The sequence below is a fragment of the Streptomyces sp. NPDC086989 genome, from assembly GCF_044745505.1.
Classification (GTDB): domain Bacteria; phylum Actinomycetota; class Actinomycetes; order Streptomycetales; family Streptomycetaceae; genus Streptomyces.
On the sequence record NZ_JBIVAL010000010.1, the window covers coordinates 1 to 113,143 of the forward strand.

General features: G+C 73.4%; 99 protein-coding genes, 1 rRNA gene and 1 pseudogene (1 of these 101 cut by a window edge). 61 read left to right on the plus strand and 40 right to left on the minus strand.

The annotated features are described in order from the left end of the window. The 3 genes and pseudogenes from rrf to ACIPK4_RS24095 form a co-directional block, all read left to right on the plus strand. A 5S ribosomal RNA gene (gene rrf, locus ACIPK4_RS24085) occupies positions 1-91 on the plus strand; the annotation flags it as partial. A gap of 52 nt (positions 92-143) precedes the next feature. After that, positions 144-1,058 (plus strand): annotated as a pseudogene (locus ACIPK4_RS24090) (hypothetical protein); the annotation flags it as partial. Positions 1,059-1,754: 696 nt separating this feature from the next. After that, complete coding sequence (locus ACIPK4_RS24095; RefSeq protein ID WP_402316263.1) at positions 1,755-2,555, plus strand: hypothetical protein; 801 nt, start codon at positions 1,755-1,757, stop codon at positions 2,553-2,555. A 106-nt stretch (positions 2,556-2,661) separates the two neighbouring features. Here the strand turns inward: ACIPK4_RS24095 and ACIPK4_RS24100 are convergent, their stop codons facing one another. Beyond that, positions 2,662-3,933: a DUF1015 family protein gene (locus ACIPK4_RS24100; RefSeq protein ID WP_402315809.1), complete on the minus strand. Its 1,272-nt coding sequence runs from the start codon at positions 3,931-3,933 to the stop codon at positions 2,662-2,664. Positions 3,934-4,051: 118 nt separating this feature from the next. Between ACIPK4_RS24100 and ACIPK4_RS24105 the strand changes: the two genes are divergently transcribed. From ACIPK4_RS24105 to ACIPK4_RS24120, 4 genes are all read left to right on the plus strand, one after another. Beyond that, positions 4,052-5,080: an HAD-IIA family hydrolase gene (locus ACIPK4_RS24105; protein WP_402315811.1), complete on the plus strand. Its 1,029-nt coding sequence runs from the start codon at positions 4,052-4,054 to the stop codon at positions 5,078-5,080. A gap of 135 nt (positions 5,081-5,215) precedes the next feature. Then, positions 5,216-6,262, plus strand: a complete 1,047-nt coding sequence (locus ACIPK4_RS24110) for a FecCD family ABC transporter permease (protein WP_402315813.1) — start codon at positions 5,216-5,218, stop codon at positions 6,260-6,262. Beyond that, complete coding sequence (locus ACIPK4_RS24115; RefSeq protein WP_402315815.1) at positions 6,259-7,329, plus strand: FecCD family ABC transporter permease; 1,071 nt, start codon at positions 6,259-6,261, stop codon at positions 7,327-7,329. The genes ACIPK4_RS24110 and ACIPK4_RS24115 overlap by 4 nt, the downstream gene beginning before the upstream one ends. Positions 7,330-7,337: 8 nt before the next feature. Beyond that, positions 7,338-8,183 (plus strand): ABC transporter ATP-binding protein, encoded by an 846-nt coding sequence (locus ACIPK4_RS24120; RefSeq protein WP_402315817.1) that lies wholly within the window; start codon positions 7,338-7,340, stop codon positions 8,181-8,183. A 16-nt stretch (positions 8,184-8,199) separates the two neighbouring features. Here ACIPK4_RS24120 and ACIPK4_RS24125 read toward each other — a convergent pair whose 3' ends face one another. After that, entirely contained in the window at positions 8,200-8,547 is a 348-nt protein-coding gene (locus tag ACIPK4_RS24125) for an SCP2 sterol-binding domain-containing protein (protein ID WP_402315819.1), read from the minus strand. 65 nt (positions 8,548-8,612) lie between these two features. Here ACIPK4_RS24125 and ACIPK4_RS24130 point away from each other — a divergent pair, with 65 nt between their 5' ends. The 5 genes from ACIPK4_RS24130 to ACIPK4_RS24150 all read left to right on the plus strand — a co-directional run bounded on the left by ACIPK4_RS24130 (position 8,613) and on the right by ACIPK4_RS24150 (position 13,916). After that, entirely contained in the window at positions 8,613-9,014 is a 402-nt protein-coding gene (locus tag ACIPK4_RS24130) for a hypothetical protein (protein ID WP_402315821.1), read from the plus strand. Between the two features lie 7 nt (positions 9,015-9,021). Next, on the plus strand, positions 9,022-9,837 hold the full coding sequence (locus tag ACIPK4_RS24135; protein WP_402315823.1) for a TlyA family RNA methyltransferase: 816 nt from the start codon (positions 9,022-9,024) through the stop codon (positions 9,835-9,837). Continuing rightward, positions 9,834-10,778 (plus strand): NAD kinase, encoded by a 945-nt coding sequence (locus tag ACIPK4_RS24140; protein WP_054227650.1) that lies wholly within the window; start codon positions 9,834-9,836, stop codon positions 10,776-10,778. The genes ACIPK4_RS24135 and ACIPK4_RS24140 overlap by 4 nt, the downstream gene beginning before the upstream one ends. 85 nt (positions 10,779-10,863) lie before the next feature. Beyond that, complete coding sequence (gene recN, locus ACIPK4_RS24145) at positions 10,864-12,582, plus strand: DNA repair protein RecN (protein ID WP_376200054.1); 1,719 nt, start codon at positions 10,864-10,866, stop codon at positions 12,580-12,582. 203 nt (positions 12,583-12,785) lie between these two features. Then, on the plus strand, positions 12,786-13,916 hold the full coding sequence (locus tag ACIPK4_RS24150; RefSeq protein ID WP_402315825.1) for a glycosyltransferase family 4 protein: 1,131 nt from the start codon (positions 12,786-12,788) through the stop codon (positions 13,914-13,916). A gap of 85 nt (positions 13,917-14,001) precedes the next feature. Here ACIPK4_RS24150 and ACIPK4_RS24155 read toward each other — a convergent pair whose 3' ends face one another. The 3 genes from ACIPK4_RS24155 to ACIPK4_RS24165 form a co-directional block, all read right to left on the minus strand. Then, positions 14,002-15,621: a PucR family transcriptional regulator gene (locus ACIPK4_RS24155; RefSeq protein WP_402315827.1), complete on the minus strand. Its 1,620-nt coding sequence runs from the start codon at positions 15,619-15,621 to the stop codon at positions 14,002-14,004. Positions 15,622-15,715: 94 nt separating this feature from the next. Beyond that, the gene (locus tag ACIPK4_RS24160) at positions 15,716-17,098 is read right to left on the minus strand and encodes an FAD-binding oxidoreductase (RefSeq protein WP_402315829.1); all 1,383 of its coding nucleotides are present in this window, start codon (positions 17,096-17,098) and stop codon (positions 15,716-15,718) included. 97 nt (positions 17,099-17,195) lie between these two features. Then, entirely contained in the window at positions 17,196-19,049 is a 1,854-nt protein-coding gene (locus ACIPK4_RS24165) for a glycoside hydrolase family 15 protein (protein ID WP_107096167.1), read from the minus strand. A 445-nt stretch (positions 19,050-19,494) separates the two neighbouring features. Between ACIPK4_RS24165 and ACIPK4_RS24170 the strand changes: the two genes are divergently transcribed. The 13 genes from ACIPK4_RS24170 to ACIPK4_RS24230 all read left to right on the plus strand — a co-directional run bounded on the left by ACIPK4_RS24170 (position 19,495) and on the right by ACIPK4_RS24230 (position 34,861). Next, on the plus strand, positions 19,495-21,138 hold the full coding sequence (locus ACIPK4_RS24170; RefSeq protein ID WP_054227646.1) for a CTP synthase: 1,644 nt from the start codon (positions 19,495-19,497) through the stop codon (positions 21,136-21,138). A gap of 89 nt (positions 21,139-21,227) precedes the next feature. Further along, positions 21,228-21,857: an NUDIX domain-containing protein gene (locus ACIPK4_RS24175; RefSeq protein WP_402316267.1), complete on the plus strand. Its 630-nt coding sequence runs from the start codon at positions 21,228-21,230 to the stop codon at positions 21,855-21,857. Positions 21,858-22,039: 182 nt separating this feature from the next. Continuing rightward, on the plus strand, positions 22,040-24,037 hold the full coding sequence (locus ACIPK4_RS24180; protein WP_402315832.1) for a tetratricopeptide repeat protein: 1,998 nt from the start codon (positions 22,040-22,042) through the stop codon (positions 24,035-24,037). Positions 24,038-24,189: 152 nt separating this feature from the next. Then, complete coding sequence (gene ald, locus ACIPK4_RS24185; RefSeq protein WP_054227645.1) at positions 24,190-25,305, plus strand: alanine dehydrogenase; 1,116 nt, start codon at positions 24,190-24,192, stop codon at positions 25,303-25,305. Positions 25,306-25,630: 325 nt separating this feature from the next. Beyond that, complete coding sequence (locus ACIPK4_RS24190) at positions 25,631-26,791, plus strand: ParA family protein (RefSeq protein ID WP_082411119.1); 1,161 nt, start codon at positions 25,631-25,633, stop codon at positions 26,789-26,791. Beyond that, entirely contained in the window at positions 26,776-27,267 is a 492-nt protein-coding gene (locus ACIPK4_RS24195) for a hypothetical protein (RefSeq protein WP_402315835.1), read from the plus strand. The genes ACIPK4_RS24190 and ACIPK4_RS24195 overlap by 16 nt, the downstream gene beginning before the upstream one ends. 1,103 nt (positions 27,268-28,370) lie before the next feature. Next, positions 28,371-29,387: a segregation/condensation protein A gene (locus tag ACIPK4_RS24200; protein WP_402315837.1), complete on the plus strand. Its 1,017-nt coding sequence runs from the start codon at positions 28,371-28,373 to the stop codon at positions 29,385-29,387. Next, complete coding sequence (gene scpB, locus ACIPK4_RS24205) at positions 29,384-30,013, plus strand: SMC-Scp complex subunit ScpB (RefSeq protein WP_054227643.1); 630 nt, start codon at positions 29,384-29,386, stop codon at positions 30,011-30,013. Before ACIPK4_RS24200 ends, scpB begins: the two co-directional genes overlap by 4 nt. Beyond that, positions 30,013-31,302, plus strand: coding sequence for a pseudouridine synthase (locus ACIPK4_RS24210; protein WP_402315839.1), 1,290 nt, complete (start codon positions 30,013-30,015; stop codon positions 31,300-31,302). The genes scpB and ACIPK4_RS24210 overlap by 1 nt, the downstream gene beginning before the upstream one ends. Positions 31,303-31,429: 127 nt before the next feature. Then, positions 31,430-32,029 carry a nicotinamide riboside transporter PnuC gene (gene pnuC / locus ACIPK4_RS24215; RefSeq protein WP_402315841.1) on the plus strand — a complete coding sequence of 200 codons (600 nt, stop codon included), beginning with the start codon at positions 31,430-31,432 and terminating at the stop codon, positions 32,027-32,029. Beyond that, positions 32,026-33,114, plus strand: coding sequence for an AAA family ATPase (locus tag ACIPK4_RS24220; protein WP_402315843.1), 1,089 nt, complete (start codon positions 32,026-32,028; stop codon positions 33,112-33,114). Before pnuC ends, ACIPK4_RS24220 begins: the two co-directional genes overlap by 4 nt. Further along, positions 33,111-33,842 (plus strand): NUDIX hydrolase, encoded by a 732-nt coding sequence (locus ACIPK4_RS24225; RefSeq protein ID WP_402315845.1) that lies wholly within the window; start codon positions 33,111-33,113, stop codon positions 33,840-33,842. Before ACIPK4_RS24220 ends, ACIPK4_RS24225 begins: the two co-directional genes overlap by 4 nt. Beyond that, the gene (locus ACIPK4_RS24230) at positions 33,839-34,861 is read left to right on the plus strand and encodes an ADP-ribosylglycohydrolase family protein (RefSeq protein WP_402315847.1); all 1,023 of its coding nucleotides are present in this window, start codon (positions 33,839-33,841) and stop codon (positions 34,859-34,861) included. Before ACIPK4_RS24225 ends, ACIPK4_RS24230 begins: the two co-directional genes overlap by 4 nt. Before the next feature lie 80 nt (positions 34,862-34,941). On the opposite strand, the gene ACIPK4_RS24235 is transcribed toward ACIPK4_RS24230, so the two are convergent. The 3 genes from ACIPK4_RS24235 to ACIPK4_RS24245 all read right to left on the minus strand — a co-directional run bounded on the left by ACIPK4_RS24235 (position 34,942) and on the right by ACIPK4_RS24245 (position 36,587). Continuing rightward, complete coding sequence (locus ACIPK4_RS24235; protein ID WP_054222464.1) at positions 34,942-35,643, minus strand: DNA polymerase beta superfamily protein; 702 nt, start codon at positions 35,641-35,643, stop codon at positions 34,942-34,944. A 28-nt stretch (positions 35,644-35,671) separates the two neighbouring features. Then, positions 35,672-36,148, minus strand: coding sequence for a Rieske (2Fe-2S) protein (locus ACIPK4_RS24240; RefSeq protein WP_402315850.1), 477 nt, complete (start codon positions 36,146-36,148; stop codon positions 35,672-35,674). A gap of 97 nt (positions 36,149-36,245) precedes the next feature. After that, positions 36,246-36,587 carry a DUF952 domain-containing protein gene (locus tag ACIPK4_RS24245; protein WP_402315852.1) on the minus strand — a complete coding sequence of 114 codons (342 nt, stop codon included), beginning with the start codon at positions 36,585-36,587 and terminating at the stop codon, positions 36,246-36,248. A gap of 148 nt (positions 36,588-36,735) precedes the next feature. Here ACIPK4_RS24245 and ACIPK4_RS24250 point away from each other — a divergent pair, with 148 nt between their 5' ends. From ACIPK4_RS24250 to der, 4 genes are all read left to right on the plus strand, one after another. Continuing rightward, entirely contained in the window at positions 36,736-37,824 is a 1,089-nt protein-coding gene (locus tag ACIPK4_RS24250; protein WP_402315854.1) for a prephenate dehydrogenase, read from the plus strand. Between the two features lie 126 nt (positions 37,825-37,950). Beyond that, positions 37,951-38,649, plus strand: coding sequence for a (d)CMP kinase (gene cmk, locus ACIPK4_RS24255; protein ID WP_402315856.1), 699 nt, complete (start codon positions 37,951-37,953; stop codon positions 38,647-38,649). After that, complete coding sequence (locus ACIPK4_RS24260) at positions 38,604-39,293, plus strand: lysophospholipid acyltransferase family protein (RefSeq protein WP_402315858.1); 690 nt, start codon at positions 38,604-38,606, stop codon at positions 39,291-39,293. The genes cmk and ACIPK4_RS24260 overlap by 46 nt, the downstream gene beginning before the upstream one ends. A gap of 75 nt (positions 39,294-39,368) precedes the next feature. After that, complete coding sequence (gene der, locus ACIPK4_RS24265) at positions 39,369-40,829, plus strand: ribosome biogenesis GTPase Der (RefSeq protein WP_054222458.1); 1,461 nt, start codon at positions 39,369-39,371, stop codon at positions 40,827-40,829. Between the two features lie 19 nt (positions 40,830-40,848). Here the strand turns inward: der and ACIPK4_RS24270 are convergent, their stop codons facing one another. Next, positions 40,849-41,301 carry a hypothetical protein gene (locus ACIPK4_RS24270; protein ID WP_402315860.1) on the minus strand — a complete coding sequence of 151 codons (453 nt, stop codon included), beginning with the start codon at positions 41,299-41,301 and terminating at the stop codon, positions 40,849-40,851. 232 nt (positions 41,302-41,533) lie between these two features. Beyond that, a complete protein-coding gene (locus ACIPK4_RS24275) occupies positions 41,534-42,331 on the minus strand; it encodes a hypothetical protein (RefSeq protein ID WP_402315862.1) in 798 nt (265 codons plus the stop codon). 298 nt (positions 42,332-42,629) lie between these two features. Between ACIPK4_RS24275 and ACIPK4_RS24280 the strand changes: the two genes are divergently transcribed. Both ACIPK4_RS24280 and ACIPK4_RS24285 read left to right on the plus strand, forming a co-directional pair. Then, entirely contained in the window at positions 42,630-43,541 is a 912-nt protein-coding gene (locus ACIPK4_RS24280; protein ID WP_402315864.1) for a transglycosylase family protein, read from the plus strand. Positions 43,542-43,653: 112 nt separating this feature from the next. Next, positions 43,654-44,619: a YafY family protein gene (locus tag ACIPK4_RS24285; protein ID WP_054224619.1), complete on the plus strand. Its 966-nt coding sequence runs from the start codon at positions 43,654-43,656 to the stop codon at positions 44,617-44,619. A 353-nt stretch (positions 44,620-44,972) separates the two neighbouring features. Here ACIPK4_RS24285 and ACIPK4_RS24290 read toward each other — a convergent pair whose 3' ends face one another. Both ACIPK4_RS24290 and ACIPK4_RS24295 read right to left on the minus strand, forming a co-directional pair. Further along, positions 44,973-46,061, minus strand: a complete 1,089-nt coding sequence (locus tag ACIPK4_RS24290) for a phosphatase PAP2 family protein (RefSeq protein ID WP_402315866.1) — start codon at positions 46,059-46,061, stop codon at positions 44,973-44,975. Between the two features lie 237 nt (positions 46,062-46,298). Further along, positions 46,299-47,414, minus strand: coding sequence for a hypothetical protein (locus ACIPK4_RS24295; RefSeq protein ID WP_402315868.1), 1,116 nt, complete (start codon positions 47,412-47,414; stop codon positions 46,299-46,301). Between the two features lie 307 nt (positions 47,415-47,721). Here ACIPK4_RS24295 and ACIPK4_RS24300 point away from each other — a divergent pair, with 307 nt between their 5' ends. Then, positions 47,722-49,380 carry an MFS transporter gene (locus tag ACIPK4_RS24300; RefSeq protein ID WP_402315870.1) on the plus strand — a complete coding sequence of 553 codons (1,659 nt, stop codon included), beginning with the start codon at positions 47,722-47,724 and terminating at the stop codon, positions 49,378-49,380. Positions 49,381-49,489: 109 nt separating this feature from the next. Then, entirely contained in the window at positions 49,490-50,674 is a 1,185-nt protein-coding gene (locus ACIPK4_RS24305) for an acyl-CoA dehydrogenase family protein (RefSeq protein ID WP_054225696.1), read from the plus strand. Between the two features lie 61 nt (positions 50,675-50,735). Here ACIPK4_RS24305 and ACIPK4_RS24310 read toward each other — a convergent pair whose 3' ends face one another. Then, entirely contained in the window at positions 50,736-51,185 is a 450-nt protein-coding gene (locus ACIPK4_RS24310; protein ID WP_054225695.1) for a cell division protein SepF, read from the minus strand. A 282-nt stretch (positions 51,186-51,467) separates the two neighbouring features. Here ACIPK4_RS24310 and ACIPK4_RS24315 point away from each other — a divergent pair, with 282 nt between their 5' ends. From ACIPK4_RS24315 to ACIPK4_RS24330, 4 genes are all read left to right on the plus strand, one after another. Then, complete coding sequence (locus ACIPK4_RS24315) at positions 51,468-52,811, plus strand: DUF5685 family protein (protein ID WP_402316269.1); 1,344 nt, start codon at positions 51,468-51,470, stop codon at positions 52,809-52,811. A gap of 77 nt (positions 52,812-52,888) precedes the next feature. Further along, positions 52,889-53,710 carry a DUF1684 domain-containing protein gene (locus ACIPK4_RS24320; RefSeq protein WP_402315873.1) on the plus strand — a complete coding sequence of 274 codons (822 nt, stop codon included), beginning with the start codon at positions 52,889-52,891 and terminating at the stop codon, positions 53,708-53,710. Between the two features lie 148 nt (positions 53,711-53,858). Then, complete coding sequence (locus ACIPK4_RS24325; protein ID WP_402315875.1) at positions 53,859-54,734, plus strand: S1 family peptidase; 876 nt, start codon at positions 53,859-53,861, stop codon at positions 54,732-54,734. 102 nt (positions 54,735-54,836) lie between these two features. Then, the gene (locus ACIPK4_RS24330) at positions 54,837-55,613 is read left to right on the plus strand and encodes a hypothetical protein (RefSeq protein ID WP_402315877.1); all 777 of its coding nucleotides are present in this window, start codon (positions 54,837-54,839) and stop codon (positions 55,611-55,613) included. A gap of 26 nt (positions 55,614-55,639) precedes the next feature. Here ACIPK4_RS24330 and ACIPK4_RS24335 read toward each other — a convergent pair whose 3' ends face one another. The 3 genes from ACIPK4_RS24335 to ACIPK4_RS24345 form a co-directional block, all read right to left on the minus strand. Continuing rightward, positions 55,640-56,212, minus strand: coding sequence for a dihydrofolate reductase family protein (locus ACIPK4_RS24335; RefSeq protein ID WP_402315879.1), 573 nt, complete (start codon positions 56,210-56,212; stop codon positions 55,640-55,642). 291 nt (positions 56,213-56,503) lie between these two features. Beyond that, positions 56,504-56,887, minus strand: coding sequence for a VOC family protein (locus ACIPK4_RS24340; RefSeq protein ID WP_402315881.1), 384 nt, complete (start codon positions 56,885-56,887; stop codon positions 56,504-56,506). 246 nt (positions 56,888-57,133) lie between these two features. Beyond that, the gene (locus tag ACIPK4_RS24345; RefSeq protein WP_402315883.1) at positions 57,134-58,246 is read right to left on the minus strand and encodes a DUF3533 domain-containing protein; all 1,113 of its coding nucleotides are present in this window, start codon (positions 58,244-58,246) and stop codon (positions 57,134-57,136) included. A 220-nt stretch (positions 58,247-58,466) separates the two neighbouring features. Here ACIPK4_RS24345 and ACIPK4_RS24350 point away from each other — a divergent pair, with 220 nt between their 5' ends. After that, positions 58,467-62,072: a DNA polymerase III subunit alpha gene (locus ACIPK4_RS24350; RefSeq protein WP_402315885.1), complete on the plus strand. Its 3,606-nt coding sequence runs from the start codon at positions 58,467-58,469 to the stop codon at positions 62,070-62,072. Beyond that, positions 62,069-63,058 carry a hypothetical protein gene (locus tag ACIPK4_RS24355; protein ID WP_402315887.1) on the plus strand — a complete coding sequence of 330 codons (990 nt, stop codon included), beginning with the start codon at positions 62,069-62,071 and terminating at the stop codon, positions 63,056-63,058. Before ACIPK4_RS24350 ends, ACIPK4_RS24355 begins: the two co-directional genes overlap by 4 nt. A 67-nt stretch (positions 63,059-63,125) precedes the next feature. Here the strand turns inward: ACIPK4_RS24355 and ACIPK4_RS24360 are convergent, their stop codons facing one another. Next, complete coding sequence (locus ACIPK4_RS24360; protein WP_402315889.1) at positions 63,126-64,250, minus strand: acyl-CoA dehydrogenase; 1,125 nt, start codon at positions 64,248-64,250, stop codon at positions 63,126-63,128. Between the two features lie 229 nt (positions 64,251-64,479). Between ACIPK4_RS24360 and ACIPK4_RS24365 the strand changes: the two genes are divergently transcribed. Further along, entirely contained in the window at positions 64,480-65,346 is an 867-nt protein-coding gene (locus ACIPK4_RS24365) for an esterase/lipase family protein (RefSeq protein ID WP_402315891.1), read from the plus strand. A 34-nt stretch (positions 65,347-65,380) separates the two neighbouring features. Here the strand turns inward: ACIPK4_RS24365 and ACIPK4_RS24370 are convergent, their stop codons facing one another. Next, the gene (locus tag ACIPK4_RS24370; RefSeq protein WP_402315893.1) at positions 65,381-66,400 is read right to left on the minus strand and encodes a lytic polysaccharide monooxygenase; all 1,020 of its coding nucleotides are present in this window, start codon (positions 66,398-66,400) and stop codon (positions 65,381-65,383) included. A 289-nt stretch (positions 66,401-66,689) separates the two neighbouring features. Between ACIPK4_RS24370 and ACIPK4_RS24375 the strand changes: the two genes are divergently transcribed. Next, entirely contained in the window at positions 66,690-67,076 is a 387-nt protein-coding gene (locus tag ACIPK4_RS24375; protein ID WP_402315895.1) for a GntR family transcriptional regulator, read from the plus strand. A 192-nt stretch (positions 67,077-67,268) separates the two neighbouring features. Here ACIPK4_RS24375 and ACIPK4_RS24380 read toward each other — a convergent pair whose 3' ends face one another. Both ACIPK4_RS24380 and ACIPK4_RS24385 read right to left on the minus strand, forming a co-directional pair. Next, positions 67,269-67,805 (minus strand): FABP family protein, encoded by a 537-nt coding sequence (locus ACIPK4_RS24380; RefSeq protein WP_402315897.1) that lies wholly within the window; start codon positions 67,803-67,805, stop codon positions 67,269-67,271. Positions 67,806-67,914: 109 nt separating this feature from the next. Then, positions 67,915-69,015: a DUF5925 domain-containing protein gene (locus tag ACIPK4_RS24385; protein ID WP_402315898.1), complete on the minus strand. Its 1,101-nt coding sequence runs from the start codon at positions 69,013-69,015 to the stop codon at positions 67,915-67,917. Between the two features lie 246 nt (positions 69,016-69,261). Here ACIPK4_RS24385 and ACIPK4_RS24390 point away from each other — a divergent pair, with 246 nt between their 5' ends. Beyond that, on the plus strand, positions 69,262-70,071 hold the full coding sequence (locus tag ACIPK4_RS24390; protein WP_402315899.1) for an SGNH/GDSL hydrolase family protein: 810 nt from the start codon (positions 69,262-69,264) through the stop codon (positions 70,069-70,071). A 12-nt stretch (positions 70,072-70,083) separates the two neighbouring features. Here ACIPK4_RS24390 and ACIPK4_RS24395 read toward each other — a convergent pair whose 3' ends face one another. Continuing rightward, positions 70,084-71,799, minus strand: a complete 1,716-nt coding sequence (locus ACIPK4_RS24395; protein WP_402316272.1) for a serine/threonine-protein kinase — start codon at positions 71,797-71,799, stop codon at positions 70,084-70,086. Positions 71,800-72,165: 366 nt separating this feature from the next. On the opposite strand from ACIPK4_RS24395, the gene ACIPK4_RS24400 reads away from it, so the two are divergent. Beyond that, entirely contained in the window at positions 72,166-72,435 is a 270-nt protein-coding gene (locus ACIPK4_RS24400; RefSeq protein ID WP_076046471.1) for a hypothetical protein, read from the plus strand. A 37-nt stretch (positions 72,436-72,472) separates the two neighbouring features. On the opposite strand, the gene ACIPK4_RS24405 is transcribed toward ACIPK4_RS24400, so the two are convergent. The 3 genes from ACIPK4_RS24405 to ACIPK4_RS24415 form a co-directional block, all read right to left on the minus strand. Continuing rightward, the gene (locus ACIPK4_RS24405; protein WP_402315901.1) at positions 72,473-73,696 is read right to left on the minus strand and encodes a CaiB/BaiF CoA transferase family protein; all 1,224 of its coding nucleotides are present in this window, start codon (positions 73,694-73,696) and stop codon (positions 72,473-72,475) included. 94 nt (positions 73,697-73,790) lie between these two features. Continuing rightward, entirely contained in the window at positions 73,791-74,579 is a 789-nt protein-coding gene (locus ACIPK4_RS24410; RefSeq protein WP_402315903.1) for an ABC transporter permease, read from the minus strand. Beyond that, positions 74,576-75,583, minus strand: coding sequence for an ATP-binding cassette domain-containing protein (locus ACIPK4_RS24415; RefSeq protein ID WP_402315905.1), 1,008 nt, complete (start codon positions 75,581-75,583; stop codon positions 74,576-74,578). The genes ACIPK4_RS24410 and ACIPK4_RS24415 overlap by 4 nt, the downstream gene beginning before the upstream one ends. 64 nt (positions 75,584-75,647) lie before the next feature. Between ACIPK4_RS24415 and ACIPK4_RS24420 the strand changes: the two genes are divergently transcribed. Then, positions 75,648-76,382, plus strand: a complete 735-nt coding sequence (locus ACIPK4_RS24420) for a TetR/AcrR family transcriptional regulator (protein WP_402315907.1) — start codon at positions 75,648-75,650, stop codon at positions 76,380-76,382. A 338-nt stretch (positions 76,383-76,720) separates the two neighbouring features. On the opposite strand, the gene ACIPK4_RS24425 is transcribed toward ACIPK4_RS24420, so the two are convergent. Then, entirely contained in the window at positions 76,721-77,848 is a 1,128-nt protein-coding gene (locus ACIPK4_RS24425) for a type ISP restriction/modification enzyme (protein ID WP_402316274.1), read from the minus strand. A gap of 160 nt (positions 77,849-78,008) precedes the next feature. On the opposite strand from ACIPK4_RS24425, the gene ACIPK4_RS24430 reads away from it, so the two are divergent. Continuing rightward, positions 78,009-78,170 (plus strand): hypothetical protein, encoded by a 162-nt coding sequence (locus tag ACIPK4_RS24430; RefSeq protein ID WP_402315909.1) that lies wholly within the window; start codon positions 78,009-78,011, stop codon positions 78,168-78,170. Positions 78,171-78,245: 75 nt separating this feature from the next. Here the strand turns inward: ACIPK4_RS24430 and ACIPK4_RS24435 are convergent, their stop codons facing one another. Together ACIPK4_RS24435 and hmgA are read right to left on the minus strand one after the other, a co-directional pair. After that, positions 78,246-78,995, minus strand: coding sequence for a GntR family transcriptional regulator (locus ACIPK4_RS24435; protein ID WP_402315911.1), 750 nt, complete (start codon positions 78,993-78,995; stop codon positions 78,246-78,248). 50 nt (positions 78,996-79,045) lie between these two features. Next, the gene (gene hmgA, locus ACIPK4_RS24440; RefSeq protein ID WP_402315913.1) at positions 79,046-80,359 is read right to left on the minus strand and encodes a homogentisate 1,2-dioxygenase; all 1,314 of its coding nucleotides are present in this window, start codon (positions 80,357-80,359) and stop codon (positions 79,046-79,048) included. Positions 80,360-80,541: 182 nt separating this feature from the next. Between hmgA and ACIPK4_RS24445 the strand changes: the two genes are divergently transcribed. The 8 genes from ACIPK4_RS24445 to ACIPK4_RS24480 all read left to right on the plus strand — a co-directional run bounded on the left by ACIPK4_RS24445 (position 80,542) and on the right by ACIPK4_RS24480 (position 92,596). After that, the gene (locus ACIPK4_RS24445) at positions 80,542-82,644 is read left to right on the plus strand and encodes a right-handed parallel beta-helix repeat-containing protein (RefSeq protein ID WP_402315914.1); all 2,103 of its coding nucleotides are present in this window, start codon (positions 80,542-80,544) and stop codon (positions 82,642-82,644) included. 98 nt (positions 82,645-82,742) lie between these two features. Further along, complete coding sequence (locus ACIPK4_RS24450; RefSeq protein WP_402315916.1) at positions 82,743-83,615, plus strand: hypothetical protein; 873 nt, start codon at positions 82,743-82,745, stop codon at positions 83,613-83,615. Between the two features lie 313 nt (positions 83,616-83,928). Continuing rightward, on the plus strand, positions 83,929-85,233 hold the full coding sequence (locus ACIPK4_RS24455; protein ID WP_402315918.1) for a hypothetical protein: 1,305 nt from the start codon (positions 83,929-83,931) through the stop codon (positions 85,231-85,233). 35 nt (positions 85,234-85,268) lie between these two features. Beyond that, positions 85,269-85,889, plus strand: a complete 621-nt coding sequence (locus ACIPK4_RS24460; protein WP_402315920.1) for a TetR/AcrR family transcriptional regulator — start codon at positions 85,269-85,271, stop codon at positions 85,887-85,889. 111 nt (positions 85,890-86,000) lie between these two features. After that, positions 86,001-88,274 (plus strand): molybdopterin-dependent oxidoreductase, encoded by a 2,274-nt coding sequence (locus tag ACIPK4_RS24465; RefSeq protein ID WP_402315922.1) that lies wholly within the window; start codon positions 86,001-86,003, stop codon positions 88,272-88,274. Positions 88,275-88,347: 73 nt separating this feature from the next. Then, a complete protein-coding gene (locus ACIPK4_RS24470; RefSeq protein WP_402315924.1) occupies positions 88,348-89,925 on the plus strand; it encodes a CitMHS family transporter in 1,578 nt (525 codons plus the stop codon). A gap of 105 nt (positions 89,926-90,030) precedes the next feature. Beyond that, entirely contained in the window at positions 90,031-91,443 is a 1,413-nt protein-coding gene (locus ACIPK4_RS24475) for an aldehyde dehydrogenase family protein (protein ID WP_402315925.1), read from the plus strand. Positions 91,444-91,507: 64 nt separating this feature from the next. Then, positions 91,508-92,596: a Zn-dependent alcohol dehydrogenase gene (locus ACIPK4_RS24480; protein ID WP_402315926.1), complete on the plus strand. Its 1,089-nt coding sequence runs from the start codon at positions 91,508-91,510 to the stop codon at positions 92,594-92,596. A 19-nt stretch (positions 92,597-92,615) separates the two neighbouring features. Here the strand turns inward: ACIPK4_RS24480 and ACIPK4_RS24485 are convergent, their stop codons facing one another. Beyond that, complete coding sequence (locus tag ACIPK4_RS24485; RefSeq protein ID WP_402315928.1) at positions 92,616-93,326, minus strand: TetR/AcrR family transcriptional regulator; 711 nt, start codon at positions 93,324-93,326, stop codon at positions 92,616-92,618. 76 nt (positions 93,327-93,402) lie between these two features. On the opposite strand from ACIPK4_RS24485, the gene ACIPK4_RS24490 reads away from it, so the two are divergent. The 3 genes from ACIPK4_RS24490 to ACIPK4_RS24500 all read left to right on the plus strand — a co-directional run bounded on the left by ACIPK4_RS24490 (position 93,403) and on the right by ACIPK4_RS24500 (position 95,739). Continuing rightward, positions 93,403-94,554 (plus strand): acyl-CoA dehydrogenase family protein, encoded by a 1,152-nt coding sequence (locus ACIPK4_RS24490; RefSeq protein WP_402315930.1) that lies wholly within the window; start codon positions 93,403-93,405, stop codon positions 94,552-94,554. 132 nt (positions 94,555-94,686) lie between these two features. Beyond that, a complete protein-coding gene (locus ACIPK4_RS24495; RefSeq protein ID WP_054225663.1) occupies positions 94,687-94,977 on the plus strand; it encodes a YiaA/YiaB family inner membrane protein in 291 nt (96 codons plus the stop codon). A gap of 96 nt (positions 94,978-95,073) precedes the next feature. Then, positions 95,074-95,739 carry a TetR/AcrR family transcriptional regulator gene (locus tag ACIPK4_RS24500; protein WP_376195482.1) on the plus strand — a complete coding sequence of 222 codons (666 nt, stop codon included), beginning with the start codon at positions 95,074-95,076 and terminating at the stop codon, positions 95,737-95,739. Here the strand turns inward: ACIPK4_RS24500 and ACIPK4_RS24505 are convergent. Continuing rightward, positions 95,730-96,191, minus strand: a complete 462-nt coding sequence (locus ACIPK4_RS24505) for a MaoC family dehydratase (RefSeq protein WP_402315932.1) — start codon at positions 96,189-96,191, stop codon at positions 95,730-95,732. The genes ACIPK4_RS24500 and ACIPK4_RS24505 overlap by 10 nt on opposite strands. A 112-nt stretch (positions 96,192-96,303) precedes the next feature. Here ACIPK4_RS24505 and soxR point away from each other — a divergent pair, with 112 nt between their 5' ends. Then, positions 96,304-96,747 carry a redox-sensitive transcriptional activator SoxR gene (soxR, locus tag ACIPK4_RS24510; protein ID WP_376195478.1) on the plus strand — a complete coding sequence of 148 codons (444 nt, stop codon included), beginning with the start codon at positions 96,304-96,306 and terminating at the stop codon, positions 96,745-96,747. On the opposite strand, the gene ACIPK4_RS24515 is transcribed toward soxR, so the two are convergent. From ACIPK4_RS24515 to ACIPK4_RS24530, 4 genes are all read right to left on the minus strand, one after another. Next, entirely contained in the window at positions 96,728-97,534 is an 807-nt protein-coding gene (locus ACIPK4_RS24515) for a 3-keto-5-aminohexanoate cleavage protein (protein ID WP_402315934.1), read from the minus strand. The genes soxR and ACIPK4_RS24515 overlap by 20 nt on opposite strands. A 68-nt stretch (positions 97,535-97,602) precedes the next feature. Beyond that, positions 97,603-98,229 carry a hypothetical protein gene (locus ACIPK4_RS24520; RefSeq protein ID WP_402315936.1) on the minus strand — a complete coding sequence of 209 codons (627 nt, stop codon included), beginning with the start codon at positions 98,227-98,229 and terminating at the stop codon, positions 97,603-97,605. 152 nt (positions 98,230-98,381) lie between these two features. Then, on the minus strand, positions 98,382-99,821 hold the full coding sequence (locus ACIPK4_RS24525) for a serine-threonine protein kinase (protein WP_402315938.1): 1,440 nt from the start codon (positions 99,819-99,821) through the stop codon (positions 98,382-98,384). Between the two features lie 86 nt (positions 99,822-99,907). Next, the gene (locus ACIPK4_RS24530; RefSeq protein WP_402315940.1) at positions 99,908-101,191 is read right to left on the minus strand and encodes an exo-beta-N-acetylmuramidase NamZ domain-containing protein; all 1,284 of its coding nucleotides are present in this window, start codon (positions 101,189-101,191) and stop codon (positions 99,908-99,910) included. A 70-nt stretch (positions 101,192-101,261) separates the two neighbouring features. Between ACIPK4_RS24530 and ACIPK4_RS24535 the strand changes: the two genes are divergently transcribed. The 3 genes from ACIPK4_RS24535 (at position 101,262) to ACIPK4_RS24545 (ending at position 104,613) form a co-directional block, all read left to right on the plus strand. After that, a complete protein-coding gene (locus ACIPK4_RS24535) occupies positions 101,262-102,041 on the plus strand; it encodes an SDR family oxidoreductase (RefSeq protein WP_402315942.1) in 780 nt (259 codons plus the stop codon). Next, positions 102,038-103,930, plus strand: coding sequence for an AMP-binding protein (locus ACIPK4_RS24540; RefSeq protein WP_402315944.1), 1,893 nt, complete (start codon positions 102,038-102,040; stop codon positions 103,928-103,930). Before ACIPK4_RS24535 ends, ACIPK4_RS24540 begins: the two co-directional genes overlap by 4 nt. Before the next feature lie 77 nt (positions 103,931-104,007). Further along, the gene (locus ACIPK4_RS24545; protein ID WP_054223727.1) at positions 104,008-104,613 is read left to right on the plus strand and encodes a TetR/AcrR family transcriptional regulator; all 606 of its coding nucleotides are present in this window, start codon (positions 104,008-104,010) and stop codon (positions 104,611-104,613) included. A 131-nt stretch (positions 104,614-104,744) separates the two neighbouring features. On the opposite strand, the gene ACIPK4_RS24550 is transcribed toward ACIPK4_RS24545, so the two are convergent. The 7 genes from ACIPK4_RS24550 to ACIPK4_RS24580 form a co-directional block, all read right to left on the minus strand. Then, positions 104,745-105,944, minus strand: coding sequence for a S8 family serine peptidase (locus ACIPK4_RS24550; protein WP_402315946.1), 1,200 nt, complete (start codon positions 105,942-105,944; stop codon positions 104,745-104,747). A 189-nt stretch (positions 105,945-106,133) separates the two neighbouring features. Continuing rightward, entirely contained in the window at positions 106,134-107,366 is a 1,233-nt protein-coding gene (locus ACIPK4_RS24555) for an acyl-CoA dehydrogenase family protein (RefSeq protein ID WP_402315948.1), read from the minus strand. Between the two features lie 8 nt (positions 107,367-107,374). Next, a complete protein-coding gene (locus tag ACIPK4_RS24560) occupies positions 107,375-108,445 on the minus strand; it encodes a phosphotransferase family protein (protein WP_376204472.1) in 1,071 nt (356 codons plus the stop codon). A gap of 150 nt (positions 108,446-108,595) precedes the next feature. Then, the gene (locus ACIPK4_RS24565) at positions 108,596-109,507 is read right to left on the minus strand and encodes an MBL fold metallo-hydrolase (RefSeq protein WP_402315949.1); all 912 of its coding nucleotides are present in this window, start codon (positions 109,505-109,507) and stop codon (positions 108,596-108,598) included. Positions 109,508-110,242: 735 nt separating this feature from the next. Beyond that, positions 110,243-110,563: a DUF202 domain-containing protein gene (locus tag ACIPK4_RS24570; protein WP_054223219.1), complete on the minus strand. Its 321-nt coding sequence runs from the start codon at positions 110,561-110,563 to the stop codon at positions 110,243-110,245. Beyond that, positions 110,560-110,958: a YidH family protein gene (locus ACIPK4_RS24575; protein WP_054223220.1), complete on the minus strand. Its 399-nt coding sequence runs from the start codon at positions 110,956-110,958 to the stop codon at positions 110,560-110,562. The genes ACIPK4_RS24570 and ACIPK4_RS24575 overlap by 4 nt, the downstream gene beginning before the upstream one ends. A gap of 9 nt (positions 110,959-110,967) precedes the next feature. Next, positions 110,968-111,498, minus strand: coding sequence for an NUDIX domain-containing protein (locus tag ACIPK4_RS24580; protein WP_402315951.1), 531 nt, complete (start codon positions 111,496-111,498; stop codon positions 110,968-110,970). A gap of 76 nt (positions 111,499-111,574) precedes the next feature. On the opposite strand from ACIPK4_RS24580, the gene ACIPK4_RS24585 reads away from it, so the two are divergent. Next, positions 111,575-113,143: the 5' portion of an FAD-binding dehydrogenase gene (locus ACIPK4_RS24585; protein ID WP_402315953.1), read on the plus strand. Its footprint extends 87 nt past the window's final position; 1,569 of the gene's 1,656 nt are visible here — the first part of the coding sequence; the start codon lies at positions 111,575-111,577; its stop codon lies beyond the right edge, outside the window.

A 113,143-nucleotide genomic window follows, 5' to 3' on the forward strand; every position in this document is an offset into this window, starting at 1 on the left:
GCCCGGTTACATTCCGAACCCGGAAGCTAAGCCTTTCAGCGCCGATGGTACTGCAGGGGGGACCCTGTGGGAGAGTAGGACGCCGCCGAACAATCTTTCAAAGGACCCTTGGTCCAGCGTTCAACGCTGGACCAAGGGTCCTTTTGTTTTTTGTATCTCTTTACGCCGAAGCGCGGCCATGGGTTGGTTGCGCGAGAATGACTAGCGGTACCCCGAAGACAGGAGTCACACCCATGTCCAACTCTCCCGACGATCGTCCGGAGCGCGAGCCTCGTCGCAACGACGGCGGTGACAGGGGCGGCTACCGCGGGGGCCGTGACGACCGTGGCGGTGACCGTGGTGGCTTCCGCCGCGACGACCGCGGCGGCCGGCCCACCGGTGGTGGCGGCGGTTTCCGCCGTGACGACCGCGGTGGGCGTCCCGCCGGCAGCAGCGGCGGCGGCTTCCGTCGCGATGACCGCGGTGGCGACCGCCCGTCCTACCCGCGTCGTGACGATGACCGTGGTGGCTTCCGTGGCGGTCGTGACGACCGTGGTGGCGACCGTCCCTCGTACCCGCGTCGCGACGACCGCGGTGAGCGCCCCTCGGGCGGCGGCTTCCGTCGCGACGACCGTGGTGAGCGCCCCTCCGGCGGCGGCTTCCGCGGCCGCGAGGACCGTCCCTCCTACCCCCGTCGTGACGACCGTGGTGGCGACCGTCCGTCCTACCCGCGCCGTGACGACCGTGGCGAGCGCCCCTCGGGCGGCGGTTTCCGTCGTGACGACCGTGGTGAGCGTCCCTCGTACCCGCGTCGCGACGACGACCGTGGTGGGCGTCCCTCGTACCCGCGTCGTGATGACGACCGTGGTGGTTTCCGCGGTGGTCGTGATGACCGTGGTGGCGACCGCCCGTCCTACCCGCGCCGCGACGACCGCGGTGAGCGTCCCTCCGGCGGTGGCTTCCGCGGCCGCGAGGACCGTCCCTCCTACCCGCGCCGCGATGACGACCGTGGTGGGCGTCCCTCGTACCCGCGTCGTGATGACGACCGTGGTGGCCGTCCTTCCTACCCGCGTCGTGACGATGACCGTGGTGGTTTCCGCGGTGGTCGTGATGACCGTGGTGGCGACCGCCCGTCCTACCCGCGCCGTGACGACCGTGGCGAGCGCCCGTCCGGCGGCGGTTTCCGTCGTGACGACCGTGGTGAGCGTCCCTCGTACCCGCGTCGCGACGACGACCGTGGTGGCCGTCCCTCGTACCCGCGTCGTGATGACGACCGTGGTGGTTTCCGCGGTGGTCGTGATGACCGTGGTGGCGACCGCCCGTCCTACCCGCGCCGTGACGACCGTGGCGAGCGCCCCTCGGGCGGCGGTTTCCGTCGTGACGACCGTGGTGAGCGTCCCTCGTACCCGCGTCGCGACGACGACCGTGGTGGGCGTCCTTCCTACCCGCGTCGTGATGACGACCGTGGTGGTTTCCGTGGCGGTCGTGATGACCGTGGTGGCGACCGCCCGTCCTACCCGCGCCGCGACGACCGCGGTGGCGACCGCGGCGGGTACCGCGGCCGTGATGACCGTGGTGGCGACCGCGGTGGCTACCGTGGCGGCCGCGATGACCGCGGCGGTGACCGCGACTACCGTGCGGACCGCGACCGGGACCCGGTCAAGCGGCTTCCGATCGACGAGGACGTCACCGGTCTGGAGATCGACTCCGATGTCCGCCAGGAGCTCCTGAGCCTGCCCAAGGGGCTGGCCGAGGAGGTCTCCCGCAACCTGGTCATGGTGGCCCGGCTGATCGACGAGGACCCGGAGCAGGCGTACGCGTACTCGCGCATCGCCCTGCGCCTGGCCTCCCGCGTCGCCGCCGTCCGCGAGGCCGCCGGCTTCGCCGCGTACGCCACGCAGAAGTACAGCGAGGCGCTCGCGGAGTTCCGCGCCGCCAAGCGCATGACCGGATCCGTCGAGCTGTGGCCCGTCATGGCCGACTGCGAGCGCGGCCTCGGCCGCCCCGAGCGCGCGCTGGCCATGGCCGGCGAGCCCGAGGTGCAGAAGCTGGACAAGGCCGGCCAGGTCGAGATGCGCCTGGTCGCCGCCGGCGCCCGGCGGGACATGGGGCAGCTCGACGCCGCCATCGTGACCCTGCAGAGCCCGGAACTGGCCTCCAACTCCGTCCAGCCGTGGACCGCGCGCCTGCGGTACGCCTACGCCGACGCGCTGCTGGCGGCCGGCCGTGAGGACGAGGCGCGCGAGTGGTTCGCCAAGACGGTCGAGGCGGACAAGGACGGCTCGATGGACGCCTCCGACCGGCTCGCCGAGCTGGACGGGGTCGAGTTCGTCGACGCGCTCGCGGCCGACGAGTCCGACGACGTCGACGACGAGGACGACGAGCAGGACGCCGCCGAGGTGGCAGCCGCCGAGCGCGCCTCCGACCAGGCCGAGTACTACGACGAGGACGACGAGGAGTACGAGCCCCTCGAGCGTTCCGCGGCGGACGCCGACGTCGAGGTCACCGACGAGATCGCCGTCGTCGAGGACGAGGACGAGGACCAGGACGACGCGCAGGGCCGCGACAAGGGCTGAACGCCGGACCGGCTGAACTGAACAAGGGCGGCACCCCTCCGGGGGTGCCGCCCTTTCCCGTATCCGCGGCCGGTTGCGCCGGTCGCGCCGGTCGCGCCGATCGGGGTCAGTTCAGGCTGCGCAGGACCAGACCCGTGGCCGGCTTCGGGCCGAACGAGGTCGACTTGCGGGGCATCGTGACGCCCTGGCGGGCCAGGTCCCGGACGACCTGCTCCCGTACCGGGTGCAGCAGGACCGCGGTGCCGCCGTGCCGCTCGGCCATGGCGACGGTGGCCGCCGCGTCGTGGATGTAGGTGATCTGGTCGGGGGTGTCCGGGATCTGCCACACGGCGTCGAGCAGGGTCGCGTGCAGGACGGTCGCGTCCAGTCGACGCCAGGCCTCGGGCCGGTCGCGGCGCACGGTGCGTTCCAGGAGGTCCAGATCCGGGTCGGTGACCAGGTGGAAGGTCCCGTCGCCGGAGAGCAGGAAGGCGTTGCCGCGCTCCGCTGCGTCGGCGAGGGCCTCCAGGGCGAGCGGCAGCGGGCCGTCGACCGGGCGGACGCGGAAGCTGCCCTCGACGGCGGCCAGGGCGTCCGCGACCGGGATGCGGCGCAGCATCCGGTGGATGGCGCGGACCTGGAGCGGGTAGCGGGCCGTGTCGACGAGGAGGACCAGCCCGAAGTCCCAGGCGGTGGGCGACTGGTGCTCCTCCTGGAGGCGCAGGTACGTCGCCCAGCGGTGGTGTCCGTCGGCGATGAGCGCCTGGCGGTGGCCGAGGTCGGCCGTGACGGCCGCCAGGTCGGCGGGGTCCGTGATGGCCCACAGCCGGTGCCGGAAGCCGTCCTCGGTGGTGGTGGCCAGCAGCGGGGTGCCGGCGGCGGTCCGCTCGACGACCTCGGCGGCACCGGCCGCGGGGTCGTCCCCGAGGTAGGTGAGGAGGAGGGGCTCCAGATTGGCCGAAGCCGCACGCATCAGACCGGCCCGGTCGGTGACCACGTCCGGCATCACGTCCTCGTGCGGGAGGACGATGCCGGCGTCGGGCTTCGACAGGGCGAGGGCGCCGATCAGACCGCGCTGCAGCAGGCCGCCCTTGCGCTGCTCGTAGACGTAGAGCGCGGGCTCGGGGTCGGCGCTGAGGATGCCGTTGCGGAGCCAGTCGTGCAGGGTGCGCGCGGCCTGTTCGTTGCGTTCGGCGGGGGTGTCGGCCTGCGGCAGGATCAGGCGGACGATGTTGTGCGGATCGGCGGACTGCAGGTGGTCGACGCCATCGGGGCGAACGACCACGTCGTACGGCGGTGAGGTGACGGCGGCCAGGCTGCCGACACGCTCCGGGTCATAGCGCAGTCCATGGAAGGGGATCAGGCGCAGCCCGTCGTCCGCGGTACCAGATGTGGTCATTGGTGCATGGTAAGACGCGTCTCGCGATGCGGGATGATCGGGTGAGCAAGACCGCAGCACAGGCAGTCGGGATCGGTCACGGACCGGTCGGGGATCGAATGGACAGGGAGCCGACAGGATGACCCGGAGCAGGACGAGTCCGGCGGGCAGCGAGCGCAGCCTGCACCAGGCGTACGACACGGCCCTGCTGGACCTGGACGGGGTGGTGTACGCGGGTGGTGAGGCGATCGCGCACGCGGCGCAGTCGCTGGCGGCGGCCCGGGCCGACGGGATGCACCTCGCGTACGTCACGAACAACGCGCTGCGGACGCCGGAGGCGGTCGCCGAGCACCTGGGCGAGCTGGGGATCCCGACCGAGGCCGGTGAGGTGATCACGTCCGCGCAGGCCGTGGCCCGGCTGATCTCGGAGCAGGTGGAGCCGGGGTCGAAGGTGCTGGTGATCGGCGGGGAGGGGCTGCGGATCGCGTTGCGCGAGCGGGGGCTCGTGCCGGTGGACTCCGCAGACGAGGAGGGGCTCGCGGCGGTCGTCCAGGGGTACGGGGGCCCGGACCTGCCGTGGTCGCGGTTCGCGGAGGCCTCGTACGCGATCCACCGCGGGGTGCCGTGGTACGCGTCGAACACCGACCTGACGATTCCGGGGGCGCGCGGGATCGGGCCCGGGAACGGGGCCGCGGTCGAGGTCGTGCGGATCGCCACGGGTGCGGAGCCGCAGGTGGCGGGCAAGCCGCTGCCCCCGATGCACCGGGAGACGGTGCTGCGGACCGGGGCGCAGCGGCCGCTGGTGGTCGGGGACCGGCTGGACACGGACATCGAGGGCGCGTTCAACGGGGAGGTGGACTCGCTGCTGGTGCTGACCGGGGTGACGGACGGGGCGCAGCTGTTGCGGGCCGAGCCGCGGCACCGGCCGACGTACGTGGACCGGGACCTGCGGGGGCTGCTGACGGGGCAGCCGGAGGTCGTGGCGGAGGGTGAGGGCTTCCGGTGCGGGGGCTGGACCGCGGTCGCGGCTGCTGACGTACTGGAGTTGCGGGGCGAGGGCGATCCGCTCGACGGGCTGCGGGCGCTGTGCGCGGCGGCCTGGACGCAGGCGGGCGAGGGTTCCTGCACGCTGGATGCGGGGAAGGCGCTGGCCCGGATCGGGCTGTAGGCGCGGGCGGTCGGTGGCGGCGGCGGTACCCGGTCCGCGGTCCGCGGGGTCATGACGGGTCCCGACGCGGTTGCGCACGGGCTGATCAGGGCGAACGGCACGCGGCTGGGCGCAGGGTAGGCTAACCTAACCTGCGTGTTGGTCGAGAGTCCTCCTGAACAGAGCGCGGCGCCGGTCGCCGCCGCCCGTCCGCGGCGCGCGGCCCGCGCCGCCGGTCTGCTCGGCGCCCTCGCGGTGCTGGCCCTGATCGCGGTGGCGAGCATCGCCGTCGGCGCCAGGCAGATGCCCCTCGACCAGGTCTGGCACGGCCTGTTCCACTACGCGGGTACGCCCTCCGACGTCGTCGTGCGCGACCTGCGGGTGCCCCGCACCCTCCTCGGGCTGATGGTCGGGCTCGGCCTCGGTCTCTCCGGCGCGGTGATGCAGGCGCTGACGCGCAATCCGCTGGCCGAACCGGGCATCCTCGGCGTCAACGCGGGCGCCGCGGCCGCCGTGGTCTCGGCCATCACCTTCCTCGGGGTCTCCTCGCTCAGCGCGTTCGTGTGGTGGGCCTTCCTGGGCGCCGCCGTCGTCTCCGTCGTGGTCTACGTGCTCGGCGGCAGCCGCAGCGCGACGCCGGTCCGCCTCGCGCTCGCCGGTACCGCGGCCAGTGCGGCGCTGGTCGGCTACATCAACGCCGTGCAGCTGGTGGACAGCAAGGCGCTGGACAAGCTCCGCTTCTGGACCGTCGGCTCGCTGGCTTCCGCGAACATGGAGACCGTCCGGCAGGTCGCCCCGTTCCTGCTGCTCGGCGCGGTGATCGCACTGTCCCTGGGCCGGCCGCTGAACGCGATGGCCATGGGTGACGACACCGCGCGGGCCCTCGGCGCCCACCTGACGCGGACCCGGATCGCCGCGATGGTCTCCATCACCCTGCTGTGCGGGGCGGCGACCGCCGCCTGCGGGCCGATCGTCTTCATCGGGCTGATGATCCCGCATCTGGTGCGGTTGCTCACCGGTCCCGACATGCGGTGGGTGCTCGCCTACTCGGCGGTCCTCTCGCCGGTGCTGCTGCTCGGCGCGGACGTCATCGGCCGGGTCGTCACCCGGCCCGCCGAACTCCAGGTCGGCATCATCACCGCACTCATCGGCGGACCCGTCTTCATCCATCTCGTCCGGCGCAAGAGGATGGCCCAGCTGTGACCGTCGACCTCCGGGCGGACCGGCCCGGCTCCCGGGGGCCCCGTGCCCTGCGCGGCCCCGGCGGGCTGTCCCTGCGCCTGGAGCCCCGAGCGCTCGTGGCCGGGCTGCTGCTCGCCGTGGCCGCGCTGGCGATGGCCGTCGTCCTCATCGGCACCGGCGACTTCGAGATCGCGCCCTGGGACGTCGTGCAGACCCTGCTCGGCAACGGCACGCCCGCGCACGACTTCATCGTCAACGACCTGAGGCTGCCGCGGGTGCTGGTCGCCCTGCTGGTGGGCGCCGCACTCGGGATGGCCGGGGCGGTCTTCCAGTCGGTCTCCCGCAATCCGCTCGGCTCGCCGGACCTGCTCGGCTTCAGCTACGGCGCGTCGGTCGGCGCGCTCACCGTGATCGTCCTGTTCAAGGGCGACGCGAACGCGGTCGCGGGGGGCGCGCTGGCGGGCGGACTGCTGACCGGCGTCCTCGTCTACCTGCTCTCGTACAAGCGCGGCATCCACGGCTACCGGCTGGTGCTGGTCGGCATCGGCGCCTCGGCGATGCTCGTCGCCGTCATCAACTACCTGCTGACCAGGGCCCAGCTCGTCGAGGCCACCCGCGCGATGGTCTGGCTGACCGGCTCGCTCGCCGGCCGGGACTGGAGCCAGGTCTGGCCGCTGCTGGGGACCTGCGCGGTGCTGTTCCCGCTCGTCCTCGGCCAGGGCAGGGCCCTGCGGATGATGGAGATGGGCGACGACGCCGCGTACGCCCTCGGGGTACGGGTCGAGCGCACGCGGATGCTGCTGATGCTCGCGGCGGTCCTGCTGACCACCGCGGCCGCCGCTGCCGCCGGACCCATCTCCTTCGTCGCCCTGGCCGCGCCCCAGCTGGCCCGGCGCCTGACCCGCTCACCCGGGTCGAACCTGCTCACCGGCGCGCTGACGGGCTCCGTCCTGCTGCTCGTGTCCGACTGGGCCTCACAGCGAGCCTTCGGCTCCGACCAGTTGCCGGTGGGTGTGGTGACCGGACTGGTCGGCGGTGTCTACCTGCTCTGGCTGCTCGTCACCGAGCGCAGGGCGGGGCGTATATGAGCACGGACATGAGTAACTCAAGGAGTACGCAGGTGCAGCGGCTGACCGCGCAGAACGTGACCCTCGGCTATGAGCAGCGGGTCATCGCCGAGGACCTGTCGGTGGAGATCCCCGACCACTCCTTCACGGTGATCGTCGGACCCAACGCCTGCGGCAAGTCCACGCTGCTGCGCGCCCTGTCGCGGATGCTGAAGCCGTCCGCGGGGCGCGTGCTGCTGGACGGGCAGGCCATCGGGTCGATGCCGGCCAAGAAGGTCGCCAGGACGCTGGGCCTGCTGCCGCAGTCCTCGATCGCGCCGGACGGGATCACCGTCGCCGACCTGGTCTCGCGCGGCCGGTACCCGCACCAGGGGCTGCTGCGCCAGTGGTCGCCGCAGGACGAGCGGATCGTCCTCGAATCGATGGCCTCGACCGGGGTCGCGGAGCTCGCGGACCGGTCGGTGGACGAGCTGTCGGGCGGGCAGCGCCAGCGGGTGTGGATCGCGATGGCGCTCGCGCAGCAGACGCCGCTGCTGCTGCTGGACGAGCCGACCACGTACCTGGACATCCAGCACCAGATCGACGTGCTGGACCTGTGCGCAGAACTGCACGAGAACCAGGGCCGGACCCTGGTCGCCGTGCTGCACGACCTCAACCACGCGGCCCGCTACGCCACGCACCTGATCGCGATGCGCGGCGGGAAGGTCGTTGCGGAGGGGCCGCCGTCGGAGGTGGTCACGGCGGAGCTGGTGGAGAGGGTGTTCGGGCTGCGCTGCCAGATCATCGACGACCCGGAGACGGGCACCCCGTTGGTGATCCCGGCCGCGCGCAGGGCCCTGGCCGGGCGTTCGACGGGCGAGGGCGGCGCGGGCTGACGTCGGGCCCCAGGCGTCACAGCAGGCTCTTGAGGCGGAGCAGGTCGCGGAACCCGGCCTCCAGACGGACCCGGCCGGAAGCCCAGGCCTTGGCGAACTTCAGCTCGCCCGCGACCATCGCCACCAGGTCGTCCCCGGTCATCGCGAGCCGGATCTCGGCCTTGGTGGCGGGCGGGCCGGGGGAGACCGCGTCGACCCGGATCCGGCCGCCGTCGAGGCGGCCGGTGAAGGTCTGGTCGAGGTCGGTGATGTGGCAGCTCAGGGAGCGGTCCAGCGCGGCGGCACCGCGCACGCTGCCGTCGGCCTGTGCGAGGTTGTCGGAAAGTCGGTCGAGTGCGGCTCGGCACTCATCGATCGTAGCCATCGTGATCTCGACCGTACCGCAGAGCCGTGCTCGGCCGCCCGGGCGCTTCGGGGTAGCGTCGGGGCATGACCGACGACTTCGCCGACGCGGCGGCGGGCACACCGGATGTACCGGGTGAACAGGGCGAACCGGGCCTGTCCGGAGAACCCGGCGCATCCGGGGCCGCAGGAGACTCCGGGGCGGCAGGCGACTCCCCGGCCGCAGGGGACTCCGGGGCGGCCGGTGCGGGCGGGGAAGCCGCGCCGGAGCCCTCCGCCGGGCCCGCCGGCCCCGAGCCCCTCGGCCTCGTCCGCACGCCCACCGGCCACGCCGGGGTCGACGCGCACCTGGAGCGGCTGGCCGACGCCGACCACCTCACGGCGGACGGACACGTCGCGGTGTACGAGGATGTGCACAGGGGGTTGCGCGACGCGCTGAGCGCGCTGGACGCACCACCCGTCCCCGGACCGTACGAAAACAGGAGCTGAACCGAACGTGGCAGGAGTGGCACGCCGCCGCCTGGACGCCGAACTGGTACGCCGCAGCATGGCCCGCTCGCGCGAGCACGCCGCCCAGCTGATCGCCGCGGGCCGGGTGACCGTCGGGGGCGCCACCGCGACCAAGGCGGCCACCCAGGTCGAGACCAGCGCGGCCCTGGTGGTCCTCAAGGACGACAGCGACCCCGACTACGTCTCCCGGGGCGGCCACAAGCTGGCCGGCGCACTGGCGGCCTTCCAGCCGCTGGGGCTGGCCGTCGAAGGCCGCCGGGCGCTGGACGCGGGCGCCTCCACCGGCGGGTTCACCGATGTGCTGCTGCGCGCGGGCGTGGCCCACGTGATGGCCGTCGACGTCGGCTACGGGCAGCTCGCCTGGTCGCTGCAGAGCGACGACCGGGTCACCGTCAAGGACCGGACGAACGTCCGCGAGCTCACGGTCGAGCAGCTCGACGGGGTCCCGGTCGACCTCGTCGTCGGGGACCTGTCCTTCATCTCCATCGGCCTGGTGCTGCCCGCACTGGTGCGCTGCTGCGCGCCGGACGCGGACCTGGTGCTGATGGTCAAGCCGCAGTTCGAGGTCGGCAAGGACCGGCTCGGCAGCGGCGGCGTCGTGCGCAGCCCGGAGCTGCGGGCGGAGGCCGTGCGTGAGGTGGCGGCCCAGGCGGCGAAGCTGGGGCTCGGCGTGCTCGGGGTCACCGCGAGTCCGCTGCCCGGCCCGTCGGGGAACGTCGAGTACTTTCTGTGGCTGCGGGCGGGGGCACCGGCACTCGACCCGGAGGATGTTGACCGAGCAGTAGCGGAGGGGCCGCAGTGACTGAATCAGCGGACAGGTCGGATACCTCGGAATCACCGGTCCCGACGGAGGGGCGGACCGTCTTCCTGCTCGCGCACACCGGGCGGCCGGCGGCCATCCGCAGTGCCGAGCTGGTCGTACAGGGATTGCTGAAGAGCGGGCTGGGCGTACGGGTCGTCGAGCACGAGGCAAGAGACCTGCCGCTGCCGCCCGAGGTGGAGCTGGTGGCCGAGTGCACCCCCGTGGCGCTCGAAGGCTGCGAGCTGCTGATCGTGCTGGGCGGCGACGGGACGCTGCTGCGCGGCGCGGAGTTCGCGCGCGGCTCGGGAGTGCCGATGCTGGGCGTGAACCTGGGCAGGGTGGGGTTCCTCGCGGAGGCCGAGCGGGACGACCTGGACAAGGTCGTGGACCGGGTCGTGACGCGGGCCTACGAGGTCGAGGAGCGGATGACGCTCGACGTGCTCGTACGGACGAACGGCGACGTCATCCACCGGGACTGGGCGCTGAACGAGGCGGCCGTCCAGAAGGTGTCGCCCGAACGGATGCTCGAAGTGGTCCTGGAGATCGACGGGCGCCCGGTGTCCGGCTTCGGCTGCGACGGGATCGTCTGCGCGACCCCGACCGGTTCGACGGCGTACGCCTTCTCCGCGGGCGGGCCGGTGGTCTGGCCGGAGGTGGAGGCGCTGCTGATGGTGCCGATCAGTGCGCACGCCCTATTCGCGAAGCCTTTGGTCACCTCGCCCGACTCGGTGCTGGCGGTGGAGGTGCAGACCGGGGTCCCGCACGGGGTGCTGTGGTGCGACGGCCGCCGGACCCTGGAGCTGCCGGCCGGGGCCCGGGTGGAGGTCCGGCGGGGCGCGGTGCCGGTGCGGCTCGCCCGGCTGCACCACGCGTCGTTCACGGACCGGCTCGTCGCCAAGTTCGCGCTGCCGGTGTCGGGGTGGCGCGGAGCGCCCCACTAATAGCACATGCGTTCGGGAAACTCTCGACGGGTGACGTCACATGGCACCGGTGAAACCTCGGTATCGTCGTCCCGTGCTTGAGGAGATGCGGATACGGTCGCTCGGGGTCATCGACGACGCGGTGGTCGAGCTGTCGCCCGGTTTCACCGCGGTGACCGGCGAGACCGGCGCGGGCAAGACGATGGTCGTCACCAGCCTCGGCCTGCTGCTCGGCGGTCGCGCCGACCCGGCCCTGGTGCGGATCGGGGCCAAGGCGGCGGTCGTGGAGGGCCGCATCGTCCTGCGCCCGGACGCGCCCGCCGCCGTGCGCGCAGAGGAAGCCGGGGCCGAGCTCGACGACGGCGCCCTGCTGATCAGCCGGACCGTGTCCGCCGAGGGGCGCTCACGCGCCCACGTCGGCGGCCGCTCCGTGCCCGTCGGCCTGCTCGGCGAGCTCGCCGACGACCTCGTCGCCGTACACGGGCAGACCGACCAGCAGGGGCTGCTGCGGCCCGCCCGCCAGCGCCAGGCCCTCGACCGGTACGCCGGCGACGCGGTCGCCGTCCCGCTGGAGAAGTACGGAGCCGCCTACCGGCGGCTGCGCGCCGTCGCCGTCGAACTCGACGAGATCACCACCCGGGCCCGGGAACGCGCCCAGGAGGCCGACCTGCTGCGCTTCGGCCTCGACGAGATCGCGGCCGTGCAACCGCTGGCCGGTGAGGACGCCGAGCTGGCGGCGGAGGCGGAACGGCTCGGCCACGCCGAATCGCTGGCCTCGGCGGCACAGATCGCCCATGCGGCCCTCGCCGGCGACGTCGAGGACCCGGAGGGCGTCGACGCCAACACGCTCGTCGCGGGCGCACACCGGGCCCTGGAAGCCGTACGGACCCACGACGCGGCGCTCGGCGCGCTCGCCGAACGGATCGGGGAGCTCGGGATCCTGCTCGCCGACGTCGCCGGGGAACTCGCCGGCTACGCCGACGACCTGGACGCCGATCCACTGCGGCTCGCCGCGGTGGAGGAGCGGCGGGCGGCCCTGACCCAGCTGACCCGCAAGTACGGCGATTCGATCGACGCCGTACTGGAGTGGGCCGAACGGGGCTCGGCGCGGCTGCTGGAACTGGACGGCGACGACGAGCGGATCACCGAACTGACCGCCGAACGCGACGGGCTGCGGGCCGAGCTGTCGCTGCTGGCACAGGCGCTGACCGACGCGCGGGTGGAGGCGGCCACGCGGTTCGCCTCGGCCGTCACGCAGGAGCTGGCGTCGCTGGCGATGCCGCACGCGCGGGTGACCATCGACATCCGGCAGGTCGAGGACCCCGACGGGGTGGACGTGGACGGCCGCCCGGTCGCGTACGGGCCCTCGGGCACGGACGAGGTCGAACTGCTGCTGGCCCCCCACCCCGGCGCCCAGCCGCGGCCGATCGCCAAGGGCGCCTCGGGCGGTGAGCTGTCGCGCGTGATGCTGGCGGTGGAGGTCGTCTTCGCGGGCTCCGACCCGGTGCCGACGTACCTCTTCGACGAGGTCGACGCGGGCGTCGGCGGCAAGGCCGCCGTCGAGGTCGGGCGGCGGCTCGCGAAGCTGGCCAAGTCGGCGCAGGTCGTGGTCGTCACGCACCTGCCGCAGGTCGCCGCGTTCGCGGACCGGCAGCTGCTCGTCGAGAAGACCAACGACGGGTCCGTGACGCGCAGCGGGGTCACCGTCCTCGAAGGCGAGGACCGCGTCCGGGAGCTCTCGCGCATGCTGGCCGGCCACGAGGACTCCGCTTCCGCGCGGGCGCACGCCGAGGAACTGCTGGCGGCGGCGCGGGCCGACGCCTAGGCCTGTCCTTCGGCCCGGACCGGGCCCGGGACGGACACCGTCCCGGGCCCGCGCGCCGGGTCCCGCGCTACGCCGTGTGGGTGAGGCTCGGGGGCGCGCGGCGGTATCTCCTGCGGGATCCGCACCCGTATGGTCCCGGAACGCGCGTGCGGACTGGCATCCTGGGCGACGACTCTGCCTCCCTCACCCTGGAGCTTCGGCCCGTGAGCAGCTCCCCGGTCTCGATCCCGGCCCCCGCGCAGCCGTACGGGCGGCCACCGCTCCGTACCGTCCAAGTGCTGGGCGGCGCCGGCGCGGGCAGCAGCGCGCACGTACGGTCGCTCACCACCGGGCTCGCCGCTCGCGGGGTGCGGGTCACGGTGTGCGCACCCGTCGAAGCGGAGGGGGAGTACGACTTCACCGGCGCCGGGGCGCACTTCACCCCTGACGCGGCGAACGCGCTGCGCGCCGCGTGCGCCGGGGCGGACGTGGTGCACGCGCACGGCGTACGGGCCGGAATGCGGGCCGCGCTGGCGCTGCGCGGGCGCCGGGTACCGCTCGTGGTGAGCTGGCACGGCGGCGGCCCGGCGGCCGACGGGGCGTGGGGGCGGCTCGGCCGGGTGCTGGAGCGCCGCGTGGCGCGGGCCGCGGCGGTGGTGCTGGGGGCGTCCTCGGACCAGGTGGACCTGGCACGGGCCCGGGGCGCGCGGGACGCCAGGCTGGCGCCGGTGGCCGTGCCGATGGGGCCGCCGGGGGCGGCCGCACCGGACGCCGCCGCGGATCCAGGCAAGGCGCGGGCGGAACTGGGCGCGGTGGGACGGCCGTTGCTGATCGCGGTCGGCAGCCTGGTGGAACACCGGGGGTATCCCGTGCTCCTGGACGCGGCGCGGGCGTGGCGGGTGCTGGAGCCGCTGCCGCTCGTGGTGATCGCCGGGGAGGGCCCGCAGCGGGCCGAGCTGGCGAGGCGGATCGAGGCGGAGGGACTGCCGGTGCGGCTGCTGGGACGGCGCCGGGACGCGGCGCAGCTGCTGGCGGCGGCGGACGTCGCGGTGCTGCCGAGCCGGTGGGAGGCGCGGTCCCTGCTGGCGCAGGAGGCCCTGCGGGCGGGGGTCCCGCTGGTCGCGACGGCGGTCGGGGGCGTGCCGGAGCTGGTCGGGGACGCGGGTGTCCTGGTGCCGTACGGGGACCCGGCCGCGCTGGCCTCGGCGGTGACGGACCTGCTGGCGGACCCGGCGCGGTGCGCCGCACTGGCGGCGGCGGGCCACGCCCAGGCCGCCACCTGGCCCACGGAGGACGACACGGTGGCCCAGATCCTGTCGATCTACGACGAACTCACGTCCGTCCCCCGCCCCTGACCCCGCTCCCGAGCCCCGATCGCCGTCCGCCGGCCCCCTGGGCGCCGGATGGGGGCCCGCAGGGGCGTGTGGCGCGGGGAGGGCCTCAGGAAGTGGTGTGGCGGCGGGCCCGGAGGGCCAGGCTGAGGGAGAGGACCGTCTCCGGGTCGTCCAGGTCGGTGCCCAGGAGTTCCGCGATGCGGGCCAGGCGGTTGTACAGCGTCTGCCGGTTGAGGTGCAGCTCGCGCGCCGTCTCCGCCTTCCGCCCCGCATGCGCCAGGTACGTCTCCAGGGTGGGCAGGAGCGGTGGCCGGGACGCCGCGTCGTGGACGCGCAGCGGCCCGATCGCCCGGTCCACGAAGGCCGCCAGGTCGGGGTGTTCCCGCAGCCGCCACAGCAGCAGGTCGATGTCCAGCCGCCGGGCGTCGTACCAGGGCCGGGAGGGCAGCCCGTGGGCCGCCGTGGCGGTCTCGGCGGCGTGCCGCAGGCCCGAGGAGGCCGCCGCCCAGCCGCCCGCCACGCCGACGACCACCGCCGGCGGGGCCGCCGCGCGGTCCAGGCCGGCCCGTTCCACACCGGCCCGCAGCGCCGCCGCGACCCGGTCCGCGACCGCGGTGCGTTCCGATTCCGCCCTGAGCGACACCAGCAGCGGCACCCGGCCCTCCACCGGCCGGACCCCGAGGAGCACGGGCACGCCGACCGACGACAGTTCCTCCAGGACCGCCCGGGCCAGGACGGCCCAGTTCCCCGACGGGCCGAGGTCGGAGCCCAGCCGCATGACGACGGGCAGGAGCGGACCGGCCCCCGGTTTGAAGCCCAGGACGCGCGCCTGCGCCGGGGCGTCCTCCGCCGAGATGCGGCCTTCCGCGAGGTCGGTGAGGAAGTCGCCGCGGCCCCGCGCGGCCAGCTCCTCCTCCTGGCGGGCCTGCATCAGGACGACGGCCAGCACGCCCGCCGTCCGCTCCGCCGCCATCCGGTGGACGGGCAGCAGCGGCGCCGACACGCCCAGCAGGACCACCCGGGCGCGCACCGAGCCGGTTCCGTGGCCGCCGCCGGGGACGTCGACCACCACCGCGTTGGCCGACGGCCCCGCCTCGCGCTGGCCCCGCAGGCCCTCCCACACCTGGAGCGGATCGGCCGCGGCCTCCCCGGAGACCGGGCCCGCCGCGTACAGGAGCTGCCCGTCCGGGGTCTCCAGGAACACCGGGTTGGCGGTGAAGTCGGCCAGGATGTGCAGGACCTGGGGGATTCCGCCGCCGCTGAGCAGGGCCTCCGTGCACCGCCGGTGGATCTCCTCGGCCCGCTGGAGCAGGGCGTAGTGGTGGTTGACGATCTCGGTGTGGACCTCCTCCGTCACCGTCACGAACGGCACTTCGCGGTGGAGTTGGACCAGCGGGAGGCCGGCCGTGCGCGCGGTCTCGACGAGGGTCGCCGGGAGCCGGGTGAAGCGCGGGCCCAGTTCGACCACCAGCGCGGCGATCCCCCGGTCCGCGAGGCGCCGTACGAAGGCACGCTGCTCGGCGGGCCGGGTGCCGAGGCCCAGCCCGGTGGTCAGCAGCAGTTCCCCGCCCTTGAGCAGGGACGCGATGTTCGGCACCTCGCCCGCGTGCACCCAGCGCACGGTCCGGCCGAGCCGGTCGGCGCCCGCCACCACCTCCGGCAGCCCGCTGCGCAGCCCGGGCAGCTCCAGTGCCCGCTGAACGGTGATCCCGCCCTGGTTGTCCATGTCGCGGGACGCTACCGGCCGTCCGGTTCCCGGCGCATCACCGGGCGGGGCAGAGGTCCGGTATGTCCCCGTCCGGGCCGGGACGCCGACCGGGTCACGCGGGCTTGATGTTGTGGTTGAAGCGGAACACGTTGTCCGGGTCGTACGCCCGCTTCACCGCGGCCAGCCGGGTCAGGTTCTCCGCGCCGAGGCCCGCCGCCACCCGCTCGGGTCCCTCGTCGCCGGTGAAGTTGAGGTAGACCGCGCCCGTGCTCCACGGCTGCACGTGGTTGCGCACGTCGCGGACCCACTGCCGGCAGCGTTCGTCCTCGGCCGGGTCCTCCCAGACGCCGAAGGGGTGCACCGCCCACGGCGAGTCCCGGTACGGAACCGGGAACTCGGCGGGTCCGTCCGCGATGGCGCCGCCCAGCGGGAACAGCACGTGCTGGGTCGGGGTCGGTACCGGCATCACGTCGCCCAGCGCGCAGAAGACGCTGACGAGTTCGTCCGGCAGGCCGGTCAGGTACTCCGCCGACCAGTAGTTCCGCAGGCCGGGAGGGTCGTCCAGCATGCACTGGAAGTCCGCGTACGGGAGGGCCATGAGCACCTCCGCCGAGTGCGGCAGCGCGAGCAGCGGCTCGGCCAGCTTGCGCAGCGCCTCCTCGCCGCCCGCGTACGTGAGCAGCGCGCCCGCCACGAGGGTTCCGACCAGGGGCGGCGGTACGAACGGCTCCGGCGGGGCGGTCATGTAGATCAGGCCGCCGCCCACCTCGGCCGGGCCGCTTTCGAGTACCTCGCGGTAGGTGCGCACCACCTCGGGTCCGGCCTCCGGCGGGTATAGCAGCAGGCAGATCGCGAACTCCGGCAGTTCGTGCAGGCGCAGCGTGATCGAGGTCGCGACCCCGAAGTTCCCGCCGCCGCCGTGCAGGGCCCAGAACAGCTCGGGGTTGTCCTCGGCGGTCGCCGTGACGGCGCTGCCGTCCGCGGTGACCAGGTCGACGCCGAGCAGGTTGTCGACGGCCAGCCCGAACTTCCGGTCCAGCCAGCCCGATCCGCCGCCGAGCGTGAACCCGGCGACGCCGGTGGTGGAGACCCGGCCGCCCGTGGTGGCGAGGCCGTAGGGCTGGCAGGCGCGGTCCAGCACGCTCATCACCGCGCCGCCCCCGACCCGTACGGCCTTGGCCCCGGGATGGACGGTGACCTCCTGCATCCGGCGCATGTCGACCACGACGCCACCGTCGTTGAGGGACATCCCGGCGACGCTGTGGCCACCACCGCGCACCGCGACCGGCAGGTCCAGCTCCCGGGCGAAGCGGACGGTGGTGACGACGTCCGCCTCGCTCTCGCAGCGGGCGATCACGGCCGGCCTGCGGTCGATCATCGAGTTGAAGATCGTCCGGGCCTCGTCGTACCCGGGATCGTCGGGGGCCAAGACCTCACCGGCCAGGTCCTCGCGGAGCGCCAACAGAGCCGTGCCGGCCTTCGAGTGGGGAGCCATGGCCGCGCCCCTTTCGCGCAGGAGACGAACCCTTCCAGGGTAGGCGGGGCCGATGAGGGCGGCGCGGTGGGCGGCGGCCTTGCCGCCGCCCACCTGGTCAGCCCCCGTACGCCCCGCTGGCGGTGAGGCGCAGGGCGGTGTCGATCAGGGGGACGTGGCTGAACGCCTGCGGGAAGTTGCCGACCTGGCGCTGGAGCCGCGGATCCCACTCCTCCGCCAGCAGTCCGAGGTCGTTGCGCAGGGCCAGCAGCCGCTCGAAGAGCTGGCGGGCCTCGTCGACCCGGCCGATCATCGCCAGGTCGTCGGCCATCCAGAACGAGCACGCGAGGAAGGCGCCCTCGTCGCCTTCGAGGCCGTCCACGCCGGCTTCGTCACCGGTCGTCGGGTAGCGCAGGATGAACCCGTCGGGCGTGGACAGCTCGCGCTGGATCGCCTCGATGGTGCCGATGACCCGCTTGTCGTCCGGCGGCAGGAAGCCCATCTGCGGGATCAGCAGCAGGGAGGCGTCCAGCTCCTTCGACCCGTAGGACTGCGTGAACGTGTTGCGCTCCTTGTCGTAGCCCTTCTCGCACACGTCCTGGTGGATCTCGTCGCGCAGCTCGCGCCACCGCTCCAGCGGGCCGTCCGCGTCGCCGCTCTCGATCAGCTTGATCGTGCGGTCCACCGCGACCCAGGCCATGACCTTCGAGTGCACGAAGTGGCGGCGCGGGCCGCGCACCTCCCAGATGCCCTCGTCCGGCTGGTCCCAGTGGGTCTCCAGGTAGCGGATCAGCTTCAACTGGAGCACCGAGGCGTAGTCGTTGCGCGCCAGGCCCGTCATGTGGCCCAGGTGCAGGGCCTCGGTGACCTCGCCGTACACGTCCAGCTGGAGCTGGTGCGCGGCGCCGTTGCCGACCCGGACCGGGCGGGAGTTCTCGTACCCGGGCAGCCAGTCCAGCTCGGTCTCGCCGAGTTCACGCTCGCCGGCGATCCCGTACATGATCTGCAGGTTCTCCGGGTCGCCGGCGACCGCGCGCAGCAGCCACTCGCGCCAGGCCTGGGCCTCCTCGCGGTAGCCGGTGCGCAGCAGCGAGGAGAGGGTGATGGCGGCGTCGCGCAGCCACGTGTAGCGGTAGTCCCAGTTGCGGACGCCGCCGATCTCCTCCGGCAGGGACGTGGTGGGCGCGGCGACGATGCCGCCGGTGGGGCCGTACGTGAGCGCCTTGAGGGTGATCAGGGAGCGGATGACGGCCTCGCGGTAGGGGCCGTGGTACGTGCAGTGGTCGACCCATTCGCGCCAGAACGAGGCGGTGGTCGCCAGCGCCTCCTGCGGATCGGGGGTGTCCGGGGCCCCCTTGTGGGAGGGCTGCCAGCTGATGCAGAAGGCCTTGCGGTCGCCCGGGCCGAGGGTGAAGTCGGAGTACGTGGTCAGGTCCCGGCCGTACGTCTGCGCGTCGGTGTCGAGCCAGACGGAGTCCGGGCCGGCGACGGCGACGGTGCGCCCGTCGACCTTGTGCACCCAGGGCACGACCCGGCCGTAGCTGAACCGCATGCGCAGCGCGGAGCGCATCGGGACCCGCCCGCTGACGCCCTCCACGATGCGCACCAGCTGCGGCGCGTGGTCCTCGCGGGGCGGCATGAAGTCGGTCACGCGGACCGTGCCGCGCGGGGTGTCCCACTCGGACTCCAGGATCAGCGAGTCGCCCTGGTAGCGGCGGCGGGTCGCCACGGGGGCGCCGGTGCTCCCCGGCAGCACCGGGCCGATGCGCCAGAAGCCGTGGTCCTCGGTGCCGAGGAGGCTCGCGAAGACGGCATGGGAGTCGAAACGTGGCAGACACAACCAGTCCACCGATCCGTCCCGGCAGACCAGTGCGGCGGTCTGCATGTCCCCGATCAGTGCGTAATCCTCGATGCGCCCGGACACGTAGATCTCCAGTCGAACGGCCACGTCCGCCCCGAAGGGCGCTTGCATTGCGCGGTTGCGCGGTCCCGTGGGTGTGGATCCCCGCACTGAGCTCATGATTCCGGATGCGGCCGGGTTACGCCGTCTGCCGGACTGCTCGGCGGCGATGTGAAGCGATATCCGAGCAGGATATGACGGCACCCTAGTGATCTCCTTAAGTCGGGGGGCAATATGACTCGACCAAACGGGTGACCAGCGGCAACTGCGGTGTGACCGGCCGCGGGACGGCCGGTGGCGCTGCGTCGAGCACTCGTGGCGGCGCGTGCCCGGAGGCGGACGGGCCCGGGCGCTGATAGGCTGGTACCCCGTGGACCGGTGGTCTGCCTGTGCGAATCAGGAGCCCCGAAACCGCAGCTTCGGCGCCCCCTGAGAGCCTCCGGTTCGAGATGGCCGGCGCCGGACGCACCGCACCTCACTTCGCGACCACGGGAGCCCCCTCTTGGCGAGCACAGCCATGACGACCAAGCACATCTTCGTCACCGGGGGTGTCGCCTCCTCCCTCGGCAAGGGCCTGACGGCCTCGAGCCTGGGTGCGCTGCTCAAGGCGCGCGGCCTCCGGGTCACGATGCAGAAGCTCGACCCGTACCTGAACGTCGACCCGGGCACGATGAACCCGTTCCAGCACGGCGAGGTGTTCGTCACCAACGACGGCGCCGAGACCGACCTGGACATCGGCCACTACGAGCGCTTCCTCGACGTCGACCTCGACGGCTCGGCCAACGTCACCACCGGCCAGGTCTACAACACGGTCATCGCCAAGGAGCGCCGCGGCGAGTACCTCGGTGACACCGTGCAGGTCATCCCGCACATCACCAACGAGATCAAGCACCGCATCCGCCGCATGGCGACCGAGGACGTCGACGTCGTCATCACCGAGGTCGGCGGCACCGTCGGCGACATCGAGTCGCTGCCGTTCCTGGAGACCGTCCGCCAGGTCCGCCACGAGGTCGGCCGCGACAACGTCTTCGTCGTGCACATCTCGCTGCTGCCCTACATCGGCCCCTCCGGCGAGCTCAAGACCAAGCCGACCCAGCACTCGGTCGCGGCCCTGCGCAACATCGGCATCCAGCCCGACGCGATCGTGCTGCGCGCCGACCGCGACGTCCCCACCTCCATCAAGCGCAAGATCTCGCTGATGTGCGACGTGGACGAGGCGGCCGTGGTCGCCGCGATCGACGCCAAGTCGATCTACGACATCCCGAAGGTGCTGCACACCGAGGGCCTCGACGCGTACGTCGTGCGCAAGCTCGACCTGCCGTTCCGCGACGTGGACTGGACGGTGTGGGAGGACCTGCTGGACCGCGTCCACAACCCCGACCACGAGGTCAAGGTCGCGCTCGTCGGCAAGTACATCGACCTGCCCGACGCCTACCTGTCGGTGACCGAGGCGCTGCGCGCCGGCGGCTTCGCCAACAAGGCCCGCGTCCAGATCAAGTGGGTCACCTCCGACGACTGCAAGACCCCGGCCGGCGCCGCCGCGCAGCTGTCCGACGTCGACGCGATCTGCGTGCCCGGCGGCTTCGGCGACCGCGGCGTGAACGGCAAGGTCGGCGCGATCACCTACGCCCGCGAGAACAGGATCCCGCTGCTCGGCCTGTGCCTGGGCCTGCAGTGCGTGGTGATCGAGGCCGCGCGCAACCTCGCGGGCATCGCGGAGGCCAACTCCACCGAGTTCGACGCCTCCACCCCGCACCCGGTGATCTCCACGATGGAGGAGCAGCTGGCCTTCGTCGAGGGCGCGGGCGACCTGGGCGGAACGATGCGCCTGGGCATGTACCCGGCGAAGCTCGCGGAGGGCTCCATCGTCCGCGAGGTCTACGGCGACCAGGCGTACGTGGACGAGCGCCACCGCCACCGCTACGAGGTCAACAACGCCTACCGCGGCGAGCTGGAGAAGAAGGCGGGCCTCGTCTTCTCCGGCACCTCCCCGGACAACAAGCTCGTCGAGTACGTCGAGTACCCGCGCGAGGTGCACCCCTACCTGGTGGCCACCCAGGCCCACCCGGAGCTGCGCTCCCGCCCGACCCGGCCGCACCCGCTGTTCGCGGGCCTGGTCAAGGCCGCGGTGGAGCGCCAGCAGGCCGCGAAGGCCAAGTGACGGTCTGACCGCATAACGTAGACGGCCGGGGCAAGGATCTTGCCCCGGCTGTCGCGTTCTCGGAAGGACACGGGGTACGGATCATGGCCATGGGCATCGCGGACAACGGGGAGTCGTGGGAGGTCATCGCCTCACGGACCCCGTTCGAGGGCGCGAAGACGTCGGTCCGCTCGGACCAGGTGAGCATGCCGGACGGAGCGGTGGTGCGCCGCGACTACCAGGTGCACCCGGGCTCGGTGTGCGTGCTGGCGCTCGACGAGGACGGGCACGTGCTCGTGCTGCGCCAGTACCGACACCCGGTACGGCACAGGCTGTGGGAGCTCCCCGCGGGGCTGCTCGACGTACCCGGCGAGAACCCGCTGCACGCGGCCCAGCGGGAACTGTACGAGGAGGCACACGTCAAGGCCGAGGACTGGCGGGTCCTCGCCGACTTCTTCGCCTCCCCCGGCGGATCGGACGAGGCGATCCGGATCTTCCTCGCCCGTGGCTTGTCCGAGGCGGAGGGCGCGCGGTACGAGGTCTCGGAGGAGGAGGCGGACATGGAGATCGCCCGCGTTCCGCTGGCCGACCTCGTACGCGGCGTGCTGGAGGGGCGACTCGGCAACCCCGGCCTGGTCACGGGCGTGCTGGCGCTCTCCGCGGCCCAGGCCGCCCCGGGCGGCATCGACTCCCTCCGCCCCGCCCTGGCCCCCTGGCCGGCCCGCCCCTACGAGGCCTGACCGGCCGCCGGGCCGGCGCGGCACCGCCCGCGGGGCGGACGCGCCGACCCGGCTGGGCCGAACGAACCCGCGGTGTGACCATCCGCTGATCCGATCGGGCGATCCCCAGGCCGCGCTCCACACGGGTCGTCGCTCTGCGTGAACTACGCTCGCAACCCGAAGGCAGGGAGAGGAGCGGATCCGTGACGGATTTCGTCGGGCGGCGGCGTGAGCTCAAGGAGCTGCGCGAGGACATCGCACGGACCGGGCTCGACACCCTCTCGGGACGCAAGGCCAAATCGCCCAGGGCGCGCGTGCTGCTCGTCGCCGGCCGGCCCGGGTCGGGGCGCACCGCCCTGGCCGAGGCGTTCGTGCGCGAGGTCGCCGAAGACTACCCCGACGGGGTGCTCAGGGTCCGCCTCACCACCCCGGGCGGGGAGACCGTGGCCACCGAGCGGGCGATCCGGACCCTGCTGGAGGGGCTGGGCGAGGCCACGCCCCCCGGCGCCGCCGAGGACGAACTGAGCTCCGCGCTGCGCGCCGCCCTCACCGGACGGCGCACGATCCTCCTCGTCGACGACGCCGCCGACCCGTACCAGGTCGACGCGCTGCTGCCGGACACCCCCGAATGCCTCGTCGTCATCACCGCCGAGGGGCCGCTCACCGGGATTCCGGATGTCCGCCCCTGCACCCTCGGGGGGCTCGACACCCCCTCCGGGGTCCAGATGCTCGTCCAGCGCATCGGCGACACCCGCATCGCGGTCGACCCCCTCGCCGCCGAGGCCCTCGTCGAGGAGTGCGGAGGGCAGCCCGCCGCGCTGGCCCTGGCCGGCGGCTGGCTCGCGGCCCACCCCAAGGCCGCCGTCGCCGACGTGGCCAAACAGCTCCACGAGATGCCCCCCGGCACCAGCGGCCCGCTGGGCCGCGCCTTCCGGCTCGTCTACGAGTCCCTGCCGCAGCCCGCCCAGCGGACCCTCCGCTTGCTGCCGCTCGCCCCCGCGGGCATCGTCGACTCGCACACCGCCTCCGCCCTCGCCGGCTGCTCCGTGGCCGCCGCGCAGTCCACCCTGGAGGACTTCGCCGGACTGGGCCTCGTGCGGCACGCCTCCGACGGGCTCTTCCTGCTGCCCGGCTGCCTCGCACCGCTGATCCAGGCCCTGCTGGAGGCCAAGGAGCGCACCGCCGAGGTCCAGCTGGCCCGCGCCCGCATGCTGGAGCGCACCGTACGCCTGCTGCACTCCTGCCGGCTCATGGCCGAAACCGGCGAGGGGGAGGGGGGTGGGGAAGGCGCGGGCCCCCGCCTGCTCGGGCCGGAGAAGCTGGAGGGACTGCCGCGCGCGCTGCGCTTCCCCGACCGGCGGGCTGCCGCCACCTGGCTCGACACCCGGCTGCCCGCGCTGTCCGCGGCCGCCGCGCTGGCCGTCGCCGACGGCGGGCTGGACACCCTGGCCCGTCGGCTGGTCGCAGCCCTCGTACGGGCCCTCGCGGAGCACCGCGGCACCGCAGGGGCCGCCCCCGAGCTGTACGGGCTGCACCGCCTGGTCCTGGACGTGGCCGAGCGCCGCAGCCTGTACCGGGAGCAGGCCGCGGCCCTGCTGAACCTGGCCGACCTGGACGCCGAGACCGGCCGCACCCAGGAGGCCCTGGAGCGCTACCGGGCCGCGCTGGACGCGGGACGGGCCGCGAACGACCCGTACGCCACCGGACGGGCGATGGAATCCGTAGGGGGCGCCTACCAGGAGCTCGCCGACTGGCACCGTGCCGCCGACTGGTTCGGCCGGGCGCTGGCCCAGGCCCTGGCGCGCGGGGAGCGCGCGGACGAGGCCCGGCTGTACGGACGGCTCGGCAACGTGCACACGTACGCGGGCCGCTACGGGGACGCGCTGCGCAGCTGGCGGACCGCCGCCGCGGGGTACCGGAAACTGGCCGATGTGCCGGGCCAGGCAAAGGCGTTGAGCGAGATGGCGCGAATCCAGGAGTACGCCGGGCGGCCCGAGGAATCGCTGCACACCTGCCGCGAGGCGGTGGAGCTCGCGCGCCGGGCCGGAGACCTGCGGCTTCAGGCCGCGCTCCAGGTGCGGCTGGCCGACACGCTGGACAGGCTCGGCGACCCCGCTGCCGCGAGGCTGCACCGCTCTGCGGCCGACAGATTGCTGGGAGACGACCCCGCAGCCTGCGAAATCCGTAGTGGTTCCGACTGAGATTATTGGTTTGCAAGGCTAGACAGCGCGTCGTCCTTCATTAGACTGGCTTCACCACGACATCCCGTGGTGCATCCCGTTGCGCGTTCTTGTGGGCGGGTATGTATGAAAGTGCCCCGTAATATCCCCTGAGCCAAGGACCGTGATCGACGATGAAGGTCGGCATCCCCCGCGAGGTCAAGAACAACGAGTTCCGGGTCGCCATCACGCCCGCCGGCGTGCATGAGCTGGTCCGCAACGGCCACCAGGTCTTCATCGAGCAGAACGCCGGTGTCGGCTCCTCGATCACGGACGCGGAGTACGTCGCCGCCGGTGCCGAGATCCTCGGCACCGCCGACGAGGTCTGGGCGACCGCCGACCTGCTGCTGAAGGTCAAGGAGCCCATCGCCGAGGAGTACCACCGCCTCCGCAAGGACCAGACCCTCTTCACCTACCTGCACCTGGCGGCCTCCCGCGAGTGCACGGACGCCCTCCTGGAGTCCGGCACCACCGCCATCGCGTACGAGACGGTCGAGCTCGCCAACCGCGCGCTCCCGCTGCTCGCCCCGATGTCCGAGGTCGCGGGCCGTCTGGCCCCGCAGGTCGGCGCCTACCACCTGATGCGCTCGGCCGGCGGCCGCGGCGTGCTCCCCGGCGGTGTCCCCGGCACCCACGCCGGCGAGTGCGTGGTCATCGGCGGCGGCGTCTCCGGCTGGAACGCCGCGCAGATCGCCATCGGCATGGGCTTCCACGTGACCCTGCTCGACAAGGACATCAACAAGCTCCGCGAGGCCGACAAGATCTTCGGCACGAAGATCAAGACGATCGTCTCCAACGCCTACGAGCTGGAGAAGGCCGTCGTCGAGGCCGACCTCGTCATCGGTGCCGTGCTGATCCCGGGTGCGAAGGCGCCGAAGCTGGTCACCAACGAGCTCGTCGCCAAGATGAAGCCCGGAAGTGTCCTTGTCGACATTGCGATCGACCAGGGCGGCTGCTTCGAGGACTCCCGTCCGACCACCCACGCCGAGCCGACCTTCCAGGTCCACAACTCGGTCTTCTACTGCGTCGCCAACATGCCGGGCGCGGTGCCGAACACCTCCACCTACGCGCTGACCAACGCGACCCTGCCCTACATCGTGCAGCTCGCGAACCTCGGCTGGGTCGAGGCGCTGCGCCGTGACCCCGCCCTGGCGCTGGGCCTCAACACCCATGAGGGTCAGGTCGTTTACGGTCCGGTCGCCGAGGCCCACGGCCTCCCGACCCTTGAGCTGGGCGCGCTGCTCGGCTGAAGCGTCAACGACTGACGTCAATCTCACGTATCCGGCCGGACCTTGCCCCAAGGTCCGGCCGGAGGCGTTTTCGGGGTACGCGCGGGGGTGGCTCAACTCGCCTCGAACGTAACCCTTTAACCCTTTCGCACACCCGCGAAACTTCGCGACGACAGCCCGGACGCCCTTGACAGAGTGGTGTTCGGTTGCCGACACATCGTTGCCGGTCCGACGGATTGTGTTGCCGCTGAGTGGTGACACGCCATAGAGTCGCCAACCGTCGGCATGGTGCCACGCTGACCTATCGATAAGTGTCCTGGTCACGTCCGAGGAGGTAAGACGACTTGTGAATGAGTCGACATTTGCTCCCGGAGGTGGTCGAGCAGGGACGCCTGACCGGGGCCAAGGACCCGCCGGGCTCGAAGCGGTCGGCTCCGTCGCAGTCCGCACCTTCGCAAACCACCAGCACATGACGACGCCCCAAAAGAGCATGGACGGCCTAGACGTGAACTCCAGGGCCGGCGACCTGAGCGGCGAAAAGCCCGTGGGTTTCGCCGACTACGAAAACGTGCCCGAAGGGCACTTCTACGACCCGGACGCCGAGTACGAGCCCGACCCCGAGTACGCGGCCACCCTCGCCCCCGACGCTGCCCGCCAGCGCCGGGAGCGGATCGGCCCGACCGGACGGCCGCTGCCGTACTTCCCGATCCCGGGTCCGCTGACCGACCACGGTCCGGCGAAGATCATCGCGATGTGCAACCAGAAGGGCGGCGTGGGCAAGACCACGTCGACCATCAACCTGGGCGCCGCACTCGCCGAGTACGGGCGCCGCGTGCTGCTCGTCGACTTCGACCCGCAGGGCGCACTGTCCGTGGGCCTCGGCGTGAACCCGATGGAACTCGACCTGACGGTCTACAACCTGCTCATGGAGCGGGGCATGTCGGCCGACGAGGTCCTGCTCAAGACGGCGGTCCCCAACATGGACCTGCTGCCGAGCAACATCGACCTGTCCGCTGCCGAAGTGCAGTTGGTCAGCGAGGTCGCGAGAGAGTCGACGCTGCAGCGGGCGCTGAAACCGCTGATGGCGGACTACGACTACATCGTGATCGACTGTCAGCCCTCGCTCGGTCTGCTGACCGTGAACGCCCTGACGGCGGCTCACAAGGTCATCGTGCCGCTGGAGTGCGAGTTCTTCGCGCTGCGCGGTGTGGCACTGCTGACCGAGACCATCGAGAAGGTGCAGGAGCGGCTCAACCCCGAGCTGGAGCTCGACGGCATCCTCGCCACGATGTACGACTCCCGTACGGTGCACAGCCGTGAGGTGCTGGCGCGCGTCGTCGAGGCCTTCGACGACCACGTCTACCACACGGTCATCGGCCGCACGGTGCGCTTCCCGGAGACCACGGTCGCCGGCGAGCCGATCACCACGTACGCCTCCAACTCCGTCGGGGCCGCCGCCTATCGCCAGCTGGCCAGGGAGGTGCTCGCCCGGTGTCACGCCGAGTGAGTCTGCCCGGGGCCGACGAACTCTTCCGTACGACCGGGGGGATGGCGCTCCAGTCGTCCTCGCCGAGGCGGGGCCCGGAGGAGTCACCCGCCGGGGAACATGCGGCGGCGTCGGCGGAGGGCGCGGCGGGCGAGGGTCGCAGCCGGGAGGCGGCGGCCGGCACGGAGCCGGTGGTGGGTGCACCCCGCCGCCCGCAGGAAGGTTCTGTCAGTCCGGAATCCCGGCGGGGCAAGGGCCAGGGCCGCGGTGCGAACCGCAGGCCCAGCGGGCGGGAACGGCACGACGAGAAGATCACGGTCTACGTCTCCGCCGAGGAGCTGATGGACCTGGAGCACGCGCGGCTGGTGCTGCGCGGCGAACACGGGCTGGCGGTGGACCGCGGACGCATCGTCCGCGAGGCGGTGGCCGTGGTCCTGGCGGACCTGGAGTCCCGCGGCGACGCGAGCATCCTGGTCCGCAGACTCCGCGGCCGCTGACCCGCCTCCGGCGACGTGCCGGCGCAGCCGGGGCGGTGGCCTTGGGGCGGTATCGGCGGCGGCTTCGCGGGGGCGGTCGGCCCTGGGCTGGTCGGGGGAGCCGGTGGCGTTGCGGGGGCGGTGGCGTTGCGGGGCGCGGCGACGGTTCGGTTGCGTCGGTGGCTTCGCGGGGGCGGTGGCTGGCGGTCGCTGGTGGTGGTGCCGGTGGCGTTGCGGGGGCGGGGGCTCTGAAGCTGCTGGGTGGTGATGGTGGTGGTTTTTGCGGGTCGGTGTCGGTGGTGTGCGGGGGGATGCTCCGTCGGGTGGCCTGCAGCCGCCCCTGGCCGTGGGGCGTGCGCTTGTTTGCGGCCTGCGGGCCGGCTTTCCTGAGCCTTACGGCGCCTCCGTCGTAGTTCCGTCCCGTGTGCCGGCCCCGTCTGTGCCCGCGGCCCGGACGCCACCGCGATGACCGACCACGGGGTGAAGACGTCCGCGTGGCTGCGGCCCGCACGCTTCACCCCGGCCGTGCCGGCCACCCCTCCCGGTGGGAGGGCGGTCGTGACCGGCACTGACGTGGACGGGTTGCGTGCCGCGGGCAGTGGCTTCCCGCTTTGTCCTGTTGTGACGGGGGCGTGGATGGGCCTGCTGCTTCGTGGCGGCGCGGGTGACTCGTCCGGGTTGTCGTGACGGTGGCTGGTGTCGGGTCTGTCCGGTGTGTTGCGGTGTGTGGGTTCTCTCAGCTGTGGTGAGGGGTGGCGCAGCCGGGGGGAGGGCCCGTGACGGGCTGTCGGTAGGCGGGGAGGGCGGGCCAGCAGGCCTGCCTTGAGGGCACCTCCGGTGCGGTTGTCGCGCTCCGGTCCGTGTGGCTTCCGCCCCACCCTTCCGTCCTCATTCGCGTGCCCCGGCCCGGGGGCTTCCGCTCACCACCCTCCCGGTGGGGAGCCGTATCCCGGCCCGGGGTTTCCGCCCGCCACCCTCCCGGTGGGGAGCCGCATCCCGGCCAGGGGCGGCCGCCCGCCACCCTCCGGACGGGAGGGGTTCGGGTTTCGGTCGTGCTCGGGGGCTGCGGGTGGTGTGGGCGTGGGAGGCTTGGGGCCGCCCGCTCCGTACTGCCTTGGACCGTCATGCCCCTTCCCGCCGATCCCGGCCGCCCCGCTCGCCGCAGTCTGGGCCGCGGGCCGGGTGCCCTGGTGTCGACCGAGCCGCAAGAGCCGCATGCGCCCGCTGAGGGGCCCGTGACGGGCGAGTCGGGCGAAGGGGCCGCCGGGGCCCCTGAGGTCGCTGACGCCCCCGCAGGGGCCCCGCAGGGGCCTGTGGAGGGCGCAGGGGAGGGCGCGGCGGAGGCCGGCGGGCGGTTCACCTTGCGGCTCGCCAACTTCGAAGGGCCCTTCGACCTGCTGCTCCAGCTGATCTCCCGGCACAAGCTCGACGTCACCGAAGTCGCCCTCTCCAAGGTCACCGACGAGTTCATGGCGCACATCCGCGCGATGGGCCCGGACTGGGACCTCGACCAGACCACCGAGTTCCTCGTCGTGGCCGCGACCCTGCTCGACCTCAAGGCGGCCCGCCTGCTCCCCGCAGCCGAGGTCGAGGACGAGGCCGACCTCGCCCTGCTGGAGGCCCGCGACCTGCTGTTCGCCCGGCTGCTCCAGTACCGCGCGTACAAGCAGATCGCCGAGATCTTCGATCGCCGCGCCGCCGACGAGGGCCGCCGTCACCCCCGTACCGTCGGCCTGGAGGACCACCATGCCGAGCTGCTCCCCGAGGTCGTCATCGGCATCGGTGCGGACGGCTTCGCCCGGCTGGCGGTCAAGGCCATGCAGCCCAAGGCCAAGCCGCAGGTCTACGTCGACCACATCCACGCCCCGCTGGTCAGCGTGCGCGAGCAGGCCGCCGTCGTGGTCGCCCTGCTCAAGGCGCGCGGCGAGGCCACCTTCGCGGAGCTGACCGAGGGCGTGGGCGACACCCTCACCGTCGTCGCCCGCTTCCTGGCCCTCCTGGAGCTCTACCGGGAGAGGGCGGTGGTCCTCGACCAGGAGGAGGCGCTGCGGACGCTCACCGTCCGCTGGAGCGGCGGCGACGGTGACGGGATGCCGAAGGTGACCGACGAGTTCGACCGGATCGTGGAGGTCAAGGAATGACGACGGAGAGCGCCGTGGCGGCCCTGGCGCTGAAGCCCGCCCTGGAGGCCGTCCTCATGGTCGTGGACGAGCCCGCGACCGAGGCGCACCTCGCCAAGGTGCTGGACCGCACCCCGCGCGAGGTCGCGGACGCCTTGCGCGAGCTGGCCGACGAGTACACCGTGCAGGGCCGCGGTTTCGAGCTGCGGCTCGTCGCCGGCGGCTGGCGCTTCTACACCCGCGCGGAGTACTCCGCCGCCGTCGAGCGCTTCGTGCTGGACGGCCAGCAGGCCCGGCTGACCCAGGCCGCCCTGGAGACCCTGGCGGTGGTCGCGTACCGACAGCCGGTGAGTCGATCGCGGGTCTCGGCGGTCCGCGGAGTGAACTGCGACGGGGTCATGCGGACCCTGCTCCAGCGCGGTCTGGTGGCCGAGGCGGGCACGGAACCCGAAACAGGTGCGATCCTGTACAGGACGACGAACTACTTTCTGGAGCGGATGGGCCTGCGCGGCCTGGACGAGCTCCCGGAGCTCGCGCCCTTCCTCCCCGAGGCGGACGCGATCGAAGCCGAGACGCAAGAGGGTGTTCCGTCGTTCGATCCGGATGCACCGGATACCGATGAAGACGACAAGACGACGGAACTTTGATGCGAAGCAGCGGCAACGGCAACGGCGGCGGTAACAGGAACAGCGGCGGCAGTGGCGGCGGGCGCGGTAACTCCCGCGGCGGCTCCTCCTCCGGCGGCGGTGGCTACCGCGGCGGCAGCTCCTCCGGTGGAGGCGGCCAGCGTGGCGGCTCCGGCGGCGGTGGCTACCGCGGCGGCTCCTCCTCCGGCGGTGGCTACCGCGGCGGGAGCTCCGGCGGCGGTTACGGCGGTGGCTCCGGCTCGGGCGCCCCGCGCGACCGTGACCGTGACCAGGCCCCGCAGCGCCCCCGCAACCCCCGTCCCGAGGAGCGCCGCTACGACGTCGGCCCCGAGGGCGAGCGCAGCCGCGGCGGTGCCCGCGGCGACGCGGCGCGCGGCGGCGCCAAGGGCGGCCCCCGTGGCGCCAAGACCCCCGGCATCGGCGGGGCCGGCGGCCCGCGCCGCGGCCCGGGCAGCCGCAGCGGTCAGTCGCGTCCCCGCGAGCTGGACGCGCGGATCGAGGAGCGCGTGCGCGACCGGTACGCGGACAAGCCGGTGATCAAGACCCCGAAGACCTTCCCGGGCGCGGAGCAGGAGGGCGAGCGCCTGCAGAAGGTGCTCGCCCGTGCCGGCATGGGCTCGCGCCGTGCGTGCGAGGAGCTCATCGAGCAGGCGCGCGTCGAGGTCAACGGCGAGATCGTGCTGGAGCAGGGCAAGCGCGTGCAGCCGAAGGACGAGATCAAGGTGGACGGCCTGACGGTCGCCACCCAGTCGTACCTGTTCTTCGCGCTGAACAAGCCCGCCGGTGTCGTCTCCACGATGGAGGACCCGGACGGCCGTCAGTGCCTCGGTGACTACGTCACCAACCGTGAGACCCGTCTCTTCCACGTCGGCCGCCTCGACACCGAGACGGAGGGCATCATCCTGCTCACCAACCACGGCGAGCTGGCCCACCGCCTCACGCACCCGAAGTACGGCGTGAAGAAGACGTACGTCGCCGCGATCACCGGCTCGCTGCCGCGTGACATCGGCAAGCGGCTCAAGGACGGCATCGAGCTGGAGGACGGCTGGGCCCGCGCCGACAACTTCCGGGTCATCGACCAGGTCGGCAAGAACTACATGGTCGAGGTGACCCTGCACGAGGGCCGCAAGCACATCGTCCGCCGCATGCTGGCCGAGGCGGGCTTCCCCGTCGACAAGCTCGTGCGGACCTCCTTCGGCCCGATCGAGCTGGGCGACCAGAAGTCCGGCTGGCTGCGCCGCCTGACGAACACCGAGGTCGGCATGCTCATGCGCGAGGTCGGTCTGTAGCCGGTCCGCCCCGACGAGCGAAAAGCCCGCAGTGCCCCCGTGGCGCTGCGGGCTTTTCCGCTTGTCAGGGACCCGCCTCACTGTTTATAGTCAACGTGACCATTAAAGAGCGAGGGGGTCGGGCGCCATGAGCTGGACCGAAATACTGGGCTTCGTCACCGGAGCCCTGTGCGTCTGGCTCGTCGCCCGGCAGCACGTCGCGAACTGGCCGATCGGCATCGCCAACAACGTCTTCTTCATCGTGCTGTTCGTGCGGTCCGGCCTGTACGCCGACGCCGGACTGCAGATCGTCTTCGTCGCCCTCGCCGCGTTCGGCTGGTGGACCTGGACCCACGGGGGTGGACCAGGCTCCGCACAGGCCCTTCCGGTACGCCGCACCACGCGTACCGAATGGGCCGCGCTGGGCGCGGCGGGGGCGGCGGGGGTCCTCGGACTCACGCTGCTGCTGAGCCGGGTCACCGACTCCACCGTCCCGTTCTGGGACGCGCTGACCACCGGGCTCTCGCTCATGGCCACGTACGGCCAGTGCCGCAAACTCCTGGAGTCGTGGTGGCTGTGGATCGCCGCCGACCTCGTCTACATCCCGCTGTACGCGTACAAGGGCCTGTATCTCACCTCGGCTCTGTACGCCGGCTTCCTCGCGCTGTGCGTGGTGGGTCTGCTCGGCTGGCGGCGCACGATGCCGGCGGACGGCGCCCGTACGACGACGGCGGGGGCCACGGCATGAGCACGGCGGTGCGCTACGCCCACGGCCTGGTGCTGGGCAAGTTCTACCCGCCGCACGCCGGGCACCACCACCTGGTGCGCACCGCCCAGGAGCAGTGCGAACGGCTGACGGTACTGGTGTGCGCCGCCTCGGTGGAATCGGTGCCGCTCGCCGACCGGGTGGCGTGGATGCGCGAGGCGCACCCGGGGGTACAGGTCGTCGGCGCGGTCGACGACATCCCGGTCGACCTGCACGATCCGGCGGTCTGGGAGGCGCACATGGCGGTCTTCCGGGGCGCGGTGCCCGGCCCGGTCGACGCCGTCTTCACCTCGGAGGAGTACGGGACCGAACTCGCCCGGCGGTTCGGGGCCGAGGAGGTCTGCGTGGACCCCGGGCGCACCCGCTTCCCCGTCTCCGGCACGGCCGTACGGGCCGACCCGGCCGGGTACTGGGAGTTCCTGGGGCCGGGCGTACGGGCCGCCCTGACCCGGCGGATCGTCGTGCTCGGCGCCGAGTCGACCGGTACGACGACCCTGTCGCGGGCCCTCGCGGACCACTACCGGGCGCGCGGCGGGGTCTGGGCCGCGACGGGCTGGGTCGCGGAGTACGGGCGCACGTACAGCGAGGAGAAGCTCGCGGCGGCCCGCGCGGCGGACCCGGCGGCGACCTGGGAGGACGTGGCCTTCACCTCGGCGGAGTTCCCCGTGATCGCGCGGCGGCAGGACGCGGCGGAGGAGCGTGCGGCCCGGACGGGCTCCCCGGTGCTGATCTGCGACACCGACTCCTTCGCGACCGGCATCTGGCACGAGCGGTACCTGGGCGGCCGCAACGAGGAGGTCGAGAGGACCGCCGCGCTGACGCACCGGCACCTGTACCTGCTGACGGACCACGCGGACGTCCCCTTCGAGGACGACGGCCTGCGCGACGGCGAGCACCTGAGGCCCTGGATGACGGACCGCTTCCGAGCGGAACTCGAACGCACCGGGCGGCGTTTCCTGACCGTACGAGGCGATCACGAGACGCGGCTGAGGGCGGCGGTCGAGGCGGTCGACGAACTGCTCCGCGAGGGCTGGCACTTCGCGGACCCCCTGCCGGAGAGACGATGACGACGGCCTACGACCCGCACGCCTTCGAACCCTTCGCGGTGACGGTCGACCTGGCGGTGTTCACCGTCCGCGGCGGCGCGCTGCACGTCCTGCTGATCCGCCGCGGCCAGGACCCGTACGCGGGGGCCTGGGCGCTGCCCGGCGGCTTCCTGCTGCCCAGGGAGTCGGCGGAGACGGCGGCCCGCCGGGAACTGGCCGAGGAGACCGGTCTGCCGGAGGCGGTCGTCGGCGCGCTCCACCTGGAGCAGCTGCGCACGTACAGCGAGCCGGACCGCGATCCGCGGATGCGGGTCGTCTCCGTGGCCTTCACCGCCCTGGTCCCGGACATGCCGGAGCCGGTGGCGGAGGGCGGTGGCGATGCGGACCGGGCGCGCTGGGTGCCGGTGGGGACCACCGGGCCGCTGGCCTTCGACCACGCGCTGATCCTGTCCGACGCCCGCTCCCGCATCGGCGCGAAACTCGAATACACCTGCCTGGCCAGGGGGTTCTGCCCGCCCGAATTCACCCTGGGGGAGCTCCAGGCGGTCTACGAGACGGTCTGGGGCACCGCCCTGGACCGCCCCAACTTCCGCCGCAAGGTGCTGGCGACACCCGGCTTCGTCGAGGCGGTGCCGGGAGCGGCCCGCCTGACCGGAGGCCGCGGCAAACCGGCCGCGCTGTACCGGCCGGGCCCGGCGACCGCCCTCCACCCGCCCCTGCTCCGTCCCACGGAAGGACACGCGACATGACTGCGACCCCGAAGAAGCGGGCGGCGACGGGGGCCCTGATCGGCCTGGCCCTCGGCGACGCGCTGGGCTTCCCGACGGAGTTCAACGACGTCCCGTCGATCCTGGCCAAGACCGGCCCGTGGCGTGAGATGCGGCTGCCCCGCCCGGCCATCGTCACGGACGACACCCAGATGACGCTGGCGCTGGCGCGCGGAATACGCACGGCGACGGAGCGCGGGCCCGTGGGACCGCTCCGCCTGACGCGCCCGGTCCGCGAGGAGTTCGTGGACTGGTACCACTCCCCGGAGAACAACAGGGCGCCCGGCAACACGTGCCTGCGGGCGTGCAGCCTGCTGAACCAACCCTCCCGGGACTGGCGGGACGCGAGCCAGATCGGCTCCAAGGGCTGCGGGGCGAACATGAGGGTGGCCCCGGTGGGCCTCGTCCCCGGCTGGACGGAGGAGGAGCGGGCCGGCGCGGCCCAGCTCCAGTCGGCCCTGACCCACGGCCACCCGACGGCGCTCGCGGCCTCCGACCTGACCGCGCGGGCGGTGTACCTCCTCGCACAGGGCGCCGAGGTGACGGGCCTGGTCGGGCAGCTGCGCTCGTACGCCCTGCACCACCGCACGCGCTACCACGAGCGGTGGCTGGGCGACCTGTGGATGCGCACGGCGTCGGACGCGAGCCCGGAGTCGTTCATCGCCCGGGGCTGGGACGAATGCCTGGCGGCGCTGGACCGGCTGGCCGCGGCCCTGCGGACCCCGTCCCCGGAGACGGACCCGTGCCTGACGACGGGCGACGGCTGGATCGCGGAAGAGGCCCTCGCCACGGCCCTGCAGTGCTTCCTCCTCTTCCCGGAGGACCCCCTGACGGCCCTGCGCCGCGCAGCCTGCACGAAGGGCGACTCGGACTCGATCGCCTGCCTGGCCGGCGCCTTCGCGGGAGCCCACCTCGGCGCGGACGTCTGGCCCCGGGACTGGGAGGGCCGCATCGAGTACCGCGAGGACCTCCTGGCCTTCGGCACCCTCTGGGACGCGTGACCGTACGAAGCGCCCGACGCGCCCGATGAGCTCGTCGTGACGCGTCGGACGCCGGTGCTGTGACCGGGAAGGCCACAGCACTAGCCGGCCGATGCGCGGCGGGTGCGGGTCAGGAAGGCCTCCACGCGGGCGTGGTCCGGGTCTTCGGGGAGCGGGGTGGTGGCGAGGGCGGCCTCGGACTCGGCCGTCAGGCGGGTCATCCAGGCGTCGACCTCGGCCCAGGTCAGTTCGCCGCGCCTGACCGCCAGGAGCCGGTCGCGGTGCTCGGTGACGTCGATCGTCAGGCGGCCCGTGCGCAGGAGGTCCCGGCAGGACAGGAGCAGGCGCAGCAGGTGCATGGCGTGCTTCCAGCGCGGGGCGCCGTGGATGCGGACGTCCGCGACGAGTTTCGCGTGCTGGGAGGCCGCGTACCGGCTGAAGGAGGTGTGGGCCCGGCGGGACAGGAAGGCCTCCCGGAGGGAGAGGAGTTCCTCACCCACCGGGGTCAGCCGTTCCACCAGCGGGGAGTGCAGGCACTCCAGGATGTTCGGGTTGGCGCGCAGGGCGAGTTCGCAGAAGCGCTCCAGCTCCCAGGAGAACTCCTCCTCCCGCGGGCCCTCCACGTGCGTCGGCGGCTTGCGGAAGCGCCAGAACAGCGCGGTCGGGGCGACGTAGACGCCGCGCCGGTCGGTGTCGCTCGCCTCCGTCGCCAGACCGAACGCCCGCGATCCCATGACGCATGCGTAGACCGTGTGGTCGCGTACGAGGGCGAGGGCTTCCGGGGCTGTCGTCGGCGCGTTCATCCCCGGAGCGTAGGCGGGAGCGGATCCGCTACGCGAGCGAGATATTCCCGTCCGGGGCCACGGTGATCTGCTTCTCCGCCAGGGGGCGGGTGGCCGGGCCGTGGGCCACCGCGCCGTCCGTGATCTGGAACTTGCTGCCGTGGCAGGGGCAGTCGATGGTGCCGGCCTCGACCTTGTTCACCAGGCAGCCCTGGTGCGTGCAGACCGCGGTGAAGCAGCGGAAGGACCCGGCCGTGGGCTGGGTCACCACCAGCTTCTCCTCCTTGAGGACCGTGCCGCCGCCCACCGGGACCGCCGAGGACTTGACGAGCGCCTTGCCCGTCCCCGTCCCCGTCCCCGACGAGGCGGACGGCGTGGCCGCCGCCTGCGGGGTCGAGGGGCTGCCCTGCTCGCTCTTCGGGTTCTTCTCCTCGCCGCCGCACGCGGTGAGCGTGCCGCCGGCCAGCGCGACGGCCGCTCCTGCCGCCAGTACCGTGCGTCGGGCCGTCGGCGTGGGGTCGCTCATGGGTGCTCCTCGATCGGGGGTCCGGGATGGCGAGCAGCATCCTGGCGTCTCCCGGCCCCCAGGAGAAGCCCCCGCGCCGCCCGGTTGCGGGAGCCGCTCAGGAGCCCTGCTCCCACGGGGCCAGTTCCGCCGGGCCGCCCGGCGTACGGACGACCTCCCAGACGCGGACGACGGCCGCCCGGTCCAGCGGGCCGTGGACGTGCGGGTAGCGGCCGCCCGATTCACCCTCGCGGCTGACCTCCGAGGTCAGGGCCCGCTCGTCGAGCTCGACGGCCAGCAGGGGACCCGGTACGTCGCGGTAGTGCGCGTCCGCGATCGCGAGCACCGTCGGGCGGTCGGCGGAGCAGTGCACGAACCCCTCCGCGTCGAGCGAGGAGGGGGCGTACGGGAGCTCGGGGGCGGCGGCCCAGTCGGCGAGCGGCACGATGTGGAAGATCATGCCGATCGTTCTACCGCAGGGCCGCCCCCGGCGCGCCGGGGGCGGCCCTCGTCCCACATGACGGGCTGCCGGGCCCCCTCGACGCATGCGCTGGCTACTCTGGCTCTGACTTGCCGTTACTCGTCACCCGCATCCCTGGAGCGCCCCCGTGAGAACCGCCGTCGTCATCGGAACCGGACTGATCGGCACCTCCGCGGCGCTCGCCCTGGCCGGACGCGGGATCACCGTCCACCTCGCCGACCACGATCCGGCCCAGGCCCGTACGGCCGCCGCCCTCGGCGCCGGCACCGACGAGGCCCCCGACGGCCAGGTCGACCTCGCGATCGTCGCCGTGCCGCCGGCCCACGTGGCGGCGACGCTCGCCGACGCGATCGGCCGCGGAGTGGCCCGGGCGTACGTGGACGTCGCCAGTGTCAAGGGCGGCCCGCGACGGGAGCTGGAGGCCCTCGGCGTGGACGTCACCCCCTACATCGGCACCCACCCGATGGCGGGCAAGGAACGGTCGGGCCCGCTCGCCGCGACGGCCGACCTCTTCGAGGGCCGGCCCTGGGTGCTGACCCCGACCCGGGACACCGACCACGAGGTGCTCAATCTGGCGCTCGAACTGGTGGCCCTGTGCAAGGCCGTGCCCGTGGTCATGGACGCCGACGCGCACGACCGGGCGGTGGCGCTCGTCTCCCACACCCCGCAGCTGGTGTCCAGCATGGTCGCCGCACGCCTGGAGGAGGCCGACGAGACGGCTGTGCGGCTGTGCGGGCAGGGCATCCGCGACGTGACGCGGATCGCCGCCTCCGATCCGCGGATGTGGGTGGAGATCCTCTCCGCGAACCCGGGCCCGGTGGCCGACGTCCTGGCCGGCATCGCCTCCGACCTCGAGGCCACGGTCGACGCCCTGCGCGGGCTCCAGTCGGCGGACGTCGACAAGCGGCGCGGCGGAGCGGCCGGCATCGAGGACGTCCTGAAGCGGGGCAACGCCGGCCGCGTACGGGTACCGGGCAAGCACGGAGCCGCGCCCATGGCGTACGAGACGGTCGCCGTGCTGATCAGCGACCAGCCGGGCGAGCTCGCGCGGATCTTCGCCGACGCCGGGCGGGCCGGGGTCAACATCGAGGACGTCCGCATCGAGCACGCCACCGGCCAGCAGGCCGGTCTCGTCCAGCTGATGGTCGACCCGAGGGCGGCCGCCGCCCTCACCGCGGAGCTGCGCGAACGCGGCTGGGCGCTGCGCCAGCAGTAGTCCGCCGGGCCGCCCGCCCCGTACTCCCCGGTACTGGGCGGCGCCCGCGTCCGGGGCCGGTAACCTTGGGGAGGGGCGCTTTGCCGCGCCCGGACACGTACGCGCAACCAGGAAGGTGCCCGCACCGTGGAAACCGCAGCTCCGTCCGCCGTGATCGTCGCCATCGACGGTCCCTCCGGCACGGGCAAGTCCAGCACCTCCAAGGCCGTGGCCGCCAAGCTCGGGCTGCGCTACCTGGACACCGGTGCCCAGTACCGGGCCATCACCTGGTGGATGATCACCAACGGGATCGACACCGACGACCCGCACGCCATCGCCGTCGCCGCCGGCAAGCCCGGCATAGTCTCCGGTACGGACCCGGCGGCGCCGACCATCACGGTCGACGGCCTGGACGCCTCCGGCCCGATCCGCACCCAGGAGGTCACCTCCAAGGTCAGCGCCGTCAGCGCGGTCCCCGAGGTGCGCGCCCTGATCACCGAGCTCCAGCGCTCCATCGCGGCCTCGGCCGAGGGCGGGATCGTCGTCGAGGGGCGGGACATCGGCACCACCGTCCTGCCCGACGCCGACCTCAAGATCTTCCTGACCGCGTCCGCCGAGGCCCGCGCCGCACGCCGCAGCGGAGAGCTGCGCGGCAAGGAGGCCACGGACCTCGCGGCCACCAAGGAAGCCCTGATCAAGCGCGACGCCGCCGACTCCGGCCGCAAGACCTCCCCGCTGGCCAAGGCCGACGACGCCGTCGAGGTCGACACCACCGAGCTCACGCTCGACCAGGTGATCGAATGCGTCGTGACCCTGGTGGAGGAGAAGCGGGCGGCGCGCACGTGAGCGGAACGCCCTCCCTCAAGGGTGCGGCGCTCGGCCGGCGGATCGGCATCGGCCTCATGTACGGGCTGTGGAAGCCGCGCGTGCTGGGTGCCTGGCGCGTGCCCGCCTCGGGCCCTGTCATCCTTGCCGTGAACCACGCGCACAACATCGACGGGCCCATGGTCATGGGCACCGCCCCGCGGCCGCTGCACTTCCTCATCAAGAAGGAGGCGTACATCGGCCCGCTCGGCCCGTTCCTGGACGGGATCGGCCAGGTCAAGGTCGACCGTACGGGCACGGACCGGGGCGCCGTCACGAAAGCGCTGGCGGTGCTGGAGAACGGCGGAGCCCTGGGGATCTTCCCCGAGGGCACCCGCGGCGACGGCGACTTCGCCTCGCTGCGCGCCGGGCTCGCGTACTTCGCGGTCCGCAGCGGCGCACCCGTCGTGCCCGTCGCCGTGCTCGGCAGCACCGAACGCCAAGGGCGGCTGGTCCGCGGACTGCCGCCGCTCAAGAGCCGGGTCGACGTCGTCTTCGGATCGGCGTTCGACGCGGGCGACGGCACCGGCCGTCGCACCCGTACGGCCCTGGACCAGGCCACCGTACGCATCCAGAGCAGGCTCACCGCCCACCTGGCCGACGCCAAGCGCCTCACCGGGCGCTGAGCGAGACTTGACCCAGTAGTGGAACCGCGCTGCGCGGGCACCACCGATCACCACGAACGACGAGGAACGGACTTCATGAACGACCAGCACGACCACGGAGCGCTTGGCGATGCCGAGTACGCGGAGTTCATGGAGCTCGCCGCGGAGGAAGGCTTCGACGTAGAGGACGTCGAGGGTGCGATCGCGGAGGCGGGCCACGGGCCGCTGCCCGTGCTCGCCGTCGTCGGCCGCCCGAACGTCGGCAAGTCGACCCTGGTGAACCGCATCATCGGCCGCCGCGAGGCGGTCGTCGAGGACAAGCCGGGCGTCACCCGCGACCGCGTCACGTACGAGGCCGAGTGGGCCGGCCGCCGGTTCAAGGTCGTCGACACCGGCGGCTGGGAGCAGGACGTCCTCGGCATCGACGCGGCCGTCGCCGCCCAGGCCGAGTACGCCATCGAGACCGCCGACGCGGTCGTCTTCGTCGTCGACGCCAAGGTCGGCGCCACCGACAGCGACGAGGCCGTCGTCAAGCTGCTGCGCCGGGCGGGCAAGCCCGTCGTCCTGTGCGCGAACAAGGTCGACGGCCAGAGCGGCGAGTCCGACGCGGCCTCCCTGTGGTCGCTGGGCCTCGGCCAGCCGCACCCGGTCTCCTCGCTGCACGGCCGCGGTACGGGTGACATGCTCGACGCCGTGCTGGAGGCGCTCCCCGAGGCGCCCGAGCAGACCTTCGGCGGCACCCCGATCGGCGGCCCGCGCCGCATCGCGCTCATCGGCCGCCCGAACGTCGGCAAGTCCTCGCTGCTGAACAAGGTGGCGAAGGAGGACCGCGTCGTCGTCAACGAGCTGGCCGGCACCACCCGCGACCCGGTCGACGAGCTGATCGAGCTCGGCGGCGTCACCTGGAAGTTCGTGGACACCGCGGGCATCCGCAAGAAGGTGCACCTCCAGCAGGGCGCCGACTACTACGCCTCCCTGCGCACGGCCGCCGCCGTCGAGAAGGCGGAGGTCGCGGTCATCCTGATCGACACCACCGAGACGATCAGCGTCCAGGACCAGCGCATCATCACCATGGCCGTCGAGGCCGGGCGCGCGATCGTGATCGCGTACAACAAGTGGGACGAGCTCGACGAGGAACGCCGCTACTACCTCGAGCGCGAGATCGAGACCGAGATGCAGCAGGTCTCCTGGGCGCCGCGGGTGAACGTCTCGGCGCTCACCGGCCGTCACATGGAGAAGCTGGTCCCGGCGATCGAGACGGCCCTCGCGGGCTGGGAGACGCGGGTTCCGACCGGGCGGCTGAACGCCTTCCTCGGCGAGGTCGTGGCGGCCCACCCGCACCCGATCCGCGGCGGCAAGCAGCCCCGCATCCTGTTCGGCACCCAGGCGGGGAGCAAGCCGCCGCGGTTCGTCCTGTTCGCCTCCGGCTTCCTGGAGCACGGCTACCGCCGCTTCATCGAGCGCCGCCTGCGCGAGGAGTTCGGCTTCGAGGGGACCCCGATCCACATCTCCGTGCGGGTCCGCGAGAAGCGCGGCGCCCAGTACAAGAAGAAGTAGCAACGGCGGCGGTCAGGGGTCAGTAACCCCGGCGCGGAGCGGGCGGCAGGGCCGCCGGGATGTGCTGCATCCCGGTGTGGTGCTGCCGCCCGCTCGCGTATGCGGGGCCCGTTCCGCCAGGCTCGCCGCCGCCTGCCGCGGACCCGGCGTACGCGTACGAGGGCTGCGGCGCGGGGGCGTACACGGCCGGCCACGGATCCGTCTGCCAGGCGGAGCCGTTCCAGCCGCTTCCGTACGAGCCGCCACCGTAGGCGGGGCCGCTCCCGTACGGGCCGGTGCCGCTCCCGTACACCGCGCCGCCACCCGTGTACGAGCTGCCGTACGAGAACGCCGTGAAGCCGAGGTCCTCCTCGCCCGTGCGGTCGCCCGGCAGGGCCCGGAAGGCGCGCAGGTACTCGGAGTACAGCGTGTCGTAGATCGGGGTGTGCGAGACGGCGGCCGGAGCGCTCTCCCGGTCCCTTGCGGGGCGCATCGGGGAGACGGTGCTCGCGTGGGCAGGGGCGCGGGAGGGGTCGTATGAATGCACGTATCAGCCAACGAACCCGGGGCCCTGCGGATGCGGGCGCAGGGACAGAAAACGCAGATGGCCGGGGGTGCGCGTGAGAGACCGCGCATCCCCGGCCACCGGCGGGAGTGCCCGGCCGGCACACGGCTGCGCCGCCCCTGACCAGGGGCGGCGCAGCCGTTCGGACGTCCCTGCGGCGTCAGGCGCCGGAGGTGCCTGCCAGCGGCATCGAGGCCGCCACGAGCTTGCCGCCGGCGGCGGCCTTGTCCAGGGCGTCGCGCAGCAGGTCCTCGCGGGGCTGCTGACCGATGGAGCCGACCGGCGCGGCGTAGATCAGCACGCGCTGGGTCTTGTTGACGGCGGCCCGCCAGCCGTCGGTGACCGACAGCGCCTGGTGCGCCTGCCACCAGGCGACCTGGCCGCCGCCGTCGGCGCCGGGCTGGAGCACGGCGTGCAGCTGGCCGGCGGCGAGCAGCACGGACCAGCCGGCGAGCGGGGAGGGCAGCTCGGCGGTGTCGGTGACCGGGATGAACCCCTGCTCGATGAGGAGCGGCAGGAAGTCGTCGCCGGGACCCGTGGTGCCGGGGCGGGCGATCGGCGCGGTCGGCTCGACGACGAGGGCGGGGTGCAGCTCGCCGCCGATCAGGACCAGCCCGCTGGTGATGCCGAGGACGGCCTGGCCGCCGGGCACGTTCTGCGGGGCGTTGCCGCCGGCGGGGCTGTCGCCGGTGATGCTGCGGACCGCGCCCTGGAGCTGCTCCTCGGAGACGGTCACCACCTGCGAGGGGATGCAGCCGGCGTGGGCGAAGGCGAGGACGGCCGTCTCCTCGCCGACGAACAGCACCGTGCTGGTGCGGTCGGTCTCGGGGTCCCCGGGGGTGCGGCAGGAGGTGCAGTCGTAGCTGCGCGGTGCGTCGTCGCCGGTGAGCAGCCTCTCGGCTTCTTCGTCACCGATCTCGGCACGTACCTCATCACTGACGTCGAGCATGCGGGGCACGGGCTGGCTCCTCGGACTAGGCGAACGCGGGCCGGGCGGTTCCCGGCACACCGGGCTCAACGGTCGGGCGGCGGCCGGGGTCACGCCGTTGGAGGGAACGGAATCGAACCGGGCCCCCGGAGGGGTGAACCGTCGGACCGGGGCTTTGTTTTCCTGCCAACTGTTTTTTGGATGCGCCCAGTTGATGGTCGTTCCTGGCCGTTTCCGGCAGGGCGGCGGCTGGGCCGACCGGGTGGGGCGCGGGGGCGGGCCGCGTGGCGGGTTCGGCGGGCGCCGCGGCGCTGCGTAGCGTGACGCGGTGCCCGACCTCCGGATCCGGTGGGCCGCTGCCGCGGCCGCCGCTGCCGCTGCCGCGCCGGCCCTCGTCCTCGTACTCCCGTCGGGGGCCGGCGCGGCTCCGCCGCCGCCCGCGCCGGGGCCCGTGGGGGCGGCCCACCCCGGCTCGCCCGGGATCATCGGAACCGGCCCCGGGGACTGCGGGCCGGGCGGGGAGTGGCCCTGGGACTGCGTGGCCGACTGCGAGAGCAGCGGGCGCTGGGCGGTCAACACCGGCAACGGCTTCTACGGGGGCCTGCAGTTCTGGCAGCCGACGTGGGAGGAGCACGGCGGTCTGGCGTTCGCCGCGCGGGCCGATCTGGCGAGCCGGGAGCAGCAGATCCGGGTGGCGGAGGACGTGGTGGCGTCCCAGGGATGGGACGCCTGGCCGGTGTGCTCGAAGCGGTACGGGCTGGTGGGGCGCATGCACGTGGTCCGGGCCGGGGACACGCTGGACGGGCTCGCCCGGCGGTACCGGGTGAAGGGCGGCCGGCAGGCACTGTACGAGGCGAACCGGGCGGTGATCGGCCCGAAGCCGCAGGCCCTCGTGGTCGGCACCCTGCTGACCCTCCCCCCGACGGACCCCGAGCCGGCCCCGGCGACCCCGGCGGCACCACCTCCCGCGGCACGTCCGACCCCGGCGCAGACACCTCCGCCGCCCGGGGCCGCGAAGCGCCCGCCTCCGGCGGCCGTGCCGGGTCCGGCCGCGAAGCTTCCCGCACCGGCGGCCGTGCCGGGTCCGGCCGCGAAGCGCCCGCCTCCGGCGGCCGTGCCGGGTCCGGCCGTGAAGCGCCCGCCTGCGGCGGCCGTGCCGAGCTCGGCCGCGAAGCCTCCCGCACCGGCGGTCACGCCGGGTCCGGCCCCCGCGGGCCCGGCGGTGCGGCCGGGGCTGTGACGGGGGGCCGGGGTCGCCCCGGTCCGTGACGGGGGCGCCCCGAGGCCCGGCCGGTGTGCCCGGGCGCGGGGGCGATTCGGACGGCGGGCCGCCGGGAGGCAGACTGCTCGGCATGCTGGAGACCTCCGCACGACTGCTGCGCCTGCTGTCCTTGTTGCAGGCCCACCGCGAATGGACCGGAGCCGACCTCGCGGAGCGCCTCGGCGTGACCCCGAGGACGGTGCGGCGCGACGTGGACCGGCTCCGGGAGCTCGGGTACCCCGTGAACGCCAGCCCCGGCACCGGCGGCGGCTACCAGCTGGGCGCCGGGGCCGAGCTGCCGCCGCTGCTGCTGGACGACGACGAGGCCGTCGCCGTGGCGGTGGGTCTGCGGACGGCCGCGGGCAACGGTGTCGAGGGGATCGGGGAGGCCTCCGTACGGGCGCTCGCCAAGCTGGAGCAGGTGCTGCCGGCGCGGCTGCGGCGGCGGGTGTCGGCGCTCAACGAGTTCACCGTGCCCATGCTGCGCGGCCCGGGCCCGTCCACCGTGGACGCCTCCGTGCTGACCGAGCTCGCCGCCGCGTGCCGGGACAACGAGCGGCTGCGCTTCGGCTACCGGGACCACGGCGGCAACGTCAGCCGCCGCGTGGTGGAACCGCACCGTCTGGTGTGCACGGAGCGGCGCTGGTACCTGGTCGCCTGGGACGTGGACCGGGAGGACTGGCGGACCTTCCGCGCCGACCGGATCGAGCCCACACCGCCGCACGGACCGCGGTTCACCCCACGCCCGGCCCCCGCGGAGGACCTCGCCGCGTACGTGTCGCGCGGCGTTTCGCAGGGGGCGTACGCGGCCAAGGCGGTGCTGAGGCTGAAGATGCCGGCGGAGGCGGCGGCCCGGACCGTGGGCCCCGCCGACGGTGTCCTGGAGCCGCTCGACGCCGACAGCTGCCTGCTGCGCACGGGGGCCGTGAGCCTCGACGTACTCGTCATTCACGTCATGCTGCTCGGCTGTGAGTTCGAGGTGGTGGAGCCGCCGGAGCTGACGGACCGGATCAGAGCGGCCCGGGACCTTCTCGGGCGGGCCGTGGAGAAGATGTAAGGAAACGGAGGGGGTTCGCCGGGCGGTGCGGGGTGGGCGGGTGCAATCCCGGGGGTAATTCCGGGGGTCCGGGACGGAATGCGAAACACGATGTGCGCCGGGCATGTCGCGGGCCGGAAAAGGAATGCCGCACGGTCCCTTCCGCGCCGCTTCGGGGGAAGGCGGCCCCGTCAAAGAACTGTCGACATTCCGTGACACAAGCGTGACCCGGTACGGACGAACCTCCGGGCGCTGCGCTGACGTTCCGGTGGTGTGCACGAAGCGGATCACCTCAATGGCCGAGGCGGGCCGGGTGATGACCCGGCCCGCCTCGGTGGTGCGGGGGAGGTGGTGCGTACCGTCCCGCGGGGTGTTCAGCCGCCGGCGGCCGGACGGGCCGCTGCTCGTCCCGCGGCGGCGGGCCGCTCGGTGTGGGCCGGGCGCCGGCTGCCGGCCGGCGTGACCGGGGTGCGCTCGGACCGGATCAGGTGCGGCCGGCCGGAGATGTGCGCGGTGGGCCGGGGCGCCGGGGCGTGTGCCGCACCGGCGGCCGCCTGCGCGGTCGCCGGGACGGGCGGGCCGGCGGGCGCGGCGGCCTCCTGCGGGCCGGTGGCCCCGGCGGGGAGCCGGAGCTGCCACTTGCCGCCCGCGGAGAGCAGCGGGGTGAGCATGGTGGCGACCGGGGCGGGCACGGTTCCGGTCTCCAGCCGGCGGCGCTGCCGCTCGCGCAGGGCGAAGACCCGGGCCTCGACACCGGCGATCAGCGGCTCGAACCAGGGCAGTGCCAGCATGATCAGCAGACCCGCGGACCAGCCGAGCAGCACGTCGCTGACCCAGTGCGTGCCGAGGTACACGGTGGTGGCGCCGACGCTCAGGGAGACGGTGGCGGACACCACGGACAGCACCCGCCGGGTGACCGTGGTGGAGGCCAGGTAGGCCAGGATTCCCCAGGTCACGACGGCGTTGGCGGTGTGGCCGGAAGGAAATATATCGCCGCCGGCGAAGAGTTCGGCGGAGCCGATCTGCGTGGCGTAGTGCGGGCCGAGCCGGCCCAGGCCGAGCTTGACGGCGCCGACGGTGATGTTGAGCAGGAGCAGCGCCACGCCGAGGGTGATCAGCGGGCGGAGCGTGTGCTGGCGCCAGGAGCGCCAGCCGAGCCATGCGGCGACCATGACCGCGGTGGGTCCGCGCTGGCCCAGGACCACGAGGTAGTCGAGGAACGCGTGCAGCTGCGGCCACTGCTCGTAGGGGCGGAAGAACATGACCTGCCAGTCCAGGCGGACGAGCCAGGACGTGGTCAGGACGGCCACCACGATCGCGAGGTAGAACGCGAGGGTCGATCCGAGGAGCACGATGCGGTGCCGGCTCATCTGCGGTGTTTGCAGATGAGCCGGTCGCTCTGGTTCCCGGTCCAGCCGGGCGAACACCCGCTCCAGACGGGTCAGCATTTGGTCGGTACGCACTCAATCGACGTTACCGCGCGCCGATGGGCGGCCCGGTCGAATCACGGGCTTTGTGATGACCATGTGATGTGGAGTTGGTCTCACGCGGGACTTAATTCCTTGGAATCCGGCATTAGTTGGAGCCGTCGAGATCCATTGCCTCGGCCATTGTTTCGCATACTGGGCCGGGCTTTATCACTCCCGCTCAATTACTTTGCTGAAAGATGGATCGGAATGATCCATTCCGTGGTGCGGCTCCTACGGGGGCCCCGACCCGTTCAGCCAGAAGGCCCCGTACACCGCCGACGCCAGCGCCGCCGTCCCCAGCACCGCGACCGCCCGGCCGGTCCGCCACCGGGCCAGCGCCACCGCCATGGGCAACAGCAGCGGGAACGCCGGGAGCAGCAGCCGCGGCTTGGACCCGAAGTACCCCGAGGCGCACAGCGCCAGCGCCACGACGATCCCGCAGTACACGAGCAGCGGCACCGGCTGCCGCTGCCTCACGCACAGCCGGTACAGCCACAGGACCAGCACGACGCCCGCGATCAGCCCGGCCCCGGCCGGGGCGGCGGACGACGTCAGCTTCGCCCCGATGAACCGGGCGAACGCCCAGCCGCCGTCGAAGCCGTTGCCCCAGCCGCCCTGCACGTCCAGGTACCCGAGCAGCCCGTGACCGGTGCGGGCCCCGACCCACAGCACGTACGCGGCCGCCCCCAGCGGGGCCAGGGCCACTCCCGCAGTCAGCCGCCAGGACCGCTCCCCGCGCCGCAGGGCCAGTGCGGCCGCCACCCACACCGCCGCCACCACCGCGGCACCGACCGGGCGGGTCAGCCCCGCTCCCGCGGCGAGCAGGCCGGCGGTCAGCCACCGGCCGCGCAGGGCCCCGTACAGCGCCCAGGCGGCCAGCGCCGTGAACAGCGACTCGCTGTACGCCATGGACTGCACGATGCCGACGGGCAGTGCGGCCCACACCCCGGCGGCGAACACGCCCGCCCGGCGACCGTGGACGAGGTCCGCGACGGCGAAGATCCCCCAGGCCGCCGCGAGCCCGGCGACCGCCGAGACCACCAGGCCCGCGGAGCCGTACGACAGCCCGGTCGGCGCCGCGACCAGCCGCTCCAGCCAGGGCAGCAGCGGGAAGAACGCGAGGTTCGAGTGCACGTCCCCGTTGGGGAGGAGCACCTCGTACCCGTACCCCTCGGCGGCGATGCGGGCGTACCAGAGCGAGTCCCAGCGCGCCGACAGCAGCGTGTGCGGGCTGCTCCCGGCGGCGGCGCCCCACACCGCGAGCACGGCCAGCCCCAGGAGCCGGACCGCCGCGAAGACGGCCAGCGCGGGCGCGGCCCGGCGAAATCCAAGATCTTTCACGGGCATGATTATCGGTGGCGCCCGCGGCCGCCGTCGGCGCAGAACCACCGGACGTGACCACGCGTGTACGCGAGGGGGACGCCACCGGGCGGCAGCGGGGGAGGAGGGCGGGGTGAGGCGAGTGGCACACACCACACCGCGGCCGCCGCCGAGGTGAGAGCTTGGCCACGTGTCGGACAGACGAACTCGCGTACGCTGACCCTTCACTCGCCTGTCGATGCCGGACCCCGTAGGACGCCGCACCGCGCACCACCCCGCGGCTCCGCAGCACGCTGGTCCGCCGAGTGCGAGCGATCATCTGGGAGGTACATGCATGTCGGGGACGAACGCGGCCGCCTTCCGGCTGCGGCTGCGAGCCGCCTCCGGCGGAGCCAACCGCTGGCTCGTCCTCGCGGTCCTGTGCGTCAGCCTGGTCCTCGTCGCGCTCGACGCGACGATCCTGCACGTCGCCGTCCCCTCCATCACCGAGGACCTGCGCCCCGGCTCGGTCGAGCTGCTGTGGATCGTCGATGCCTACCCGCTGGTCTGCGCCGCCCTGCTGATCCTGTTCGGCACCCTCGGTGACCGGGTCGGCCGCCGCCGGATACTCCTCCTCGGCTACGGCCTCTTCGGCGCGGCCTCCGCGCTGGCGGCCCTCGCCGACAGCGCCCAGGTGCTCATCGCCGCCCGGGCCCTGCTCGGCGTCGGCGGCGCGATGATCATGCCGGCCACCCTGTCGATCCTGCGCCAGGTCTTCCCCGACCGGCGCGAGCGGGCCCTCGCCATCGGCATCTGGACCGCCGTGGCCGCCATCGGCGCCGCCGGCGGACCGGTCCTCGGCGGCTTGCTGGTCCAGCACTTCTGGTGGGGCTCGGTCTTCCTGATCAACATCCCGCTGATGGCGCTGATCCTGCCCCTGGGACGCTGGCTGCTGCCCGAGTCCAAGGGCGCCTGCGACGGACCGTGGGACGTGCTCGGCGCGCTGATGGCCGCCGGCGGCGTGCTCGGCGTGGTCCTCGGCGTCAAGCGCATCGGCGCCGAGCGCCGGCTCCTGGACGCCGACGCGCTCGTGCCGCTGCTGCTCGGCGCGGCCCTGCTGATCTTCTTCGTACGGCGGCAGAGACGGCGCCCGCACCCCCTCATCGACATGCGCATGTTCTCTCGCGCCGCCTTCTCGACGGCCGTCGGCTGCATCGTGCTGGCCATGCTGGCGCTGGTCGGACTGGAGCTGATCGCGGTCCAGTACCTCCAGCTGGTCCTGCACCTGAGCCCGCTGGAGACCGGGCTGCGGCTGCTGCCGCTCACCTTCGCCGCGATGGCCGCCGGCGCCACCGGCTCCTACACGCTGGCCCGGATCGGGCCGCGCACCATGGTGTCGCTGGGCTTCGTGCTGACGGCCTGCGGCGTACTGCTGCTGACGTTCATGGGCCAGCACGACCGGCCCGCGCTGCTCACGATCGGGTTCATCGTGCTCGGCTTCGGGCTGCAGACCACGCTGTTCGCGGCGTACGAGTCGATGCTGAGCGAGGCCCCCGCGGCCACCGCCGGCGGTGCGGCCTCCATAGGCGAGACCTCGTACCAGCTGGGCGCGGGCATGGGCATCGCCCTGCTCGGCAGCGTGATGAACGCCGCCTACGCGCCGGGGCTGCTGCACGTGCCGGGGGTGTCGGCCGCCGACGCGGCGGACGCCGCGAACTCCCTGGGCGAGGCCTACCAGATCGCGGGTTCCCTCGGGGGCGCCGCGGGTCAGTCGCTGTACGCCGCGGCGCGGCACTCGTTCGTGCACGGGCTGCACGTCACGCTCCTGGTCAGCGTGGTCCTGCTGCTGGCGGGCGCCGTGATGGCGCTGAAGCTCCCGCGGGTCATGGAGTGCCAGGACCCCTCCGAGGCCGAGGGCGAACCCGTCCGGCTCCCCGCGCAGGCGGGGCCGGACTCCGGCCGCGTTCCGGCCGCGGCGCAGCCGGAACGCGACACGGCGGCCCGCACCGCCTGACCCCGCGTCCGCCGCACCGCACCACGTGCAGGTGGGGGTGGACCCGGGGCGGAGGTGGCGACAAACTAGCAGCGCTAGTCATGACCGCATCTCCGCCGGGAGGCCCTTCGTGTCCGCGTCGAGAACGCCCTTCGTCCCCACCGATCCGCTCGGGCTCGACGAGCTCCTCGCGCCCGAGGACCTCGCCATCCGCGACACCGTCCGCGGCTGGGCCGCCGACCGCGTGCTCCCGCACGTCGCCGGCTGGTACGAGAGCGGCGAACTCCCCGGGATCCGCGACCTCGCGAAGGAGCTCGGCGCGCTCGGTGCGCTCGGGATGTCCCTCCAGGGGTACGGGTGCGCCGGCGCCAGTGCCGTTCAGTACGGGCTCGCCTGCCTCGAACTGGAGGCCGCCGACTCCGGGATCCGCTCGCTCGTCTCCGTACAGGGCTCCCTCGCCATGTACGCGATCTGGAAGTACGGCTCCGAGGAGCAGAAGCAGCGCTGGCTCCCCGGAATGGCCGCCGGCGAGCTGATCGGCTGCTTCGGGCTGACCGAGCCCGACGTCGGCTCCGACCCGGCCGCCATGCGCACCTACGCGAAGCGCGAGGGCACCGACTGGGTGCTGAACGGCCGCAAGATGTGGATCACCAACGGCAGCGTGGCGTCCGTGGCGGTCGTCTGGGCGCAGACCGACGAGGGGATCCGCGGCTTCGCCGTGCCGACCGACGCGGCGGGGTTCTCGGCGCCCGAGATCAAGCACAAGTGGTCGCTGCGCGCCTCGGTCACCAGCGAACTGGTCATGGACGACGTGCGGCTGCCCGCGGACGCGGTGCTTCCGGGCGTCACCGGGCTCAAGGGACCGCTGGGCTGCCTCAGCCATGCGCGGTACGGGATCGTCTGGGGTGCCATGGGCGCGGCGCGCGCCAGCTTCGAGGCCGCGCTCGACTACGCGCGGACGCGGGAGCAGTTCGGCAAGCCCATCGGCGGCTTCCAGCTCACCCAGGCGAAGCTCGCCGACATGGCGCTGGAGCTCCACAAGGGCATCCTGCTCGCCCACCACCTGGGCCGGCGGATGGACGCGGGCACGCTGCGGCCGGAGCAGATCAGTTTCGGCAAGCTCAACAACGTCCGCGAGGCCATCGAGATCTGCCGCACCGCGCGGACCATTCTGGGCGCCAACGGGATCTCGCTCGAATACCCCGTCATGCGGCACGCCACCAACCTCGAATCGGTGCTCACCTACGAGGGCACCGTCGAGATGCACCAGTTGGTTCTGGGCAAGGCGCTCACCGGGCTCGACGCCTTCCGCTGAGGCCCTCGGCCGCTTTCCCCCCGGGCTGCGACCGGGAGGTGCCCGCAGAGGGGCCCCCGGCTCAGCTCTGGTTGAAGAAGTCGCGCGAGCGGCCGGCGGGCTCGCCGTTCACGATCTGGGTGTCGGCCGGGGTCAGCAGGAAGACCCTGGTCGCCACCCGCTCGATCGAGCCGCGCAGGCCGAAGGTGAGGCCGGCCGCGAAGTCGACCACGCGCTTGGCGTCGGCCGGGTCCATGGACGACAGGTTCACGATCACCGGGACGCCCTCGCGGAACAGCTCGCCGATGCCGCGCGCGTCACGGAAGCCGTCCGGGGTGACCGTCGCGATCCGCCGGCCCTGCTCGACGGCCGAGTCCGAGGCGACCTTGACCCGGGGGTCGGTGACCCACTGGTCGCCGGGGCCCGCGACGGAACCCTGCGCGGCCTCCGCGTAGTCGTCGTCGTAGTAACGCTCGTCGTCGCTGTCCTCCACGAGACCCAACCAGGCACTCGCCTTGCGTACCGAACCCATGGTCGCCTCCTTTCACCGCGGTCAGTTGTCTTCTCTCCGCTGCCCCTATGGTCGTCCATGATGCTGACAACGCGCCAAGTGGATAGGCGCCGCGCAGGGGTTTCGTGACGGTACTGGTGCAGAACATCCGTTGCACCGTCAAGGATTCTGACGGGCACCGCTGCTGTCTGAGTGAAAATACGACTGCTGCTGCCGTGTGGGTGACCGCCGGGGGCGTATGAGTGAACGATTCGGCTCGATACGATGCGCATCACGCACGCGTATGACACACGGGGGACCGGTTTGTTCGGCATCGTCAGACCTTGCACGCACCGGCTCGGGGAGCGTTTCAAAACGGAGTGGATGGCTCATCTCTGCGGGCTGTGCCTGGCACTTCGCGGAGATCACGGACAGTTCGCCCGGATCGTGACCAACTATGACGGGCTGCTCGTCTCCGTTCTGACGGAGGCTCAGTCCGGACCCGCCCCCGGCTCCCGGCGCACCGCAGGCCCCTGCCCGCTGCGCGGCATGCGCACCGCCGCGGTGGCCAAGGGTGAGGGGGCGCGGCTCGCGGCCGCCGTCTCGCTCGTCCTCGCCTCGGCGAAGGTCCGGGACCACGTGGCGGACCGGGACGGGCTGTTGGCCCGCGCACCGATCGCCGCCGCAGCGCGCAGGGTGGCCCGCGGCTGGGACCGGGCCGGCGCCCGCACCGGAGCCTCGCTCGGCTTCGACACGGCCGTCCTCGTCGACGCCGTGGACCGGCAGGCGGGCATCGAGACGCTGGCCGGCCCCGGTACGCCCGTGCTCGTGGTGACCGAGCCGACGGAGACCGCGACGGCCGCCGCGTTCGCCCATACCGCGCAGCTGGCGGGACGGCCGGGCAACGCCCCCGCGCTCGCGGAGGCCGGCCGCTACTTCGGGCGCCTCGCGCACCTGCTGGACGCCGTCGAGGACCAGGCCGCGGACGCCGCCGTGGGCGCGTGGAACCCGCTGACGGCCACGGGGACCCCGCTCACCGAGGCCCGGCGGCTGGCCGACGACGCCCTGCACGGCATCCGGCTGGCGCTGCGCGAGGTCGAGTTCGCGGACGCCGGGCTGGCCCACCGGCTGCTCGTGCACGAGCTGAAGACCTCGGTGGACCGGGCGTTCGGGGTCACCGGCTGCGGGCACGTCGGCATGAACGCCGCAGGGCAGGGCGGCTATGGGGCGCCTCCGCAGGGCCATGGCCCGGGCCAGGGGGCCCCGTACGGCGGCGGCCCGTACGGCAGCGGCCCGTACGGCAGCGGCCCGTACGGCGGCCAGGGCGGCCAGGGCGGGAATCCGTACGGCGGCAACCCGTACGGCGGGGGCGCGGGCGGCCCCGGCGGGCCGTGGGTGCCCGGACCGCCCATGGGCCCCGGCGGCGGCCTGCCGCCGCAGAAGCCGCGCCGCGGACTGCTCGCCGGATGCGCCGTGGCCCTGGGGCTGTTCTGCACCTGCCAGCTGTGCTGCACCGAGCACGAGGGGCCGTGGTCGCGCAAGAAGCGGGACGCGTGGTGCGATGCCTGCGAATGCTGCGACGGCTGCCCCGACTGCAGTGGCTGCTGCGACTGCTGCAACTGCGACGGGTGCTGCTGCGACGGGTGTGACTGCGGCTGCGACTGCTGAGACCCCCTCAGATTCCTTGGGTCCGGACGGCGTACAGGGAGATTCCCGTCCGGGCCCGTGTGGAAGGGTTGAGCGGCATGAGCGATGACGCAGACGATCCGAAGACCGCCTGGCGGAAATGGCACGAGCACCGGGTGGCATCCGTCTCCGCCCCTTATGGCCCCCTTTCCCTCATTGGCACCCACTGGCTCTCCGACTACCCGGAAGGTCGAATTCCGGCCGTTCCGGGGCGCTGGCGCGCCACCGGGGGCGGGGTGGCGCTGACCGCTTCCGCCGAGGACGGCATCGGCCTCGACGGCGAGCCCTTCACCGGTGACGCCGTCCTCGCCGCCGACCACGCGCCGCCCGCGCGCTCGCGGATCTCCGCCCCCCGGGACGTCCGCATCACCGTGATCCGGCGCGAGGGGGAGTGGGCGGTACGGGTCTTCGATCCCGCCTCCGCGGCGCGCCGGGCCTTCACCGGCATCGAGGCCACCCCGTACGACCCCGACTTCGTCCTGCCGGGGCGCTTCCGTCCGTACGGCGAGGACCGGACCGTCCAGGTGGCGAACGCCGACGGGCGCGAGCGCGGGCTCGGCCTGGGCGGCGAGCTGAGCTTCGCGTACCGGGGCGCCGGGCACACCCTCCAGGTCGCCGTCGACGAGGACGACGGCAGTCTCTGGGCCGTCATCGGCGATGCCACCGGGGGAAGCTCCAGCTACCGCTTCCGCTTCCTGAGGCCGGGGATCCCGGATCCGGTGGACGGCTCGATCACCGTGGACTTCAACCGGACCGTGCTGCCGCCCTGCGCCTTCGCGGACCACTTCATCTGTCCGTTCCCGCCCCCTGGGAACACCCTGCCCTTCGAGGTCGCGGCGGGCGAGCGGAGGCTGAAAGATGCCCTTGCCGCCGGAATCTGACGCCGAGACACTCCCGACAGCGCCTTCAGGGGGCTTGTCAGGGGCACGACGAAATCCTGTGCGCCCGCCGTACCCCCGGCTGCGCCTCACGGGCTCCGGCGCCCCCCACCGTCCGCCGGGCCCCCGATCCCTCCCGGGAGGACGAGAAGTGAGGATCAAGAGCATCACCCGTACCCGGCTGCTCGCCGTGGCCGCCGGCCTGGCGGCCGTCGCCGGGCTCGCCGCCCCCACCGCGGCGAGCGCGGACAGCGGCTTCAGCGCAGCGCGGCTCGCCGCCGCCGGAGCCTCCGTCCAGCGCGCCGACGTCGCGGGCACCGCCTGGTACACCGACCCCGCCAGCGGAACCCTCGTGGTCACCGCCGACTCCACCGTCACCGCCGCGGACCTCGCCAGGATCCGTACGGAGGCCGGGGCCGACGCCGCGGCCCTGCGCATCGAGCGCACCCCCGGCAAACTGCGCAAGCTGATTTCCGGTGGCGACGCCATCTACACCTCCGGCTGGCGCTGTTCGCTCGGCTTCAACGTGCGCAGCGGGAGCACGTACTACGTGCTGACCGCCGGGCACTGCACCGACGGCGCCGGCACCTGGTGGACGAGCTCCGCGCACACCACGACGATCGGCGCGACCGTCGGATCGAGCTTCCCCAACAACGACTACGGCCTCGTGCGCTACGACAACACCTCCCTCGCCCACGCCGGCACCGTCGGCAGCCAGGACATCACCAGCGCCGCCAACCCCACCGTCGGGATGTCCGTCACCCGGCGCGGCTCCACCACCGGCACCCACAGCGGCTCGGTGACCGGCCTCAACGCCACCGTCAACTACGGTGGCGGCGACATCGTCTACGGCATGATCCGCACCAACGTCTGCGCCGAGCCCGGCGACAGCGGCGGCCCGCTCTACTCCGGCACCAAGGCGATCGGCCTGACCTCCGGTGGCAGCGGTGACTGCACCTCGGGCGGAACCACCTTCTTCCAGCCCGTCGTCGAAGCCCTCAACGCCTACGGGGTGAGCGTGTACTGATGACGGGGTGAGCCGACACGGGCCGCCCCGACCCGGCACAATCATGGTCCCCTGCCCGAACTCACGGGCGGGGGACCATTGTCGAGGAGTGAGGCGGCACGCATGAGCAATCCCCCCTCCGGCCGGGGCGGTCCCGTCTCCGACGCCCAGCGACGCATCCGGCGCAACCCCTGGCTGTTCACCGCACCCCTGGTGCTGCTGTGCCTGCTCGTCGCCGTCCTCGCCTGGGAGATCGTCCGCGGCAACCTTTCCGAGGCGACCCGTGCCCACTGGCCCTGGCGGCTCCAGCTGATGCCCGAGGAACCGCTGGCCAGCCTGCTGGCCGTGGCGGCCGGCGCCGTACTGGCCCGCGCCCAGTACGCCCGTACGGTACGGCCCGCGCTCGGGTGGCGCTCCGACTACGTGCCGGGGGAACTGCCGGGCGGGGCCAAGGCCTGGAGCACGGGCGTCTTCAACGGCGGCCAGCACAACACCGTGTTGCACCGCGTGGACTACTTCGTGGTGCTGGAGGGCGACGCACCCGCCGGGCCGGTCCCCGAGGGGGCGTGGATGAGTCTGGCCCGGGCCGGTGAGCTGCTCGGCGAGGCCGGGCTGAGGCCCGCGAGCGACTTCCGCCTCGCCAGCTTCGGGGCGGGCTTTCCGCTGGTGGCGACCGGTACGTACGAGACCATAACGGTGGGGGTGTTCTCGAAGCGGTTCATTGACGAGGTGCGGGCGTTCCACCTGCGGATCCAGGTGGTGGACAGCGTCGGGGACACGCACGAGCGGATCATCGACTGCCTCAAGGGGGCCCGGGAGCCGGTCGTCGCGCCCGTGGAGTGGCCCGGGGTCCGTCCGCGGCCCGTGCCCGTGCCCCGGGCCGCACCGCGCGCCGAATGATCCGCCCCATCCGCCGCACGCCCGGGTCAGCGGACGACGTCGAAGACGTTCTTCTGCAGGCCGTTGGCGTAGGCCTCGTGCTCGACGAGCTGCAGCTTCTGCGCGTCCTTGTCCGTCGTGCTGAAGAGGCGCTTGCCGGCGCCCAGCAGGAGCGGGAAGACGAGCAGGTGGTAGCGGTCGATGAGCCCGGCGTCGGAGAGGGCCCGGTTCAGCGAGGCGCTGCCGTGGACGATGATCGGGCCGCCCTCGGTCTCCTTGAGCGCGGCGACCTCGTCGAGCGAGCGCAGGATGGTGGTCTCGCCCCAGTTCGACACCAGGTCGTCCTCGGTGAGGGTGGTGGAGACGACGTACTTGGGCATCACCTTGTAGTCGGCGAAGTCCGCCATGTCCGGCCATACCGGGCTGAACGCCTCGTAGCTGGTCCGGCCCAGCAGCATCGCCGTGGCCTCCTTCTGCTCCCGCCCCTTGATCTCGAACGCCTCGGGCAGGAATTCCGTGTGCTTGAAGGTCCAGCCGGAGTTGCGGTATCCGGGCTCGCCACCCGGGGCCTCGGCGACGCCGTCGAGCGAGATGAACGCGGTGCTGATCAGGGTGCGCATGGGAAGGTCCCTCGGTCTCTCGTGTCCGGGTGCAGCGGTTTCGGCCGGGCGTGACCCGTCCGCTCCCGCGGTCGGGGTCGCGCCCACCATGATCTATGACCGTTGATCACGCTGAAATTCATCGGTCCTCGTCGATCGGGACGAAGACCTTGCCCGCGGGGCCGGTCGAGTGCCTCGGACAGGGCGTGCTGCGCCGCGAAGAATGGCCGGTCCGGGGCGAGCACCACCGCACTGTGCCCGCTGCGTCGCGCCGGCCAGTGGAAGTGCCCGGCCGGTTGGGATCTGGGAGCGTCAGGAGGTCGTGGCGGCGCGGTCGGACTCGCTGCGCAGGACGCAGAATTCGTTGCCCTCGGGATCGGCGAGGACGACCCAGCCGGAGCCGTCGGGATTGCGGTGATCGGCGACGAAGGCGGCACCGAGGGCAAGGAGCCGGTCCACCTCCCGGTCGCGCGAGGTCTCGGGGCGCAGGCACAGGTGGATCCGGTTCTTGACGGTCTTGGGCTCGGGCACCTGGTTGAAGTACAGCGCCGGTCCCTCGGCCAACCGCACCTGTGTCTCACGGGAGTCCGGCCCGGCCTCCGGGTCCACCGGACGGCCGGTCACGGCGCTCCAGAACCGGGCCAGCCCGTAGGCGTCCGCACAGTCGACCGCCACGTTCTGGATCATCGAAACCATGCGCGCGAGTCTCTCCGATCCGCGCGGCGCACGCCACCCGTCCGGCCCCTCGCCCGCCGGCACGCGCCCTGAGGGTTGTCCCGGGTACACCCGGCGGGCACGCGACGCCGACGGCCAGGCGGCGCAGGGAGCGGTGGAGGCCGGACTTACCGGTCCCGTCGGCTCCGGTCGCTACGGTGAGCCGGCGCAGGGAGTGGTGGTTCTCGACCGCCAGGGTGGTGATCGCGGCTCCCGCCACCGGGGTGGTCATGGCCCGGCCGGGCCCCGGGCCGCGGCAGCGTCGTCCGGGAGCCCGGCGCCCACCGCCGCCCCCGGGCGGCCCCGGCGGAAGACCGCGCAGGCCACGGTGACGGCGGAGCCGAGCACCGCCCAGGCGGCCAGCACCAGCATCGGCCCGGCCGCGGCGTTGCCCTTGAAGTACGCGATCGAGCGCGCGGCGTACGTGCCCGCGCCCGGCGGCAGGGCCGGGCCGAGGGCCCGCCAGAACGGCGGCAGCAGCGGATACGGGTAGGCTCCGCCCGCGCTCGGGTTGCCGAGCACCACCACCAGCAGGATCGCCAGGCCGATGCCGACCACGCCCGCCAGCCCCTGGAAGGCCAGGGTGATCGCCCCGACCGCGAAGACGACGAGGGTGCCCAGCCCCCACAGGGGCATGATGTCGCCGGGCAGCGCGTCCAGGACCGGGCCCGCGATGACCGTGCCGAGCAGCCCGGCGGCGATCGCGTACAGCAGCAGCGTGCCGAGCCGGATGAAGGCGCGGTGGGGGTTGGCGGGCCGGGCGCCGGCGCTGATCGCGAGGATCGCGGCGCACAGGTAGCCGCCGACGCACCAGCCGATGACGAGGTAGAAGGCGCTCAGGCCGCGTGCGTCGCCCGCGGCGGCCGGGGCCACGTCGACGACGCGGACGCTGCGGCCCCGGGCCTTCTCGACCCGGCCGACGACCAGTTCGAGGGCCTGTGAGAGCGAGGCGCCCGCGCCGCTCGCGACCAGCAGCCGGTCGGTCGTCCCGGCCGGGTCGATGACCAGCGCCCCGTCCGCCTCCCGGTTCTCGACCTCCGCCTTCGCGGCGGCCTCGTCCTGCACCGCGTGCGGGTCGAGCGGTTTGCCCGGCAGATCGGCGAGCTGCCGGGCGGACTGCTCCGCGACCTGCCGGACGGGGGCGGCCACGGCGAGGGGGATCTCGCTGGGCTGGGGCCGGTGGAAGGCCCCGATGTACGAGGTGATGAAGGCGAGCTGGAGGGCCAGTACCCCCACGAGCAGCAGGGCGGCCCGAACGGTCACGGCGTCCTTGACCTCGGCGAGGAACCCGGCAGGCGGGGACGGGGACGTGGGCGGGGACGGGGACGTGGGCTGGGTCATGCCTCACACGCTCGGCGTACGGGGGGCGGGACGCAGCAGGGGCGGGCCGAACGGATGACGGTCGGGCGGCACGCGGGCGGCCTGCGCGCGGCGCGTGGATGGCCCCGGGGCGGCTCCAGGTGCCCGCTCGGCAATCGAACGAATGTTTCGCACGGATATTCGAATTGCTCTATGGTGGAGACGGGGGAGGTGTTCCATCGATCGAAGCAGGAGGCCGCGGGTGCCCGGTTTTACGCATCTGCACACCGTTTCGGGGTTCTCCGTGCGCTACGGAGGCTCACACCCCGAACGGCTGGCGGAGCGTGCCGCCGAGCGGGGCATGGACGCCCTCGCCCTGACCGACCGCGACACCCTCGCGGGTGCGGTGCGGTTCGCGAAGGCCTGCGCGAAGGCCGGGATCCGGCCGCTGTTCGGGGTCGACCTGGCCGTGCCCCACGCCGCGGAGGCGACCGGCGGTGCCGCGGCAGCGGGCTCCCGCGCGGGCGCCCAGGAGGCCTCCCAGCGGCGACGGACCCCGGTGCGCGGCGGCGCCTTCCTCGACGAGTCCGCCCCGCGGGCCGTCTTCCTGGCCCGGGACGGCGCCGCCGGCTGGGCCGAGCTGTGCCGCATGGTCACCGCGGCCCACGCGGCCGACGACGGGGTCGCCGCCGGGGACCCCGAGGGCTCCGAGGGCCCCCAGGGCCCGGGCGGCTCCGGTGCACAGCCCGCACCCGGACGGGCACCCGTGTCCGCTGCCGTCCGCGGCTCCGGTGCACAGCCCGCGCTGACCTGGAACGCCCTGCGCGGCGAATCCGTGTACGTCCTGCTCGGGCCCGGATCCGAAGTGGGGCGGGCGCTGGCCGCCGGGCGGCCGGACCGGGCCGTGCGGCTGCTCGCACCCTGGCGGGAGGTCTACGGGGACTCCCTGCGTCTGGAGGCCGTCGACCACGGCCGCACCGGCACCGGCCCCGGCTCGCTGCGCCTGGCCGCCCGTACCGTCGGCTTCGCCGCCGAGCAGGGCGTCCGGGCCGTGCTCACCAACGCCGTCCGGTACGCCGATGCCGGCCAGGGCCCGGTCGCCGACGTCCTCGACTCGGCCCGCCGCCTCGTCCCCGTCGACCCCCGGGGCCCCCTCGACAGCGGCGAACGCTGGCTCAAGGCCCCCGCCGCCATGGCCGGGGCCGCCGACCGCATCGCCCGGGCCGCGGGCCTCGGCCCCGCCGACGCGCGCCGGCTGCTCGCGGAGACCCGGCGCACCGCCGAGGCCTGCGCGGTGGACCCCGAGGACGACCTCGGCATGGGCTCCGTGCACTTCCCCGAGGCCCACCTCGTCGGCGCGGCCCACCGCACCGCCCAGCGGGTCCTGGCCTCCCGGGCCTCCGCCGGCATGGTGCTGCGCGGGTACGCCGACGACCCTGCGTACTGGGAGCGGATGCACCACGAGCTGGACATCATCGCCTACCACGGATACGCCTCGTACTTCCTGACGGTCGCCCAGGTCGTGGACGACGTACGCGCGATGGGCATCCGGGTGGCCGCCCGCGGCTCCGGCGCCGGCTCCCTCGTCAACCACCTCCTCGGCATCGCCCACGCGGACCCCGTCGAGCAGGGCCTGCTGATGGAGCGCTTCCTGTCCAAGCGCCGCCACGTCCTGCCCGACATCGACATCGACGTGGAGTCCGCCCGCCGGCTGGAGGTCTACCGGCGGATCATGGACCGCTTCGGCACCGAGCGGGTCGCCACCGTCTCCATGCCCGAGACCTACCGGGTCCGGCACGCCGTCCGCGACGTCGGCGCCGCCCTGTCCATGGACCCGGCCACCGTCGACCGGCTCGCCAAGGCCTTCCCGCACATCCGGGCCCGCGACGCCCGCGCCGCCCTGGCCGAACTCCCCGAGCTGCGCGACGTACGGGGGGAGGAGCACGGGCGGCTGTGGGAGCTCGTCGAGGCGCTGGACGCGCTGCCGCGCGGGACCGCCATGCACCCGTGCGGGGTGCTGCTCTCCGACGCCTCGCTGCTCGCCCGCACCCCCGTGGTGCCCACCAGCGGCGAGGGCTTCCCGATGTCCCAGTTCGACAAGGACGACGTGGAGGAGCTCGGGCTGCTCAAACTCGACGTGCTGGGCGTGCGGATGCAGTCCGCGATGGCGCACGCCGTCGCGGAGATCCGGCGCGGTACGGGGGAGGAGCTCGACCTGGACGACCCGGCGCAGGTGCCGCCGGGCGACGGGCCGACGTACGAGCTGATCCGCTCGGCCGAGACGCTGGGCTGCTTCCAGATCGAGTCGCCGGGCCAGCGCGACCTGGTGGGCCGGCTCCAGCCGTCGACCTTCCACGACCTGGTCGTCGACATCTCGCTGTTCCGGCCCGGCCCGGTCGCCGCCGACATGGTGCGGCCGTTCATCGAGGCGCGGCACGGGCGGGCCCCGGTCCGCTACCCGCACGAGGACCTGGCGGACGCGCTGCGCGAGACGTACGGGGTGGTGGTCTTCCACGAGCAGATCATCGAGATCGTGCACGTCATGACCGGCTGCGGACGCGACGAGGCGGACCGGGTGCGGCGCGGGCTCTCCGACCCCGATTCGCAGGCGCGGATCAAGGTGTGGTTCGCTGCGAAGGCCGGTGAACGGGGCTACTCGCCCGAGGTGATCGGCCGGACCTGGGAGATCGTCGAGGCGTTCGGCTCGTACGGCTTCTGCAAGGCGCACGCGGTGGCCTTCGCCGTGCCGACGTACCAGTCGGCCTGGCTCAAGGCCCACCATCCGGCCGCGTTCTACGCCGGGCTGCTCACGCACGACCCGGGGATGTACCCGAAGCGGCTGCTGCTGGCGGATGCGCGACGCCGGGGCGTGCCGGTGCTGCCGCTGGACGTGAACCGCTCGGCCGTGGCCCACCGCATCGAACTGGTGTCCGAGGTGGAGGTTCCTCCGGTATGGGGGCTCCGGCTGGCCCTGGCCGACGTCCACGGCATCAGCGAGGCGGAGGCCCGCCGGATCGAGGACGGACAACCGTACGTGTCGCTGCGCGACTTCTGGGACCGGGCACACCCCGGGCGGCCGGTCGCACAGCGGCTCGCCCAGGTCGGGGCGCTGGACGCCTTCGGCGCCAACCGGCGCGACCTGCTGCTGCACGTGGCCGAACTGCACGGTGCCCACAGGTCGGCGGGGGCCCGCCCGGGCAGTGTCCAGCTCCCGCTGGACGGCGGCCGGGCGACGGCCCCGGCCGGCCTGCCCGACCTGAACGAGGCGGAGCGGCTCAGCGCGGAGCTGGGCGTGCTCGGCATGGACACCTCGCGGCACCTGATGGGGGACCACCACGCCTTCCTCGCGGAGCTGGGGGCGGTCCCGGCCCGCAGGCTGCGCGAGATCGAGCACGGCCGGACGGTACTGGTCGCGGGAGCCAAGGCGGCCACCCAGACCCCGCCGATCCGCTCCGGGAGGCGTGTCATCTTCACCACCCTGGACGACGGGACGGGCCTGGTCGACCTGGCCTTCTTCGACGACAGCCACGAGGCGTGCGCGCACACCGTCTTCCACTCGTTCCTGCTGCTGGTGCGGGGTGTCGTCCAGCGGCGCGGACCGCAGAGCCTGAGCGTGGTCGGCGAGGCCGCCTGGGACCTGGCGGAGCTGGTGGAACTGCGGGCCGCGGGCGGCCTGGACGCGGTCGCGGCCCGCCTGGCGGAGCCGCTGCCCGGCGCGGGGGAACCCTCTGACACCACCGGCTCCGGGCGCCGCATCCACCTGCCCACCGGGTACGAGATGAACCCGTGGGCCGACCTCCAGCCGGCCGGCGACCGCGCCGCGACCGGCCGCAAGCTGTGGCACTCCAGCCCGGGGAGCGCGGGATGACCCCGGCCAACGGCGTCCTGCACGTACGGTGCGCCGCGGCCCTGACCGAGGAGGGCTACCGCGAAGTGCTGGAACTGCTGCGGGAGTTCTCCCCGACGGTACAGGCCCTGCCGCCCCGGGCGGCGCTGGTGCACGTACGCGGCGCCCGGCGGTACTTCGGCGCGGACGCCTGCCGGATCGCCGAGCTGGTGCGGCTGCGCGCACTCGCCCGGCTCGGCACCGACGTGCGGATCGGCGTCGCCGGGACCTGGGCGGTGGCGGCGACGGCCTCCGCCCGGGTGGCCGGGCCCGGCGGTGTCCTGGCCGTGCCCGAGGGTGCGGCGGACGCCTTCCTCGGGCCGCTGCCGGTGGAGGCCCTGCACGGCATCGGCCCCAAACAGGCGGAGGCGCTGCGCGGGTACGGGCTGCACACGGTCGGCGCGGTCGCGGCCGTCTCCCCGGGCACCGTCGAACGGATCCTGGGGCAGCGGGCGGGCCGGCTGGCGGCGGAGCGCGCCCGCGGTATCGACCCGCGCCCCGTCACCCCGAAGGACCTGCCCGCGTCGGCCGCCGTCCGCAGCGGCTTCACCCGGCACGAACTCGACGGCCCGCACGCCCGGGCCGTGCTCCTCGGCCTGGTGGTCCGCCTCGGCGCGGTGCTGCGCGGCCGCCGCCAGGCAGCCCGGTCCCTGTCGCTGACGCTGCAGTTCGCCGGGGGCACCCGCTGGGAGCGGGCCCGGCGGCTCCCGGAGGCGTCCGGGCACGACGAGGACCTGCGGGCCGCGGCCTACCGCCTGCTGGACGCGGCCGGGCTGCAACGGGCCAGGCTGACCGGCATGGTGCTGCGCGCCGAGGACCTCACGGGTGCCGAGCGGGCGGCCCGGCAGATCTCCCTGGACCCGGTCCGCGAAGCCCGCCTGACGGTGGAGGCGGCCATCGACAGGGCGAACGCCCGCTTCGGCCCGGGCACGGTCCGCCCGGCCGCCACCTTCCACAGGGCGGCCTGAGCGGGAGCGGGGCTAGGGAGCGTGCGTACCAGGCCCCGCCGGTCAGACGGGACTTTGACGACACGACCTAGCCCGACGGCAGGGTCCGGCGGTCCGGCGGGCCGCCCAGCAGGAGCCGGGCCATCTCGGTGCGCAGTCCGGAGGTCTGGGCCTGGATCAGGTGGAACTGCGCCTCGCGGGCGAGGCGCCCGGCGGTGTTCCCGTACGACACGGCCCGGCCGCCCGTCGCGGCGACGCACGCGGTGGCCGCCCGTACGCCGAGTTCGAGGACGGCGGCCCGCAGCGCCAGCCGGTCCCCGACCCGCTCCTGCGGCGGGAGTTCGTCGCGCAGTGCGTAGGCCTCGGCGCGCAGCCGGGCGGCGTCCTGTGCGACCCGCAGGCCGAGCTCCTCGTACGCGGCGCCGGCGGCGGGGGCCGACCGCAGCAGGAAATCGGCCGCGGCGCGCACGTGCCCGAACACGGCGGGGTGGGCGTTCGCGTTCTCCAGGTCGTAGGCACGGGCCCATTCCGTCCGGGGCTGTACGCAGACCACCGCGTCCGGCGCCACGAGCACGTCGCGGACCTCCACCGCCACCGTGTGGGTGCCGTTCATCGCCCACAGCGGCGCAGATCCGGCCGCGACCAGCCCAGGATCCCCGTCGGGCCCGCAGTCCACCGCGGCGAACAGCACCCGGTCGTCCGGTGCCAGGGCGCCGAGGTACACCACGTCGGAGAGGCCCCAGCCGGTCATCCACGGCACCCGGCCGCGCAGCCGCCATCCGCCGGCGACCGGCTCCGCGGTGACGGGCGGCCGGGCGTGCCGCAGGAATGCGAAACCGGCCGTGCCGCGCCTGGTCCCCGAGGCGAGGTCGGCGGACCACCGCTCGCGCAGTGCGTCGGCCTCCGGGCCGGTGGCCCCCTGAAGCCCCTTCACCAGGCCGAAGTGCTGCGTGTGGACGAACCAGGTGGAGGGGTCCGCCGCGGACAGCAACTCGTGCACCTCGCGGACCACTTGACGAGTGGTCAGTCCGCTTCCGGGAGCGGTGGCGTGGCCGAGCGCCCCGTACGCGCCGCAGCGGGCGAGGGCGTCGAGGTGTCTACGGGGCACGCCCTCCTGGGCGGTCTCCTCCGCGACGGGCCCGAGCACACCCACGGCGAGAGCGGTGACCGCGGCAACGAGCGGGTCGGCGGCCAGGTCGGGCGGAGTGGCCAAGGCCGTTCCCGCCCCCGGAGCCCACTGCATCCGATCACTCACCTCAGGAAGAAGGGGACTCCATTGTCGCGGGGGTGCGCGGGAGCGGGCGCCGACACGCATTTTTTACTGACGCGTAACTTCCCAGTTTTGCTACCCGCCCGTAATTTGGCGGGAACGCAGCCCCCTTGTGATCCGGATCACGGGACGAACCCCCACGTATTTCCCTGACCCGCAAGGAGATCACCCGATGCTGCCTTGGCGACGCCTGCTCCGCCCGCTGGCCGTCCTCACCCTCACCGCTGCCGCCCTCGTCGCCCCCACCGGCGCCGCGCAGGCCGCGTCCGCGCCCAGCAGCGGCTGGAACGACTGGTCGTGCAAGCCCTCCGCCGCCCATCCCCGCCCCGTCGTGCTCGTCCACGGCACCTTCGGGAACTCGGTGGACAACTGGCTCGGCTTCGCGCCGTACCTCGTCCACCGCGGGTACTGCGTCTACTCCCTCGACTACGGGCAACTGCCCGGCGTACCCCTCTTCAACGGGCTCGGCCCCATCGACGCGTCGGCCGGACAGCTGAGCGTGTTCGTCGACAAGGTGCTGGCCTCCACCGGAGCCGCCAAGACGGACATCGTCGGCCACTCGCAGGGCGGCATGATGCCGAACTACTACCTCAAGTTCCTCGGCGGCGCTCCCAAGGTCAACGCCCTGATCGGGCTCGCCCCCGACAACCACGGCACCACCCTGGACGGGCTCACCCAGCTGCTCCCGTACTTCCCCGGGGCCGAGGACCTGATCAGCTCCGCGACCCCGGGACTGGCCGACCAGATCGCCGGATCGGCGTTCGTGACCAAACTGAACGCGGGCGGGGACACCGTGCCCGGGGTGCGGTACACGGTCATCGCGACCAAGTACGACGAGGTCGTCACGCCCTACCGGAGCGCGTTCCTCCAGGGCGCCGGCTCCCACGTGCGCAACGTCGTGCTCCAGGACCTGTGTCCGCTGGACCTCTCCGAGCACGTCGCCATCGGACTCACCGACCGGATCGCCTGGCACGAGGCGCTCAACTCCCTCGACCCGGCGCACGCCACCCCGACCACCTGCGCATCGGTCTTCCAATGACGCCGACGCGCAGGCGGTACTCCTACGACACGACCTAGAGGCCGCGGCCCGGCGTCGTCGCACGGCGTCGGGCCACGCCGAACAGCACGGCCGCCCCGAGGGCCAGTACGCCCGCCCCGGCGATCGCGATCAGCGGGGTGGCGGCGCTGCCGCCCGTCGCGGCGAGGCCGGTGCCCGCCGGGGAGTCCGACGGCACCGGCGCGAGAGCGGTGCTGCCGTTCGTCTTCGGGTCGTTGTCGCCGTGGCCGTGGTGCTCCACGCTGGACCTGCTCTCCCCGTCCGCGATCTGCTGGTCCGTCGGGGCCTTGGGCGCCGAGGGCCGGGCGCTCGGCTTGGCGCTCGGCCTCGTGCTCGGCTTCGTGCTCGGGGCGGTCCCGGTCCCGGCGGTCGCACCGGTGCCCGCATTGCCGCCGTCGTTCTCGCCGAACACCACGTCCGAGCAGGTGTAGAAGGCCTCCGGGCTGTCCGAGCGCTGCCAGATGCTGTAGATCAGGTGCCGCCCGGACTTCTCCGGCACACTGCCGGAGAAGACGTAGTCCCCGTTCCGCATGGCCGGGTCGGTGACCTTTGCGAAGGGCGCCGGCTCCAGGTCCGACCACTTCAGCGGCTTGGAGGGGTCGTAGCCGTCCTTCGTGACGTACAGCTCGAAGGAGCCCTTGTGCGGGGCGGTCCCCTTGTACCGGAAGGTGTGCTCGCCCGCGGTCATCGGGCTCGCCGGCCAGTCGGCGCGGGCCAGGTCCAGGCCCCGGTACTTGTCGTTGCCGGCGGAACAGAGCTGGCCGTTCGGGATCAACGACCGGTGGTTGCCGGCCGCGTTGGCGATGTTCACCGCGTTCCAGTCGTAGAACGCCTGCGTGCCGCTCGCCGCCACCGCCGCCTTGCAGGCCGCCGACTTCGGCGACTCCGGCCCCTCCGCGTAGCAGGCCGCCACCCGGCTGACCGGATCCGTCATCGAGCCGTGGGCGGCCGCCGGTGCGGCGGCGTACGCGGCCACCGCGAGCGGGGCGAGGGCGGCTGTGGCGATACGGGTCACGGTACGGCGGCGTGCGGGCATGGACGGATCTCCTTCGGAGCGGCGACGGGGGCACCGCGGTCGTCGGTGCGCCGGGACCGGGCCGGGCGGCGCCGCCCCCCGTGGGTTCGACGCCGCCCCGTGCCCTCCTCGGCTCCGCCAAGCTAGCCCCACACGCCCCGCCCCCCACCCCTTTCCAGGCCCTCACGAAGATCCTTAGGCTCCGCTTAAGGCGGGCATAGGAAGGGGCTCAGGTGGCGGGTTCCGGACGCCCGGACGAGATCGCCCCGGGCGGGCCCGGGGAGCGTGCGCGATGGGGGAGAATCCCCGGGTGACCTCGACGAACCTGAAGATCCGGATCGACGGCGCGGCCGGAGCGCCCGCCCCCTACGAGCAGCTGCGCGCCCAGATCGCCGAGGCCGCGCGGGCGGGTGACCTGCCGGTCGGGTACAAGCTGCCGACGGTGCGCGGGCTCGCGGAGGAGCTGGGGCTGGCGGCGAACACGGTCGCGAAGGCCTACCGGGCCCTGGAGGGCGACGGGGTCGTCGAGACGCGGGGACGGAACGGGACCTTCATCGCCGCCGCCGGCGAGGGGGCCGCCCGGGAGGCGGCCTCCGCCGCGCAGGCCTACGCGGAACGCGCGAAGCGGCTGGGCCTGAGCTTCGACGAGGCCACGGCGGCCGCCCTGGACGCCCTGCGCGCCCGCTACGGCAACTAGTGCTGTGACCGGAGGGGTTCACCGCCTCGCGACGCCCGGCACGGCACCTCGCTGCGTTGTCGGACCGCGCGAGTACGGCGAGTACGAGCTGCGGCCCTCCGCCTTGCGATGCACCGCACCGGACGCCGTGAACCGGCAAACCTTTCCGGCCACAGCACTGGGCGGTACCTGCTGGGAAAGCCGGAACAGCCCTTAGCCCCGCCGCAGTCGCGCCCGGAGGTGGTGGGTGAGGGGCTGTCCCATCGCCGCCATGTCCTGGTCGACCGTCAGTTCCCCCTCGTCGAGGGCGTACCGGCGCCGCATGGCGGTGACCTCCTTGGCCTTCGGGGTGCAGGCCACGGTGTCGGTGGCCATGTCGACGTCCGTCCCCGACACCCGGCCGACGTACGTCTCCACGATGCCGGTCGGGTGTGCGAGGACCACTTCCACCGAGGCGTCGGGCAGGATGCGCCACCAGCCGGATTCCCGCCCCGAGGGGCGCAGGGCCGTGCCGGACCCGTCGACCAGCCAGGCGCGTGACTCGTAGCGCAGGAACGGCCTGCCGTCGTGGCTGAAGGTGATCTCCTGCTCGTACCGGAAGCCCTGCTCCAGCGTCGGGTACTCGCCCGCGCCGCTGCCGTGCCAGCGGCCCAGCAGGTGCAGGACCGGCTTCAGCTGCGGGTGCGGCTCCGGGCCCTCGCCGAGGGCCTGGCTGTCGGGGTACGGGTTCTCCTGCGCCGGTCCGGGCACGTGCACGCTCCTGTTCGGTGTCCCCCGGGACTCCGCCCGGGCCGGGCCCATTGTCGTCGGCGCCGGGTCCCGGCCCGCGCTCGCCCCGCCCACGGCCCCCGCCCGCCGGCTACAGGTACAGGCCCGCCTCCGAGTCGTGCCCGCCCTGCGGCGGCAGCAGGGACGCCGGGCCCGCGCCCCGCCGCAGCGCGAACAGTTCGGCCAGCGTCGCCCCCTCGCGCGAGATCCCCTCGTCCGTGCCCAGCCAGTCCACCGCCTCGCCGTGCGTCAGCCGGCCTACCTCGATGCGGGCCAGACAGCGGCCCGGCCGGACCACCGCCGGGTGGAGCCGTTCCAGGTCCTCGTTCGTGGTCACCCCGACCAGCACGTTGCGGCCCTGCCCCAGCAGCCCGTCCGTCAGGTTCAGCAGCCGCGACAGCGCCTGGCCGGCCGTGTGCCGGGCCTCGCCGCGGATCAGCTCGTCGCAGTCCTCCAGCAGGAGCAGCCGCCAGCGTCCCTTCGCCGTGCCCTCGTCCTCGCCGATCGCGATGTCCATCAGGTAGCCCACGTCGTTGAACAGCCGCTCCGGGTCCAGGACGCAGTCCACCTGGCACCAGTCCCGCCACGAGCGGGCCAGCGTCCGCAGCGCGGAGGTCTTCCCGGTGCCCGGCGGACCGTGCAGCAGGAGCAGCCGTCCCGCGATGTCGTCCGGGGTCACCTTCATCAGCCGGTCCATCGCCGAGGCCACCGGGGCCGTGTAGTTCGGCCGCACCTCGGCCCAGGTCCCGGCGGCGATCTGGCGGGTCGTCCGGTACGGGCCGCGGCGCGGGGAGACGTACCAGAACCCCATCGTGACGCTCGAAGGCTGCGGTTCGGGCTCGTCCTGCGCCCCGTCCGTGGCCTTGCCGAGCACGCCGGCGGCGAGTTCGTCGCTGACCGCCGTCACCGTGACGTCCGCACCGCGGCTCCAGCGGGAGACGAGCATCGTCCAGCCCTGGCCCTCCGCGAGGGTGGCGCTGCGGTCGGAGTCGCGAGCCGAGCGCAGCACGGTGGCCTCGGGCGGCAGCAGCGTCGCCTCCGCCTTCACCCGTTCGATCGTCACGCTGTGCGAGTACGGCTGCTCGCCGGAGGCGAACCGGCCGAGGAACAGCGCGTCCACGACATCCGACGGTGAATCGCTGTCGTCGACGTTGAGCCGGATCGGCAGCGCGTCCTGCGGGTTGGCTGGCATGGCGCCCATGATCCGGCACGAAGTGGCCGCGTGCACCCGTGTTTCGCCGGATCGGTGCCCGGGCTCCCTCTTCAAACGTGCCGGTGGTGAAGATTCGGCTCGCAACTCCGCGCCGAAAATTCTTGGCATGAACACTTCCGGCCACGCCCGGCTCCCAGTACCACGGACTCAGGAGTAACCCCCGAGTAATCCCCGAGTAATCCCCGAGTAACCCCCGTGTACCTCCCCCCACAAGGAGCCGCACACATGAGCACGAAGACGTCGCGCCTCGCCGCCCTGGCCTCCTCCCTGTTACTCGCCGCGGGCGCCGCCCTGTGCGGCGCCGGACAAGCGGCCGCCGCCACGGCCGACTTCGGCTACGTCGCCCTCGGCGACTCGTACTCCTCCGGCGTGGGCGCCGGCAACTACGACAGCGGGAGCGGCAACTGCAAGCGCACCTCCCGCGCCTACCCGGCCCTGTGGGCCACCGCCCACTCCCCGCAGACCTTCTCCTTCACCGCCTGCTCCGGCGCCCGTACGGGTGACGTCCTCTCCGGCCAGCTCGGCCCGCTGAACTCCGGCACCGATCTGGTCAGCATCACCATCGGCGGCAACGACGCCGGATTCTCCGACGTCATGACGACCTGTGTGCTCCAGTCCGAGTCCACGTGCGTCAACCGCGTCAACCAGGCCAAGGCGTACGTCGACTCCACCCTCCCCGGCCAGCTCGACCAGGTCTACGACGCGATCCACGGCCGGGCACCCGGCGCTCACGTCGTCGTCCTCGGCTATCCCCGCTTCTACAAGCTGAGCGGAAACTGCGTCACCGGCCTCACCGAGGGCGAGCGCTCCGCCATCAACGGTGCGGCCGACTACCTGAACGCCGCCATCGCCAAACGCGCGGCCGACCACGGATTCACCTTCGCCTCCGTGGCCGGTGCCTTCACCGGCCACGAGATCTGCTCCGGCGACGCATGGCTGCACAGCGTCAACTGGCTCAACATCACCGAGTCGTACCACCCCACCGCCGCCGGACAGTCCGGCGGCTACCTGCCCGCCTTCACCAACGCCGCCTGATCCCGGCCCCGGTCAGGAGTCCGCGGAGGCCGGCCCCGCGGTCGCGGACTCCGTGGCCTGCGGCCCCGCGGCCTCCTGACCGGTGGCGGCCGCCGGGGTCGCCGGCCCCGGCGGCACCGGGGCCGGCGAACCGCTCGGCCCGGGGGAGGGGGAGGCCCCTTCCGTCGGGGTCCCTCCCTCCTCACCTGCCTCGCACGTCACGGAGAAATCCACCCAGTCCGAGACCGCGGGCGTGGCCCCCCGCACCTCCAGCCGGATCGCGTCGTCGAAGGTCGCGTTCGGGTAGTACGTGAGCTCGGTGTGGTCCAGCTCCCGGCTCCGGGGGCCGTCCACCGGGAACGTGACGGACTGCCAGTCGGGGCCGGACGTGACCCCGCTGCGCGTCGCCCAGCGGTACTCCAGCACGGCGGGCGTACGGTCCGCCTCGACGGTCGCCGTGAACGCCGGGGCCTGCGCGGCGTCCGGCGGGCACGTCCCCCGGTAGTCCGCCCGTACGGCGCGCACCGACACGGCGAAGCGCGGCGGGGGCGCGGCCGACGGCGAAGCGGACGGAGACGGGGACGGCGAGGGCGAGGGCGACGCGGGCGGCGACGGCGATCCGGACGGCCCCGCGGACGTCCCGGCCGCCGTGGTGACCGGCCCCGTCGGGCCGGTGCCCCCGCTCCCGCCCCTGTCACCACGGTCCTTGAGCAGCAGCCACCCCAACACGACCAGCGCCAGCAGCAGTACGGCGATCCCGGCGGTCAGCACCAGCGCGGCCCGCCCGGAGCGCGGCGGCGCCCCACCGCCCGGCGCACCCGCAGGGCCGGGACCCGGCGCCGGAGCGGCCATCGGCACCGGCATCGGAGGGGTCGCCCCCTCGCCCCGGTCGCGCCCGTACGGAGCGCCCTGCCCGTCCTGCGCTTCGCGACGGGGGTGCGCCGTGGCCGTGGGGGAATCCGGCCCCGACACCGCGCCGCCGGAGCCCCGCAGGAGCCCGCCCGCCCCGACGATCCGCAGCATCCGGGCCGCCTCCGCCGCGGGCAGCCGCTCCGCCGGGTCCTTGCGCAGCAGCCCCTCCAGCACCGGCGTCAGCGGGCCCGCCCGGTGCGGCGGCGGCAGCTCCTCGTCCACCACCGCCCGCAGCGTGGACAGCGGGGTGTCCTGCCGGAACGGCGAGACCCCCTCGACGGCCGTGTACAGCATCACCCCGAGCGACCACAGGTCCGACTCGGGCCCCGGCTCGCGCCCCAGGGCCCGCTCCGGCGCGAGGAACTCGGGAGAGCCCACCACCTCGCCCGTCATCGTGATCGCCGACGAACCCTCCAGGCTGGCGATCCCGAAGTCGCTCAGCACCATCCGGCCGTCGTTGGCGATCAGCACGTTGGACGGCTTGACGTCCCGGTGCAGCACCCCGGCCTCGTGCGCGGCGCGCAGCGCGGCCAGCACCTGCTCCCCGAGGTGTGCGGCCCGCTGCGGGGTGAGCGGCCCCTCGGCCTCCAGCACGTCGGCCAGCGACAGCCCGCGCACCAGCTCCATCACGATCCACGGCCGGCCGTCCTCGGTCACCACGTCGTAGACCGTGACGACCCCGCGGTGCGAGACCCGCGCCGCCGCCCAGGCCTCCCGTTCGAGCCGCCGGTACATCCGCCCGATCTCGGCACCGTCCAGCCCCGTGGGGGGCCGTACCTCCTTGACGGCCACCTCGCGGCCCAGCACCTCGTCGCGGGCCCGCCACACGATGCCCATTCCGCCCCGGCCCAGCACGTCGATCAGCCGGTACCGCCCGGAGATGACACGGTCCGCGGCGGATTCCCCGCCCGCTCCGCCGATTACGTCACTCACGCGAGCCCCCTGGTGTGTCCGTGTGTCGGCGGGCGATCACTCCAAGTTAGCGCAGCACCGGCGATGTGGCCCCGGTCCGCACAGGACCCGCGCGGCGGCCACCGAAAGACCCCCGTCCCTTGCGGAGAGTAACGGTCGACTCCACTGAGTAACCGTCAACTCCCCGTCCCCATAGGGGTAATTCACACCACCGGGATACCCGAGCACGACGCTGGGGCGATAGGGTTACCCTGCCCGGGCCGGGTGCCCTCGTACGGGTGGGGAGAGAACATGGAACAGATAGCAATGCGCAGCAGGCCGCCCCGCGTGCCTGCCATCACCTGCGGCAGCAGTGCGACCAGCTCGCGCCTCGACCGCCACCTCGCCGTGCTGGGCGGACCCGCCGTCCCCCACCGCGAGACCGCCGAGGCGACGCTGCTGATGCGCGAACTCACCTCTCGCGACCACACGCACCGCCTGCGGAGCCGGAGCGCGCGCGTCTCGCTCTTCGCACCGCTGCGCCGTCTACGTCGCACGCTCTTCGGCAGCCGCCGCTCGTAACAACCGTTCCCGACTCCACAAGGTTTCGCCCCCGGCCCTACGCAACCACACCATCCCGGCGCAGTGTCGTGATCTGCGCGTCCGTCATCCCCAGGGCGCGCAGCAGGGCCTCGGTGTGCTCGCCGAGCGCGGGCACCGCACCCATGTGCGGTGCCGCGCCCCCCGGCAGTCCGATGGGCGGCAGCAGCGCCCGCAGCGGACCGGCCGGTGATCCCACCTCCCGCCAGCGGTCCCGCGCCGCCAGCTGCGGATGCTGCGCCAGCCGGGCCACCGAGTTCAGCCGCGCACACGCGATCCCCGCCGCCTCCAGCCGTACGATCGCCTCGTCCGCGTCCAGCCGGGCCAGCGCCTCGGCGACCACCGCGTCCGTCCTCTCCCGGCCCCGGGTGCGCGCCGCATTCGTCGCGTACGCCGGATCCTGCGCCAACTCCGGCCGCCCTAGGACCTGTTCGGCGAGCCGCCGCCACTCGCGGTCGTTCTGCACCGACAGCAGCACCCGGTCCCCGTCCGCCGTCGGATAGGCGTCGTACGGGGCGATGACGGCGTGCGCGAGGCCGGTGCGCACCGGCTGTTCCCCGCCGTGCATCGTGTGGTGCAGCGGATGGCCCATCCACTCGGCCAGCGCATCGAGCATCGAGACCTCCACCCGGCCCCCGCGCCCGGTGGTCCCGCGGCGCAGCAGGGCCGCGAGGACCCCGGAGAAGGCGTACATGGCGGCTGCGATGTCCGCGGCCGGGATGCCCGCCTTGACGGGCTGTTCCGGGGTGCCGGTCACCGAGACCAGCCCCGCCTCGCACTGGACGAGCATGTCGTAGGCGCGCTTGTGGGCGTACGGGCCCTCGGCCCCGTACCCGGAGATGTCGACGGCGACCAGGCGCGGGTACCGCCCGCACAGCGACGCCGAGTCGAGGCCGAGGCGGGCGGCGGCCCCCTGGGCGAGGTTCTGGACGAACACGTCGGCGTCGTCGAGCAGTGCGTGCAGTACCTCCAGGCCGCGCGGGTCCTTCAGATCGAGCGCGATCGACTCCTTGCCGCGGTTGGCCCACACGAAATGCGAGGCCAGTCCGTGTGCGGCGGTGTCGTAGGCGCGCGCGAAGTCGCCGCCGTCGGGCCGCTCGACCTTGATCACCCGGGCTCCGAGGTCGGCGAGCTGGCGGGTGGCGAAGGGGGCCGAGACGGCCTGTTCGACGGCGACGACGGTGACCCCGTCGAGCGGCGGGGGATCGAGGGGGTGTGCGGGCGCGGGCGAATCGGCTGTCATGACAGCCTGCCTATCCGCTGGGACCCCCGCCTGTCACCACACCGGGCGCCGACATCCCCTGCTTTGCGCGGTTCGTCTGCCTGTGGCGCCGGTCTCAGTCCCGGCCGCGCGCGAACCGGCGCGCGGCCGGCGGCGCGCTGAGCGCCAGCAGGAGCAGTGACCAGGCCACGGCCCCCGCGACCGGGTGCGCCGCCGGCCAGGCCGCGCCCGCAGCCGCCTCACCCCCGGCGTTGCCGCACAGCGTGCGCACCGCCGTGGCGACCGCGCTGATCGGGTTCCATTCCGCGACCGTGCGCAGCCACCCCGGCAGTCCGGCGGTCGGCAGGTACGCGCTGGACAGCATCGGCAGGACGAACGTGGCGCTGCCGAGCTGGCCCGCCGCCTCCTCGCTCCGGCTCAGCAGGCCGAGGTACGTGCCCACCCACGCGGTGGCGAACCGGAACAGCAGCAGCACGCCGAACGCGCCCAGCGCGCCCGGGAGTCCGTTGTCGACCCGCCAGCCCATCGCGAGCCCCACCAGCATCACCGGAACCATGGAGACCGCCGTGGTCAGCAGATCCGCGGCGGTCTGCCCCAGCGGAACGGCCGCGCGGCTCATCGGCAGTGTCCGGAACCGGTCCGTCACCCCACGGTGGACGTCCTGCGCGGCCGTGAACATCCCGGTCATCAGGCCGTTCGCGGCGGTCGCCGCGAGCAGTCCGGGGACCAGGAACTCGCGGTACTCGGAGCCCGGCATGGCGAGCGCGCTGCCGAAGACGTACCCGAAGAAGAGCAGCATCGTGATCGGCATGGTCTGGGTGAGGACCAGCAGCGCGGGCGCGTGCCGGGTCTTCTGTAGCTGGCGGGTGAGGACGGCGCCGCCGTCCGACAGCAGGGTGCTCATGGCGCGTGCTCCTTCTCCGCCGGGGCGGTGGGGATCAGGGGACTGCCGGCGAGGGGGGTGCCGGCGACGGGGGTCCGGGTGAGGCGCAGGAACACCTCGTCGAGGGTGGGCGGGCGCAGGCTCGCGTCGGTGACCGGGACCCCCGCCCGGTCGAGCTCGCGGATGATCAGAGGCAGGGTGAGTCCCTGGGCCGGGACCGTCACCCCGACGGTCAGGCGCTGCCGGTCGAGTACGGGCCGGCCGCCGGTCAGCCGGTCGAGCACCACGGCCGCGCCGTCGAGCGCTGCGGCCCCGGCGACGGTCACCTCGGCGTACGCGCCGATCCGGGCCTTGAGCCCGTCCGGGGTGCCGGTCGCGACGGCGCGGCCGCGGTCGACGACCACGACGTCGTCGGCGAGGCGGTCGGCCTCCTCCAGGTACTGGGTGGTGAGCAGGACGGTCGTGCCCTCCTCGGCGAGCGCCCGTACGGCCGTCCAGATGTGCTCGCGGGCCGCCGGATCGAGGCCGGTGGTGGGCTCGTCGAGGAACAGCACCCGTGGCCGGGTGATCAGCCCGGCGGCCAGGTCGAGCCGCCTGCGCATCCCGCCGGACCACGTGGCGGCCACCCGGTCGGCGGCCTCGGCCAGGCCGAAGCGCTCCAGCAGTTCGTCGGCGCGGGCCCGCCCGGCCGGTCCGCGCAGTCCGGCGAGGCGGGCGAAGAGCCGCAGGTTCTCGCGGCCCGTCAGGTCCCCGTCGACGGAGGCGTACTGGCCGGTGACGCCGATGGCGCGGCGGACGAGGGCCGGATCGCGCGTGACGTCGTGGCCGGCGACGAGGGCGCGGCCGCCCGTGGGCCGGGTGAGCGTCGTCAGGATCCGCACCGCGGTGGTCTTTCCGGCGCCGTTGGGGCCGAGGAGGCCGCAGACCGAGCCGTCCGGCACGGCCAGATCGAGGCCGCGCAGGGCGTGCACCTTGCCGAAACGCTTCTCCAAGCCTTCACTCAGTACAGCGTACGTAGTTGTCATGGGTGGGACCCTACCCCACTACGTACGGTGTACGTAACTAGGATGGGGGCGAGGTGATCGAGTGATGGCAGCGAGCGGGCGACCCGCCGCACCCGAAGTGATCTGGACCCGCCCCGCCCGGGCCGGCCGCGGGCCCAGGCCCGCGCACACCCGCGAGTCCATCGCGGCCGAAGCTGTGCGGATCGCGGACGCGGAGGGGATCGAGGCCGTCTCCATGCGGCGGGTGGCCGCCGGGATCGGCGCCGGGACGATGTCCCTCTACAACTACGTGCCGCGCAAGGAGGACCTGTACGAGCTGATGGTCGACGCGGTGAGCGGGGAGTACGAGCTGACCCCGCCGACCGGGGACTGGCGGGCCGACCTGCTCGCGCTCGCCCGCCGGACGCGCGAGCTGATGCACCGCCACCCGTGGCTGCCCCGGCTGCTGTCGCCCGTCTACGGCTTCGGCCCGAACGCCCTGCGCTACCTGGAGCACAGCCTGGACTGCCTGGGCCCGCTGGAGGTGTCGGGGCCGGAGAAACTGGAGCTCGTCGCGGCGGTGAACGGCTCGGTGGCCGCCTTCGTGGCGAGCGAGCTGGCCATGGCGGAACGGGCCCGGTCGCTCCCGTGGAGCGAGGCCGCCGAGGAGCGCGTGCGGACGGCGTGGCTGGCCTCCCGGCTGGCGACGGGGGAGTACCCGCTGCTGGCGGCGGCACTCGCCGGGGCCCACCCGGTGGCGGAGGCGGCAAACGACCTGTCCGCGGTCTTCGACCGCACCGTGTCCCGGCTCCTGGGAGCCTGGGCCCCGGCGGACGGCTGACCGACCGGGCCCCGCGGGCCGGGGCGGCCGAGCCCCGGACCAGGGGCGGGGCGGGGCGGCCGGACCCCGGAACGGGGCCGAACCCCGGACCCGGGCCGGGCGGGGCGGCCGGACCCCGGGCCTGGGCCGGGCGGGGCGGACGAGTCCCGGAGCTGGGCGGGGGCCCGAACCTCGGACCTGGGGCGGGACGGGGCGGCCGGACCTCGGACCTGGGGCGGGCCGGGGCGGACGAGTCCCGGAGCTGGGCCGGGCGGGGCGAACCCAGACCCGGGGCGAACCCCGGCCGGACCGAGCTCCGGACCCGGGCCGGGCCGGGGTCCGGGCGGGGTGGTGCCCGGTCAGAGGAGGGCGAACTGGCCGCCCGGGCCCTCCTCCTGGTGGTCCAGCACGGAGGCCGGGCGCCGGGCCCAGCGCGGCGGCGGCAGCACCCCGGCGGCCGCCAGCACCCCGGCCGGCAGGAGCGGGCCGGGGATGAACGCCGCCCGCTCCGGAGCCAGATCGGCCAGCAGCGCCAAGGTGGTCACCAACGCCAGCAGCTCCGAGGTCCATGCCTGCGGCCACTCGGCCGGCCCGAGCGCCTCCAGCCCGTCGGCCTCGGGGTCCCGGTGGGCGCTCCGGGCGGCGAACCAGGCCTCCAGCACCCGGGTGCCGCCCTGCACCTCGTACTCCCAGGCGGCCGGAGGCACGGGGGAGACCGCTCCGGAGCCGAGGCTGAGGGTCTCGTTCTCCGCGTCGTACCCGAGCCCGTCCGGCCAGCCCTGCACCGCCGAGCGGACGTACGGGCGCCGGCCGCCCGGCAGCCGGGGCGGCTCGGCGCCGGGCCCGCCGCGCAGCTGGACGGCGAGCAGCCGGTGCCCGAGTTCCAGCCCGGCCCGCCAGCGCCCGGGGTCGCCGGTGAGCGGGACCTCGTACCCCCGGGGCCCGGGGCGGCCCGCCGCGAGGATCCAGCACAGCACGTCCTGCGGGGTGACCCAGCCGCCGTACCGCTCCCCGAGCAGCGGCAGCAGGCCGGGCGCGAAATTGGGCTCCGCGCCGCCGGGGCGCCGGTGCAGCGGCCGGATCCGGCCCAGGCGGCCGACCGGGAGGTGTGTGGTGACCAGCAGTTCCGGGGTCTCGACGGCGAAGAGCTGGTGCTCGTCGAGGACCCGCCACAGCTCCGGCCGGGCCGTATCGATGAGCCGCTGGTCGGGCAGCAGCCACTGCTCGTCGAAGGGGCCCCGCAGCACTCGTACGGGGTCCGGGCAGGGGCCCGGCGCATCGGCGAAGCGGGCGGTCGACGGCGAGCGCCGGCCGGGCAGCGCGGCCGCCCCGGTGGTGGGCGTACGGGTCCGGGTCGGGCGGAACAGGCGGTCCCGCTCCGCCCCTTCGGCCCCGGTCAGGGCCGTCCAGCGGGCGCGCAGGGCCGCGGGGTCGGGAGCCGACACCCAGGCCCGGCCCAGGCGCAGGCCGCCCACGGCCCAGGGCATCAGATCGTCCAGCAGCGGTACGTCAGCGCTCACCCGGCAGATGGTAGCGACGGGCGGCAGCGGCCGGGCTGAGTGCGAGCCGAAGAGCTACGCTCCCTATATACGGATATGTTCCGTGTTCCGTACGGATGTGTTCCGATGGCGAGGAGCGGGAGCGGTCATGAGCCAGTACGACGAATACTCGACTCCGTCGCAGGCCGAGGGCGAGCGGCTCGACGAGGACATGGACGAGAAGGAGAAGACGCAGCGGCACCCGCAGACGATGCGGACCACGCCGTCGCAGGCGGAGGGCGAGCGCGGCAGGGACGACGAGGAGAAGTGACGTCGGGAAGCGGCCCGGGGAAGTGGGGACGGCGCCCCGTGGAGGTGGGGGCCCGGCCCCTTCCGCAGGAACGGGTCAGGTGGCGTCGACGGTCACCGTGAATGAGAACCGGTCACCCCGATAGCGGATCCGCGCCACGTCCACGACCCGGCCCTCCTCGTCGTACGTCACGCCCGTGTAGTGCAGGATCGGGCTGAGCAGTGGCACCTGGAGCAGCTCCGCCGTCTCCGGGTCGGCGAGCCGCGCCTCGACCGTGTCCGTGATCCGGCTGATCTTCACACCCACCACGTCACGCAGCACCTTGGTCATCGGCCAGCGCGCCAGATCGGCCAGGTCCACCGCCTCGGCGACCTCCGGCCGCACCGCGTTCTCCGCCCAGTTGGTGGGCTCGCCGCTCTCGCCGTCATGGCGCAGCCGCCGGTACGTGACCACCTCGGCCGTATCCGGGAAGTGCTCCAGCAGCTCCCCGGACACGGCCGTCCGCTCACGGCCGAGAACCGTCGTACGATCGCCCGACTGCTGCGCGACGATCGCGTCGACCGAACCCAGCAGCCGCACCGGCGCCCCGCGCCGCGCGCCCGGCTCGATGAACGTGCCGCGCCGCCGGTGCCGGCTGATCAGCCCCTCGCCCTCCAGCTCCTTGAGCGCCTGGCGCATCGTCAGCACGCTCACCCCGTAGTGCTCGGCGAGCTGCTCCTCGGTGGGCAGGCGCAGCGAGGCGTCCGGGGTGCGCCCCAGTATCGAGGCGCGCAGCGACTGCGAGACCTGGTACCAGAGCGGCAGCTTCCGGTTGAGTACGAGCGAGTCGGGGGCGAAGGCGGTCACGGGTGGTTCTCCGTACGGACGGGGCGTGGGGCACGTGGCGCGTAGCGATACTAGGCGCGGAAGTGCCGCTGGAGCCCCTGCCAGACGTCGTCGTATCCGCGCTGGAGGTGATCGGCGCCGGCAGCCTGGGGGGTTGCGGTGATCGGCCAGCGGGTCTCGAACATGAAGGCCAGGCCGTCGTCGATCTTCTGCGGCTTCAGTTCGGCGGCGCTGGCCCGGTCGAAGGTCTCGCGGTCCGGTCCGTGCGCGGACATCATGTTGTGCAGCGAGCCGCCGCCGGGCACGAAGCCTTCGGCCTTGGCGTCATAGGCGCCCTCGATCAGGCCCATGTACTCGCTCATGACGTTGCGGTGGAAGTACGGCGGGCGGAAGGTGTCCTCGCCGACCAGCCAGCGCGGGGCGAACACCACGAAGTCCACGCCCGCCAGCCCCGGTGTGTCCGAGGGCGAGGTCAGCACGGTGAAGATCGACGGGTCCGGGTGGTCGTAGCTGATGGAGCCCAGGACGTTGAAGCGGCGCAGGTCGTACACGTACGGGGTGTGCGTGCCGTACCAGGCGACGACGTCGAGCGGGGAGTGGTCGTAGGTGGCGGACCAGAGGTTGCCGCAGAACTTGTTGACCACCTCGGTCGGGCGCTCGACGTCCTCGTACGCGGCCACCGGGGCCCGGAAGTCGCGCGCGGCGGCGAGGCCGTTGGCGCCGATGGGGCCGAGGTCGGGCAGCTCGAAGGGGCGGCCGTAGTTCTCGCAGACGTACCCGCGGGCGTCGTCGTCCAGGAGCTCCACCCGGAAGCGCACGCCGCGCGGGATCAGCGCGACCTCGCCGGGGCCGGCGCTGAGCAGGCCGAGCTCGGTGCGCAGCAGCAGGCCGCCGCGCTCGGGGACGATCAGCAGCTCGCCGTCGGAGTCGCTGAACACCCGATCGGTCATGGAGGTGTTGGCGGAGTAGAGGTGGATGGCCATGCCGGTGCGCTGCGTGCTGTCGCCGTTGCCGCCCAGGGTCCACAGGCCGGCCAGGAAGTCGGTGCCGGGGGCCGGGTCGGGCAGCGGGTTCCAGCGGAGCCGGTTGGGGTCCGCCGGAGCTTCGGTGAAGGGCGCGGAGCGCAGGGCGCCGTTGTCGATCCGGGTGAACGGCGGGTGGGCCGCCGACGGGCGGATGCGGTACAGCCACGAGCGGCGGTTGTGCGAGCGGGGCTCGGTGAACGCGCTGCCGCTGAGCTGCTCGGCGTACAGGCCGAGAGGGGCGCGCTGGGGCGAGTTGCGGCCGGGCGGCAGGGCGCCGGGGACGGCCTCCGAGCTGTGCTCGTTGCCGAAGCCGGTGAGGTACTCCAGTGCCTCCGCCGTCTTCCTGGCCTGCTCGCTCATGGGTGCTCCCGCTCTGTGGCTGTCGAAGGAATCCTATGGTCGACAGTAGGATTCCGCGGGCTGCGCGTCAATGGCTCCCCGGTCCGACCGGCCGGATCGGTGCGGGGCGGCGGTCCAGGGCGGTGTGATTCCCCGTGCCGCGGGGGATCCAAAAAGATGAACATTGCTCTACTCTCACGCGCATGTCGTGGACCCGCAGGTTCCCTGCCGTGCCGGCGGCGCTCCTCGCCGCTCTCCTCGCCCTCGTGTCCCTCCTCGCCGCCGCGCCCGCCGCCCGCGCGCACGAGGAGCGCCCCGTGACCCTGCCGGACGGCACCGGGTCCGTACCGCAGTACCGGAGGGCCGAGCCGGACCTGCTGGTCTGCAAGACCGACCGGCCCGCCTTCGAACGCCGGATATCTGCCTTCCCGCAGGAGCTGAAGCAGCGCAACCTCGCCCTGTACGAGAGGTGCGAGAAGAGCGGCTACCGGCATCTCCAGGAGGCCGTCGACGCCGTGGACCGGCCCGGCATGAACATCGCGATCCTCCCCGGCCTGTACGAGGAGGAGCCGTCACTGCCGAAACCGACCGGGGAGTGCGCCGCGCTCAAGGCCCCCGACTCGGCGCTCGGCTACCAGATCCTCAGCTACGAGCAGCAGGTCCGGTGCCGCCACAACCAGAACCTCGTCGCCGTCCTCGGCAAGACCGACCTCCAGATCGAGGGCACCGGTGCCACCCGCCTCGACGTCGTCATCGACGCCAAGTACCAGAAGCTGAACGCGATCCGCGCCGACAAGTCCGACGGCATCTACTTCCGCAACTTCACGGCCCAGCGCACCACCTTCAACTCGCTGTACGTGCTGGCGGGCGACGGGTTCGTCATCGATGACGTCCTGACCCGGTGGAACGACGAGTACGGCTTCCTGACCTTCGCCAGCGACCACGGGCTCTACAAGAACTGCGAGTCGTACGGGAACGGCGACTCCGGCATCTACCCCGGCAGCGCCTCGAACATCAACGACGGGCGCGGCTACGACGTGCCCCGCTACTCCATCGAGATCACCGGCTGCCACAGCCACCACAACATGGTGGGCTACTCCGGCACCGCGGGAGACTCGGTGTGGGTGCACGACAACGAGTTCGACCAGAACATGGGCGGCGCCTCGATGGACAGCGCCTTCCCCGGCCACCCCGGACTCCCGCAGAACCACGCCAGGTTCGAACGGAACCTGATCCACGACAACAACGCCGACTACTACGGCCACGTCGCCGACGGCACCTGCGCCAAGCCGCCGATCGAGCGCGGCTACGAGCAGGGGGTGGTCTGCCCGCAGATCTCCATGCCGCCGGGCACCGGCATCGTCACCGCGGGCGGCAACTGGAACGTCTACGAGAACAACTGGGTGTACGGACACCGGCGTGCGGGCTTCTTCCTCTCGGCGGTCCCGGCCTTCATCCGCGGCGAGGAGAAATGGTCGAAGCAGGCCGACACCTCCCACCACAACCGCTACGCCGGGAACGTGCTCGGCAAGGACAAGTCCGGCGCCGACCGCCCCAACGGCATGGACGTGTGGTGGGACGGCCAGGGGCGCGGCAACTGCTGGCAGCCCGGACCCGACGGCTCCACCCCGGGCACGCTCCCGGAGTGCGGCGGACGCCGAGGCGCGGTGTCGGGCGCCTCCGCCCGGCTGGTGGGCGAGCCCGTGAAACTGGCCCAGCTGCTGGTCTGCGCCGACTACAACGTCCAGGCGCGCAGACTCCCGGCCGGCTGCGACTGGTACGGCGCGCGCGGCGCGGAGCGGGTGGAGACCCAGATCGCACTGGCCGTCGCGGCGGTCCTGGCCCTGGTGGGCGGGGTGCTGTGGTGGCGCCGCCTGCGCGGCTCCCGGCTGGGCGCGGCCGCCTCACTGCTGGGCCTGGCCGGGCTGGCCCTGGACGTGGCCGGCTCCACCGTGCCGCTCGTCGGCACCTTCGTACCGGCCTTGGCGCTGCTCCTGCTGGGCCTGTGGTGGACGGGCGCGGGCCTCGCCCTGCGCCCCACCCGCCCCTGGCTGGCGCGGCTGACCCTGCTGCTGGCGGTGCTCACCCTGCTGGACGCCTTCGACAAGGCCGTCCTGATGATCCCCTGGATCCCCGTCGGCCCCGCCTGGATCCGCGCGCTCGTCGCCGTCCCCTGGGTGCTGTGGGCGACGATCGCCGCGTCCCGCCCCGCCCGTCCGGCGCCCCCGTCCCCGGCCGATCCGGGAGCGGACCCCGCAGGCGGCCGGGGCACGGGCGCGCTGGTGACCGAAGGAGGAGCGCAGTGAGCGCCGAGCGGGCCGCAGGCGCAGGCCCCCTCGGGTGCGACGGCTGGGGAGTGCCGCCCGTCGGGGGGCCGCCGCCTCTCGGGGGGCTACCCGTCAGGGTGCCGCCCGCAGGAGCGCGGCCCCGGCGGGCGGCCCGCACCGCGGCCCTCCTCGCGCTCGTCCTGCTGCTCACCGGCGGCACGGCGACGGGCTGCGGCGGACGGGCCACCACCCACCACAAGCCCGGCACCGGCCACGAGCAGGCCACCGGCAGCGTCGGCACCCTGCTCGACGCCCAGGACCCCACCGGGCACCGGCTCCGCGAGGTCCCGGCCGAGGGTGCGCCGCAGGTCCAGCTCGCCGCCCGCCCCGACTCCGAGGACGGCTGGAACCTGCAGCTGACGGTGAAGAACTTCCGTTTCACCCCCGACAGCACCGGCGGCGCCGCCCTCCCGGGCGCCGGCCACGCGCACCTGGAGCTCGACGGCCGCAAACTGGCCCGGGTGTACGGCCCCTGGTTCCACCTGCCCGCCGCGCAGGTCCCCGAGGGCGCGCACACCCTGACCGTCCGCCTCTACGCGGACGACCACACCGCCTGGGCCGTCACCGGCAAGGCGATCGAGGGCACGCTGCAACTCACCGCCGCCGCCCCGGGCCAGAGCGGCGGCCACAGCCATACCCCGCCCCCCTTGACACCGGTGCCGACGCCGGTGCCGTCGGAGGCGCAGGCCGACCGCGCCGTCACCCTCACCGTCCGGGACGGCAAGGTCACCCCCGCCCCGGGCCGCACCGAACTCCGGCGCGGGGAACGTGTCGCCCTGCACGTCACCAGCGACCGTGCGGACACCCTGCACGTCCACGGCTACGACAAGGAACTCGCTCTGCCGGCAGGTCAGGAGGCCACCCTGGTCCTGACGGCCGACCGTACCGGTCTCTTCGAGGTCGAGACCCACGGGTCCCACCTCGTCCTGACCCAGCTCCTGGTCCGATGACCCCTGCCCAACAGACCCGGTCAATACCGGCCCCGTTCGCGCCGGCCCGGTCCCTGCCGACCCGGTCAGTGCCGGCCCGGGCCGTACCTGCCTCGTTGGTGCCGGCCCGGTCCGTGCCGGCCCCGTTCGTACCGGCCCGGTCTATACCGGCACCGGCACCGGCGGTGGCGGTACGGACCGGGTCCGTGGGCGGGGTGTGGGCGGCCGCGTGCCCCTTCCGTGGCGGGCGGCCGGGGCGGGGCGGGGGCCCGTGGTGATCCCGGTCGGGCCGGGTGCCGTACCCGGTGCGGGCAGCGGTGGCGGGGGTCGGGGCGTGGTCCTTCGCCCGGCCGATCCGCCCACCCTGCTCGCGCACGGGATCGGGTCCCGGCACGATCTGCCGATCTCTCCCTTCTACGCGTTCGCCGGAGCCTTCGCCGCGCTGTTCGTCTCCTTCCTCGTGCTCGGTCTGCTCTGGTCCTCCTCCCGCTTCCGTGGCGACCGGTCAGGCCTCGCCCTGCCCGCCGCCCTGGAGCGGATCGCCGACGCGCCGGCCACCCGCACCGCCCTGCGCGGGCTCGGCCTCACCGCCGCGCTCGCCGTCCTCCTCTCGCTCCTCCTCGGCCCTGACGACCCCGGGCGAAACCCCGCCCCCGGCGCCGTCTACGTACTCCTCTGGGTCGGTCTCGTCCCCGCCTCCCTCCTCCTGGGCCCCGTCTGGCGCCTGCTCAACCCGCTCCGCACCCTCTACCGCCTGGGCCGCCGACTGCCCCGCGCCCGGCGGCACACCCACGCCCCCCTTCCCAACCGACTCGGCCAATGGCCGGCCGCCGCCACACTGTTCGGATTCACCTGGCTCGAACTCGCCGCTCCGGACCCCGCATCCACCCCCACCCTTCTGGCCGCCCTCATCGGCTACGCCGCCGTCCAACTGACACTCGCCGCCCGCTTCGGAGAGCGCTGGTTCGCCGACGCCGACGCGTTCGAGGCCTACTCCGCCCTCCTGGCCCGGCTCTCCCCCCTCGGCCGCCGCAGCGACGGCCGCCTCGTCCTGCGCAACCCCTTCCACGGACTCGACGCGACACCCGAGCGGCCCGGACTCGTCGCCACCGTCTGCGTCCTGCTCGGCTCCACCGCCTACGACGGCTACTCCGACGACCCGTCGTGGATCAACACGCTCCAGACCTCCCCCCTCGGCCGCACCCCCACGGCCACGCTCGGACTGCTCGCTTCCATCGCCCTCGTCGCCACCCTCTACTGCCTGTGCGCAGCGGCCACCCGCCTCGTCTGCGGCCCGCACCCGGGCCCGCTGACCGCCTTCGCGCACTCACTCGTACCGATCGCACTCGGCTATCTCATCGCCCACTACTTCTCCCTCTTCGTCACCGAAGGACCACGCACAGTAAGCATGGCACTGGGCACTGACAACGCCCCCGAACCCTTGCCACCACTGGGCCCCGGGGGTCTCGCCGCCCTCCAGATCATCGCCGTCGTCACCGGTCACGTACTCGGCGTGATCGCCGCCCACGACCGCTCCGTACGCCTCTTCCCGCCCGCCAGGGCCGTCGCCGGGCAGCTGCCACTGCTCACGCTCATGATCGTTTACACGATCGGCGGGATCGGCCTCCTCCTGAACTGACGCTCCTGCTGAACCGGGAGGGCGGGAGCGGCATGATGGACCCCGTGCCCCCCGCCCACCCCATGCGCCGTACGCCGATCCAGCAGCGCAGCGCCGACCGGCTCGCCCGGATCCTCGACGCCTGCGCCGAACTCCTGGACGAGACCGGGTACGAGAACCTCAGCACCCGCGCCGTCGCCCTGCGTGCCGGCGTGCCCATCGGCTCGGTCTACCGCTTCTTCGGCAACAAACGGGCCATGGCCATCGCCCTCGCCCACCGCAACCTCGACCGCTACACCGAGGGCATCGCCGAACGCCTCGCCGCCCTCCCGGCCGGCGGCTGGCGCCCCGTCGTGGACGCCGTCCTGGACGAGTACCTGGCGATGAAGCGCACCGTCCCCGGATTCGCGCTCGTCGACTTCGGGGTGCCCGCGCCGCCGGCCGAAGGCCCGGCCGCGGACCCCAACCGGCTGGTCGCCGTACGGCTCACCGAACTGCTCGGCGAGCACCTCGGTCTGGCCCCGGACGCCACCCTGGAACGGGCGGTCCTGGTCGCCGTCGAAGCCACCGACGCGCTGACGAAGCTGGCCTTCCGCGCCGACCCGTCCGGAGACCCCGGCATCGTGGCCGAAACCCGGGCCATGATGCACGCCTACCTGGCCCGCGTACTGGACTGACCGCCCCCGCCGACTGGGCCCGCCACCACACCCCTCCCCACCGTGCCTACCGGTCGGTATGCTCGGCTCGCCAGCGTGTTCACGTCGCAGCCTGCCGTCCCTGGAGGGCCCATGCCCCGCACCGCCCTGCGCATCTGCCCGCTCTGCGAAGCCACCTGCGGCCTCACCCTCAGCATCGAGGGGACGACCGTCACCGGCGCCCGCGGGGACCGCGACGACGTGTTCAGCCGCGGGTTCATCTGCCCCAAGGGCGCGGCCTTCGGCGCGCTCGACACCGACCCCGACCGGCTGCGCACGCCCCTCGTCCGCCGCGACGGCCGACTGCGCGAGGCCACCTGGGAGGAGGCGTTCGAGGCCATCGCCGCCGCTATCCCGGCCCTCGTGGAGGAGCACGGCCCGCAGTCCGTCGGAGTGGTCCTCGGCAACCCGAACGTGCACACCATGGCGGGCGCCCTCTACCCGCCGCTGCTGCTCAAGGCCCTCGGCACCCGCAACCTCTTCACCGCCAGCACCCTCGACCAGATGCCCAAGCACGTGTCCAGCGGACTCCTCTTCGGAGACCCCTTCGCCATCCCGGTCCCCGACCTCGACCGCACCGACTTCCTGCTGCTCCTCGGGGCCAACCCGGTCGAGTCCAACGGTTCCCTGTGCACCGCGCCCGACTTCCCCGGCCGGCTCAAGGCGCTGCGCGCCCGCGGCGGCACCCTGGTCGTCGTCGATCCCCGTCGCACCCGCACGGCCAAGCTCGCCGACCGCCACCTGGCACCGCGCCCCGGCAGCGACGCCCTGCTGCTCGCCGCCCTCGCGCACACCCTCCTCGCGGAGGAGCTCGCCGCCCCCGGCGCGGTGGAGGAACTGACCGAAGGGCTCGGGGAACTCGCAGAGGCCCTCGGGAGTTTCACCCCTGAGGCCGTCGCCCCCGCCTGCGACCTCACGGCCGCCGAGATCCGCGGCCTCGCCCGTGACCTCGCGGCCGCGCCCACGGCCGCCGTCTACGGACGGATCGGCAGCTGCACCGTCGAGTACGGCACGCTCGCCAGCTGGCTGGTCGACGTGCTGAACATCCTCACCGGCAACCTCGACCGGCCCGGGGGAGCCCTTTTCCCGCTCCCGGCCGCGGGGCCGCGGCCCCGCACCGCCGGTCCCGGTAAGGGCTTCACCCTGGGGCGCTGGACCAGCCGGGTCAGCGGCCATCCCGAGGCCAAGGCCGAACTGCCCATCACCGCCCTGTCCGAGGAGATCGAGACGCCGGGGGAGGGGCGCATCCGTGCCCTTATCGCCATCGCCGCCAACCCGGTGCTCTCGGCACCCGACGGGCGGCGCCTCGACGCGGCCCTGGCCGGCCTCGACTTCATGGTCAGCATCGACCCGTACCTCAACGAGACCTCCCGCCACGCCCACGTCGTGCTGCCTCCGCCGCCGCCCTCACAGAGCGCGCACCACGACTTCGCCTTCAACGGGTTCGCCATCCGCAACCAGGTGCGCTACACCCGCGCCGCCGTCCCCCTCGAAGCAGGGCGGCTCGACGAGTGCGAGATCCATGCCCGACTCGTCCTGGCCGTGTCCGGCATGCACGGATCCGCCTCACCGGACGCCGTGGACGACATGGTCATCCAGGGCACCCTCGCCAAGGAGGCCGCCGACCCGCACTCGCCGCTGTACGGACAGGACCCGGAGCGCCTGGCCGGTCTGCTCACCGGGGAGAGCGGCCCCGAGCGGCGGCTCGACCTGATGCTCCGACTCGGGCCGTACGGGGACCGGTTCGGGGCCGGCTCCGCCTCCGCCTCCGCCTCCGAGGCGGGAGCGGGAGCGGGAGTGGGAGCGGGGCTCAGCCTGGAACGGCTCCTCGCGCACCCGCACGGCATCGACCTGGGCCCCCTGCGGCCCCGGCTCCCCGGCGTGCTGAGGACGCGCAGCGGCAGGATCGAGCTGATCCCGGACCCGATCGCGGCCGAGCTCCCCAGGCTGCGCGCGGCGCTCGCCGACCGCCCCACCGCCCTGGTGCTCGTGGGCCGCCGCCACCTGCGGTCCAACAACAGCTGGTTGCACAACGTCCCGGCCCTCACCGGAGGTTCCAACCGCTGCACCCTCCAGGTGCATCCGCTGGACGCCGGGCGGCTCGGCCTCACCGAGGGCGGCCTGGCCCGGATCACCGCCGACGGCGGCAGCCTGGAGGTTCCCGTCGAGGTCACCGACAGCGTCCGGACCGGAGTGGTGAGCCTTCCGCACGGCTGGGGCCACGACCGTGACGGGGCCCGCCTCTCCGTCGCCTCCGCCGCGCCCGGTGCCAACGTCAACCAGCTGCTCGACGGCTCCCGGCTCGACCCGCTGTCTGGCACGGCGGTGCTCAACGGATTCCCCGTCGAATTGACACCCCTGCCCTGAGCTGGGGTTTTGCTCGTATTGCTCACGCCCGGACGTCTTGTTGGCGCAATGAGGAGGCCCCTACGTTCCCTGCATGCTGACCTTCCTCGGCTTCGCCATGATCGCCACCTTCCTGGTCCTGATCATGCTGAAGAAAATGTCGCCCATCGCGGCGCTCGTCCTCATTCCCGCGCTGTTCTGCGTGTTCGCAGGCAAGGGCGCCCACCTCGGCGACTACGTCATCGACGGCGTCGGCAAACTCGCGCCGACCGCCGCCATGCTGATGTTCGCCATCGTCTACTTCGGCGTGATGATCGACGTCGGCCTGTTCGACCCGGTCGTGCGCGGCATCCTGCGGTTCTGCAAGGCGGACCCGGTGCGGGTCGTGGTCGGCACGGCGGTCCTCGCCGCGATCGTCTCGCTCGACGGCGACGGATCGACCACCTTCATGATCACCGTGTCGGCCATGTACCCGCTGTACAAGCGGCTCGGCCTCAGCCTGGTGGTGATGACGGGCGTCGCCGCCACCGCCAACGGCGTCATGAACACCCTGCCCTGGGGCGGTCCCACGGCCCGCGCCGCCACCGCCCTCAAGCTGGACGCCTCCGACATCTTCGTCCCGATGATCCCCGCCCTCGGGGTCGGTCTGCTGTTCGTGTTCGGCCTCGCGTACGTCCTCGGCGTCAGGGAACGCCGGCGGATCGGGACGCTGGCCATCCCCGGCACCGGCGAACAGGCGTCCGGGCGGGTCCCGGAGCCCGTCGAGGAGCGTCTGCTGGTCGCCGCGACGGGATCCGCCGACGCCGGCACGGCCGAACCCGGGACGGCCGAATCGAGGACGAGCGAATCGAGGACGACCGAATCCGGGACGGTCGAATCCGGGACGGCCGCCGCGGAGCCCACCGGGTCGGGCGGGTCGGGCTCGGCATCCGGCCCGTCCTCAGCCCCCGTCTCGGGCACCGGACCCGCCGCCGGCACCGGACCTGCCGACAGCGGTGCACCGGCCGGCTCCGCCGTGCAGGGCGGCGGCTTCCAGGGGCTCGCCCCCGACCGCCCGACGCTGCGTCCGCGCCTCTACTGGTTCAACGCGGGCCTCACCGTCGCCCTCCTCACCGCGATGATCACGGAGCTGCTCCCCATCCCGGTGCTCTTCCTCCTCGGCGCCGCCCTCGCCCTCACCGTCAACTTCCCCCACATGCCGGACCAGAAGGCCCGGATCGCCGCGCACGCCGACAACGTCCTGAACGTCGCCGGCATGGTCTTCGCCGCCGCCGTCTTCACCGGCGTCCTCAGTGGCACCGGCATGGTCAAGCACATGGCCGACTGGCTCGTCGGCGCCGTCCCCGAGGGCATGGGTCCGCACATGGCCCTGGTCACCGGCCTGCTCAGCCTGCCCCTCACCTACTTCATGTCCAACGACGGCTTCTACTTCGGCGTGCTGCCGGTGCTGGCCGAGGCCGGCGCCGCCCACGGGGTCTCCCCGCTCGAAATCGCCCGCGCCTCGCTGGTCGGCCAGGCCTTGCACATGTCCAGCCCGCTGGTTCCCGCCGTCTACGTCCTCGTCGGCATGGCCAAGGTCGAGTTCGGCGACCACACCCGCTTCACCGTGAAATGGGCGGCCCTCACCTCCCTCGTCGTCCTCGGGGCGGGGATGCTTTTCGGCATCATCTGATCCCGGGCACCCCTGGCGCCCCGAAAACTACCGACGCTAGTTTGTAGGGTGGTCGAACGAGGTCAGGTCTCTACCGCGCTGGTGCGTGCTCGGGAGGAAAAAGCCATGAAGGCCCACGACGGGATGTACATCGACGGCGCATGGCGGCCCGCCGCCGGGCGCGAGCGGATCGAGGTGATCAACCCGGCGGACGAGCAGGTCATCGGCGGGGTCCCGGCCGGAACCGCCGACGACGTGGACGCGGCCGTACGCGCGGCACGCGCCGCCCTCCCCGGCTGGGCGGCGACGGCTCCGGCCGAGCGGGCCGCCCTGATCGGGGCGCTGCGTGACGTGCTGGTCGCCCGCAAGGCCGAGTTCACCGAGATCATCACCGCCGAACTCGGCTCCCCGCGGGGCTTCTCGGAGATGGTCCACGTGGGCGCGCCGATCGCTGTGTCCTCCTCGTTCGCCGACCTGGGGGCCTCGTACGCCTTCGAAGAGCGGATCGGCAACTCCACCGTGCTGCTGGAGCCGGTCGGCGTCGTCGGGGCCATCACGCCCTGGAACTACCCGCTGCACCAGATCGTTGCCAAGGTGGCGCCCGCTCTCGCCGCCGGCTGCACCCTCGTCCTCAAGCCGGCCGAGGACACCCCGCTGACCGCACAGCTCTTCGCCGAAGCCGTGCACGAGGCGGGCATCCCGGCCGGAGTGTTCAACCTGGTGACCGGCACCGGCCCGGTCGCCGGCCAGGCGCTGGCCGCGCACGAAGGGGTCGACCTCGTCTCCTTCACCGGCTCCACCGCGGTCGGCCGGCAGATCGGCGCCACGGCCGGCGCCGCCGTCAAGCGCGTCGCCCTCGAACTCGGCGGCAAATCGGCCAATGTCATCCTGCCCGGGGCCGACCTGGCCAAGGCCGTCGCGGCGGGCGTGGGCCACGTCATGAACAACTCCGGCCAGAGCTGCAACGCGCTCACGCGGATGCTCGTCCACCGCGACCAGTACGACGAGGCGGTCTCCCTCGCGGCCGCCGCCGTCGCCAAGTACCCCTCCGGCGACCCCCTCGACCCGGGCACCCGCCTCGGCCCGGTCGTCAACGCCAAGCAGCGCGACCGCGTGCGCGCGTACATCGCCAAGGGCGTCGAGGAGGGTGCCCGCCTCGTGGCCGGCGGCCCCGACGCGCCGCACGAGCGCGGGTACTTCATCGCCCCGACCGTGTTCGCCGACGTCACGCCCGAGATGACCATCGCACAGGAGGAGATCTTCGGCCCCGTGCTGTCGATCCTCCCGTACGAGGACGAGGACGAGGCCCTGCGCATCGCCAACGGCACGGTGTACGGGCTGGGCGGCGCCGTCTGGGCGGCCGACGAGGAGACGGCCGTCGCCTTCGCGCGGCGCATGGACACCGGCCAGGTCGACATCAACGGGGGACGCTTCAACCCGCTCGCGCCCTTCGGCGGCTACAAGCAGTCGGGCGTCGGCCGCGAACTCGGCCCGCACGGCCTGGCCGAGTACCTCCAGACCAAGTCCCTGCAGTTCTAGCCGCCCAGCCGCCCGGCCGCCCCGAGCCCCGCAGCCGTTCAGCCCCCGAGAGACGGAATCGACCATGGTCCGCGCCGCCATCCTGCCCGCAGTCGGAGCCCCGCTGGAGATACGGGACATCGTCCTGCCCGATCCCGGCCCCGGTCAGGTCCGGGTGCGGCTCGCCGCAGCCGGTGTCTGCCACTCCGACCTCTCCCTCGCCGACGGCACCATGACGGTTCCCGTCCCCGCCGTCCTCGGCCACGAGGGCTCGGGGACGGTCCTCGCCGTCGGCGAGGGCGTCACCCACGTCGCCCCCGGCGACGGGGTGGTGCTCAACTGGTCCCCGTCCTGCGGGCAGTGCCACCACTGCACCATCGGTGAGGTCTGGCTCTGCGCCAAGGCGCTCAGCGGCGTCGGCGCGGTCTACGCCCACGACACCAAGGGCACCCCGCTGCACCCGGGGCTGAACGTGGCCGCGTTCGCCGAGGAGACGGTCGTGGCGGCCAACTGCGTGCTGCCCGCGCCCGCCGGGATCCCGCTCGCCGAGGCCGCCCTGCTCGGCTGCGCGGTCCTCACCGGCTACGGCGCCGTCCGCAACAGTGCCCGGGTGCGTCCCGGCGAGTCCGTCGCCGTCTTCGGTGTCGGCGGAGTCGGCCTGGCCGCCCTTCAGGCCGCCCGGATCGCCGAGGCCGGCCCCATCGTTGCCGTCGACGTCTCCCCGGCCAAGGAGGAACTGGCCCGGGCGGCCGGAGCCACCGAGTTCGTACTCGCCTCCGACACCACCGCCAAGCAGATCCGCGCCCTCACCGGCGGGCAGGGCGCCGACGTCGCCGTCGAGTGCGTCGGCCGGGCCGAGTCCATCCGCGGAGCCTGGGACTCCACCCGCCGCGGCGGCCGCACCACGGTCGTCGGCATCGGCGGCAAGGAGCAGCGGGTCGGGTTCCACGCCCTGGAGATCTTCCACTTCGCCCGCACCCTCACCGGCTGCGTGTACGGGAACAGCGATCCCGCGCGCGACCTCCCGGTGATCGCCGATCACGTCCGCGCGGGCCGCCTCGACCTGGCCTCCCTGGTCACCGACCGCATCACCCTCGACGGCATCCCGGCCGCCTTCGACGCCATGCTCACGGGCAAGGGGGGCCGCTCGCTGATCGTGTTCCAGGCGCGCTGATCGTTGCGCGCTGATCGTTCTAGGCTCGCTGATCCGGATCCGGATCCGGCTCCCAGGGTCCGGGCGCCGCCACGGCGGCGCCCGGTGACCTTGCCGTCAGCGCCTCGTACTGCAGGGCCAGGCCGTCCAGCAGGGCCGCGAGGCCCGTGTCGAAGGCGCCGTCGTCCACCTCGCGCCGATGCTCGGCCAGCAGATGGGCCTGGCCCAGGTGCGGGTAGTCCGACGGGTCGTACGCCGCCTCGTCGTCCACGAACCCGCCGGCGAACGAGCCCACCGCCGAGCCCAGGATGAAGTACCGCATCAGCGCACCGATCCGGGTCGCCTGCGCCGGTGGCCAGCCCGCCGCCGTCATCGCGCCGAACACCGCGTCGGCCAGCCGCAGGCCGGCCGGGCGCCGGCCCGGGCCGCGCGCCAGCACCGGCACGATGTTCGGGTGGTCGGACAGTGCGTCCCGGTAGGAGTGCGCCCAGTCGTGCAGGGCGTCCCGCCAGCCCCGGCCCGCAGCCGGCTCGAACATCGACAAGTCGACCCTGGCGCTCACCGCGTCCGCGACCGCGTCCAGGATCTCGTCCTTCGTGCGGAAGTGGTTGTAGAGGGAGGGCCCGCTGACCCCCAGCGCGGCGGCCAGCCGCCGCGTCGACACCGCCTCCAGTCCCTCCGCGTCCACCAGTGCACCCGCCGCCTCAACGATGCGGTCTCTGCTCAGGAGGGGCTTGCGCGGTCTGGCCATGCGCCACATAGTAGGGCCTGCCCGCAAAAAACTACCGGTGCTAGTTAAGCTCGCGCCGGACCCCCGGAGGTGCCCGGTGAACCTGGAGCTGAGCGAGGAGCAGGAGGCCGTACGCCGGCTCGCCCGCGAGTTCACCGAACGCGAGATAGCCCCGTACGCCGCCGCCTGGGACCGCGCCGAGAGCGTGGACCGGGCCATCGTCAGGAAGCTCGGCGACCTGGGTTTCCTCGGTCTGACCGTCCCCGAGGAGTACGGCGGCTCCGGCGGCGACCACCTCGCCTACGTCCTCGTCACCGAGGAACTCGGCCGCGGTGACTCCGCGGTGCGCGGGATCGTCTCCGTCTCCCTGGGTCTGGTCGCCAAGACCATCGCCGCCTGGGGGACCGAGGAGCAGAAGCGGGCCTGGCTGCCCCGCCTCTGCTCGGGCGACGCGCTCGGCTGCTTCGGCCTGACCGAGCCCGGCACCGGCTCCGACGCCGGCAGCCTCACCACCCGCGCCGTGCGCGAGGGCGACGCGTACGTCATCAGCGGCAGCAAGATGTTCATCACCAACGGCACCTGGGCCGACGTGGTCCTCCTCTTCGCCCGCACCGGCGGCGAGCCGGGCCACCGCGGGATCTCCGCCTTCCTCGTCCCCGCCGACACCCCCGGGCTCACCCGCCGTGAGGTCCACGGCAAGCTCGGCCTGCGCGGCCAGGCCACCGCCGAACTCGCCCTCGACGGTGTCCGCGTCCCCGCCTCGGTGATGCTCGGCCCCGAGGGCAAGGGTTTCTCCGTGGCGATGTCCGCACTGGCCAAGGGGCGGATGTCGGTCGCCGCGGGCTGCGTCGGCATCGCGCAGGCGGCGCTGGACGCGGCCGTCTCGTACGCGGCCCGGCGTGAGCAGTTCGGCAAGCCCATAGCCCACCACCAGCTGGTCCAGGAGCTGATCGCCGACATCTCGGTCGACGTGGACGCGGCCCGCCTGCTCACCTGGCGGGTGGCCGACCTCGTCGACCGCGGGCAGCCCTTCGCCACCGAGTCCTCCACCGCAAAGCTCTTCGCTTCCGAGGCCGCCGTGCGTGCCGCGGGCAACGCCCTCCAGGTGCACGGCGGATACGGCTACATCGACGAGTACCCGGCGGGCAAGCTGTTGCGCGACGCGCGCGTCATGACCCTGTACGAGGGGACCAGTCAGATCCAGAAGCTGCTGATCGGCCGTGCCCGCACCGGCGTCTCCGCCTTCTGAACGCACCCTTCTGAACGCACCCTTCTGAACGCACCCCTTCCGAGTGCGCACCTTCCGCATGCGCACCTTCTGAGTACGCACCTGAGTACGTGCGCGCATGTGGCCCCGGTCACGCCGTCCGATGCTGGGTCCATGAACGAGACACCGGTCAAGCAGCGCAACTCGACGGCGTACTACGGCCAGGCCGTCGCGTCCTTCGGCGTCGCGATCTGTGCCGTGACCCTGGGGATCTACCACCTCCAGGTGGACGGCTGGGTCCGAGCCTTCCTCGGCATCGCGGTCCTCTACCTCACTACCTCGGCCTTCACCCTCGCCAAGGTGATCCGCGACCGCCAGGAGCTCACGCAGATCGTCAGCCGGGTCGACCAGGCCCGCATGGAGAAGATCATGGCCGACTACGACCCGTTCCAGCCGAAGGTCTGAGCACGGGGCGGCCGCCGTGTCGACCATCTCGGCTAAGCGCTTGCTCACCCTCCGGTAAGGTGTTCCTTCCACGGAAACGAAGAGGGTGAGCGAGCGATGGACAGCGCGGAGGAGACGACCGGCGGCTACCGGCCGTGGTCGGAGGTCACCCCCGACGCCGCGCGGCGGCTGCTCGTCGCCGCGGTCGAAGCGTTCGCGGAGCGCGGGTACCACGCCACCACCACACGTGACATCGCAGGACGGGCCGGAATGAGTCCGGCCGCGCTCTACATCCACTACAAGACCAAGGAAGAACTGCTCCACCGGATCAGCCGGATCGGCCACGACAAGGCCCTGGAGATCCTGGAGACGGCCGCCTCCGGCCCCGGTACGGCCTCCGAGCGGCTCGACGCCGCCGTACGGTCCTTCGTGCTCTGGCACGCCGCGCACCACACGACCGCGCGCGTGGTCCAGTACGAGCTCGACGCCCTCGCCCCGGAGCACCGCTCCGAGATCGTGGAGCTGCGCCGGCAGAGCGATGCCGCCGTCCGCCGCATCCTCGCCGACGGCGTCACGGCGGGGGAGTTCGACGTGCCCGACGTCCCCGGCACCACCCTCGCCGTCCTGTCCCTGTGCATCGACGTGGCCCGCTGGTTCAACGCGGCCGGGCGCCGCACGCCCGACGAGGTCGGCGCGCTCTACGCCGACCTCGTGCTGCGCATGGTGGGTGCGACCCCGGACGGCCCCGCCGCGTCCGCCGGCCCCGGCCTGCTTCAGAAGTAGTAGCGGGACACCGATTCCGCGACGCAGACCGGCTTGTCGCCGCCCTCGCGCTCGACCGTGACCGTCGCCGTCACCTGGACTCCGCCGCCCGCCTCCGTGACCCCGGTGATCACGGCGGTGGCGCGCAGCCGCGAGTCGACCGGCACCGGCGCCGGGAAACGGACCTTGTCCGTGCCGTAGTTGATGCCCATCTTCATGCCCTCGACCCGCATGATCTGCGGCACCAGGCTCGGCAGCAGCGACAGTGTCAGATAACCGTGCGCGATCGTGGAGCCGAAGGGCCCTTCCGCGGCGCGGGCCGGATCGACGTGGATCCACTGGTGGTCACCGGTGGCATCGGCGAAGAGGTCGATCCGCTTCTGGTCCACCTCCAGCCACCCGCTCGGGCCGAGCGGTTCCCCGATCCCTGCACGCAGTTCCTCGGCGGACGTGAAGATCCTCGGCTCGGCCATGCCTCTCCCTCTCCTGAGCGAATAAGCGCTTGCTCAGCATGGTGGGGTCGCCTGTATCTGTCAACGACAGGTCTGTCCACGAATGTCGGACCGGCCGACTACCCTCGGCGTCGTGCCGCAGATTCCCGAAAAAATCCACGAACTCACCGTCGGCCAGCTGTCCGCCCGCAGCGGCGCGGCCGTCTCCGCGCTGCACTTCTACGAGACCAAGGGCCTGATCAGCAGCCGCCGCACCGCCGGCAACCAGCGTCGCTACAGCCGTGACGCGCTGCGCCGTGTGGCATTCGTGCGCGCCGCCCAGCGCGTCGGCATCCCGCTCGCCGCCATCCGCGACGCACTCGCGCAGCTCCCCGAGGAACGCACCCCCAACCGCGAGGACTGGGCCCGGCTCTCGGAGGACTGGCGCGCTGAACTCGACCAGCGGATCGCCCAGTTGATGCGCCTGCGCGACCACTTGACCGACTGCATCGGCTGCGGCTGCCTCTCGCTGAAGAACTGCACGCTGTCCAACCCGGACGACGTCTTCGGCGAGCGGCTCACCGGCTCCAGGCTGTAGCCGGGGCGTGCGCGGCAGCCGTCTCGCGGGCCGCCGCCACCAGCTCCGCGTTCGACCGCGCCGGCCGCCCGTCGGGCAGGTGCAGTACGTCGCCCACGCCGGTCCGGACGCCCGCACCGCACTGCGCGGCCAGCCGCAGCACCGGCCAGGCGGCGGCCTCCCGCCCGAACAGCAGCAGCGGCACCGGCGGCAGCCACCGCAGCCCCGCCACCAGCGCCGGATCGGCCGTGGCCAGTTCCACCACGAGCCGCAGGCGCGCCGGGTACCGGACCGGCCAGGCCAGGAACCGCGTCAGTGGCCCCGGCCCCCGCCCGGCGCCCGGGCCGCCCAGCGGAACCACCGCGTCCACCGCCACGCCCCGCGCCAGCAGGGCCTCCGCCAGCTCCTCGGCCCCCGGCTCCGCGAACGGCACCACCGCCCGGTCGGGCAACACGGTCCACGAACGGACCCGCTCCAGCCGCCCCGCCGGATCCGGCTCGGCCCCGATGCCCGCCGGCACCGAAAGCGGTACGGAGACCCCCGCGCCCCGCAACGCCTCCAGCACGGGCCCCACGACCCGGGGCGACAGGCTCTCCCGGCCGCACGGGGTCCGCGGATGCACCAGCACCTCCCCGGCCCCGGCGGCGACCGCCCCGAGGGCCGACTCCACCACGTCCTGCGGGGACAGGGGCACGGCGGTCCCGTCGGCGGCGCTGCGCGTACCGTTCACCGACACCGACACCGACACCGGCACCGACACCGGCACCGGCACCGACACCGGCACCGGCACCGACACGGATACCGACACCGGCACAGGCACAGGCACCGGCCCCGGCACGGATATCGGCCCCGGCGCCCCGACCGGTCCCCGCGGGCTCATGCCGCCCCGGCCGATGCCGGGTCCGCCATCGACGCCGAGCCGGCCAGCGCCGGCCGGGGCACGACGATCCCGCAGCCCGCACAGACCGGCCCGTCCCAGGCCCACGCCCCCTCCCAATGGCCATGCCCCGCGCGGGGCCCCCGTCTCGGCCCGGGCAGCTGCGCGGGCCAGCGCAGCTCCTGTTCGCCGCAGACCGGGCAGCCCGTCCCCGGCTCCGACTCCAGTGCCGCGACCAGCCGCCGCAGCACGTCGCCCAGCGTCCCGTCCGGCCGCACTCCGGGATCGGCGCACCGCACCACCGCATCCCCGCTGCCGCCCCACGCCCACTCCGGCCGGCGCAGCCCGTGGTGTTTCTCGCGGCGGCGCCGCTCCGCGAACTGGCGCTCGTACTCCAGCCAGACCGCCCGCGCGTCCTCCAGCTCCTCCAGCGCCGCGACCAGCCGCTGCGGATCGGCCGCCCGGTCCTCGGGGGCGATGCCGTGCCGGTCGCACAGGTGCCACCACGTCGCCCGGTGCCCGTACGGAGCGAACCGCTCCAGGCAGCGGCGCAGCGAATGGCGCCGCAGTGCACGGTCATTGCGTGCGTCCCGCACCTGGTACGCAAGACTTCGGAATCCCGCCATCACACCTTCACCTCCGAACGCGCCCACGCCCGCACCGGGTGGCGTCGTACGACGTCGAACGACGACGCACCGTGAGATGTGCCCAACATGCCCGGTCAGGTGCGGGCGCATGCGGGGGCGGACGAGGCGTGCGGGTGGCACATGGCCGGAAGTCAGCGCCCCATGCGCCCCGCGGCAACCACGAGCCGGGCCAGCTCCTCGTGGCAGATGTCGCTGTGCGCCCCCGACGGGGGACCCCCGCGCCGGACCACGGACCCGGTGTCCACACTGACGCAACCGGCCTCCGGGACCCCCGAGCGCAGGGCCGCGTCGAGGGTGAGCCGCGGGGTGCCCGGTACCGCTTGTACCCCGTCGTGACCGATCGCGCCCCACCGCTCGTCGAAACCGAGGAGACCGGCCGAATCCCCTGCCATCCGGGAGGCCAGCGGATAGAAGACCCCCAGGGCCGCGTCGTACGGGGAGTGGCAGGCGACCACCGGGCCGTCGGCCTTGCGCTGCATGCCGCGCAGGGCGCCGCCGCGGCCCTTGTCGTGGGGGAGCCGGTCGGCGAAGGCGTAGTGGGAGAAGGCCCCCTGGAGCAGCGTCACGGACTTCACGTACCGGGCCCCGTCCGGGACCGCGCGCAGCGCGAAGGAGACCACCCGGGCCCCGAAGCTGTGGCCGATCAGATGGACCCGCAGAGCCGGTCGGTGCGCCGCCAGTTCGGCCAGCACCGGCCCGAGTCCGTGCTCGCCGACAGTCCCGGCGCGCTTCTTCATCTGGTAGTACGTGGCCTGCCGCAGCAGCTCCTTGGCGCCGTTCCACAGCGCGTGCAGGCCGCCGCCGGGGGAGAGGGCCGGCTCGGCGGCGCCCCCGGGGAGTGCGCCCGCCCTGGCCAGCGCCTCGGTGAGGGCCCGGCAGACCTCCAGCACGTCCAGCGTGAAGATCACGGGCACCTCGGGCACCTCGGGCACGTCGGGCACGCCCGGAACGTCGGTCACCACGGGCACGCCGGGCACGCCGGTCACCACGGACACGCCGGTCACGCCGGTGCCGGAAACGTCGGTCACCACGGGCGCGGCCGGGCCCAGGAGGGCCGTGCCCGCCGGATCCACCGTGTCCACGCCCGCCAGCTCCCGTACCAGCGCGCCGAACTCGGTGAAGGCCGCCTCCGACTCCGGCCGGTCCTCCAGCAGTTCCGCGACCCGGTCCAGCTCCGCCACCCGTCCCGGCCAGAACTCCCCGAGCGCCCGGAGCGTGGCGGGGTCCAGGGCCGTCCCGTGGCCCGGCTCGGCGAGTGCGCCGTGCGGGTCGAAGTCCGGGATCGGCTCGTCCGAGAACCGGATCGAGGGCCAGACGACACCCACGAACCCCAGCCGCACCCCTGCCCCCACCAGCCCCGGGAAGGGCGCGTAGAAGCGGTCGAAGAGCCGGGTCGACGTCGACCGGTCGCTGTTCCAGCCGTGCGCGAAGACCAGGAGGTCGGTGGCCTCCAGCGCGGCCACCGCATCCCGGCTGCTCCGGTCCACGTCCCCGTCGGAGTCGAAGGTCAGCTCCGCGTACGGACCGACCTCCATACCGATACCGACACTTCTGCCCGTTCCGTCCGACATGGGGTCCCCCTCCGCGGGCCGCCTCTCCGGTGCCGTCCAGCATCCTGCTGCGGCACCCGCCCGGCCAGACCCCCGCACCCGCGGATTCACGGGTAGAGCAGGTACCGACCCCGCACCGCCGCGAACCGCTCCAGTCCCGCCGCCCAGTCGGCCGCGATCTCCTCGACCCCGGCCCCCGCGTCCACCATCTTGCGCACCCGGTCCGAGCCGGTCAGCTGGTCGATCCAGTGGTCGGTGCGCCACGCGAACCCGCTCCACGTCCGCTTCGCCGTCACCAGCAGCCCGATCCCGGCGCGCACCGGATCGAAGGCCGCCCGGTCGTGCACGATCAGCCGGACCCCGCCGCACACCTTCCCCGTGAACTTGGAGAACGTCGGTGTGAACCAGGCCTCGCGGAACCACACCCCGGGCAGTCCCAGCGCCTCGGCCGCCTCCGCCCACCGCCGGTCCACGCCCTCCGCCCCGACCACCTCGAACGGCGTGGTCGTCCCGCGCCCCTCGGACAGGTTGGTGCCCTCGAACACGCAGGTGCCGGCGTACGCGAGGGCCGTGTCCGGAGTCGGCACGTTCGGGCTCGGCGGCACCCAGGGCAGTCCGGTCGCCCCGAAGAAGGAGTCCCGCCGCCACCCGGTCATCCGGACCGTGTGCAGCTCGACCGGCTGCGCGGCCAGGAACTCCCCGTTGAACAACAGGGCCAGTTCGGCCACCGTCATCCCGTGCGCCAGCGCGATCGGCTCGCGGCCCACGCCGCTCGCGTACGCGGGTTCCAGCACGGGGCCGGCGGCCCGTACCCCGCCCGCCGGGTTCGGCCGGTCCAGGACGACGACCGCCTTGCCGGCGAGCGCGGCCGCGCGCATGCAGTCGTACAGGGTCCAGATGTAGGTGTAGAAGCGGGCGCCGACGTCCTGGATGTCGAAGACGACCGTGTCGATGCCGGCCGCCGTGAACACGTCCGCGAGCTTCTGCCCGCTCTGGCCGTACGTGTCGTACACCGGCAGCCCGGTCGCCGGATCGCGCCCCGCCGCCTCGGAGTCGCCCGCCTGCGCCGTCCCGCGGAACCCGTGCTCCGGTCCGAACACCGCCACCAGGTTCACCCGCGCGTCCGCGTGCAGTACGTCGACCAGGTGGCGGGCGTCGGCGGTGATCCCGGTGGGGTTGGTGACGACCCCGACCCGCCGGCCGGCGAGCGCCGCGTAGCCGTCGGCGGCGAGCTGCTCGAAGCCGGTGCGCACCCGGTCGGCAGCGCCTGCCGACGCCGGCCGCGGTGCCGGGGCCGGGGCCCGGCCGGGGGCCGCACCCACCGCCCCGAGGGTGCCCAGGGCCCCCGTCGTTCCCGCCAGGCCCAGCAGCCCCCGTCGCGACAGCATCATCCGGCCACGCTAGGCGCCGCCCCTCTTCCACCCCGACATACCGACCGGTTAGTCTGCCCGGCATCCGGCCATGAAAGGTGATCCCGTGAGCGCGTACCAGGACCAGCGAGTCGTCGTCACCGGCGCGGGCGGCGGCATCGGAGCCGCCCTCGCCCACCGCTTCGCCGCCGAGGGGGCCACGGTCGTGGTCAACGACCTCGACGCCGCCAAGGCCGCCGCCGTGGCGGCCGGGATCGGCGCCCGGGCCATCCCGGTCCCGGGCGATGCGTCGGCCGTCGTCGCCGAGGCCCGCGAGGCGCTCGGCGGCAGGGTGGACGTCTACTGCGCGAACGCCGGACTCGCCTCGGGAGGGGACGCGTTCGCCGACGAGGCCGTCTGGGAGGCGGCCTGGGACACCAACGTCATGGCGCACGTCCGCGCCGCCCGGCTGCTGCTGCCCGACTGGCTGGAGCGCGGGAGCGGCCGCTTCGTGTCCACCGTCTCGGCCGCAGGGCTGCTCACCATGATCGGGGCGGCGCCGTACAGTGTCACCAAGCACGGTGCGCTCGCCTTCGCGGAGTGGCTCTCGCTGACCTACCGCCACCGCGGTGTGGAGGTGCACGCCATCTGCCCGCAGGGGGTCCGCACCGACATGCTGACGGCCGCGGGCTCGGCGGGCGAACTCGTTCTCGCGCCGACCGCGATCGAGCCGGCAGCGGTTGCGGACGCACTGTTCGACGGCATGGAGAAGGGCCGGTTCTTGATCCTCCCGCACCCCGAGGTCGCGGACTACTACGCCGCGCGCGCCACCGAACCGGACCGCTGGCTCGCCGGCATGAACCACCTCCAGCGGAAGTGGGAGGCCAGGTGACCGCGGCCGCCGGCTACGCCGCCAAGCCGTGGCTCGCGCTCCTCAGCCCCGCCCAGCGGGCCCCCGTCTGCCCGCCGCCCAGCCTGCTGCACGCCTTCCGTGAGGCCGTCGCCCACGCCCCCGGGCGCACCGCGCTGGCCTACTTCGACGGCCGCATCGGCTACGCGGAGGCCGACGCCCTCTCCGACTCCGTCGCCGGCCACCTCGCCGCACACGGCGTCGGCCGCGGGGACCGGGTCGCGGTCATGCTCCAGAACACCCCGCACTTCGTGCTCGCCGCGCTGGCCGCATGGAAGGCCGGGGCGGTGGTCGTCCCTCTCAACCCCATGTACAAAGCGGGAGAGGTCGGGCACATCCTGCGCGATTCCGGGGCCGTCGCGCTGCTGTGCGAGGGCGGGGCGTGGTCGGCGTACCTGGCCGGAGCCGTCCGTGACACGGCGGTACGGGCCGTCCTGACCGCCTCGGACCACGAGTTCCAGACCCGCAACGACCCGCGCGTGTTCCCCCCGGCTTCCCCCGCGCCGTCTCCGGCGGGCGCAGCCGGGGCGGTCCCGCACCCGCGCACCCCGCAGGGCGGACCCCCGCACCACGGAGCCGCGCCCGACGGCTCCCCGAACGACCGATCCGCGCCCGACGGCTCCCCGCAGACCGGGGTCGCGCAGCCCGGGGCCCCGCAGTCCGGGATCCCACAGCCCGGGGCCCAGCAGTCCGGCGCGTCGCAGGACGGGCCCGCCCGTCCCCGCGCCGGTGCCCCGGTGGGACCCGCCCGAGCCGATCTGGCCGCCGTGGCGCGCCAGGGCCACCCCGCCCCGCCCGACCCCGGATTCACCGCCGCCGACACCGCGCTCATCAGCTACACCTCCGGCACCAGCGGCACCCCCAAGGGCGCCATGAACCCGCACGGCGCGCTCACCCACAACGCCGTCCGCCAGGTCACCGGGCACCCGCTCCCCGAGGGCGCCACGTACTTCGCCCTCGCACCGCTCTTCCACATCACCGGCATGGTCTGCGAGCTCGGCGCCTGCCTCGTCAACGCCGGCACCCTCGTCCTCGCGCACCGCTTCGACGCCGGCGTCGTCCTCGACGCCTTCCTGGAGCACCGCCCCGCCTACACCGTCGGCCCGGCCACCGCCTTCATGGCCCTGGCCGCCCACCCCGGCGTCACCCGGGACCACTTCGCCTCGTTCCAGGTGATCTCCTCCGGCGGCGCCCCCCTCCCGCCCGCCCTCGTCGAACGCCTCCGCGCCGCCTTCGGCTTCTACCTGCGCAACGGCTACGGGCTGACCGAGTGCACCGCGCCCTGCGCCTCCGTGCCCCCGCACCTCGAAGCCCCCGTGGACCCCGCCTCCGGCACCCTGTCCGTGGGACTGCCCGGCGCCGACACCGTCGTACGGATCCTGGACGAGCACGGGGCCGAGGTGCCCTTCGGCGAGACCGGCGAGATAGCCGTCCGCGGCCCCCAGGTCGTCCCCGGCTACTGGGGGCTGCCCGCCGAGACCGCCAAGGCCTTCCCGGACGGGGAACTGCGCACCGGCGACGTCGGCTTCATGGACGCCGAGGGCTGGCTGTACGTCGTCGACCGCAAGAAGGACATGATCAACGCCTCCGGGTTCAAGGTCTGGCCGCGCGAGGTCGAGGACGTGCTCTACGGCCACCCCGCCGTGCGGGAGGCGGCCGTGGTCGGCGTGCCCGACCCGTACCGCGGCGAGAGCGTGAAGGCGTACGTGAGCCTGCGCCCCGGCACCTCGGCCGAACCGGAGGAGCTGTCCGCGTACTGCGCCGCCCGCATCGCCGCGTACAAATACCCGCGCCAAGTGGAGATCCTGCCTGTTCTGCCGAAGACGACGAGTGGCAAGATCCTGCGACGGGAACTGCGCGACCGCGGCTGAAAACAGCCGTACGGTCATACAGCTGCTCGTACCACTGGCCGGACGGGCCAGAGAACAGGGAAGGGAAGGTCAGCGCCATGGCTGCCAGGAGCACGGAGCCCGAAGGCACGCACGAGGCCCCGGTGCCGCAGCGGCTGCTGGCCGTCGCCACCCGGCTGTTCGCCGAGCGCGGCTACGACCGCACCTCGGTACAGGAGATCGTCGAGGCGGCCGGGGTCACCAAGGGGGCGCTGTACCACTACTTCGGATCCAAGGACGACCTGCTGCACGAGGTGTACGCGCGGATGCTGCGCCTCCAGCAGCAGCGGCTGGACGCGGTGGCCGGTTCCGACGCCCCCGTCGAGGAGCGGCTGCGCGCCGCGGCCGCCGACGTGGTGGTCACCACCATCGAGAACCTCGACGACGCGGCGATCTTCTTCCGGTCGATGCACCAGCTCAGCCCGGAGAAGTTCAAGCAGGTGCGGGCGGAGCGCCGGCGCTACCACGAGCGCTTCCGGGCGCTGGTCGAGGAAGGCCAGCGCACCGGCGTGTTCTCCACCGCCACGCCCGCGGACCTGGTGGTGGACTACCACTTCGGCTCCGTCCACCACCTCTCCACCTGGTACCGGACGGACGGCCCGCTCACGCCCCGGGAGGTCGCCGACCACCTCGCCGACCTGCTGCTGCGCGCGCTGCGCCCCTGAACCGCGGACCGCGGACCGCGCACCGACGACGGCCCGCCCCCGTCCACCCCTGGCAGGGGCGGACGGGGACGGGCCCTTCGGTACGTCCGGTCAGTGCATCTCGTACGTCCGGTCAGTGCGGCCGGTCGCCGCTACGGGGCGACCTTCAGCAGCTTGTTCGCCGTGCCCGCCGACGGGTTGGTCACCGCGCCGGCCGTGGCCGCGCCCGTCAGTGCGGAAGCCGTCTGCGCCGGGGTCGCGGACGGGTGTCCGGCCAGGTAGACCGCCGCGGCGCCCGTCACGTGCGGGGTGGCCATGGAGGTGCCCGAGATGGTCTTGGTGGCGGTGTCGCTGTCCTTCCAGTCGGAGGTGATGTCCGAGCCCGGCGCGTAGAGGTCCACGACGGAGCCGAAGTTGGAGAACGAGGACTGCTGGTCGTCGATGGTGCTGGACGCGACGGTGATCGCCTCCGGAACCCGGGCGGGGGAGCCCTGACCGGCGTCCGCCGACTCGTTGCCCGCCGCCACCGCGAAGGTGACGCCCGAGGCGATGGCCCGGCGCACGGCCTCGTCCAGCGCCTCGTCCGCGCCGCCGCCCAGGCTCATGTTGGCCACCGAGGGCCCCGAGTGGTGCTGGGTGACCCAGTCGATGCCGGCGACGACCTGCTCGGTGGTGCCGGAGCCGTTGTCGTCGAGCACCCGCACCGCGACCAGCTTCGCCTTCTTGGCGACGCCGTGCGCGGTCCCCGCGATGGTGCCCGCGACGTGCGTGCCGTGGCCGTTGCCGTCGTCGGCGCTGTCGTCGTTGTCGACGGCGTCGAAGCCGGACGTGGCGCGGCCGCCGAAGTCCTTGTGGGTCGTGCGTATACCGGTGTCGATGACGTACGCCGTCACGCCCTCGCCGGCGCTGTCGGGGTAGTTGTACTTCTTGTCCCCCGGCTTGGCCGTCTGGTCGATCCGGTCCAGCCCCCATGAGGGCGGGTTGTCCTGAGTGGCGTTGATGGTGAACTTCTTGTTCTGCACGACCTTGCCGACGGCCGGGTCCGCGGCGAGCCGCTTGGCCTTGGTCTCGCTCAGGCCGGCCACCGAGAAGCCGTTGACCCCGGAGCTGTAGGTGCGCTTCAGCTCGCCTCCGTACTTCTTGGCCAGCTGTTCCTTGTTCGCGGATGCGTCGAGTATGACGACGTAGCTACCGCTGATCGCGCCGGGCGCACCCAGTCCGAACACCGTGCCTTCGGCCGGTGTCGAGGCCCCCGCGAAGGGGGTGGCGAGCAGGGTCACGGCGGCCGCGGTGGCGGCTCCCGTGGCGACTGCCGCGTACCGGAAACCGCGCGAGCGCTTGTGAGTTGCCATCTGGAGGGTTCTCCTCATGTTGACGTGTGGGGCGTCAAACCTTCTGGAGAACCCTCTTCCGATTGACAGGCGCAAATCAAGAACGCCCCGGGGGTAAAGGGTTATTCAACAAGCTTTCTTAAAAAGCCCCCCGCATCGCCTTCACCTCGCACATGGGTTCGCACGAACTCCCGCACGATTCCTCCACGTTCAGCCGCGGAGCCCGGCGTACCTCTTCAGCTCCCGGTGCGCCAGCGAACGCTGGTGCACCTCGTCCGGACCGTCCGCCAGCCGCAAAGTCCTTGCCGCCGCCCACAGTTCGGCCAGCGGGAAGTCCTGACTCACCCCGCCCGCACCGTGCAGCTGCACCGCGTCGTCGAGGATCCGCACCACCGCCCGCGGCGTCGCGATCTTGATGGCCTGGATCTCGGTGTGCGCGCCACGGTTGCCGACCGTGTCCATCAGCCAGGCCGTCTTCAGCACCAGAAGGCGCAGCTGCTCCACGGTGACCCGGGCGTCCGCGATCCAGCTCTGTACGACGCCCTGGGCGGCCAGCTCCTTGCCGAAGGCCGTACGCCCCACCGCGCGCCGGCACATCAGCTCGATGGCCCGCTCCGCCATGCCGATCAGCCGCATGCAGTGGTGGATCCGGCCCGGCCCGAGCCGGGCCTGGGCGATGGCGAAGCCGGTGCCCTCCTCGCCGATCAGGTTCGCGGCCGGCACCCGGACCCCGTGGAAGACCACCTCGGCATGGCCGCCGTGGTCGTGGTCCTCGTACCCGTACACGGTCATCGCCCGGCGCACCTCCACGCCCGGAGCGTCGCGGGGGACCAGGATCATCGACTGCTGGCGCCGCGGATCCGCGCCGTCCGGATCGGTCTTGCCCATGACGATGAAGATCTTGCAGTCCGGGTTCATGGCCCCGGAGATGAACCACTTGCGGCCCGTCACGACGTACGCGGCACCGTCGGCCGAACGCTCGATCCGCGTCTCGATGTTCGTCGCGTCCGAGGAGGCGACCTCCGGCTCGGTCATCGCGAACGCGGACCGGATCTCCCCGGCCAGCAGCGGCTGGAGCCACTGCTTCTTCTGCGCCTCGTCGCCGAACTGCGCGAGCAGCTCCATGTTCCCGGTGTCCGGGGCCGCGCAGTTGGTCGCCATCGGCGCCAGGTGCGGGCTGCGGCCGGTGATCTCGGCGAGCGGGGCGTACTGGAGGTTGGTCAGCCCAGCGCCGTGCTCGGCGCTGGGAAGGAAGAGGTTCCACAGGCCCTGACGGCGCGCCTCGGCCTTCAGCTCACCGAAGACGGCCGGGGTGTCCCAGGGCGAGGCCAGCCGCGCGCGCTGCTCGGCGGCGACGGGCTCCGCCGGGTACACGTACTCCTCCATGAACGCGAGGAGCCGCTCGCGGAGTTCCTCGGTCCGGGCGTCGAATGCGAAGTCCATGGTGTGCCTCAGCCTTCCTGGCCGTTTTCGAATGGACGGGGGCCCTGGAGGGTGGCCAGACCGTGCTCGATGAAGACCGGGACCAGCTCACCGATCCGGTCGAAGCCCGCGCCCACCGTCTGCCCCAGCGTGTAGCGGTAGTGGATGCCTTCGAGGATCACCGCGAGCTTGAACCAGGCGAAGGCGGTGTACCAGGCGATCGCACCGGTGTCGCGGCCGGACCGGGCGGCGTACCGCTCGATCAGCTCGGCAGGCGCCGGGTGGCCGGGGGCCCCGCTCGTCGTGCTGACCGGGGAGTCCTTCAGCCCCAGGTCCGAGCTGTACATCACCAGCAGCCCGAGGTCGGTCAGCGGATCCCCGAGCGTGGACATCTCCCAGTCCAGCACCGCCCTGATCGTGTCGTCCGGGCCGCCGATCAGCACGTTGTCCAGCCGGAAGTCACCGTGCACGACGGTCGGGGCGGGGGAGTCCGGCAGGGCCCGGCCGAGCGCGCCGTGCAACTCGTCGATGCCCGCAAGCTCGCGCCCCCGGGAGGCCGCGAGCTGCTTGCCCCAGCGGCGCAGCTGCCGGTCGAGGAAGCCCTCGGGCCGGCCGAAGTCGCCCAGGCCCACCGCCGCCGGATCCACCGCGTGCAGGTCGACCAGGGTGTCCACCAGGTTCAGCACCGCCCGCCGGGTGCGCTCGGGGCCGATCCCGGCGAGCTGCCCCGCCGTCCGGTACGGCACCCCGTCCACGTACTCCATGACGTAGAACGGCGCCCCGAGGACCGACTCGTCCTCGCACAGCAGCAACGGCTCGGGCACCGGCACGGCCGTGCCGTGCAGCGCGTGGATCACCCGGTGTTCGCGCCGCATGTCATGCGCCGTGGCCAGGACGTGGCCGAGCGGCGGACGGCGCACCACCCAGCGGGCCGTCCCGTCCGTGATCTCGTACGTGAGGTTCGACCGGCCGCCTTCGATCAGCCGGCCGCGCAGCTCCCCGGCCACGAGACCCGGCCGCGCCCGGTCGAGATGACCGCGCAGCCGCCCCAGGTCGAGGCCCCGGGGGCCGGCTGAAGCGGACGCTGACGCTGAGGTCATGGTGTGCACCTCCGTGCGGAGTGGACGAGGACGAACGAACGAGAGCCATCATGCCGACCAGTCGGTATGTCGTCCAGTGTGCGGGGCCCACGAGTACGACGGACGGGCCGGAGGCGCGTCCTCCCGGCCCGTACGTGAACGCCGTCGTCCTCAGGCGTGGCAGAGGATCGGCGTACCGCCGTTCATCACGGTCATGTCCTGGAGGACCGTCAGGATGTCGAGTGGTGCACCCTCCGGTTCACCGGCCAGCTCCGCGTACGCCCGGTGCAGGTTCGCCACCAGCCGCTCGCTCTCCCGCCATGCGGCGAACTCGCCGAGATCGGCCTGCCGCGCCACCTCCAGGGGGGTCCGGCCCTTCGACCTGCCCTCCCGGGCGAGTTCGGCCACGTGACGGAGGTAGCGCTCGGTGGCCTCGTACGCGGACGGGTCCGTCAGCGGTCCGTGACCCGGTACGACCGTCTCCGCGTCCAGCGAGCGCAGCAGCTCCAGCGCGCGCAGCGACCCGGCCAGCGAGCCCATCGCCAGGAACGGCGTGCCACCGGCGAAGACGAGGTCGCCGGTGAACACGATCCGCTGCCGCGGCAGGAACACGATCGAGTCGCCGGTGGTGTGCGCGACCCCGGGGTGGATGACCCGGACCTCCGTGTCGCCGAGGTGGAAGGTCATGCGGTCGCTGTACGTGAGGTCCGGCGCGGTGATCTCGATCGAGCCGAAGTCGGTCGCCGGCCAGATCAGCTCCAGCTGGTGACCGGCGGCGAGCTGTTCGGTGCGCGCGTTGTCGTGCCCGAGGATCAGGGCCTCGGGGGCGAAGACGGCGTTGCCGTAGGTGTGGTCGCCGTGGTGGTGGGTGTTGACGACGGTGCGGGGCAGCGGCACGCCGGCGGCGAGGACCGCCTCGCGCAGGGCCAGGGCGCGCCGCTGGGTGGCGGCGGTGTCGATGAGCAGGGTCCGGCCGCCGTCGCTGACGAAGCCGGCGTTGTTGAGGCACCAGCCGCCGTCAGGCTGGACGTAGGCGTACACCCCGGCTGCGGGCTGGACGAGGTACGGCTCTTCGGCGGTCATCTGCGTTCTCCCGGGGAGGCGTTGAAGTGCGCTCGGCATCCTGCCAGCCGCTCGGCCGCGGAGGGCGGGTGGGGTGGGGGGCGGTCGGCCCTGCTGGTCGGGGGAGCCGGTGGCGTTGCGGGGGCGGGGGCCCTGGAGTCGGGCGGTGGTGATGGTGGTGGTTTTTGCGGGTCGGTGTCGGTGGTGTGCGGGGGATGCTCCGTCGGGTGGCCTGCAGCCGCCCCTGGCCGTGGGGCGTGCGCTTGTTTGCGGCCTGCGGGCCGGCTTTCCTGAGCCTTACGGCGCCTCCGTCGTCGTTCCGTCCCGTGTGCCGGCCCCGTCTGTCCGTCTTCGGAGTCCGTCGTCGCCGGGTTGCGCGCCGTGGGCAGTGTGCCCGCGTTCTGTCCTGTTGTGACGGGGGCCTGGATGGGCCCGCTGCTTCGTGGCTGGGTGGGTGTTGTCGTGACGGTGGCTGGTGTCGGTCTGTCCGGTGTGTTGCGGTGTGTGGGTTCTCTCAGCTGTGGTGAGGGGTGTTGCAGCCGGGGGGAAGGCCCGTGACGGGCTGTCGGTAGGCGGGGAGGGCGGGCCGGCAGGCCTGCCTTGAGGGCACCTCCGGGTGCGGTTGTCGCGCTCCGGTCCGTGTGGCTTCCGCCCCACCCTCCCGTGCTCATTACTGCCCCGGCCCGGGGGCTTCCGCCCACCGCCTTTCGGGTGGGGCGTCGCGGCCCCGGGCGGCGGGCGGGCGGGGGCGGGGTGTCAGAAGATGACCGTCATTGCGAAGAGGGACAGAGCCACCGTGCAGGTCACCGCGGCCAGGGCCGTGCGGGGGGTGAGGGCCGGGGGACGGGAGACGGTCAGCTGGCGCATGCGGTGGTGGGCCACCGCCAGGAACGCCAGCCAGATCAGCGCGATCACCGCCGCCCCGGCCACCTCCACCGGCGAACCCGGCCCGCGCAGCGCAGTCCGCAGTGCGAGGACCGCCGCCACCGAACACGCCAGCGTCGTACGCCGCCACGCGAGCCGGGTCCGCTCCGGCTGCAGACCCGCGTCACGGTTCGCCGTGCCGGAGGCCGTCATCGGCCGCTCGTCCAGCCCATCAGCACCACCAGGACCATCGACACCGCGACCAGCCCCACCCCCAGGCTCAGCACCACGGGGAACCGGGACAGCGGCAGGTCCTCGCCCCGCCGCATCGCCCGCTCGCACCGCATCCAGTGGTTGACCGCCCGCAGCGCGCAGGCCGCGCCCACCGCGAGCAGCGCGAGCGCCATGCCGACCCGCACTCCCCAGCGCAGGTCCGGCAGGAACTGGTCCACCGCGAAACCGCCGCCCACCAGGGCCAGGGCGGTCCGGATCCAGGCCAGGAAGGTCCGCTCGTTGGCCAGCGAGAACCGGTAGTCGGGGGTCTCGCCCTCGTCCCTCAGCCGCTGGGGGGCGAACCAGAGGCGCACGTCCTTGACGAAGTCGATCACCTGGTCAATCTACTGGCGGGACTCCCGGTACGCGCGCAGCCGCCGGTACGCCTCCAGACCGTCCGGCACCCACTGCCACTCCCCGTCGGCGACCCCCGCCGCCAGCTCCTCCTCGGAGAGCCACGCGTGCCAGGCCACCTCGGACTCCTGCGGCCGCACCGGCAGCTCGCAGCGCACCTGGTGCACGTACGACCACCAGCCCCCGCCCGGTCCCTCGTACAGGAACTTGAACAGCGGCTCGGGCTGCGCCAGCCCGGCCACGCCCAGCTCCTCCTCGGCCTCCCGCAGAGCGGCCTCGGCATAGCTCTCGCCGGCGCCCACCACCCCGCCCACGAACATGTCGTAGGCCGAGGGGAAGACCAGCTTCGACGCCGTCCGCCGGTGGACGAAGATCCGTCCCTGCGCGTCCCTGGCCTGGACGAACACGCACCGGTGGAGCAGCCCGCCCGCGTACACCTCGCCCCGCGGAGCCCGCCCCGTCACCCGGTCGTCCCGGTCCACCACGTCCAGTACCTCGTCAGCAGCACTCACGCGGCCCATCCAACCACCGCTGTTGACTGGTTACCGCTCCGTAGCCAAGGATCTGCCCCACCACCGACCGGAGGACGGGTTCGCCATGACGTACGACGCAGACGTGATCGTGATCGGGGCCGGCCTCGCCGGGCTCGTGGCCACCGCCGAGCTCGTCGACGCGGGCCGCAAGGTCATCCTGCTCGACCAGGAGCCCGGGCAGTCGATCGGCGGCCAGGCGCACTGGTCCTTCGGCGGCCTGTTCTTCGTCGACTCGCCCGAGCAGCGGCGGATGCGGATCAAGGACAGCCGCGAGCTCGCCCTCCAGGACTGGCGGGGGACCGCCGGCTTCGACCGCGAGGAGGACGCCTGGCCGCGCCGCTGGGCGGAGGCCTACGTCGACTTCGCGGCCGGCGAGAAGCGCCCCTGGCTGCACGCGCAGGGAGTCCGCTTCTTTCCGGTGGTCGGCTGGGCCGAACGCGGCGGGTACGACGCCAACGGCCACGGGAACTCCGTCCCCCGCTTCCACATCACCTGGGGCACCGGGCCCGGCCTGGTCGAGCCCTTCGAGCGGCGGGTCCGCGCGGGGGTGGCCCGGGGCCTGGTCCGGCTGGAGTTCCGCCACCGGGTCACCGGGCTTGGCCGGACGGCGGGCGTCCTCGACACCGTGACGGGTGAGGTCCTGGAGCCCTCCGACGCTGTACGGGGCACCGCGAGCGGCCGGGGGGTCGCCGGCACGTTCTCCCTCCGGGCCCAGGCGGTCATCGTGACCAGCGGCGGCATCGGCGGCAACCACGACCTCGTGCGCAGTCAGTGGCCGGCCCGGCTCGGCAGCCCGCCGCAACGGATGCTCTCCGGGGTCCCGGCGCACGTGGACGGCCTGATGCTGGGCATCGCCGAGCAGGCCGGCGCCAGCCACATCAACAAGGACCGGATGTGGCACTACACCGAGGGCATCGAGAACTGGGACCCGATCTGGTCCCGGCACGGCATCCGCATCCTGCCCGGCCCGTCCTCGCTCTGGCTGGACGCCACCGGCAAGCGGCTGCCCGTACCGCTCTTCCCGGGGTTCGACACCCTCGGCACCCTGGACCACATCATGAGGACCGGCCACGACCACACCTGGTTCGTCCTCAACCAGCGCATCATCGGCAAGGAGTTCGGTCTCTCGGGCTCCGAGCAGAACCCGGACCTGACGGGAAAGTCGGTGCGCGACGTCATCGACCGGGCCCGGCAGGCCGTACCCGGCCCGGTGAAGGCCTTCATGGACAACGGGGCCGACTTCGTCGTCGAACGCGACCTCGGCGCGCTGGTGCGCGGCATGAACGCGGTCACCAAGGAGGACCTGCTCGACGAGGAGACGGTCCGCCGGGAGATCGTGGCCCGCGACCGGGAGATCGCCAACCCGTTCACCAAGGACCTCCAGGTGACGGCCGTCCACGGCGCCCGCAAGTACCTCGGCGACCGGCTGATCCGCACCGCCGCACCCCACCGGATCCTGGACCCGAAGGCCGGCCCGCTGATCGCCGTCCGGCTCTCCGTCCTGACCCGCAAGTCCCTGGGCGGCCTGGAGACCGACCTGTCGTCGCGGGTCCTGACCGGCTCCGGCGAGCCGCTGCCCGGCCTGTACGCGGCCGGCGAGGCGGCCGGCTTCGGCGGTGGCGGGGTGCACGGC

Bases quoted from the DNA above. Each gene is read 5' to 3' on its own strand.
- ACIPK4_RS24460 (WP_402315920.1), top strand. From the start codon at position 85,269: ATGGACCCCGTGCCCCCCGCCCACCCCATGCGCCGTACGCCGATCCAG.
- ACIPK4_RS24300 (WP_402315870.1), top strand. From the start codon at position 47,722: ATGTCGGGGACGAACGCGGCCGCCTTCCGGCTGCGGCTGCGAGCCGCC.
- ACIPK4_RS24120 (WP_402315817.1), top strand. From the start codon at position 7,338: ATGAGTAACTCAAGGAGTACGCAGGTGCAGCGGCTGACCGCGCAGAAC.
- ACIPK4_RS24340 (WP_402315881.1), bottom strand. From the start codon at position 56,887: ATGGTTTCGATGATCCAGAACGTGGCGGTCGACTGTGCGGACGCCTAC.
- pnuC (WP_402315841.1), top strand. From the start codon at position 31,430: ATGAGCTGGACCGAAATACTGGGCTTCGTCACCGGAGCCCTGTGCGTC.
- ACIPK4_RS24475 (WP_402315925.1), top strand. From the start codon at position 90,031: ATGAAGGCCCACGACGGGATGTACATCGACGGCGCATGGCGGCCCGCC.
- ACIPK4_RS24555 (WP_402315948.1), bottom strand. From the start codon at position 107,366: ATGGACTTCGCATTCGACGCCCGGACCGAGGAACTCCGCGAGCGGCTC.
- ACIPK4_RS24545 (WP_054223727.1), top strand. From the start codon at position 104,008: ATGGCTGCCAGGAGCACGGAGCCCGAAGGCACGCACGAGGCCCCGGTG.
- recN (WP_376200054.1), top strand. From the start codon at position 10,864: ATGCGGATACGGTCGCTCGGGGTCATCGACGACGCGGTGGTCGAGCTG.
- ACIPK4_RS24400 (WP_076046471.1), top strand. From the start codon at position 72,166: ATGGAACAGATAGCAATGCGCAGCAGGCCGCCCCGCGTGCCTGCCATC.
- ACIPK4_RS24270 (WP_402315860.1), bottom strand. From the start codon at position 41,301: ATGCGCCCCGCAAGGGACCGGGAGAGCGCTCCGGCCGCCGTCTCGCAC.
- ACIPK4_RS24335 (WP_402315879.1), bottom strand. From the start codon at position 56,212: ATGCGCACCCTGATCAGCACCGCGTTCATCTCGCTCGACGGCGTCGCC.
- ACIPK4_RS24365 (WP_402315891.1), top strand. From the start codon at position 64,480: ATGCTGCCTTGGCGACGCCTGCTCCGCCCGCTGGCCGTCCTCACCCTC.
- ACIPK4_RS24345 (WP_402315883.1), bottom strand. From the start codon at position 58,246: ATGACCCAGCCCACGTCCCCGTCCCCGCCCACGTCCCCGTCCCCGCCT.
- ACIPK4_RS24530 (WP_402315940.1), bottom strand. From the start codon at position 101,191: ATGATGCTGTCGCGACGGGGGCTGCTGGGCCTGGCGGGAACGACGGGG.
- ACIPK4_RS24520 (WP_402315936.1), bottom strand. From the start codon at position 98,229: ATGGCGGGATTCCGAAGTCTTGCGTACCAGGTGCGGGACGCACGCAAT.
- ACIPK4_RS24415 (WP_402315905.1), bottom strand. From the start codon at position 75,583: ATGACAACTACGTACGCTGTACTGAGTGAAGGCTTGGAGAAGCGTTTC.
- ACIPK4_RS24200 (WP_402315837.1), top strand. From the start codon at position 28,371: ATGCCCCTTCCCGCCGATCCCGGCCGCCCCGCTCGCCGCAGTCTGGGC.
- ACIPK4_RS24580 (WP_402315951.1), bottom strand. From the start codon at position 111,498: ATGGGCCGCGTGAGTGCTGCTGACGAGGTACTGGACGTGGTGGACCGG.
- ACIPK4_RS24480 (WP_402315926.1), top strand. From the start codon at position 91,508: ATGGTCCGCGCCGCCATCCTGCCCGCAGTCGGAGCCCCGCTGGAGATA.
- ACIPK4_RS24560 (WP_376204472.1), bottom strand. From the start codon at position 108,445: ATGACCTCAGCGTCAGCGTCCGCTTCAGCCGGCCCCCGGGGCCTCGAC.
- ACIPK4_RS24395 (WP_402316272.1), bottom strand. From the start codon at position 71,799: ATGGGCATCGTGTGGCGGGCCCGCGACGAGGTGCTGGGCCGCGAGGTG.
- ACIPK4_RS24390 (WP_402315899.1), top strand. From the start codon at position 69,262: ATGAGCACGAAGACGTCGCGCCTCGCCGCCCTGGCCTCCTCCCTGTTA.
- scpB (WP_054227643.1), top strand. From the start codon at position 29,384: ATGACGACGGAGAGCGCCGTGGCGGCCCTGGCGCTGAAGCCCGCCCTG.
- ACIPK4_RS24165 (WP_107096167.1), bottom strand. From the start codon at position 19,049: ATGCAAGCGCCCTTCGGGGCGGACGTGGCCGTTCGACTGGAGATCTAC.
- ACIPK4_RS24235 (WP_054222464.1), bottom strand. From the start codon at position 35,643: ATGAACGCGCCGACGACAGCCCCGGAAGCCCTCGCCCTCGTACGCGAC.
- ACIPK4_RS24495 (WP_054225663.1), top strand. From the start codon at position 94,687: ATGAACGAGACACCGGTCAAGCAGCGCAACTCGACGGCGTACTACGGC.
- ACIPK4_RS24570 (WP_054223219.1), bottom strand. From the start codon at position 110,563: ATGACGGCCTCCGGCACGGCGAACCGTGACGCGGGTCTGCAGCCGGAG.
- ACIPK4_RS24170 (WP_054227646.1), top strand. From the start codon at position 19,495: ATGACGACCAAGCACATCTTCGTCACCGGGGGTGTCGCCTCCTCCCTC.
- ACIPK4_RS24465 (WP_402315922.1), top strand. From the start codon at position 86,001: ATGCCCCGCACCGCCCTGCGCATCTGCCCGCTCTGCGAAGCCACCTGC.
- ACIPK4_RS24160 (WP_402315829.1), bottom strand. From the start codon at position 17,098: ATGGCTCCCCACTCGAAGGCCGGCACGGCTCTGTTGGCGCTCCGCGAG.
- ACIPK4_RS24220 (WP_402315843.1), top strand. From the start codon at position 32,026: ATGAGCACGGCGGTGCGCTACGCCCACGGCCTGGTGCTGGGCAAGTTC.
- ACIPK4_RS24320 (WP_402315873.1), top strand. From the start codon at position 52,889: ATGAGCGATGACGCAGACGATCCGAAGACCGCCTGGCGGAAATGGCAC.
- ACIPK4_RS24100 (WP_402315809.1), bottom strand. From the start codon at position 3,933: ATGACCACATCTGGTACCGCGGACGACGGGCTGCGCCTGATCCCCTTC.
- ACIPK4_RS24105 (WP_402315811.1), top strand. From the start codon at position 4,052: ATGACCCGGAGCAGGACGAGTCCGGCGGGCAGCGAGCGCAGCCTGCAC.
- ACIPK4_RS24130 (WP_402315821.1), top strand. From the start codon at position 8,613: ATGACCGACGACTTCGCCGACGCGGCGGCGGGCACACCGGATGTACCG.
- ACIPK4_RS24260 (WP_402315858.1), top strand. From the start codon at position 38,604: ATGCGTCGTGACCCTGGTGGAGGAGAAGCGGGCGGCGCGCACGTGAGC.
- ald (WP_054227645.1), top strand. From the start codon at position 24,190: ATGAAGGTCGGCATCCCCCGCGAGGTCAAGAACAACGAGTTCCGGGTC.
- ACIPK4_RS24500 (WP_376195482.1), top strand. From the start codon at position 95,074: ATGGACAGCGCGGAGGAGACGACCGGCGGCTACCGGCCGTGGTCGGAG.
- ACIPK4_RS24445 (WP_402315914.1), top strand. From the start codon at position 80,542: ATGTCGTGGACCCGCAGGTTCCCTGCCGTGCCGGCGGCGCTCCTCGCC.
- ACIPK4_RS24285 (WP_054224619.1), top strand. From the start codon at position 43,654: ATGCTGGAGACCTCCGCACGACTGCTGCGCCTGCTGTCCTTGTTGCAG.
- hmgA (WP_402315913.1), bottom strand. From the start codon at position 80,359: ATGAGCGAGCAGGCCAGGAAGACGGCGGAGGCACTGGAGTACCTCACC.
- der (WP_054222458.1), top strand. From the start codon at position 39,369: ATGAACGACCAGCACGACCACGGAGCGCTTGGCGATGCCGAGTACGCG.
- ACIPK4_RS24095 (WP_402316263.1), top strand. From the start codon at position 1,755: ATGGTGGCCCGGCTGATCGACGAGGACCCGGAGCAGGCGTACGCGTAC.
- ACIPK4_RS24425 (WP_402316274.1), bottom strand. From the start codon at position 77,848: ATGCCCTGGGCCGTGGGCGGCCTGCGCCTGGGCCGGGCCTGGGTGTCG.
- ACIPK4_RS24245 (WP_402315852.1), bottom strand. From the start codon at position 36,587: ATGATCTTCCACATCGTGCCGCTCGCCGACTGGGCCGCCGCCCCCGAG.
- ACIPK4_RS24240 (WP_402315850.1), bottom strand. From the start codon at position 36,148: ATGAGCGACCCCACGCCGACGGCCCGACGCACGGTACTGGCGGCAGGA.
- ACIPK4_RS24175 (WP_402316267.1), top strand. From the start codon at position 21,228: ATGGGCATCGCGGACAACGGGGAGTCGTGGGAGGTCATCGCCTCACGG.
- ACIPK4_RS24505 (WP_402315932.1), bottom strand. From the start codon at position 96,191: ATGGCCGAGCCGAGGATCTTCACGTCCGCCGAGGAACTGCGTGCAGGG.
- ACIPK4_RS24430 (WP_402315909.1), top strand. From the start codon at position 78,009: ATGAGCCAGTACGACGAATACTCGACTCCGTCGCAGGCCGAGGGCGAG.
- ACIPK4_RS24550 (WP_402315946.1), bottom strand. From the start codon at position 105,944: ATGGCAACTCACAAGCGCTCGCGCGGTTTCCGGTACGCGGCAGTCGCC.
- ACIPK4_RS24155 (WP_402315827.1), bottom strand. From the start codon at position 15,621: ATGGACAACCAGGGCGGGATCACCGTTCAGCGGGCACTGGAGCTGCCC.
- ACIPK4_RS24565 (WP_402315949.1), bottom strand. From the start codon at position 109,507: ATGACCGCCGAAGAGCCGTACCTCGTCCAGCCCGCAGCCGGGGTGTAC.
- ACIPK4_RS24535 (WP_402315942.1), top strand. From the start codon at position 101,262: ATGAAAGGTGATCCCGTGAGCGCGTACCAGGACCAGCGAGTCGTCGTC.
- ACIPK4_RS24230 (WP_402315847.1), top strand. From the start codon at position 33,839: ATGACTGCGACCCCGAAGAAGCGGGCGGCGACGGGGGCCCTGATCGGC.
- ACIPK4_RS24405 (WP_402315901.1), bottom strand. From the start codon at position 73,696: ATGACAGCCGATTCGCCCGCGCCCGCACACCCCCTCGATCCCCCGCCG.
- ACIPK4_RS24420 (WP_402315907.1), top strand. From the start codon at position 75,648: ATGGCAGCGAGCGGGCGACCCGCCGCACCCGAAGTGATCTGGACCCGC.
- ACIPK4_RS24525 (WP_402315938.1), bottom strand. From the start codon at position 99,821: ATGTCGGACGGAACGGGCAGAAGTGTCGGTATCGGTATGGAGGTCGGT.
- ACIPK4_RS24470 (WP_402315924.1), top strand. From the start codon at position 88,348: ATGCTGACCTTCCTCGGCTTCGCCATGATCGCCACCTTCCTGGTCCTG.
- ACIPK4_RS24210 (WP_402315839.1), top strand. From the start codon at position 30,013: ATGCGAAGCAGCGGCAACGGCAACGGCGGCGGTAACAGGAACAGCGGC.
- ACIPK4_RS24225 (WP_402315845.1), top strand. From the start codon at position 33,111: ATGACGACGGCCTACGACCCGCACGCCTTCGAACCCTTCGCGGTGACG.
- ACIPK4_RS24485 (WP_402315928.1), bottom strand. From the start codon at position 93,326: ATGGCCAGACCGCGCAAGCCCCTCCTGAGCAGAGACCGCATCGTTGAG.
- ACIPK4_RS24370 (WP_402315893.1), bottom strand. From the start codon at position 66,400: ATGCCCGCACGCCGCCGTACCGTGACCCGTATCGCCACAGCCGCCCTC.
- ACIPK4_RS24330 (WP_402315877.1), top strand. From the start codon at position 54,837: ATGAGCAATCCCCCCTCCGGCCGGGGCGGTCCCGTCTCCGACGCCCAG.
- ACIPK4_RS24295 (WP_402315868.1), bottom strand. From the start codon at position 47,414: ATGCCCGTGAAAGATCTTGGATTTCGCCGGGCCGCGCCCGCGCTGGCC.
- ACIPK4_RS24385 (WP_402315898.1), bottom strand. From the start codon at position 69,015: ATGCCAGCCAACCCGCAGGACGCGCTGCCGATCCGGCTCAACGTCGAC.
- ACIPK4_RS24310 (WP_054225695.1), bottom strand. From the start codon at position 51,185: ATGGGTTCGGTACGCAAGGCGAGTGCCTGGTTGGGTCTCGTGGAGGAC.
- ACIPK4_RS24125 (WP_402315819.1), bottom strand. From the start codon at position 8,547: ATGGCTACGATCGATGAGTGCCGAGCCGCACTCGACCGACTTTCCGAC.
- ACIPK4_RS24355 (WP_402315887.1), top strand. From the start codon at position 62,069: ATGACCCCGGCCAACGGCGTCCTGCACGTACGGTGCGCCGCGGCCCTG.
- ACIPK4_RS24410 (WP_402315903.1), bottom strand. From the start codon at position 74,579: ATGAGCACCCTGCTGTCGGACGGCGGCGCCGTCCTCACCCGCCAGCTA.